Origin of the sequence: Pseudoalteromonas agarivorans (assembly GCF_024518735.1) — a bacterium.
Taxonomy (GTDB): domain Bacteria; phylum Pseudomonadota; class Gammaproteobacteria; order Enterobacterales; family Alteromonadaceae; genus Pseudoalteromonas; species Pseudoalteromonas atlantica.
This window is the reverse complement of sequence record NZ_JANIGJ010000002.1, coordinates 230,687-346,029: the sequence shown is the minus strand read 5'-3', so window position 1 is coordinate 346,029 and position 115,343 is coordinate 230,687. Positions and strand designations below refer to the sequence as shown.

The 115,343-nt window shown below is 40.6% G+C and carries 110 protein-coding genes and 1 tRNA gene (2 of these 111 running past the window's edge); 57 read left to right on the top strand and 54 right to left on the bottom strand.

The genetic code is table 11. The annotated features are described in order from the left end of the window. Positions 1-6 carry the end of a TonB-dependent receptor plug domain-containing protein gene (locus NQT65_RS05955; RefSeq protein ID WP_256850704.1) on the top strand. The gene continues 2,124 nt to the left of window position 1, outside the view, so 6 of the gene's 2,130 nt are visible here — the last part of the coding sequence; the start codon falls outside the window, past its left edge; the stop codon is at positions 4-6. Between the two features lie 42 nt (positions 7-48). On the opposite strand, the gene NQT65_RS05950 is transcribed toward NQT65_RS05955, so the two are convergent. Further along, positions 49-222, bottom strand: a complete 174-nt coding sequence (locus tag NQT65_RS05950) for a DUF2986 domain-containing protein (RefSeq protein WP_004587415.1) — start codon at positions 220-222, stop codon at positions 49-51. Positions 223-437: 215 nt separating this feature from the next. Here NQT65_RS05950 and NQT65_RS05945 point away from each other — a divergent pair, with 215 nt between their 5' ends. After that, a complete protein-coding gene (locus NQT65_RS05945) occupies positions 438-1,925 on the top strand; it encodes a dipeptidase (protein WP_256850703.1) in 1,488 nt (495 codons plus the stop codon). A gap of 74 nt (positions 1,926-1,999) precedes the next feature. Here the strand turns inward: NQT65_RS05945 and NQT65_RS05940 are convergent, their stop codons facing one another. Beyond that, positions 2,000-2,785 (bottom strand): putative porin, encoded by a 786-nt coding sequence (locus tag NQT65_RS05940; RefSeq protein WP_256850702.1) that lies wholly within the window; start codon positions 2,783-2,785, stop codon positions 2,000-2,002. 238 nt (positions 2,786-3,023) lie between these two features. Between NQT65_RS05940 and NQT65_RS05935 the strand changes: the two genes are divergently transcribed. Then, complete coding sequence (locus tag NQT65_RS05935) at positions 3,024-3,212, top strand: 2TM domain-containing protein (RefSeq protein WP_004587412.1); 189 nt, start codon at positions 3,024-3,026, stop codon at positions 3,210-3,212. 58 nt (positions 3,213-3,270) lie between these two features. Here NQT65_RS05935 and NQT65_RS05930 read toward each other — a convergent pair whose 3' ends face one another. The 3 genes from NQT65_RS05930 to NQT65_RS05920 all read right to left on the bottom strand — a co-directional run bounded on the left by NQT65_RS05930 (position 3,271) and on the right by NQT65_RS05920 (position 5,497). Continuing rightward, the gene (locus tag NQT65_RS05930) at positions 3,271-3,708 is read right to left on the bottom strand and encodes an OsmC family protein (RefSeq protein WP_248451091.1); all 438 of its coding nucleotides are present in this window, start codon (positions 3,706-3,708) and stop codon (positions 3,271-3,273) included. A 147-nt stretch (positions 3,709-3,855) separates the two neighbouring features. Continuing rightward, the gene (locus NQT65_RS05925) at positions 3,856-3,993 is read right to left on the bottom strand and encodes a DUF2256 domain-containing protein (protein WP_138685513.1); all 138 of its coding nucleotides are present in this window, start codon (positions 3,991-3,993) and stop codon (positions 3,856-3,858) included. A gap of 1 nt (position 3,994) precedes the next feature. Then, on the bottom strand, positions 3,995-5,497 hold the full coding sequence (locus tag NQT65_RS05920) for a cryptochrome/deoxyribodipyrimidine photo-lyase family protein (protein ID WP_256850701.1): 1,503 nt from the start codon (positions 5,495-5,497) through the stop codon (positions 3,995-3,997). Positions 5,498-5,581: 84 nt separating this feature from the next. Between NQT65_RS05920 and NQT65_RS05915 the strand changes: the two genes are divergently transcribed. From NQT65_RS05915 to NQT65_RS05900, 4 genes are all read left to right on the top strand, one after another. Next, entirely contained in the window at positions 5,582-6,190 is a 609-nt protein-coding gene (locus NQT65_RS05915; protein WP_256850700.1) for a flavin reductase family protein, read from the top strand. Positions 6,191-6,261: 71 nt separating this feature from the next. After that, positions 6,262-8,190: a S9 family peptidase gene (locus NQT65_RS05910; RefSeq protein WP_256850699.1), complete on the top strand. Its 1,929-nt coding sequence runs from the start codon at positions 6,262-6,264 to the stop codon at positions 8,188-8,190. A 262-nt stretch (positions 8,191-8,452) separates the two neighbouring features. Then, on the top strand, positions 8,453-9,907 hold the full coding sequence (locus tag NQT65_RS05905; RefSeq protein WP_256850698.1) for an ATP-binding protein: 1,455 nt from the start codon (positions 8,453-8,455) through the stop codon (positions 9,905-9,907). A gap of 9 nt (positions 9,908-9,916) precedes the next feature. Beyond that, positions 9,917-10,591: a response regulator gene (locus NQT65_RS05900; protein ID WP_029773415.1), complete on the top strand. Its 675-nt coding sequence runs from the start codon at positions 9,917-9,919 to the stop codon at positions 10,589-10,591. An 18-nt stretch (positions 10,592-10,609) separates the two neighbouring features. Here the strand turns inward: NQT65_RS05900 and NQT65_RS05895 are convergent, their stop codons facing one another. Continuing rightward, a complete protein-coding gene (locus tag NQT65_RS05895; protein WP_126006284.1) occupies positions 10,610-11,464 on the bottom strand; it encodes a PA4780 family RIO1-like protein kinase in 855 nt (284 codons plus the stop codon). Positions 11,465-11,718: 254 nt separating this feature from the next. Between NQT65_RS05895 and NQT65_RS05890 the strand changes: the two genes are divergently transcribed. Together NQT65_RS05890 and NQT65_RS05885 are read left to right on the top strand one after the other, a co-directional pair. Then, positions 11,719-11,994 carry an EF-hand domain-containing protein gene (locus tag NQT65_RS05890; protein WP_256850697.1) on the top strand — a complete coding sequence of 92 codons (276 nt, stop codon included), beginning with the start codon at positions 11,719-11,721 and terminating at the stop codon, positions 11,992-11,994. 11 nt (positions 11,995-12,005) lie between these two features. Beyond that, a complete protein-coding gene (locus tag NQT65_RS05885; RefSeq protein ID WP_256850696.1) occupies positions 12,006-12,458 on the top strand; it encodes a hypothetical protein in 453 nt (150 codons plus the stop codon). A 128-nt stretch (positions 12,459-12,586) separates the two neighbouring features. On the opposite strand, the gene NQT65_RS05880 is transcribed toward NQT65_RS05885, so the two are convergent. The 5 genes from NQT65_RS05880 to NQT65_RS05860 form a co-directional block, all read right to left on the bottom strand. Continuing rightward, the gene (locus NQT65_RS05880) at positions 12,587-13,888 is read right to left on the bottom strand and encodes an MFS transporter (protein ID WP_055252985.1); all 1,302 of its coding nucleotides are present in this window, start codon (positions 13,886-13,888) and stop codon (positions 12,587-12,589) included. A gap of 4 nt (positions 13,889-13,892) precedes the next feature. Next, positions 13,893-15,833, bottom strand: a complete 1,941-nt coding sequence (locus NQT65_RS05875) for a putative bifunctional diguanylate cyclase/phosphodiesterase (RefSeq protein WP_256850695.1) — start codon at positions 15,831-15,833, stop codon at positions 13,893-13,895. Positions 15,834-15,978: 145 nt separating this feature from the next. Beyond that, the gene (gene yghU / locus NQT65_RS05870) at positions 15,979-16,818 is read right to left on the bottom strand and encodes a glutathione-dependent disulfide-bond oxidoreductase (protein ID WP_126006290.1); all 840 of its coding nucleotides are present in this window, start codon (positions 16,816-16,818) and stop codon (positions 15,979-15,981) included. 90 nt (positions 16,819-16,908) lie between these two features. After that, positions 16,909-17,490 (bottom strand): rhomboid family intramembrane serine protease, encoded by a 582-nt coding sequence (locus tag NQT65_RS05865; protein WP_024034245.1) that lies wholly within the window; start codon positions 17,488-17,490, stop codon positions 16,909-16,911. Between the two features lie 104 nt (positions 17,491-17,594). Beyond that, positions 17,595-18,278 carry a type 1 glutamine amidotransferase domain-containing protein gene (locus tag NQT65_RS05860; protein ID WP_256850694.1) on the bottom strand — a complete coding sequence of 228 codons (684 nt, stop codon included), beginning with the start codon at positions 18,276-18,278 and terminating at the stop codon, positions 17,595-17,597. A 164-nt stretch (positions 18,279-18,442) separates the two neighbouring features. On the opposite strand from NQT65_RS05860, the gene NQT65_RS05855 reads away from it, so the two are divergent. After that, positions 18,443-19,366, top strand: a complete 924-nt coding sequence (locus NQT65_RS05855) for a LysR family transcriptional regulator (protein WP_024034243.1) — start codon at positions 18,443-18,445, stop codon at positions 19,364-19,366. A 12-nt stretch (positions 19,367-19,378) separates the two neighbouring features. Here NQT65_RS05855 and NQT65_RS05850 read toward each other — a convergent pair whose 3' ends face one another. The 5 genes from NQT65_RS05850 to NQT65_RS05830 all read right to left on the bottom strand — a co-directional run bounded on the left by NQT65_RS05850 (position 19,379) and on the right by NQT65_RS05830 (position 25,099). Continuing rightward, positions 19,379-20,113: a dienelactone hydrolase family protein gene (locus tag NQT65_RS05850; RefSeq protein WP_055252990.1), complete on the bottom strand. Its 735-nt coding sequence runs from the start codon at positions 20,111-20,113 to the stop codon at positions 19,379-19,381. Between the two features lie 77 nt (positions 20,114-20,190). Then, positions 20,191-21,522, bottom strand: a complete 1,332-nt coding sequence (locus NQT65_RS05845; protein WP_256850693.1) for a glycerophosphodiester phosphodiesterase family protein — start codon at positions 21,520-21,522, stop codon at positions 20,191-20,193. Between the two features lie 55 nt (positions 21,523-21,577). After that, a complete protein-coding gene (locus NQT65_RS05840) occupies positions 21,578-22,441 on the bottom strand; it encodes a carboxylate/amino acid/amine transporter (protein WP_256850692.1) in 864 nt (287 codons plus the stop codon). A 103-nt stretch (positions 22,442-22,544) separates the two neighbouring features. Beyond that, positions 22,545-24,680, bottom strand: coding sequence for a M3 family metallopeptidase (locus tag NQT65_RS05835; protein ID WP_256850691.1), 2,136 nt, complete (start codon positions 24,678-24,680; stop codon positions 22,545-22,547). Between the two features lie 212 nt (positions 24,681-24,892). Then, positions 24,893-25,099 carry a hypothetical protein gene (locus tag NQT65_RS05830; RefSeq protein WP_004587392.1) on the bottom strand — a complete coding sequence of 69 codons (207 nt, stop codon included), beginning with the start codon at positions 25,097-25,099 and terminating at the stop codon, positions 24,893-24,895. A 197-nt stretch (positions 25,100-25,296) separates the two neighbouring features. Here NQT65_RS05830 and NQT65_RS05825 point away from each other — a divergent pair, with 197 nt between their 5' ends. The 6 genes from NQT65_RS05825 (at position 25,297) to yegD (ending at position 32,252) form a co-directional block, all read left to right on the top strand. After that, complete coding sequence (locus tag NQT65_RS05825; RefSeq protein ID WP_024034237.1) at positions 25,297-26,160, top strand: mechanosensitive ion channel family protein; 864 nt, start codon at positions 25,297-25,299, stop codon at positions 26,158-26,160. A gap of 409 nt (positions 26,161-26,569) precedes the next feature. After that, positions 26,570-28,834 (top strand): TonB-dependent receptor, encoded by a 2,265-nt coding sequence (locus NQT65_RS05820; protein WP_024034236.1) that lies wholly within the window; start codon positions 26,570-26,572, stop codon positions 28,832-28,834. Positions 28,835-28,940: 106 nt separating this feature from the next. Beyond that, positions 28,941-29,240, top strand: coding sequence for a hypothetical protein (locus tag NQT65_RS05815; RefSeq protein ID WP_004587389.1), 300 nt, complete (start codon positions 28,941-28,943; stop codon positions 29,238-29,240). A 53-nt stretch (positions 29,241-29,293) separates the two neighbouring features. After that, positions 29,294-29,950, top strand: coding sequence for an HAD family hydrolase (locus tag NQT65_RS05810; protein WP_256850690.1), 657 nt, complete (start codon positions 29,294-29,296; stop codon positions 29,948-29,950). A 33-nt stretch (positions 29,951-29,983) separates the two neighbouring features. Beyond that, a complete protein-coding gene (locus tag NQT65_RS05805) occupies positions 29,984-30,826 on the top strand; it encodes a DNA ligase (protein WP_256850689.1) in 843 nt (280 codons plus the stop codon). Positions 30,827-30,887: 61 nt separating this feature from the next. Continuing rightward, entirely contained in the window at positions 30,888-32,252 is a 1,365-nt protein-coding gene (gene yegD, locus NQT65_RS05800) for a molecular chaperone (RefSeq protein ID WP_256850688.1), read from the top strand. A 10-nt stretch (positions 32,253-32,262) separates the two neighbouring features. Here yegD and NQT65_RS05795 read toward each other — a convergent pair whose 3' ends face one another. The 3 genes from NQT65_RS05795 to NQT65_RS05785 are packed head-to-tail and all read right to left on the bottom strand — an operon-like array spanning position 32,263 to position 34,619. Beyond that, positions 32,263-32,727, bottom strand: coding sequence for a methylglyoxal synthase (locus NQT65_RS05795; protein WP_004587385.1), 465 nt, complete (start codon positions 32,725-32,727; stop codon positions 32,263-32,265). 60 nt (positions 32,728-32,787) lie between these two features. After that, positions 32,788-33,429: a LysE family translocator gene (locus tag NQT65_RS05790; RefSeq protein ID WP_126006308.1), complete on the bottom strand. Its 642-nt coding sequence runs from the start codon at positions 33,427-33,429 to the stop codon at positions 32,788-32,790. Then, positions 33,426-34,619: a multidrug effflux MFS transporter gene (locus NQT65_RS05785; protein ID WP_055252998.1), complete on the bottom strand. Its 1,194-nt coding sequence runs from the start codon at positions 34,617-34,619 to the stop codon at positions 33,426-33,428. Before NQT65_RS05785 ends, NQT65_RS05790 begins: the two co-directional genes overlap by 4 nt. Positions 34,620-34,802: 183 nt before the next feature. On the opposite strand from NQT65_RS05785, the gene NQT65_RS05780 reads away from it, so the two are divergent. Next, on the top strand, positions 34,803-35,276 hold the full coding sequence (locus NQT65_RS05780) for a hotdog fold domain-containing protein (protein WP_029773430.1): 474 nt from the start codon (positions 34,803-34,805) through the stop codon (positions 35,274-35,276). Between the two features lie 7 nt (positions 35,277-35,283). Here NQT65_RS05780 and NQT65_RS05775 read toward each other — a convergent pair whose 3' ends face one another. The 3 genes from NQT65_RS05775 to NQT65_RS05765 all read right to left on the bottom strand — a co-directional run bounded on the left by NQT65_RS05775 (position 35,284) and on the right by NQT65_RS05765 (position 37,381). Next, the gene (locus NQT65_RS05775) at positions 35,284-35,775 is read right to left on the bottom strand and encodes a bactofilin family protein (RefSeq protein WP_004587381.1); all 492 of its coding nucleotides are present in this window, start codon (positions 35,773-35,775) and stop codon (positions 35,284-35,286) included. Continuing rightward, positions 35,765-36,928: a M23 family metallopeptidase gene (locus NQT65_RS05770; RefSeq protein ID WP_256850687.1), complete on the bottom strand. Its 1,164-nt coding sequence runs from the start codon at positions 36,926-36,928 to the stop codon at positions 35,765-35,767. Before NQT65_RS05770 ends, NQT65_RS05775 begins: the two co-directional genes overlap by 11 nt. Before the next feature lie 138 nt (positions 36,929-37,066). Next, a complete protein-coding gene (locus NQT65_RS05765; protein WP_055253001.1) occupies positions 37,067-37,381 on the bottom strand; it encodes a YebG family protein in 315 nt (104 codons plus the stop codon). Between the two features lie 345 nt (positions 37,382-37,726). Here NQT65_RS05765 and NQT65_RS05760 point away from each other — a divergent pair, with 345 nt between their 5' ends. Then, positions 37,727-38,023, top strand: coding sequence for a ComEA family DNA-binding protein (locus NQT65_RS05760; RefSeq protein ID WP_004587378.1), 297 nt, complete (start codon positions 37,727-37,729; stop codon positions 38,021-38,023). An 11-nt stretch (positions 38,024-38,034) separates the two neighbouring features. On the opposite strand, the gene NQT65_RS05755 is transcribed toward NQT65_RS05760, so the two are convergent. Both NQT65_RS05755 and dsbB read right to left on the bottom strand, forming a co-directional pair. Next, positions 38,035-38,337, bottom strand: coding sequence for a DUF6170 family protein (locus tag NQT65_RS05755; RefSeq protein ID WP_004587377.1), 303 nt, complete (start codon positions 38,335-38,337; stop codon positions 38,035-38,037). A 1-nt stretch (position 38,338) separates the two neighbouring features. Then, on the bottom strand, positions 38,339-38,857 hold the full coding sequence (dsbB, locus tag NQT65_RS05750) for a disulfide bond formation protein DsbB (RefSeq protein ID WP_256845584.1): 519 nt from the start codon (positions 38,855-38,857) through the stop codon (positions 38,339-38,341). Positions 38,858-39,378: 521 nt separating this feature from the next. Here dsbB and fadR point away from each other — a divergent pair. Together fadR and NQT65_RS05740 are read left to right on the top strand one after the other, a co-directional pair. Continuing rightward, on the top strand, positions 39,379-40,092 hold the full coding sequence (fadR, locus tag NQT65_RS05745; protein ID WP_004587375.1) for a fatty acid metabolism transcriptional regulator FadR: 714 nt from the start codon (positions 39,379-39,381) through the stop codon (positions 40,090-40,092). A 235-nt stretch (positions 40,093-40,327) separates the two neighbouring features. Further along, a complete protein-coding gene (locus NQT65_RS05740; RefSeq protein ID WP_004587374.1) occupies positions 40,328-40,933 on the top strand; it encodes a peroxiredoxin in 606 nt (201 codons plus the stop codon). Positions 40,934-41,020: 87 nt separating this feature from the next. Here the strand turns inward: NQT65_RS05740 and NQT65_RS05735 are convergent, their stop codons facing one another. Both NQT65_RS05735 and smpB read right to left on the bottom strand, forming a co-directional pair. Further along, on the bottom strand, positions 41,021-43,612 hold the full coding sequence (locus tag NQT65_RS05735) for a TonB-dependent receptor (protein WP_024031815.1): 2,592 nt from the start codon (positions 43,610-43,612) through the stop codon (positions 41,021-41,023). 378 nt (positions 43,613-43,990) lie between these two features. Next, on the bottom strand, positions 43,991-44,470 hold the full coding sequence (gene smpB / locus NQT65_RS05730) for an SsrA-binding protein SmpB (RefSeq protein WP_004587371.1): 480 nt from the start codon (positions 44,468-44,470) through the stop codon (positions 43,991-43,993). A 145-nt stretch (positions 44,471-44,615) separates the two neighbouring features. Between smpB and NQT65_RS05725 the strand changes: the two genes are divergently transcribed. Together NQT65_RS05725 and NQT65_RS05720 are read left to right on the top strand one after the other, a co-directional pair. After that, complete coding sequence (locus NQT65_RS05725; RefSeq protein ID WP_055253005.1) at positions 44,616-45,053, top strand: type II toxin-antitoxin system RatA family toxin; 438 nt, start codon at positions 44,616-44,618, stop codon at positions 45,051-45,053. Further along, positions 45,053-45,370, top strand: coding sequence for an RnfH family protein (locus NQT65_RS05720; RefSeq protein ID WP_029773434.1), 318 nt, complete (start codon positions 45,053-45,055; stop codon positions 45,368-45,370). The genes NQT65_RS05725 and NQT65_RS05720 overlap by 1 nt, the downstream gene beginning before the upstream one ends. Before the next feature lie 64 nt (positions 45,371-45,434). Here the strand turns inward: NQT65_RS05720 and NQT65_RS05715 are convergent, their stop codons facing one another. Beyond that, positions 45,435-45,794 (bottom strand): outer membrane protein assembly factor BamE, encoded by a 360-nt coding sequence (locus NQT65_RS05715; protein WP_004587368.1) that lies wholly within the window; start codon positions 45,792-45,794, stop codon positions 45,435-45,437. 107 nt (positions 45,795-45,901) lie between these two features. Between NQT65_RS05715 and NQT65_RS05710 the strand changes: the two genes are divergently transcribed. After that, complete coding sequence (locus NQT65_RS05710) at positions 45,902-46,216, top strand: GIY-YIG nuclease family protein (protein ID WP_004587367.1); 315 nt, start codon at positions 45,902-45,904, stop codon at positions 46,214-46,216. Here NQT65_RS05710 and NQT65_RS05705 read toward each other — a convergent pair. The 3 genes from NQT65_RS05705 to ilvC all read right to left on the bottom strand — a co-directional run bounded on the left by NQT65_RS05705 (position 46,202) and on the right by ilvC (position 51,016). After that, positions 46,202-47,380, bottom strand: a complete 1,179-nt coding sequence (locus NQT65_RS05705) for a tetratricopeptide repeat protein (RefSeq protein WP_256850686.1) — start codon at positions 47,378-47,380, stop codon at positions 46,202-46,204. The genes NQT65_RS05710 and NQT65_RS05705 overlap by 15 nt on opposite strands. Positions 47,381-47,459: 79 nt before the next feature. After that, a complete protein-coding gene (locus tag NQT65_RS05700; RefSeq protein WP_256845581.1) occupies positions 47,460-49,379 on the bottom strand; it encodes a methyl-accepting chemotaxis protein in 1,920 nt (639 codons plus the stop codon). A gap of 164 nt (positions 49,380-49,543) precedes the next feature. Then, complete coding sequence (gene ilvC, locus NQT65_RS05695; protein WP_126006323.1) at positions 49,544-51,016, bottom strand: ketol-acid reductoisomerase; 1,473 nt, start codon at positions 51,014-51,016, stop codon at positions 49,544-49,546. Positions 51,017-51,155: 139 nt separating this feature from the next. On the opposite strand from ilvC, the gene ilvY reads away from it, so the two are divergent. The 6 genes from ilvY to NQT65_RS05665 all read left to right on the top strand — a co-directional run bounded on the left by ilvY (position 51,156) and on the right by NQT65_RS05665 (position 56,564). Beyond that, positions 51,156-52,061: an HTH-type transcriptional activator IlvY gene (gene ilvY, locus NQT65_RS05690; RefSeq protein ID WP_256850685.1), complete on the top strand. Its 906-nt coding sequence runs from the start codon at positions 51,156-51,158 to the stop codon at positions 52,059-52,061. A gap of 121 nt (positions 52,062-52,182) precedes the next feature. Further along, entirely contained in the window at positions 52,183-53,229 is a 1,047-nt protein-coding gene (locus NQT65_RS05685; protein ID WP_004587362.1) for a GGDEF domain-containing protein, read from the top strand. 165 nt (positions 53,230-53,394) lie between these two features. Beyond that, a complete protein-coding gene (locus tag NQT65_RS05680; protein WP_126006326.1) occupies positions 53,395-54,204 on the top strand; it encodes a MipA/OmpV family protein in 810 nt (269 codons plus the stop codon). A 1-nt stretch (position 54,205) separates the two neighbouring features. Then, a complete protein-coding gene (locus tag NQT65_RS05675; protein WP_171038551.1) occupies positions 54,206-54,586 on the top strand; it encodes a DUF3019 domain-containing protein in 381 nt (126 codons plus the stop codon). Between the two features lie 14 nt (positions 54,587-54,600). Continuing rightward, positions 54,601-55,293 (top strand): response regulator, encoded by a 693-nt coding sequence (locus NQT65_RS05670; protein ID WP_024031826.1) that lies wholly within the window; start codon positions 54,601-54,603, stop codon positions 55,291-55,293. Between the two features lie 23 nt (positions 55,294-55,316). Then, positions 55,317-56,564 carry an ATP-binding protein gene (locus NQT65_RS05665; RefSeq protein ID WP_126006328.1) on the top strand — a complete coding sequence of 416 codons (1,248 nt, stop codon included), beginning with the start codon at positions 55,317-55,319 and terminating at the stop codon, positions 56,562-56,564. Positions 56,565-56,882: 318 nt separating this feature from the next. Here NQT65_RS05665 and NQT65_RS05660 read toward each other — a convergent pair whose 3' ends face one another. Together NQT65_RS05660 and NQT65_RS05655 are read right to left on the bottom strand one after the other, a co-directional pair. Continuing rightward, positions 56,883-57,098, bottom strand: coding sequence for a DUF3820 family protein (locus NQT65_RS05660; protein ID WP_256850684.1), 216 nt, complete (start codon positions 57,096-57,098; stop codon positions 56,883-56,885). A gap of 405 nt (positions 57,099-57,503) precedes the next feature. Beyond that, positions 57,504-59,078 carry a cation:proton antiporter domain-containing protein gene (locus tag NQT65_RS05655; protein ID WP_054982159.1) on the bottom strand — a complete coding sequence of 525 codons (1,575 nt, stop codon included), beginning with the start codon at positions 59,076-59,078 and terminating at the stop codon, positions 57,504-57,506. Between the two features lie 266 nt (positions 59,079-59,344). Here NQT65_RS05655 and NQT65_RS05650 point away from each other — a divergent pair, with 266 nt between their 5' ends. Further along, positions 59,345-60,088, top strand: a complete 744-nt coding sequence (locus tag NQT65_RS05650; RefSeq protein WP_029773443.1) for a sporulation protein — start codon at positions 59,345-59,347, stop codon at positions 60,086-60,088. A gap of 58 nt (positions 60,089-60,146) precedes the next feature. Further along, positions 60,147-60,596 (top strand): GNAT family N-acetyltransferase, encoded by a 450-nt coding sequence (locus NQT65_RS05645; RefSeq protein WP_256850683.1) that lies wholly within the window; start codon positions 60,147-60,149, stop codon positions 60,594-60,596. Between the two features lie 101 nt (positions 60,597-60,697). Here the strand turns inward: NQT65_RS05645 and NQT65_RS05640 are convergent, their stop codons facing one another. The 6 genes from NQT65_RS05640 to NQT65_RS05615 form a co-directional block, all read right to left on the bottom strand. Next, complete coding sequence (locus NQT65_RS05640; protein WP_138684508.1) at positions 60,698-62,050, bottom strand: sodium-dependent transporter; 1,353 nt, start codon at positions 62,048-62,050, stop codon at positions 60,698-60,700. Positions 62,051-62,521: 471 nt separating this feature from the next. Further along, positions 62,522-63,814 carry a HAMP domain-containing sensor histidine kinase gene (locus tag NQT65_RS05635; protein ID WP_126006334.1) on the bottom strand — a complete coding sequence of 431 codons (1,293 nt, stop codon included), beginning with the start codon at positions 63,812-63,814 and terminating at the stop codon, positions 62,522-62,524. Between the two features lie 17 nt (positions 63,815-63,831). After that, positions 63,832-64,539 carry a response regulator gene (locus NQT65_RS05630; RefSeq protein WP_054982162.1) on the bottom strand — a complete coding sequence of 236 codons (708 nt, stop codon included), beginning with the start codon at positions 64,537-64,539 and terminating at the stop codon, positions 63,832-63,834. A gap of 195 nt (positions 64,540-64,734) precedes the next feature. Beyond that, complete coding sequence (locus NQT65_RS05625; RefSeq protein ID WP_004587350.1) at positions 64,735-65,118, bottom strand: DUF3019 domain-containing protein; 384 nt, start codon at positions 65,116-65,118, stop codon at positions 64,735-64,737. Next, positions 65,108-65,965, bottom strand: coding sequence for a MipA/OmpV family protein (locus tag NQT65_RS05620; protein ID WP_004587349.1), 858 nt, complete (start codon positions 65,963-65,965; stop codon positions 65,108-65,110). The genes NQT65_RS05625 and NQT65_RS05620 overlap by 11 nt, the downstream gene beginning before the upstream one ends. Before the next feature lie 87 nt (positions 65,966-66,052). Continuing rightward, on the bottom strand, positions 66,053-66,856 hold the full coding sequence (locus NQT65_RS05615; protein WP_248462536.1) for a hypothetical protein: 804 nt from the start codon (positions 66,854-66,856) through the stop codon (positions 66,053-66,055). 115 nt (positions 66,857-66,971) lie between these two features. Here NQT65_RS05615 and NQT65_RS05610 point away from each other — a divergent pair, with 115 nt between their 5' ends. Further along, positions 66,972-68,117, top strand: coding sequence for a serine hydrolase domain-containing protein (locus NQT65_RS05610; protein ID WP_256850682.1), 1,146 nt, complete (start codon positions 66,972-66,974; stop codon positions 68,115-68,117). Between the two features lie 136 nt (positions 68,118-68,253). Here the strand turns inward: NQT65_RS05610 and yhbY are convergent, their stop codons facing one another. Beyond that, positions 68,254-68,550 carry a ribosome assembly RNA-binding protein YhbY gene (gene yhbY / locus NQT65_RS05605; RefSeq protein WP_004587346.1) on the bottom strand — a complete coding sequence of 99 codons (297 nt, stop codon included), beginning with the start codon at positions 68,548-68,550 and terminating at the stop codon, positions 68,254-68,256. An 88-nt stretch (positions 68,551-68,638) separates the two neighbouring features. On the opposite strand from yhbY, the gene rlmE reads away from it, so the two are divergent. From rlmE to NQT65_RS05565, 8 genes are all read left to right on the top strand, one after another. After that, a complete protein-coding gene (gene rlmE / locus NQT65_RS05600) occupies positions 68,639-69,268 on the top strand; it encodes a 23S rRNA (uridine(2552)-2'-O)-methyltransferase RlmE (RefSeq protein ID WP_004587345.1) in 630 nt (209 codons plus the stop codon). 66 nt (positions 69,269-69,334) lie between these two features. Beyond that, a complete protein-coding gene (ftsH, locus tag NQT65_RS05595; protein WP_004587344.1) occupies positions 69,335-71,278 on the top strand; it encodes an ATP-dependent zinc metalloprotease FtsH in 1,944 nt (647 codons plus the stop codon). A gap of 70 nt (positions 71,279-71,348) precedes the next feature. Further along, positions 71,349-72,194 carry a dihydropteroate synthase gene (gene folP / locus NQT65_RS05590; protein WP_256850681.1) on the top strand — a complete coding sequence of 282 codons (846 nt, stop codon included), beginning with the start codon at positions 71,349-71,351 and terminating at the stop codon, positions 72,192-72,194. Further along, positions 72,194-73,534, top strand: a complete 1,341-nt coding sequence (gene glmM, locus NQT65_RS05585) for a phosphoglucosamine mutase (RefSeq protein ID WP_096042054.1) — start codon at positions 72,194-72,196, stop codon at positions 73,532-73,534. Before folP ends, glmM begins: the two co-directional genes overlap by 1 nt. A gap of 80 nt (positions 73,535-73,614) precedes the next feature. Continuing rightward, positions 73,615-74,364, top strand: a complete 750-nt coding sequence (gene tpiA, locus NQT65_RS05580; protein WP_256850680.1) for a triose-phosphate isomerase — start codon at positions 73,615-73,617, stop codon at positions 74,362-74,364. A gap of 1 nt (position 74,365) precedes the next feature. Beyond that, positions 74,366-74,713, top strand: a complete 348-nt coding sequence (secG, locus tag NQT65_RS05575; protein ID WP_004587340.1) for a preprotein translocase subunit SecG — start codon at positions 74,366-74,368, stop codon at positions 74,711-74,713. A gap of 82 nt (positions 74,714-74,795) precedes the next feature. Next, a tRNA-Leu gene (locus NQT65_RS05570) sits at positions 74,796-74,880 on the top strand. Between the two features lie 209 nt (positions 74,881-75,089). After that, the gene (locus NQT65_RS05565) at positions 75,090-76,715 is read left to right on the top strand and encodes a methyl-accepting chemotaxis protein (RefSeq protein ID WP_024031841.1); all 1,626 of its coding nucleotides are present in this window, start codon (positions 75,090-75,092) and stop codon (positions 76,713-76,715) included. A 226-nt stretch (positions 76,716-76,941) separates the two neighbouring features. Here NQT65_RS05565 and NQT65_RS05560 read toward each other — a convergent pair whose 3' ends face one another. From NQT65_RS05560 to NQT65_RS05550, 3 genes are all read right to left on the bottom strand, one after another. Next, complete coding sequence (locus NQT65_RS05560) at positions 76,942-77,349, bottom strand: type 2 periplasmic-binding domain-containing protein (RefSeq protein WP_024031842.1); 408 nt, start codon at positions 77,347-77,349, stop codon at positions 76,942-76,944. A gap of 12 nt (positions 77,350-77,361) precedes the next feature. After that, entirely contained in the window at positions 77,362-78,507 is a 1,146-nt protein-coding gene (locus NQT65_RS05555) for a porin (protein ID WP_256850679.1), read from the bottom strand. A gap of 294 nt (positions 78,508-78,801) precedes the next feature. After that, positions 78,802-79,392 (bottom strand): LuxR C-terminal-related transcriptional regulator, encoded by a 591-nt coding sequence (locus NQT65_RS05550; protein WP_096739941.1) that lies wholly within the window; start codon positions 79,390-79,392, stop codon positions 78,802-78,804. A gap of 413 nt (positions 79,393-79,805) precedes the next feature. Here NQT65_RS05550 and NQT65_RS05545 point away from each other — a divergent pair, with 413 nt between their 5' ends. Further along, entirely contained in the window at positions 79,806-82,028 is a 2,223-nt protein-coding gene (locus tag NQT65_RS05545; protein ID WP_029773462.1) for a TonB-dependent receptor, read from the top strand. Positions 82,029-82,314: 286 nt separating this feature from the next. Here the strand turns inward: NQT65_RS05545 and NQT65_RS05540 are convergent, their stop codons facing one another. Then, complete coding sequence (locus tag NQT65_RS05540) at positions 82,315-83,076, bottom strand: outer membrane protein assembly factor BamD (RefSeq protein ID WP_256850678.1); 762 nt, start codon at positions 83,074-83,076, stop codon at positions 82,315-82,317. Positions 83,077-83,217: 141 nt separating this feature from the next. On the opposite strand from NQT65_RS05540, the gene rluD reads away from it, so the two are divergent. The 3 genes from rluD to clpB all read left to right on the top strand — a co-directional run bounded on the left by rluD (position 83,218) and on the right by clpB (position 87,600). Then, the gene (gene rluD, locus NQT65_RS05535) at positions 83,218-84,195 is read left to right on the top strand and encodes a 23S rRNA pseudouridine(1911/1915/1917) synthase RluD (RefSeq protein ID WP_004587336.1); all 978 of its coding nucleotides are present in this window, start codon (positions 83,218-83,220) and stop codon (positions 84,193-84,195) included. Further along, positions 84,195-84,926, top strand: coding sequence for a peptidoglycan editing factor PgeF (pgeF, locus tag NQT65_RS05530; protein WP_256850677.1), 732 nt, complete (start codon positions 84,195-84,197; stop codon positions 84,924-84,926). The genes rluD and pgeF overlap by 1 nt, the downstream gene beginning before the upstream one ends. A gap of 97 nt (positions 84,927-85,023) precedes the next feature. After that, a complete protein-coding gene (clpB, locus tag NQT65_RS05525; protein WP_256850676.1) occupies positions 85,024-87,600 on the top strand; it encodes an ATP-dependent chaperone ClpB in 2,577 nt (858 codons plus the stop codon). 46 nt (positions 87,601-87,646) lie between these two features. Here clpB and NQT65_RS05520 read toward each other — a convergent pair whose 3' ends face one another. Next, positions 87,647-89,194 (bottom strand): methyl-accepting chemotaxis protein, encoded by a 1,548-nt coding sequence (locus NQT65_RS05520; protein WP_256850675.1) that lies wholly within the window; start codon positions 89,192-89,194, stop codon positions 87,647-87,649. A gap of 616 nt (positions 89,195-89,810) precedes the next feature. Here NQT65_RS05520 and gshA point away from each other — a divergent pair. Together gshA and NQT65_RS05510 are read left to right on the top strand one after the other, a co-directional pair. After that, positions 89,811-91,397, top strand: coding sequence for a glutamate--cysteine ligase (gene gshA, locus NQT65_RS05515; protein WP_126006354.1), 1,587 nt, complete (start codon positions 89,811-89,813; stop codon positions 91,395-91,397). A gap of 133 nt (positions 91,398-91,530) precedes the next feature. Continuing rightward, complete coding sequence (locus NQT65_RS05510; protein ID WP_024031857.1) at positions 91,531-92,142, top strand: transglycosylase SLT domain-containing protein; 612 nt, start codon at positions 91,531-91,533, stop codon at positions 92,140-92,142. Positions 92,143-92,204: 62 nt separating this feature from the next. Here NQT65_RS05510 and NQT65_RS05505 read toward each other — a convergent pair whose 3' ends face one another. After that, positions 92,205-93,473 carry an HlyC/CorC family transporter gene (locus NQT65_RS05505; protein ID WP_004587330.1) on the bottom strand — a complete coding sequence of 423 codons (1,269 nt, stop codon included), beginning with the start codon at positions 93,471-93,473 and terminating at the stop codon, positions 92,205-92,207. A gap of 61 nt (positions 93,474-93,534) precedes the next feature. After that, a complete protein-coding gene (locus tag NQT65_RS05500) occupies positions 93,535-94,341 on the bottom strand; it encodes a cytochrome C assembly family protein (protein WP_024031858.1) in 807 nt (268 codons plus the stop codon). 253 nt (positions 94,342-94,594) lie between these two features. Between NQT65_RS05500 and ffh the strand changes: the two genes are divergently transcribed. The 6 genes from ffh to tyrA all read left to right on the top strand — a co-directional run bounded on the left by ffh (position 94,595) and on the right by tyrA (position 99,573). Then, a complete protein-coding gene (gene ffh, locus NQT65_RS05495) occupies positions 94,595-95,974 on the top strand; it encodes a signal recognition particle protein (RefSeq protein WP_024031859.1) in 1,380 nt (459 codons plus the stop codon). Positions 95,975-96,224: 250 nt separating this feature from the next. Continuing rightward, complete coding sequence (gene rpsP, locus NQT65_RS05490; RefSeq protein ID WP_004587327.1) at positions 96,225-96,473, top strand: 30S ribosomal protein S16; 249 nt, start codon at positions 96,225-96,227, stop codon at positions 96,471-96,473. A gap of 17 nt (positions 96,474-96,490) precedes the next feature. Further along, the gene (rimM, locus tag NQT65_RS05485; RefSeq protein ID WP_004587326.1) at positions 96,491-97,027 is read left to right on the top strand and encodes a ribosome maturation factor RimM; all 537 of its coding nucleotides are present in this window, start codon (positions 96,491-96,493) and stop codon (positions 97,025-97,027) included. After that, a complete protein-coding gene (gene trmD / locus NQT65_RS05480) occupies positions 97,027-97,794 on the top strand; it encodes a tRNA (guanosine(37)-N1)-methyltransferase TrmD (RefSeq protein WP_004587325.1) in 768 nt (255 codons plus the stop codon). Before rimM ends, trmD begins: the two co-directional genes overlap by 1 nt. 33 nt (positions 97,795-97,827) lie before the next feature. After that, the gene (rplS, locus tag NQT65_RS05475; RefSeq protein ID WP_004587324.1) at positions 97,828-98,187 is read left to right on the top strand and encodes a 50S ribosomal protein L19; all 360 of its coding nucleotides are present in this window, start codon (positions 97,828-97,830) and stop codon (positions 98,185-98,187) included. A 252-nt stretch (positions 98,188-98,439) separates the two neighbouring features. Continuing rightward, the gene (tyrA, locus tag NQT65_RS05470; protein ID WP_256850674.1) at positions 98,440-99,573 is read left to right on the top strand and encodes a bifunctional chorismate mutase/prephenate dehydrogenase; all 1,134 of its coding nucleotides are present in this window, start codon (positions 98,440-98,442) and stop codon (positions 99,571-99,573) included. Between the two features lie 104 nt (positions 99,574-99,677). Here the strand turns inward: tyrA and NQT65_RS05465 are convergent, their stop codons facing one another. Then, positions 99,678-100,835, bottom strand: a complete 1,158-nt coding sequence (locus NQT65_RS05465) for a chorismate mutase (RefSeq protein ID WP_055253024.1) — start codon at positions 100,833-100,835, stop codon at positions 99,678-99,680. A gap of 358 nt (positions 100,836-101,193) precedes the next feature. Here NQT65_RS05465 and NQT65_RS05460 point away from each other — a divergent pair, with 358 nt between their 5' ends. Then, the gene (locus NQT65_RS05460; protein ID WP_256850673.1) at positions 101,194-104,208 is read left to right on the top strand and encodes a bifunctional diguanylate cyclase/phosphodiesterase; all 3,015 of its coding nucleotides are present in this window, start codon (positions 101,194-101,196) and stop codon (positions 104,206-104,208) included. A gap of 12 nt (positions 104,209-104,220) precedes the next feature. Here NQT65_RS05460 and NQT65_RS05455 read toward each other — a convergent pair whose 3' ends face one another. Then, complete coding sequence (locus NQT65_RS05455; protein ID WP_024031864.1) at positions 104,221-104,550, bottom strand: SUI1 family translation initiation factor; 330 nt, start codon at positions 104,548-104,550, stop codon at positions 104,221-104,223. A 129-nt stretch (positions 104,551-104,679) separates the two neighbouring features. Between NQT65_RS05455 and NQT65_RS05450 the strand changes: the two genes are divergently transcribed. From NQT65_RS05450 to NQT65_RS05435, 4 genes are all read left to right on the top strand, one after another. After that, on the top strand, positions 104,680-104,985 hold the full coding sequence (locus NQT65_RS05450; protein ID WP_004587319.1) for an STAS domain-containing protein: 306 nt from the start codon (positions 104,680-104,682) through the stop codon (positions 104,983-104,985). Continuing rightward, positions 104,985-106,634: a fused response regulator/phosphatase gene (locus tag NQT65_RS05445; RefSeq protein WP_029773472.1), complete on the top strand. Its 1,650-nt coding sequence runs from the start codon at positions 104,985-104,987 to the stop codon at positions 106,632-106,634. Before NQT65_RS05450 ends, NQT65_RS05445 begins: the two co-directional genes overlap by 1 nt. A 56-nt stretch (positions 106,635-106,690) precedes the next feature. After that, on the top strand, positions 106,691-107,350 hold the full coding sequence (locus tag NQT65_RS05440; protein WP_024031866.1) for a GAF domain-containing protein: 660 nt from the start codon (positions 106,691-106,693) through the stop codon (positions 107,348-107,350). A gap of 80 nt (positions 107,351-107,430) precedes the next feature. Continuing rightward, positions 107,431-108,621, top strand: coding sequence for an amino acid aminotransferase (locus NQT65_RS05435; RefSeq protein ID WP_256850672.1), 1,191 nt, complete (start codon positions 107,431-107,433; stop codon positions 108,619-108,621). A gap of 278 nt (positions 108,622-108,899) precedes the next feature. Here NQT65_RS05435 and NQT65_RS05430 read toward each other — a convergent pair whose 3' ends face one another. From NQT65_RS05430 to NQT65_RS05405, 6 genes are all read right to left on the bottom strand, one after another. Beyond that, positions 108,900-109,745 (bottom strand): Tim44 domain-containing protein, encoded by an 846-nt coding sequence (locus NQT65_RS05430; protein ID WP_256850671.1) that lies wholly within the window; start codon positions 109,743-109,745, stop codon positions 108,900-108,902. A 160-nt stretch (positions 109,746-109,905) separates the two neighbouring features. After that, a complete protein-coding gene (locus NQT65_RS05425; RefSeq protein WP_256850670.1) occupies positions 109,906-110,658 on the bottom strand; it encodes a DUF3379 family protein in 753 nt (250 codons plus the stop codon). After that, on the bottom strand, positions 110,658-111,215 hold the full coding sequence (locus NQT65_RS05420) for a sigma-70 family RNA polymerase sigma factor (protein ID WP_039972214.1): 558 nt from the start codon (positions 111,213-111,215) through the stop codon (positions 110,658-110,660). The genes NQT65_RS05425 and NQT65_RS05420 overlap by 1 nt, the downstream gene beginning before the upstream one ends. 63 nt (positions 111,216-111,278) lie before the next feature. After that, positions 111,279-112,943, bottom strand: coding sequence for a BatD family protein (locus tag NQT65_RS05415; protein WP_256850669.1), 1,665 nt, complete (start codon positions 112,941-112,943; stop codon positions 111,279-111,281). Next, complete coding sequence (locus NQT65_RS05410; RefSeq protein WP_256850668.1) at positions 112,937-114,838, bottom strand: vWA domain-containing protein; 1,902 nt, start codon at positions 114,836-114,838, stop codon at positions 112,937-112,939. The genes NQT65_RS05415 and NQT65_RS05410 overlap by 7 nt, the downstream gene beginning before the upstream one ends. Continuing rightward, positions 114,838-115,343, bottom strand: partial view of a vWA domain-containing protein gene (locus NQT65_RS05405; RefSeq protein WP_024031872.1) — the 3' portion only. It continues 481 nt past the right edge of the window; 506 of the gene's 987 nt are visible here — the last part of the coding sequence; the start codon falls outside the window, past its right edge — the gene reads right to left on this strand; it ends in the stop codon at positions 114,838-114,840. The genes NQT65_RS05410 and NQT65_RS05405 overlap by 1 nt, the downstream gene beginning before the upstream one ends.

Here is a 115,343-nt window from a genome sequence, read left to right as displayed (position 1 = left end):
TTTTAAACCCATATAAAGCGTTGAGAATAGGTTGCTTGGCGCTTTAGTTTAATCAGATGTTGGCGTAACTTGCTCGGCGTTGGTTGTTTGCTGCGCCTCTAAAGCTAGTTTTTCACGCTCTGCTTTTGATACATACGCCGGTTTATTACTTTTATGCAATTTAGCATTAGCACGTTTATCTTTTTTCTGAAATTTGGTGACAATTTTTTTGCGGCGGTTCATTAGTACTAATACTCTGATTAATTAAGGTCGCGCATTATACAACCAATGCAATATAAGCCGCTATCTAAATTTAAAGCGCGATTGTTGTAACCCTGCCGCAAAGCGCTATTTAATACTATTGCTTGGCGGTATAATTTAGCTTTAATACCAATTTAATTATTTAAGCGATTTATTATTGCGCATTGGTAGTAATAATTCATACAAAAGGATACGTTTTGAAAAAGTTAGCTTTGCTTTGCAGTGCTTTATTTGCTTTTAGCGCACATGCACAATTACATACAAATATTGATAGTGTTGCCGATTACGCTGTTAATACTTATCAACAATCACAAATTCACACGTTAACTAATTTAGTGGCTTTTCCTACGGTAAATAAAGAGTCGATACCCGCGCCACAAAATCCTGACTTTATTAATTTTAAATCTGTATTAAAAATGAAAGCTGCAGAGCTTGGGTTTGATTACCAAGACCTAGGCTACACCGTGCTTATAGGCATGGGAGATCAAAGCGAAAAGGTTACCGTTGTAACCCACGGAGACGTACAGCCAGCCAATGCCAGTAAGTGGAAACAAAGCCCATTTATTATTGATACCTCAGAGCCTGGCAAATTAGTCGGGCGCGGCACAGAAGACGACAAAGGCGCAATAGCCACCGCACTATACGCCATGAAAGCGATTAAAGATAAAGGCATAGAGCTTAATAACCGCATAGAGCTGATGATTTACCTAGCCGAGGAGTCAGATTGGGGCCCGCTTACTGAATTTATGAAAACCTACGAGCAGCCAAAATACGCCGTAACCATTGATGCATCATACCCAGTTGTAGTAGCCGAGAAAGGCTGGAGCTTAATTGCTCCTACCTTTAATGCTACCTCAAAACAAACCGGTATGTATGTGAGTGATTTAGCGGGCGGCGCGTTTAAAAGCCAAATACCAGAAGATGCAAGCTTAGTGCTGCATAACGCAAGCGCTGTAGTTATTAACTCATTAAAAGCTAAAGCTAAAACACTTAGTGAAGTTGAGTTTAACTTTGAAGAGCAAGGTGAAGGCTTAAAAATAACTGTAAAAGGGGTGTCTGCGCACTCATCAGAGCCAGAGTCGGGCGTTAATGCTATTGCACACCTGAGCGAGCTATTTAAAGACGTCGCACTTGAAAATAATAGCGATGGCCAGCTTATAAAATTTGTAAATCAATTAATTGGCTTAGATATTCATGGTAAGCAATTTGGTAATATTGCCTACAAGCATGAATTCATGGGCCCAATGAGCGTAGCCCCTACCGTAATTGAACGCGATGGTAGTGCACTAACGTTAGCCATTAACGCGCGCCGCCCAGTTGGTAAAGATGAAAACCTACTTAAAGCGCAAATAAACAGTGCGATTAAGGAATGGGAAACGGTAAATAACGTAACGCTTACTAAAGTCGAGACCATTATTGGTACACCCATGCTGTTAGATAACGCGCCGCACGCACAAAAGCTGCTTGATATTTTTAAACATTTTACAGGTGACGAACAAGCTGACTTTGTATCAATTGGCGGAGGCACTAACGCAAAATTATTTGATAATGCCGTATCGTTTGGCCCTTCAATGCCAGGCAAACGTTATACCGGCCACTCAGAGCATGAATTTATTACGCTTGAGCAATTAGCGCTTAATTTACGTATGTATACCGCAATGATGATAGAGCTAGGTAATATGTAAGTTATAGCTGTTTTAATATAAAAGCCGCCTTATTTAGCTGAAGTGACTCCAGCAAGGCGGCTTTTTTGTATTTACTAAAACTGAGCTACAAAACTGAGATTGTATATATCGTAGTCATCGTTATCGGTGTAATTAGCGCTAAAATAGTAGTTATCGTTAATAAAGTATTTACCTTCAACAACTAAATCTGAGTCGTATAAACCAACGCCTACTGCAACATGCTTATTAAAGTAATAATTTGCCAACACATTAAAAATTGAATCATCGCCAGCATCGAGATAGTCAGCATTTATAGTAAAGTAGCGTTCATCGTAAAGGTGAGCAAAGTAACGTGATGATAAGTCCCACGACTCTATTTCATCATCCGTCTCAACAGTAAAACCAATGTAGTCGGTGTCATTAATTTGGTGATTATATTGCGCTTTAAACAAATAAACTGTGTCACCATATTCGTAATCTACCATACGTGCAGATACTTTTAACGAATCAGCAAATAAGTAACCTATGCCAAGTGAATAGGTATCAGTATCGCCAATATTAGGCAGCTCTATGGTTGCAAAAGCATTACCGTAAAAGCCTTCTCCAAAAAAACCTTTTCTACTATAACCATCAGAATTGAAGTAATTTAAGCCTATATTACTATCTGTATCTAGGTAGCCATAATCATCCCACACTCCCGAGCTTTGTTGCTCTTCAAAGTAATAATGCGTAGATAATCCGTACACATTATCGCTGTAATAGCGTGAATCTATTTTTGCGTAGTTAATTGTATTAAACCATTGCTTTGACGCTGATTGTTCAGCATTTACTGATGCTGTACAGCTAAGTGCAAGCAAAGAGAGTGGTATTAAGTAGCGCATAAGTATCCTTTCTTATAATTAAATAGGTGTATCTAGAAAAGGTATTATATTAGATACTCTTTAAAATACATTTAAAAAATTGTAAGTAACTATATGTTTGTATAAGTATTTGTAGAGATGCGCTTGAAGGGGCTGCTATAAATTGATGACTAATGTCATATTAACTAATGACAAATAACACCTCCAAAGCTTAAAAATTAAGGCAATAATAACCTTACATTTTAAGAGGAGAGCAAACATGAATACACCAGCATTTTTTGATAATTTAAAACGTTACTTTGTGGCTTTGGTATTTTTGACCGCGATAAACTTAATTACATCGCCAAATTATTTATGGGTAGTATGGCCTGCTTTAGGGATGGGCATTGCATTGCTAAATGAGTTGTTAAACTCAAATAACTCAAAAAGGGTTAGGGATGAGTGTTAAGCCAAGTAACAGGTTACCTGGCTTAACGCGAAAAACCGTAAGGTTTAAAAATTACGTTTTATGCGGTTGAGTCGAGCGTTGCGTTTAGGGAGATTTCGGTATTAAGTAGCTTTGAAATAGGGCAGCCTTTTTTAGTTTGCTCACACAATGCCTGAAATTGCTCGTTAGCAATATCTTTAATACGTGCGTTTACTTCAAGCGCTATATGGGTGACTGCAAAGCCGTCATCAACCTCATCAAGGCTTACGGTGGCTTTAGTATCAATTTTATCGGCTTTAAAACCGGCATCACCAAGTGCAAGCGAAAGCGCCATACTAAAGCAGGCACTGTGCGCAGCTCCCACTAATTCTTCTGGGTTAGAACCAGGCTCGTCTTCAAAGCGAGTATTAAAACCAAATGGTTGTTTATCAAGTGCGCCGCTTTGTGTAGAAATACTGCCTTTACCTGTTTTAATATCGCCTGACCAGGTTGAGTTTGCCGTTTTTTTAATCGTCATCATCTTCTCCTTGCGTTGCATGTAAGCTTTTCAGGCTGAGTAAGTGCTATTTACATAAAACACCTAAATACAGCCTTAAAAGCCGAGTTATTCATACCATTGCAAAATAGGCGCCAGCTCACGCATAGCATAAAGGATTAATACCTTTTAATTTTTATTACGTTTACAGCGCTCTGAGCAGTAAATAACGTTATCCCAATCGCGCTGCCACTTTTTACGCCACGCAAAAGGCTTGTTGCAAACAGGGCACATTTTTTGTGGTAAGTAACTTTTTTTATGTGCCATATTAATTACTTTTTGCGGTGTTTTTTTGTGTACGAGTAAGCCCTACATGCTTTTTTAATATGTTAGGAATTGCACATTTAACATCGGCGCGCTCGCGGTATTGCCATAAACGTTCGCGCGCTTGTTTGGAGGCTTGAGTTAAATCAAGCATGGGCTCGGGGTAGTCTTCACCAAGTTTAAAGTCGTTAAACAGCGCTTCCATTGGTGTTTGCTGCCAAGGCTCGTGTAAATATTCTATCGGCAGCTTTTCAAGTTCGGGGCACCATTTTTTAATAAAGGCGCCGGTTGGGTCTTGATCTTCAGATTGCTTAATTGGGTTGTAATGCCTAATGGTGTTAATACCCGTAACTGAGGCCTGCATTTGTATTTGTGGGTAATGAATGCCAGGTTCAAAGTCTAAAAAGTAATTTGCCAAAGGTAAGCTTGCCTGCTGCCAGCTTATATTTAAATGATGCGTTACAAAGCTAACCAACATAGCGCGCATTCTAAAATTAATATAGCCCGTGGTTTTTAAGCAGCGCATACAGGCATCAATAATAGGTATACCCGTTTGGCCTTGTGCCCAGCGCTCAATATCGTGTTGTACGTTGTCATCGTTTCTATATGGGAACTGATGATACCCCGCATTGAGCGCTTTAAATTCCATCGTACTCTCACTTTCAAACTTTTGCATAAAATGGCAGTGCCAATGCAAACGCGATACAAATACAGCAAGCGGGCGCTTCCATCCTTTTTTGCTTGGGTGTTTTGCATGGTATGCATCAATAGCCATTTGATAAACCTGTTTAAGGCTAATATTACCCCACGCTAAATAAGGCGAAAGCCTAGAGCAATGAATACGGCTTAAGCTGGGGCTAGATATGCCTTTTTGATATCCCTTACCGCGCTCAGCAAAAAAGCTTTGCAATATTGTGTGCGCAGTTAAAGGCCCACCTACTTGAAAGTTGTCATCATTTTGCGTGTAGCTGTCGGGTAATTTAGGGGGTTGGTAGTTATTAAGTGTAATGGTTTTTATGTTTTTCCAATTAGGAATAGCAATAGGGGCCTGCATTGTTTGTTGCCAGCGTGCGTTCCAATCTTTACGGTTTTTTTTGCCACGAATAACGCCGCCCGTTTGTGACTCAAACCAGTTAACTTTGTTAGCTTTACACCATATAGCCACGGCTTTATCGCGTTCAAAGGTATTGTTTAAGCCAATTTCTTGATGGCTAAATATGTTTGCTATTTGGTATGTTTGATTAAGCGTGTTTAACAGTGTCAGCATGTTTTGGTTAAAAATATACAGCGTTGCTTTATAGCGAGTTAGCTGCTGATTTATTTCGCCTATTGATTGATAAACAAAACGCCAATGGCGCGCATTATAATGTGCATCCTCAAGCATTAGTGGCTCAAAGTTGTATAGCAGTAACGTGGGTAAATCATCACTAAATGCATTTTTAAGTGGTTGATGGTCGCTAAGGCGTAAATCGCGTTTAAACCACACTATGTTTATTTTTTCGCGCATATTTAAAAAAGTGGCTGCAGTTATGAAATACTGTACGCAATACAGCGCTTTTACGATTTGCAGTACGACGTATAAAGGAAAATTATGTTTTTAGATTTAACGCAAAGCACGCAGCACAATGTTTACTCGTATTTAGTTGGGGGTATTAGCCCGCGTCCTATTGCTTGGGTAAGCACACTTAGTAAGGAGGGGGTTGCTAATATTGCCCCGTACTCTTTTTTTACAGTGGCCAGCTGTAACCCGCCAGTGCTGAGCGTGACCCAAGTAAACCCACGCGACAAAGCCAATAAAGACACGCTTTTAAACCTTCAAGCCACTAACAACTGCGTGGTTAATATTGTTAGTGAAGAGCTAGTAGAAAAAATGAATCAAAGCTGCGCTAATTATCCACATAATGTGAGTGAATTTGAGGCGGAAAATATTGAAACAATCGCCAGTACACACGTAACATCCCCAGGCGCCGCAGCGGCTAAAGTAAGATACGAGTGCACCTTAAGAGACGTTATTCAGATAAGCGACGAACCAGGTGGCGGCAAAGTTATGCTACTCAACGTGGTGGGAATTTATATTGACGATAACGTGTTAGTGAATGGCTATATAGACCCCACGCGATTAAACAGCGTAGGTAAAATGGGTGGAGACTACTTTAGCTCTACTAAAGATAAATTTGTACTAAAGCGGCCACAATTGTAAAATAACAGATTAACTTTATACACTTACTGTTAACTCATTAAGCGTTACTTATAAAAACAAATGGATATTGAATGTCTAAACTTTACCTCACTTTAGTATTTGCCCTACTTAGTTTTAGCTGCCTATCAGCCTCTGATAAAAAGCTACCCATAGAAGCGTTTGCAGGCTTAAAAAGCATAAGCCAAGTTAAGCTCTCACCAGATGGAAATAACATTGCGTATGTTAGGAACCTTGATGGCGATTTAGTTTTAATGGTGCAAAGCCTTACAACAGGCAAGGGCAAGCCGATTATTAAATCTGATAACCACACTGTATTTTTTGACTGGTTTAGTTGGGCAAATAATGATGTGTTGTTATTGGGCGCACGATACATTAAATATCAATTTGGTGGGGTTAAGTATGCGTCTACATTAATGTATTCGTATAATCTAAATGATGATAAAGGAATAAAACTGGCGTTTAGAGCAAACAACACGCGTGATGAAAAGCAGCCTCAGTTTTCTGACCGAATTATTAGCTTTTTACCGGAGCAAGAAAATAAAATACTCGTGCAGGGCGATTTTAAAATAGCCAATACCCCAGCTGTGTATGAACTTGACCTAACCACTTTACGCAAAAAACAAATACAACGTGCTCGTGCAGATGTAACCAGTTGGTTTGCTGATAGACAAGGCAAGGTTCGTATTGCTAAAAAAATGGATGAAACACAATTTACTTACGAGCTGTACAATGAGCAAAATGAGTCGTGGCAAACACTATTTAGCTACGAAGTATTTAGTGAGCAAAGCATTTCGATACTTGGCTTTGATAAAGATCCTAACTTTTTATACATCACTGCGCTCCATGAAGGGCGTGATGCATTATTTAAGCTTAATCTAACAACTAACAAACGTGAGCTCATTTTTAGCGACGACAAGTATGATGTCGATGGCGATATTTTTTACTCACGTAAAACTGGCGAAGTGGCAGGCTTTACACATTCGCATTTAGAAGATGGTATTGCGTATTGGGATGAAGACTTAGACAAGCTACATCGCTCTTTACGAGCATCACTACCTAAAGATTCATTTGAAATGGATATTGTTAGCACCAGCGACGATCAGCAAAAATATGTACTTTATGTCAGCTCAGATAAAACATCAGGCGCCTATATGTTAGGTGACAGAAAGCGAGGTGATTTAACATTTTTTGCAGACGTTTACCCACACATTAACGAAAGCGTATACGCCGGTAAAGAACACATTAGCTATAAAGCACGTGACGGGCTTATTATAGAAGGCTACTTAACGCTGCCTGTTGGCTATGAGAAAGGCGATAAGTTACCCACTATTATATTTCCACATGGTGGGCCTATGGCGCGCGACTATGCAGGCTTTGACTATTGGACGGCGCTACTGGCATATAATGGTTATGCCGTGTTGCAGCCTAACTTTCGTGGCTCAAGTGGTTACGGTTATGACTTTTTAATGCAGTCGATTCAAGGTTTTGGTTTAGCCATGCAAGATGACTTACAAGATGGAGCTAACTGGTTAATAGACCAAGGGATTGCTCAGCCAGATAAAATTTGTATTGGTGGCGCAAGCTACGGTGGATACGCCGCCTTAATGGCTGTTATTAAACACCCTGAAACATTTAAATGTGCGGCAAGTTTTGCAGGGGTAACTGACCTTGAGCATATTGTGAGTAAAGCCCGACACTATACAAATAAAGACATAGTACGAAAACAGTTTGGAACAAATAGCGATAAGCTAGAGGCCAATTCGCCGGTCAATTTTGCTAAATCAATCAACAAGCCTGTTTTACTTGTGCATGGTAGCGACGACAGTGTTGTCCCTATTTACCATAGTAGAGAAATGGAAGATGAACTAGATGACGAAGATAAAGATGTTACTTACATTGAGCTAGAAGATGGCGATCATTACTTGTCTTATCAGCCGCATAGAATTAAAACGTTACAAGCGTTTCTCGATTTTTTTGATAAGCATTTAAAAAACGATTAATAACAAAGGCGACTTAGGTCGCCTTTTTTGAGCTTAATTTTTTATATAATGCACATTGTTTGCACTTTTACTTGTTAACGTTATACGTTGTTATTAAAGGCGCTATTTATAAGTCGCTATAATAGAACACGCAATTAATACAATTGTTATTACAGGCTATTCTTTAAAGTGCTTAGAGCTTTTAAAAATACGTTTTAGCAGTAAAAAAATACGCAATAAATAACAGCTCAAATGCTTTTAGAGTCAGGTTTATAAAAAATAAATGAAAATTCATAACAAACTTTTTTTAATATTATTTAGCTTCACCTTTAGCATTATTGCGGGGCTAGTTGTGCTTATTCAGTACAGTATTGGCCAAGGTATTATTGATTTTGTAAACGCCAAAGAAGTAAAAGCATTAGAGCCATTAGCGGTACAGCTGGCTAATAAATACGCGCAAACTCCCTCGTGGGATAAAATTATAGGTAACGATCAGCGCTTTTTAAGGTTGGTTGAATCGCAATTGCAATCAAGCCAGTTTTTACCTAGTTTACGCGATATGCCACAGCGCCCAGAAATTCGCGGTGAACGCAGACCCAGACCCCCACAGCATATGGCGCAACGAGATCGTCGCCCACCGCCCGAGCATGCCGCGCACTATGCACTACTGGATGAAAACCAGCAGCGTATTTTTGGTAAATTATTTGAGGATTTAAAGTACATTAAAACGCCCATAGAGCTTGAAGGTAAAACAATTGCTTACCTTGCTGTTTCAAAAAGAAAAAGCCTAGCAGATGGGTACGAGCTGGATTTTTTAAAGCAACAAACTAACTATTTATGGCTTATTGCGTTAACCGCAGGGCTACTTACCTTACTGTTGTCTTTTTTACTGGCAAGGCATTTAGTTGGCCCTGTAAAGCAAATTGCCAGTGGTATGCATAAGCTAACCAAAGGGCAGTACAGCACAAAGCTTTTATTAGATAGAAAAGACGAGCTGGGCCAGCTTAGTGAAGATTTTAACACCTTGGCCTTTACGCTCGCTAAAGATGAGCAAGTACGTAAACGCTGGTTAGCTAATATTTCTCATGAACTAAGAACGCCCATGAGCATTTTACTCGGTGAGCTCGAAGCTATGTTGCTTGGGATACGTGAACCAAACAATAAAAATATTAGTTCTGCTAACGATGAAGCGCTGCATTTAAAGCGCTTGATTGACGACCTACACATGTTAAACAGCGCAGAACTAGGCGGCATGCATTACACCATGCAACCTACCGACGTAGGCTTTTTACTTAACTCCATAGAGCAGAAGTATCACGTTATTTTTGAGCAGCACGCTATTAATTTTTACCTTCTTAATAGTGCTAACAACACCACAGTAAACGCAGATAAAACACGTATACTGCAATTACTAGATAATATCTTAATGAATGCGGTGCATTATGCCCAGTGCTCAACTATTTCTTTAAGTGCCAATAACGTAAATATTAAAGGCCAAGCCTATTTAGAGCTTATAATAGAGGACAACGGGATAGGCGTTGAGCAAGCGCATTTATCGCACTTGTTTGAATATTTATACCGTGTAGACAGCTCTCGCAATCGCCAAGAGGGTGGCTCTGGTTTAGGTTTGTCTATTTGTCAGCATATTGTTAAAGGTCATAATGGCGAAATATCAGCCGAAAAAGCCAGTATTGGCGGGCTTGGCATTGTTATTAAATTACCCTTATTAGTTCAGTAGAGGATAAATATGAGTGAGCAAATACTCATTGTTGAAGATGAAATAAAACTTGCCAATTTAATGAGCGACTTTTTAACAAGTCATCATTATCAAACGCACCTTATTCATCATGGTGATGAAGTACTTAGCTGGCTTGAAAGTAATAAGCCAAGTGTTATTTTATTAGATATTATGTTGCCAGGGCAAAGCGGTATAGAGCTGTGCAAAGCGATAAGAAAGTTCTCTAATGTGCCCATTATTATGGTTTCGGCAAAGGTGGAGGAGATTGACCGGTTACTCGGACTTGAACTGGGCGCCGATGACTACATTTGCAAACCGTTTAGTTATGCTGAGCTGGTGGCGCGAGTAAAAGCAATTTTAAGGCGTGTTAATACCACAAAAGAGCCGGTAAATAATGCCATGACACTGGATGAAAGTACTTACAGTGTAAATTATAAAAATAGCAGTATAGAACTAACTAATTTTGAATTTCAGCTATTTAAGCCCTTGTATTCAAACCCTAACAGAATCTATTCACGCGATAGCTTAATGGACACCATGTACGCAGACCAACGTATAGTTAGCCACCGTACTATAGACAGCCACATAAAAAAGTTACGTAAAAAGCTTGATGAAGTAACGCAAACCGACAGCGTTATTCAGTCGGTTTACGGTGTGGGCTATCGGTTTGTTCACCCTCAATAGCTAAACGTGAGCGCAGTTTTACTCATCGTCAGCGTTTTTAATACGCTCTAAACGGTCGAACTCTTCGTATTCGGCCGCTTGTATTTCATCGAGTACCGCATCTACATCTGCAGATTCATTACTGTCTTCAAATTCTCCGCTGAGCACAGTGTTTGGCGTTAAGCTGGCCTCTTCAAACAGTGCCCACATTTCTTTAGCGTAATGAGTGTTTAATAGGCTAGGTGCAAACTGCGCATAATAACGGCGTATGTTGTTTACATCGCGCGTAAACATTGCTTGCGCACTGTTATTGGCTGCGGCGTTTACAGCTTGTGGAAGGTCAATAATTACAGGCCCTTTACTATCAACAAGTACGTTAAATTCTGATAAGTCACCGTGGATAATACCAGCGCACAGCATTAATTTAATATAATGAACCATCATACTGTACTGCTCAATAGCGTCTTGATGTGTAAGGGTCACATGCCCTAACTGTGGAGCAACATCACCGTCTTCATCGCACACAAGCTCCATTAACAACACGCCATCAATACAGTAATAAGTATCAGGAACTCTGACGCCAGCGCGTGATAAACGTGAAAGCGCGTCTACTTCTGCATTTTGCCAAATTTCTTCTTCTAGTTGCCGCCCATAACTGGAGCGTTTACCCATGGCGCGGGCTTGGCGTCCGCCTCTTACTTTTCGGCCTTCTTGATACTGAGCTGCCTTTTTAAAGCTGCGTTTAACGGCATCTTTGTAGACTTTAGCACAGCGAATTTCGCCACCGCTGCGCACCACAAATACATCCGCTTCTTTACCGCTCATTAAGCGACTTATCACTTCATCAATTAGGCCATCATCAACGAGTGGCTGGAGGCGTTTAGGTATTTTCACTGCGATACAACTAGAAAAATTGGAAGATTAAACATGTATGTTAATAAGTCCTTAGTATGTTAGCTCTCAAAACAGGTGTTGAAAGTGGTTTTAAGTAATTAGTTATCACAATAACCGAAATACCGAATAAGGTAAAAATAACATGATAAAAATCGGATTTATTTTTATTTCCTTATTGTTTGCACAATGTTTGCGTTTTTTAAGCGTACTTTATATTCATACCCTTTATTAATATTTAACCCAAGGTGACCACGATGAAGCATTTTTCTACTTTTGCCGTTGCTGCATTATTATCAATGGCTTTTTCAGCCAATGTTGCAGCCAGAGGCGGTGATAACCCACCACCTAAACCTGACTTTTCAAGCATAGATGCAGATGGTGACGGTGTGATTAGCATTGCAGAATTTAGCGAAAGTGCGCCACCGCAAGGCGATGCGCAAACTATTTTTGACGAAATAGATGCCGATGGGAATGGCGAAATTAGCGAACAAGAATTAAGTGAACACAAGCCACCACGCCGCTCACGTTAAGGGAGAAAAATATGATCAACAGTATTGGTAGTTCAGCGAGTTTTATGACTCAACAATCTAGCCAAGTAAGCGCTTTAACTTCAGAGCAAACTGAGTTTGTTAAAGAAACACTTGCAGAATTTGATGCACAAAACCTAAGTACGGAAGATGCGCAAAGTATTCAAGCCGCATTTGAAGAGCAGGGGATCTCGCCTACAAAAGAGTTGGCTGATTTAATGAGCGAACTTGATTTTGACGCTAAAAGTATTGGCGATGCAGGACGCCCTGAAGGGCAGCGCCCGCCACCGCCGCCGCAAAACTCGCTAGAATCTGTTGATACTGACGAAGTGGTTAGCTACTTAGATGAGTTATTAACTGAGTATTCAAGCCAGCTATCTAATGAAGATAAAGAATCAATTCTTTCATCGGTACAAGAAAAATTTGGTTTAAGTGAAGGTGATTCACTGCTAAATGTAACTGCTTAGGTGTTATAACTTGAGGTAAAGCTGACTATTTATCCTTAGGTCTTAAGTCCAAAGCCCGGCAATTATTTTGTTGGGCTTTTTTATTATACTAATTCGCTTAATTGATTACGTATTATTGCGCATTGGTATTACTCTGCTTGAGGCAAAAAAATCGCGCTAATAGCACCTAACAAACCGAGCAGGCTATACAATAAAATAAGCTGTGCGGTTGATAAAAATGCTTCTAAAAGCCCTATACTGCCTAACATTAAAAGCAAAATGCCAATTACAGTATTACTAACCGACACGTAATCAGTGCGTTTATTGCCTTGTGCCATATCCACTAAATAGGTTTTACGCCCGAGCCGTACGCCTTGATGAGCAATGCAAAGCAAAAAATAAAAACCAGGTATTACCCAAGCATATTCAAACAGCTGGCTATACCATGTGGCTATTACAAACACGCTCACGCCGTTTATGGTGACAAGTAACGCACTGATCACAAGCACCTTTTGGCTAGAAAAATCGCTGAGTCTTCCCCATATTGGCCCAGAAATTAAACTTGCTAAGCCAGACACGGCTAAAAATACTGCCAATAATGAAAATTCAAACTGCTGAGAGCTTGCTAAAATAATATAAAAAGGCGCGCTTAGGGCTGAGCAAAGTAAAAAGGCGCGGGTAATTACAAAGTGTGCAAATTGTTTATCTTGATAAAGCAGCTTTAATTTACTTAGCGCATTTAAAAAGCCATTTTTACCGCCTTGTGTCGCCCCTTTGTATTCGTTTATGCGGCTATAAAAAAGTGCAGCAACAACCCACAAAACGGCGCCTAAACACAGCGCAATTAATACCGTATTTTGCTCTTTTTGCCCCGAAAAAAACCACATCATTAAACCAAAAGTGAGTGTTGCAAAGCCGGCAATACTTGCCGCCAGGCCACTTATATTGCCCCGCTTTTTTTTAGGAATAACTTTACCTAATACATCTTTAGCGGCAATAGAGTTAAACCCGCGGGCGAGGCTAAAGAGCACCAGCAGGGCTAAAATTGCATAGCCAGCCTGAGCGCCTTCTAGCACAAATGAAACACCAACCATAGCGCCAATACATACCGCTTGGGCAAATGCACCACAAACCCATACCCACTTTCTTACTGAGAGTTTACGGATAATATTGGCTATCGCTAATTGTGGTAATAAAGAGCCCGATTCTCTTATAGGCACCAGCCACGCTATAAACGCGCTTGGTACGTTTAAGCTTTGCATTAACCAAGGCAGAGTGACTTTAGGGTTGAGGAGGGCATCGGCAAATTTACTAAAAAGCTGACTTGTTAATAAAAGAATAAAGTTACCGGCCACTTCTTTGCAGTCATCTTCGTTTATGTCTTTACAGGCGCGTGCGTCTTCATCGTTGTTAAGGCGTTTATAGACTTGCTCTTTAGTGAGTTTTTTCATACTGCTAGCTACACAATTTGTTTTGCTCTTTGAGGTACGAATCTACAAAGTGTTGTTCCATAGGTTTAGAAAAGTAATAACCTTGTAGGTGAGACACGCCAATTTCTTTTAACATGTTGGCTTGCTCTAGGGTTTCTACACCTTCAGCGACTACTATAAAATCAAGTGTTGAGGCCATTTGCACAATCGCATGAATTATACTTAAGCCTCGCTTATCCATATTTTGAATGAAACTTTTATCTATTTTTACTATGTCTACACCAATATCTAACATGCTCGACAAGGATGAGTACCCAGTACCAAAGTCGTCAATAGAAATACAAAATCCTTGTTTTTGCAGCTCTTTTACTGCTGCTAAAAAGGTGAGCTTATCCTCAGCAAACACAGATTCAGTGATTTCAAGGTGCAGGTTTTCTGGCTTTACGCCGTATTGATCAACGATATTTACAACCTTAGTGACAAAATCAGGGTCTTGAAGTTGTATTACAGATACATTAACGCTCACAGCAATAGGGGGTTGTACGTTTTTAAACGTGCAAGCTTGCACACATGCTTGCTCAATCACCCATAAGCCAAGTTCGGTTATGAGGTTGTATTGCTCGGCAATGGCAATAAATTCATCAGGAAATATCGCTTCGTCATTTAACTGCCAGCGTAAAAGTGACTCAAACGAGGTCACCTTCGCTGTTTGGCTATCCACAATAGGCTGAAACACTAACCGCAAGCCGTTGTCTTTTATTGCACTTGCCAAGCGCTTGCTGAGCAATTGTTCACGCTCTTGTTGGCGCTTTAAGTCATTGTTGTAGATATTTACGCAGCCTTTGGCAATACGTTTTTGATGGTACATTGCTAAATCTGCTGAACGAATTAACGCGCTTAAATTACCCTCATGCTCAGGAAATAACGCTATGCCAATAGTGGCAGATACCCAGCTTTGGTATTTGTATCGTTCATGCTCGGCACGAATGCTTTTAATAACCTTTTTGGCAAAATCAAATAAGTCTTGTTCATCTTCATAGGTTGTTAAAATTAAAAATTCATCTCCGCCCCAGCGGCATTTGTATAAGTGGCGGGTGCAAACGTTAGTGAGTCGCTCGGCTATTTCTTTAAGTACTTGGTCGCCAACTTTATGACCCATAGAGTCATTAATTTGCTTAAAGCCATCTAGGTCTACAAAAAGTAAAGCGAGTTTTTCCTCGGGGTGATCTGCCAGTTGTTTATTTGCCACTTTTAAAAAAGCGGTGCGGTTTAACAAGCTTGTTAGCGGGTCAGTATTTGATAAACGGTAAATTTCTTCTGTGCGTGTTTCTACTTTACTTTCCATTTCGTTAAGTAGTTCGCGGTTTTGATTTCGTAATTTTATGGCCTTTTGGGTAAACGTGGCCGACTTATAAGAAGAGGCGACCATAATTGCCGAAAAAGTAATGCCTAAAAAACCTAATACATAGTGGTAATAGTCATCAGATAAGGTTAGTACTATAGAGTAAGGCATTAATAAAATAATGCTGTAACACACCGAGGTAAAGCGACTACCCGAGAGCAAATTGGCTGAGCCCCCAGCAAATGCCGACAAAATAGCTATTGTGGTGGTAATTTCAACGGTGGATGAGCTTTTATGAAACCACAGTGCGTAACATGACCACGAAATCGCGGTCGCTATACACCCCACCGAAAAGCGTTTTAAAAAGCTATTTGCATTAAAAGGCTGGTTAACTCCTTTGGTGTAGTTAAAGTAAATAACATCCATTAGCCTTGCTGCTAAAACAACCAGCATGAAAAAAAGCCAAATTATTTTTTCTTGATTTGTTCTCTCATCCGTTAGGTCAAATGCAAATACAAGTACAAAGCTAACTAACGCCGAAACACCAATGCCAGATAAAGCATTAGAATATAAAAGTTTTACGGCTTCTCTGCGTTCATCACTATTTAAATTTTTATATTGCACTCATTAAAGCCTTATGAAAAGTAATGCGGGTAAAGCAGGTTAGATTTTATAAAAACACAATAATAAATATAGTTTAATGACAGGGAAATGCAGATTTTAAATAAAAAAATGCCCATAACACAATGTCTTGTTATGGGCTGTTAGATTAAAAGTCGCTGGCGTTATGTCGTTCGCTAAGTTGCTCTTCTTCAGGGCCCCAGGTGCGATTAACACGTTGACCACGTTTAACAGCGGGGCGCTTTGCTATTTGCTCTGCCCAGCGCATTACATGAGTGTAAGAGGCAACATCTAAAAACTCAGCGGCGTCGTATAATTTTCCAAGCATCAACGAGCCATACCAAGGCCAAATGGCAATGTCTGCAATAGAGTATTCGCTACCCGCCATGTATTCGTTTTCACTTAAGTGGCGATTTAATACATCGAGCTGGCGTTTAGTTTCCATAGTAAAACGGTCTATTGGGTATTGCATTTTTGTTGGTGCGTAGCTATAAAAATGACCAAATCCGCCACCTAAATAAGGCGCTGAACCCATTTGCCAAAATAGCCAATTACGGCACTCGGTCTTGGCTTTAAAATCTTTTGGGATTAGCACATCAAATTTTTCTGCCAAGTATTGTAAAATTGAACCCGACTCAAAAATGCGTGTTGGTGGCGTGGTAGAGTGATCCATTAGCGCAGGAATTTTAGAGTTTGGATTAATATCAACAAAGTCTGAGCCAAATTGGTCGCCTTCGCCAATGTTAATTAAATAGGCATCGTAGTCGGCATCGGTTAGGCCAAGCTCTAATAACTCTTCAAACATAATGGTCGCTTTTTGGCCATTAGGCGTGGCTAATGAATAAAGTTGAAACGCATGCTTGCCAATGTCTAAGGTTTTGTCATGAGTGGCGCCGGCAATAGGGCGGTTAATATTAGCAAATTTACCACCACTTTCGCTGTCCCACGTCCAAACTTTAGGCGGCGTGTATTCGTGTTCATTACTCATAAATAACCTCAATTTAAAAATGTAATTAATTTATATACTCATAGATAACAAGCTGGGGGCGTAAAAAATTAATTAAAGGCAATGAAAAAATTATCGTGCTTTTAATTTATCTGCTTTGGCAAGTTTATACCCTAAAAAGAACCCACTTAATGCTCCAAAAAGGTGACTCTCGAACGAGACATGAAAGCGTTGTGGTAGCACGCCCCAAATAAATCCGCTGTAAAGCACTGCCACTACTAGGGCAATAACAATAGACTTAAATGAGCGCCTAACCACGCCATAGCAAAGTATAAATCCCCATAAACCATAAATAACGCCGCTTAATCCAACATGAAAACTACTTCGACCAAAGGCCCACACTAATAGCCCGCCAATTAACGCAGTAAATATAAACACGGTATAAAAGCGTTTTACACTGTATTGGCAAATTAGCCAGCTAAGTACAGCAAAAGGCAACATGTTGCTAGCAAAGTGCCACCAGCTGCCATGTAAAAATGGGGCGCATAAAATGCCGATTAACCCTTGAACGCTGCGAGGGTAAATACCTAAACCATTAAGCGTAATGCCAGGTAAACTATTGATCACCTGTAGTATTAGGCATATAAAAACTACGCTAAAAATTGCAAATCGCGTACTGGTTATCAGTGAAGATGATGATGGGGTAGTTGGCATATAAACGCTTTAGTAGGATTGTTTTGTACCAGTATAGGAGTATGTTTTCGCTATTAAAAGCGATTTAATAAGCGCGGCGTTATACGCCGCGCACAGAGGTTATTTTAACCTAGTTTAGTTAATAGTTTTTTCGCAGCAAGCTCTGAACTTGCTGGATTTTGGCCTGTAATCACTAAACCATCTTCGAGCGCTAATACGCCCCAGTCGTCGGTTTTTTGATAATCGCCGCCTTTTTTAATGAGTTCATCTTCAACTAAAAATGGCACTACGTCTGTTAATTGCACGGCAGCTTCTTCTGAGTTAGTAAAGCCTGTTACTTTTTTACCGGCTACGAGCGCATTGCCTTGTGCATCTTTAACATTTAAAAAAGCGGCACTTGCGTGGCAAACAGCCGCTACTGGCTTTTGCTCTTTTACAAACTTTTCAATAAGTGAGATTGAATCGCTGTTATCTACTAAATCCCATAGTGGGCCGTGGCCGCCTGGGTAAAATACCGCGTCAAAATCGCTGGCGTTTACTTCACTTAACTTTTTGGTGTTTGCCATAAGTGTTTGTGCTGCGCTATCGCTGTCATAGCGCTTTGTTGCATCGGTTTCAAAGTCAGAAAGCGTGCTAGTTGGGTCAATCGGCGGTTGGCCACCCGCAGGGGATGCAAGTGTTACCTCTGCACCAGCATCAACAAATGCATAGTAAGGTGCTGCAAATTCTTCTACCCAAAAACCTGTTTTTTCGCCTGTGTTGCCAAGCTCTGAATGTGAGGTAAGTACCATAAGTATTTTTTTAGCCATAACAATATTCCTTCGATTAGTGAGTAAATTAAAGCTTGGTGTTAACCAAGGTGCTGTAATAACTATATGCACTTAAAAGGATTTAAACAACGATGATAAATTTAACTTTATTGGTTTAATTATTGATACAATTATTGGGTTGAATAATCATTGGTGGGTTTGTGATGAAAGTGTCGTTTGAGCAACTTAAAAGCATGGTGGTATTTGCGCAAATTGTCGAGCAGGGCAGTTTAACCGCGGCTGCAAAGCAGTTGGGGTTAACGCGTGCGGTGGTAAGTTATCACCTTAAAAAATTAGAAACGCAATTAGAAGTTACGCTGCTAAATCGCTCAACCCGCACTATGGCGCTAACTGAGGCGGGCATTGCGTATTATGAGCGCTGTAGAGTGATCACAGAACAAGCAAACGCAGCTAATCAGCAAATAGAAAACATTAAAAGTGAGCCACAAGGAGTATTAAAAATTAGCTGCCCTGTTAATGTAGGCATGCAACTAATTGTGCCTGCAATTAATACGTTTAAACGCCAATACCCCAAAATTGAAATAGACCTGCAACTAACCGATGATGTGGTTGATATAATAAAAAACGGCTTTGATATTGCTATTCGTGGGGTCGCTTTAAGTGACTCAAACTTACAAGCCACTAAACTAACAACCATGAGTACCTGTATTTGTGGCTCAGCTGAGTATTTTGAACACTTTGGCAAACCTAAAACGCCAGCTGAATTAGCCTTGCATAAATGGGTGGTGTACCAACTTAGCAGTAAAACATTAACCCTTAGCAAAGAGGGCAAAAAATACGATGTAATACTACAAGGCGGCATAAGCACCAATAATGCCGCTGCGCGTACCGCGTTTGTAGAGGCTGGGCACGGGCTTGGGCGCATTCCGTTGTATGATGCGTGGCCTAAAGTGCAAGCAGGGCTGTTAGAAATAATACTCGATGATTATAAAACAAAAGATATTGAGCTTTATGGCGTGTTTCCACCTGGGGCGGCAGGCTCCAAAAAGCTCAGGTTGTTTATTGATTATTTAAAAGCATATTTTGTTAAACAACATACTGCACTGGGCATGCTAAAAAGCACGTAAAACCGCACTTAATTACAAAGTACGATTAAATAATGCAACCGCTTGCTGGTACATAGTAATTGCAAGCGCGGCATCGTAACGCTCGCCCTCATCACGCATAAACGCATGCTGTGCGTTTACTTCTTGCCAGTGATAGTTAATACCCGTGGCTACACACTGCTGGTAAATTTTACTTCGGCCTTGTTGCGGTACATGTGGGTCTTGTTTACCCCAAATAAAGTGTATTTCACCTTGAATATCAGCCATGCGTTCAAACGAATTGTTACCTGCATTAGCAGTTAAGGTATCACTATGAATATCGGTGGCGTATAAACAAAATGCGGCTTTTATGTGTGGGTTTAATGCGGCTCTGTAAGCTAAATGCCCACCAATGCACACACCCATGGCGCCTACTGTGCCAGTGCAGTAATCTTGGCTTTGTACAAAGTCGATGAGTGCTTGTGTGTCGCTGTCGTGGTGCTCAAGTGGCTTTTGCCATTTATCGGCATTGCCTTTATCTTTACCCGCGTCATCGTACGCAAGTACAGTACCAATCGGGTTTAGCTCATGAAATACCTCAGGCACTAACACAACAAAACCGTGGCTTGCTAAAATAGCAGCGCTGCGCGCAATAGGCGCGGTTTGCTGAAAAATTTCAGAGTAAAAAATAATACTTGGGTATTGGCCAGCTGCTTGTGGGCGGTAAACGGTAGTACGCATTAAGCCTGTTGGGGTGGCTAGGTCGGTATTATGGTGTTGGATTATCATAAAAGCGCTCAGTTAAATAATTAATAAAGTTATGGTAACTGAGCGCAAAAAAATAAACGACCACTGATACTGGTTTTTTAAATGCTTGCAGGCATTTTATTACAACTTGCGTAGTAGCTTACGGTCGCGGGCCAATCCGAAAATATACCCATAACCCCAACATCCTGCGCGAGTACATCAACCACCGTCATCATGTCGCCATCGTTATCGATAACATCGGCGATTGATTGATAGTAGTAGCCACCGCCCTCGTTAAGAGGCCCCGAGCGCTCAAGGCTCCATGCTATCAGTTCAAGCCCTGCAGCTTTTGCGTCAATGGCGTATTGTGAGGGGACAATATTACTTTCGTTGTCTATGGTGAGCATCATCCAAATAGGGGGCGCTAATATTTTAACGCCATCGGCTACTAGCTCTTCCATACTTGGTTGCCACGTTGCAGGGTTACTTGGATCAAAGCCCGCTTCGCTGTCACGGCCATCTAAATATACGCTTTGATTTGCAAAGTCGGGGTTGTTATTTATCCAATATTTCACATCATCAAGATTAAACGATTGCGGGTACACATCACTGCTTGGTACGTTCAATTGCGTGTATTCATCAAGCATTTTTTGCGCGTATTGCTGTTGTGTCATTCCCTCAAAAGGCATGCTAACTTGCGGCGATTTTAGCTCTGGGGTCATTTTTACACCCAGGCTTTTAAATAACTCAATACTTTGTTTATGAGTTACTAATGTTCCACCTGTGGCGTATAAATCGGTGCGCCAGCTGGGCGTGCCCTGCATATATTCACCAACAGTAGTGACTTGGGTGTTGGCGCCATCCATTTTACCTTCAAGCGTTAAAAATTCGCTCAGGCTGATATCGCTTGTGCAGCATTTAGCGGTGGCAGGCGTGCCACTGGCCGCGTTAGCTGGAGTAAAAGGCACACTGCACTTAGCGGCAAGTTCAGGAATGGCTAATATATTGGTGGTGGTGTGCAAATCGCACTGAGAGTGGCGACACACGAGCTCTTTGTCGCTGGTAAAGGTTACATCGCACTCAACAATACCTGCGCCCATACGCGCCGCAGCTATATAAGACTCCTTTGTATGCTCAGGGTATTGCATTGGCGCACCACGATGACCAATAGAAAAATCTGTACGGTAAAATGGCCCATCTGTACACGATTCTAATTTTGTTTTTAAATCGCTTTGTGCCATATCGTTAATTAGGTAGTCGGCACGAGTACCTAATTGAATATCAGGCGCCTCGCCTTTTGCAACTTCAACAATTACAGGCGTCGGTACTTCAACAACCTCAACGGTGGTATTGGTAACGACTACGTCTTTTTCTACAACTTCGACATCGTCGTCGCAGCCGCTCAGTAGTGCAAGTATTACTGAGCTTGTTATTAGGGTGAGATGTTTCATGTTTGTTCCTTAACGTTATTTTATTCAACCCTAATCGCGTTCAATGACAAATTAGCTACAAGGATGTGACGTTCTGTTTATTTGTCCCCAATTGATTAATTACCAGTGCCGCTAACATAATTGCACCCCCCATACTTAAGCGCATAATGTCGGCATTTTTATTCCATATAAGCACGTTAACAATAATACCGGCAGGAATAAGCACGTTGTTCATAACGGCTAATGCTCCCACATTTACTTTTGTTGCCCCTTTGTTCCATAAAAAGTAACCAAGGCCCGAGGCTACAATACCTAAATATATTAAAATACCCCACTGGGTAAGTGTACTCGGTAATTTGCTTGTATTGCCAAATAAAGCGTAGCAAGCACTCGCCACTACTAATGCGCCAATAAAAAACCAACCAAATACGGTTTTGTCATCCAGCTGATTAGTGGCCATTAAACGTTTATAAGTTACTTGTCCGGTGGCAAAACTAATATTGGCACCCTGAACCAGTAATAAACCGATGATGAAATGACTATTGAGGCTTTCCCAGCGAATAGCTACCGCGCCTAGTACGGCAATAAGCGCAACCGCAAAAAAGCGAGGGTTAAAATGCTTATTAAGTGCATCGTTTAAAAGCGTTATATAAAGCGGCGTCATAACGGTAAAGAGCAACACTTCGGGTACGCTTAAAAATAAAAAGGAGTGATAGTAAAAGCTGTACATAACACCCAGTTGCACAGCGCCTATCAGCATTAGCTTAAGTGCGAGTGGTTTTGAGGTAAGTTTAGGTTTTAAAAAGGGTAAAAAAACCAATGTGGCTAATGCAACTCGTATTAATACGCTAAACCACGCATCAACTTGGCCTGCTAGGTACACACCAATTAAACTAAATGAAAAAGCCCAAAGTAGGGTAACTGCAAATAAATAGCCCATAATTGTCGTTTTTTATAATTTATAGTGTGGCTAGTTTATCTGTTATAAACAATAAAAGCCCGCAAGCGGGCTTTTATAAGGTTAAAATTAATAAACGAGGTTATTAATCAACCAAACCACGGCGCTTAAGAAGTGCGTCTGTCGTTGGTTTTTGGCCTCTAAACTCAATGTAGCTTTGCATTAAGTCGCGGCTGTTACCTTTTGATAGGATTTCTTTACGGAACTTGTCACCGTTTTCACGGGTTAGACCACCGTTATTTTCCATATGTGCAAACGCATCGGCTGCAAATACTTCAGTCCATAGGTAGGCGTAGTAACCTGCTGAGTAACCACCGGCAAAAGTATGGCTAAAGTAGTTTGATTTATAACGCGGTGGCACTGGGTAGTAATCAATACCGTGTGCTTTTAGCGCATCGCTTTCAAACTTTTGAACATCACTGATTTTTTTATCAGAACCAAATGAGTGCCATTCCATATCAAGTAAAGCAGCTGCTAAGTATTCAGTAGTACCAAAGCCTTGGTTGAATTTTTGCGATGCTAATACTTTATCAAGTAATGCTTGTGGAATTGGCTCACCCGTTTTGTAATGCTTAGCGTAGTTAGCAAGTACGGTAGGTTCAATCATCCAGTCTTCGTGTGCCTGTGAAGGAAATTCAACAAAGTCACGTGCTGTAGCAGTACCCGCTAGGCTTGGGTATTTAACATTTGAGAATAAACCGTGCGCAGCATGACCAAATTCATGGAACATAGTCGATACTTCGTCGAAGGTCATTAGCGTTGGCTCACCTTCAGCTGGTTTTGGAATGTTTTGTGCGTTGTAAATAACCGGTTTAGTGCCTTTTAAGCCGCTTTGGCTTACGTATGCACTCATCCATGCACCGCCACGCTTACCTTCGCGTGCGTATGGGTCCATGTAAAATAAACCAATAGCGCTGCCATCTGCGTTAAATACTTCGTACGCTGTTACATCTTCGTGGTAAACAGGTAAGTCTTTACGCTCTTTAAAGGTGATACCGTAAAGCTTGTTCATTGCGAAGAATAACCCATCATGGATCACAGAGTTCATTTCAAAGTATGGCTTAACTAGCGCAGGATCTAGGTCGTACTTTTCAGCACGTACTTTTTCTGCGTAAAACGCCCAGTCCCATGGCTTAAGCTCAAAGCTTTCGCCAGAATCGTTAATTACTTTTTGGATAGCGGCCGCTTCTGCTTTGGCTTTTTCAACAGCTTTTGGTGCAAGGTCATCTAAAATGCCGTATACGTTGTCGGTTGTTTGTGCCATACGCGAAGTCATTACATACGATGCCCAATCTTTAAAGCCTAACAGCTCTGCTTTTTGTGCACGCAGGTTAGTTTCTTCAATAATGATAGGGCCGTTAGTTTTAGCAGCACGGTTTGTAGAGGCTTTAAAAATTTGCTCGCGTAGTTCACGGTTTTCAAGGCTTGATAAGATAGGCTGCTGAGTGGTATTAACCAAGGTGATCATGTAGCCGTCTTTGCCTGCTTTTTTAGCTGCGGCTGCAAGGCCTGCAATTTCACCTTCAGATAGGCCAGCAAGTTTAGATTTGTCTGTAACAACAATAACGTCTTCTTTAAACGATTTTAAAATGTTTTGAGAGAACGCAGTAGATAGCTCTGCAAGCTGAGCATTTATTTCACGCATTTTTGCTTTTTCAGCATCACTTAACTTAGCACCGGCTTTTACAAATTGCTTGTAGTAGAAATCAACTAAGCGTTGATCTTCAGCGTTAAGCGCATCTTTATTGTCGTAAATAGTTTGTACACGCTTAAATAACGCACCATTTAGGTAAATGTCATCAGAGTGAGCAGATAATACCGGCGCCATTTTTTTGCTTATACGTTGGTATTCGTCATCTGAAATTAAACCCGATAGGTTGTAAAAAGCAGCAGATACGCGGTTTAACAACTCACCAGATTTTTCCATCTCAACAAGTGTGTTTTCAAATGTTGCTGGTTCTGGGTTGTTTGCAATAGCTTGAACTTGCGCAGTGTGCTGAGCAATACCTGCATCAAAGCCTGCTTCGTAGTCTTTTGTACCAAACTTATCAAACTCTGGTGCCATGTATTGTAATGGGCTTGGTTTGAATAATACATTGTTTGCGTTCATATCTTGCACTTGTGCTGCGCTCTCTTTAGCTGTGTTCTGAGTTTCGTTAGATGAACAAGCAGATAGGATTAGGGCACTAGCAATAGTAGTGGCGATCAGTGTTTTACGCATAATAACTCCATAAAAAGATGAGCCGAAATAGGCTTTTCGAGTCGAAAACCCAGTTAACTTATCAAATTTTGGCGTTTATACAATAAAGTTTATCGGTATTAAGCGGGATTTAAACGCAAATTAGCTACTAAAAATGCGATTTGGAGGTAAAAGTAGCCTTAAAAATAAACGTAAGGCTACTTAAATATTGTATTGTGTGTGTTTTTTAAAGGCTAGTTATAGCCAAGAACAAAGCGTTTTTCAGAACCAAAGCTATTAGATTGCTGGCCAAATTCTTTATTAATAGTAGCAAGTGTTTGTTCTTGCTCAGCAAGAAGGCACAAAATTTTATTGCGGTAATCTAGGCTGCTTTCAAACAAATTTAAATCTACCTGCGGCTGCAAAGTAGCGAGTCTTTGATTTAGAGTAAGTTGTGACATATGTAATCTCCAGTGCTTGTACACTATTTATATAGCACTCGGTGCAATAAAGAGTTAATAAATTGTTTAAACAAAAACGTTAAACCTATTAACTTAGCGTTTTAACACTATTATGCCGTGCTAAGCTTAGCGAAGACTGAACCACACTCATTTTTACTGAACAAATAACAAACAATAAATAATACTTTGGAAAACACATGACGCTCGAACACATTCAACATTATCTCAGCTTGGTTATTTTTACCTATAACGATGTACACATCACCGTGGCTAAGGTTATACAAGTTCCTTTAATTTTATTTGCTATGTGGTTTGTAGTAACGCGCATTGGCAAACTTATTAAAAAAACACTGTTGGCAAAAAAAATCAGCCAAGACGCGGTCCATCTATTTACGCGCATTTATTTTATTTTGAGTATCGCAATATTAATTTTCACCTCGTTAGAGGTTTTAAGTATTCCGCTTACGGCCTTTGCATTTGTATCAGGGGCTATAGCCATTGGGGTTGGATTTGGTGCGCAAAACATTATTAATAACTTTATTAGTGGCTGGATTTTAATGTGGGAGCGGCCAATTCGTATTGGGGACTTTTTAGAAGTGGGTAATGCAAAGGGCGTAGTAGAGACTATTAATACGCGCTCTACCCGCATTCGCCGTAACGATGGTGTGCATATGTTAATCCCTAATTCGCAACTATTAGAAAACACAGTGACTAACTGGACCTTAATAGACGGTAATGCCCGCTCTTCGGTTAGCGTAGGTGTTGCTTATGGCAGCGATGTATTGTTAGTTAAAACCTTAATTCAACAAGTACTTGATGATCATGATGCGATACTAACAAATCCAAAAGCCTCTGTTTTATTTGACGACTTCGCTGATAGCTCACTGGTGTTTAATGCAATTTTTTGGGTTTGTGCAGAGTCAGAAACCATGCTCAGAAAAGTACGTAGTGATATCCGTTTTAGTATTTATGCTGTTTTTGAAAAACACGATGTGGTGATTGCGTTTCCACAGCGCGATATTCACATTGATGGAGAAATTGCGTTAAAGCGTACTCAATGAATTTAGCCTTTAAAATTTAGCAAGCATTAACGGGTTTTAACTGCGCGTTTCTAGTTTGGGTTTATTTGTAAAAATACGCAGTTTGCTACTTTAAAGTGACTTTTGAAAGAAAGGACATATGTCCGCATTATTAGTCTTTTGCATCTAAAAGCGGGTAAATAAGCTATAAAATGAGGTTAAATGTTGCAAAAAAGTTTACTTTTTTGTACATATTTATGCAGTAAATTTGTAATACGATGGTATAATCTTCATCGTTCGTTCAGCCTCATTACTCCGTTTTTGTACTCTCGGTGATGAGGTCCGCGCGCCATAAAGCTAGACGCGAAAAATTGTACGAGCCCGCAATGAATACATTGCGCAACACAAAAAACCGTTGAACAAGAGTGCATACAAAAGGTTTATACCCGACATGAAAGCAATCAAAAAAACTGCAATAGCGACCATAATTAATGCTGCTTTATTATCTGCAGCTGGTACCTCTGTTTCTACTCTTGCTGCTGAAGAAGAAACTGCAAAAAAAAATAACCAATTAGAAGTTATTCAAGTTACTGCTCGTAAACGTGTAGAAAATGCACAAGAAGTGCCTGTTGCTGTATCTGCATTACAAGGTGATAACCTTGATGCTTATAGTTCTGCTGGTATGGATATTCGCTTTATGAGTGCGAAAATCCCAAGTCTTTCAATCGAATCATCGTTTGGACGTTCTTTCCCTCGTTTTTATGTTCGTGGTTTGGGTAATACCGATTTCGATCTTAATGCTTCACAACCTGTTTCATTAGTTGTTGATGAAGTGGTTCAAGAAAATGCCATTTTAAAAGGCTTTCCAGTATTTGATGTTGAGCGTGTAGAAGTACTACGTGGTCCACAAGGTACTTTGTTTGGCCGTAATACGCCGGCTGGCCTAGTTAAATTTGATACTGTTAAACCAAGCCAAGAATTTGAAGGTTACGGTGCTGTTTCTTACGGTAGCCGTGGCGCTGTAGATACAGAAGGCGCTGTAGGTGGTGCATTAACTGACCGTTTATCTGCACGTGTTTCTTTGCTATGGCAAGATAAAGATGATTACATCGACAACCAAGCGCCTGGCTTTGAAGCGAAAGACGAGCAAGGCGGCTACACAGAAAAAGCAGCGCGTATTCAGTTTTTATACGAAGGCGATGACTTTACTGCTCTACTAAACTACCACACGCGTGACCTAGACGGCTCACCAATTGCGTTTCGTGCAAACGTTATTGAATCAGGCTCAAACGATTTAGTAGACAACTACGAGCATGATGTTGTTTATCAAGATGCCGCTGTACGCAATACCCAGCAAGTTGAATCTGAAGGCGCAAGCTTAAAGCTTGAGTGGGATATTAGCGATGAATACACGCTAACCTCTATTTCAGGTTGGGAAAGTGCAGAAATATACTCACGTGCAGATATTGACGGCGGTTACGGTGCTTCTTATATCCCTGATTACATGGGTCCAGGTTTTATTCCGTTTTCTTCAGAAAGTGCGGATGGTATTCCAGAGCAAGATCAGTTAACGCAAGAGCTTCGCCTTGCTAGTAATTTTAGCGGTGACTTAAACTACCAAGTTGGTCTTTTTTACTTTGATGAAGAGCTTACAATCGAAAACTTTAGTTACGATACGTTCTCTTCACCTGCTGGCGCTTTAAACGGTTATGTTCAGCAACAACAAGACACGACAGCATGGGCTATTTTCGGCTCAGTAGATTACATCTTCTCAGATAAGTTAAAAGTAACAGCGGGTCTTCGTTACTCTGATGACGAAAAAGATTTTGTTGCAGACCGTACAATTAGCCCAATTGGCGGTGGTGCTTTATACGTAGAGCGTAGTGTAAGTGACAGCCACGTAAGCTGGGATTTATCTGCAAACTACAAAGTTAATGACGATGTAAACTGGTACAGCCGTGTAGCAAACACGTTCCGTGCGCCTAGCTTACAAGGTCGTATTTTATTTGGTGATGACGTAACAACGGCTGAGTCAGAAACCGTTACTTCATTCGAAACCGGTATTAAATCAGACGTTCTTGACGGCCAAGGCCGTGTAAATGCAACGGTATTTTACTACACAATGGACGACCAACAGCTTACTGCTGTAGGTGGTGGTGCTAACTTTAACCGCCTAGTTAACGCTGATAAAACAACAGGCTACGGTTTTGAGCTAGATACAGAATGGGTATTAAGCGATGAGTTTAATGCAACATTTAACTTAAGCTACAACAAGACTGAAATTAAAGATGATGAGTTAGCTGTAGCGGTATGTGCTCAATGTATCGTGAATGACCCTATTAACGATGCTGGTTTAGCTGTGCTAGATGGCAACAGCTTACCGCATGCGCCAGAGTGGATCTCTAACTTTACCCTTCGTTATACGAAAGAACTTGAAGATGGTAATTTCTTCGCATTAGGTGATATTTCTTACCGTAGCGAAATTAACATGTTCCTATACGATTCAGTAGAATTTGAAGGTAAAGCATTAACAGAAGTAGGTTTACGTGCAGGCTACGAGTGGGCTGAAGGTGACTACGAGTACCAAGTATCTGCATTTGTTCGTAACTTATTTGATGAGCAACAAGCAATTGGTGCGGTAGACTTCAATAACAATACGGGTATTGTTAATGAAGAGCGCTACATTGGTGCTGAATTTAAAGTTAACTTCTTCTAAAGATAACCTTAAATTTTATTAATTTTTAAAAGCCTGCCTAGTGCAGGCTTTTATGTTTTTATAAAGCTGGTAAAGTAGCGTTAATTAACTTTAATGAGATAGAAAAATGGCTGGATTTTGGAACTACCGTGTAATTTTTTGTGAAGCAACGAAAGATGAAGCAGCGCAATACCAAATACACGAAGTAGAATATAACTTAAATGGCAAAGTAACTAATTGGTCAGAAACAGGCGCAGCACCTTTTGGTACAACGCTAGATGAGTTAGCAGCTGATGCCGATCGTTTAAAAACGGCGCTAGAAAAACCAGTACTTAAGGTTGTGCGCAAAGCCCGAGGCTACGAACTGGTTGATGTTGAAACCGGTGAGGAAGCATTTGCTGAGCCACCTGCTGGCTTAACAGCATAATATTATAAAGGCGCCTAGGCGCCTTTTTTAACGTTAAAATTTAAGGAATGAGGATGAGCTTAAACGCAGTATTGTTTGATATGGATGGCACGCTAGTTGACTCTGAAAGCATGCACTTTGAGTGTTGGAGTCAGCTGCTTGCACCCTACAATGTAAGTTATAACGAAGTGGAGTTTTGTCAGCGCTTTTCAGGGCGCCCAACGTTAGAAGCAGCAATTGATATTAAAAATGAGCATAATTTAGACGTCAGCGCACAGTTTTTAGCAGATGAAAAATATCGATTATTTGGTGAATACGTAAAAACTAATTTACCGCCTGTTATGCCTTTTACTGAGCAAACCTTACACGCTGTTAAAAACAGTGGGCTAAAAATGGCGTTAGTTACCGGTAGTGCTCGCAGCGAAGCTATGCCTATTTTAAAAGGGCTAGGTTTTTATGAGTTATTTGATACTGTAGTGACAAAAGACGATGTAACAAATCCAAAGCCAGCAGGCGATCCTTACCTTTTAGCGCTTGAGCACATACATGTAGACCCAGAGCATGCAATTGCTGTTGAAGACACCTTTACGGGCGTTTGTGCTGCAACTAATGCACAGGTTAGAGTCGTTGCGATTGCAAATCATCATACAATTGACCATGACTTTAGTAAGGCGGCGTACAAAATGGCTGACCTAGGTGAGTTTTGGCAGTGGGTCGAATCTCAACTATAGTTAAAGCCTTATTTTATTTGCAGGGATGCAGTAATGGCTCAGCTAAAGTACTTACTTCTCATTGTCAGCTTAATTGGCTCATCGCTTGTTTTTGCGGCGCAGCCTCAGGTGTTATTGGCAAAAGTATATGATGAAGCTAAACATGGCAATATTAGTGAATACCTCGTCAGTGAAAAATTTGATGGTGTAAGAGCAATATGGACGGGCGATAAATTTATTACCCGTAAAGGAAATGCGATTAACGCCCCGAATTGGTTTACGGCGCCATTACCAAATGTTTGGTTAGATGGGGAGCTGTGGATAGCACGCACTCAATTTTCTTTGGTCAGTGGGATTGTAAGAACTAAACGCCCCAGTAATTCAGATTGGCACGCTATACGCTATCAAATATTTGATATGCCAGACCCAACCCTTCCTTTTAGTGCGCGTTATAAAAACTACCAAGCCTTGGTAAAACAAATCAATAAGCAGCATATAACTGCAGTTAAACAACACCGCTTTACTAGCACAGCCCAATTAACAGCGTACTTTGAAGATTTAACTAAGCAAGGGGCTGAAGGGGTGATGCTGCATTTAGCCAATGCTAAATATAAAAGCGGGCGCAGCAATACATTATTAAAGTTAAAGCCCTATCTTGATGCTGAAGCGGTTGTTATTGCACATTTACCGGGTAAAGGAAAATACACCGGTATGTTAGGTGCATTAAAAGTAAAAACACCTCATGGGCAAATATTTAAAATAGGCACGGGCTTTAGTAACAAACAGCGCCAAACACCTCCGGCTATAGGCAGCACGGTAACGTATCGGTACCACGGGTTAACAAAGCATGGCTTACCACGTTTTGCGAGCTTTTTAAGGGTGAGGGAGGGTCATTAGCGTTTATAATTTTGGCAAAGTATGCTAAATTGCGCGGCCTTTTTCTAATGTATGGTGAAGTATGTTTGTAGGTTTTGATTACGGTAGTTCTAATTGTGCCATGGGTGTTATGGAGCAAGAGGAAGTACAGTTAGTGCCACTTGAGCAAGGAAAACATTATTTACCTTCTACTCTTTATACGCACCATAGCGCATTAGTTGTCGACTTTGTGGCAAAGCATGTAAAAGGCACTGCCCACGAGCATGACTTTTTAACGCAGCGCCAAGCTTTATTAAATACACTCCCACGTATTAAGTCAGATCTTGATTTACAACCTACAGATGAAACGCTTTTTATTGGCCGTGAAGCCATTAGTGAATATGTGCAGTTTCCTGAAGAAGGCTACTTTGTAAAATCACCTAAATCGTTTTTTGGTGCCACAGGCTTAAAGCAAGGGCAAATTAATTTTTTTGAAGATATTGCTACCGCAATGATTTTAAAAATAAAGCAACGCGCAGAGCTTTCACTTAAAACCCCACTTACGCAAACGGTTATTGGTCGTCCAGTTAACTTTCAGGCCGTTGGCGGTGAGCAGTCAAATCAGCAAGCTGTAGGTATTTTAGAGCGCGCAGCTAAGCGTGCGGGCTTTAAAGATGTGGAGTTTTTATACGAACCGCTTGCAGCAGGGATTGATTACGAAAGTAGTTTAGTGGAAGACCAAAAAGTGCTGGTTATTGATATTGGCGGTGGTACCAGCGATTGCTCGTTTGTACAAATGGGGCCAAGCTTTAGAGGTAACAGTGAACGCGATAATGACTTTTTAGCCCACAGCGGTAAGCGAGTTGGCGGGAATGACTTAGATATAGCGCTTAGTTTTCATGGTTTAATGCCATTGCTTGGTTTAGGCAGTACCTTTAAATCCGGCCTACCTTTACCAAACCAACCTTTTTGGCAAGCCTGTAAAATTAATGATGTAAATTTACAAAGTCAGTTTTATAGTGAAAGCCACTATCGAGAACTCACTGCCCAATTACGCGATGTCAGTGCACCTGCGCTTTTCAAACGCTTAATTCATTTACAGCAAAATAAACAGGGCCATCAGTTGGTACAGCAAGGTGAGGCGGCTAAAATAGCGCTTTCATCGGCAGATGCTTTTGATTGCGATCTTCGCTTTTTAGATAATGACCTTAGTAAAAACCTATCGGTTAGCGATTTAGCGGTTGCAGTAGAAAGTAGTATTAGCCAAATAGTAACGTTAGCAAAACAAGCAATTACCGATGCAGGAACCACCCCAGACGTTATTTATTTAACAGGGGGGAGTGCGCAGTCACCACTTATTAAAGCCGCGTTAAGTGAGCATTTAGGTGATATTAAAATGCTGAATGGCGATCACTTTGGTAGTGTAACGGCTGGCCTAACAAAATGGGCCAGCATGCTTTATAAGTAGCTTAAAAGGTTTAAAGACTGATTTGTCGGGTTGCGAGGTATTTTTCGTAATCTGGCAAAGTACGTTCAAGCTCAGTGTCCATTAAGGGCGAGCTTAATAACATGTCGGCGCTGACTTCATTACAGGCCACGGGAATATTCCAAACAGCAGCTAAACGCAGTAGTGCTTTAACATCAGGGTCGTGTGGTTGCGATGCCAACGGATCCCAAAAAAACACCAGTACATGAATCTCGTGCTCGGCAATTTTAGCTCCTAGCTGTTGATCGCCCCCCATAGGGCCACTTAATAGCTGAATAACCTCTAGCCCGGTGGTTTTTTCGATTAAATGGCCTGTAGTGCCAGTACCGTATAAGGTGTGTCTGCTTAAGGCTTCTTTGTGTTTTTCGCACCATAATTTCAGCGCGGCTTTTTTACCATCATGCGCAACTAAGGCAATATTTTTATTAGCGGGTAGCGATTGTTTTTTTTGTTCCATGCTGCATCTTATTTTGTTGAGTAACCAAGGTTTTGGTTAAGTAATACCAATTTAGTGTAATTAGTATAATAAATTAATGGCCAGTGCAATAAATACCATGCCGGTCACTCGGTCTATCCAAAGTTGGCTATGTGGGTATTTTTTGAAAAATTGCGCTATTTTGTCGCCAAAGTAAATATACGTACAGTCAATTGGGAAAGCAAAAATAGGGTAGAGCAGGCCAAAAAATGCTAATTGAAACGTTGCCGATGATAAGCTTGGGTCTACAAACTGAGGGATAAAAGCAATAAAAAATAACGCGACTTTAGGGTTTAATACCTCGGTCATCATGGCTTGAAACATGACATTTGGCTTTTTACTGGTGCTTACATGAGGCTTATCATCACTAGCGCAATCCACGGTATTTGGCTGCGAAAAAGTGCTTTTAATCATCACAAGCCCTAAATAGCACAAATAAGCCGCGCCTAAGTACTGTACTGCACTATAAGCGGTGGGCGAGGCTTTTAATACCGCGCTTAATCCAATAACAGCAAAAAATGTGTGTATTACTCCACCTAAAGCAAAGCCAAATGCGCTTTGCATACCTGCCGCTCTGCCATTGGCAAATGTTTGCGCCATTAAAAATGCGTTTGATGGCCCAGGGGCCACCGCCATTAAAAAGCTCGCTAGTAAAAAGGATACTAAAAAATCAGGGTTGATCATGTATTAACCGGGTGCAATGTATGGGCTTTTTTACTCATTAAAATTAGCCAAAGTGGTGCCAGTAACAATAAATGAAAAGCAATTAGCCAAGGTGTGCTAAGGCCTAAATATTGCGTTAAAAACACAAGCACACTAGCGCCACTCATTTGCATAGCACCAATTAAGGCAGAGGCTGTACCGGCTTGTTTTGGAAAGCGCGATAACGCCATACCAGCCGCAGAGCCTAAGCTCAGGGCAAAACCAAGTGCAGCAATTAAAATAGGTAGCATAAGCGCAATGGCCGATTCTATATGGCTAAGTGCAATCATTAATATGCCAGAGGCTACCAATACTGTAACTCCAACGCGCAGGGCTTTTTGGCTATTACGTTTAATATAAATGGGCGTAATAAAGCTGGCTACAATACTTAATACGGCATTGAGCGTAAACCAAAAAGTAAAGTCGGCAACGGTGCCCCCTAAGTGCGTAATGATCCACCCAGGTGCCAAGGTGACATACACAAGAATCGCCGACATGGCGACCATACACAGTAAGCTATTAAATAAAAATATCGGTGTTTTTAATATTGGCACAAAGCGGCGTAAGTCCAATATATGCCCTTGGTAGTGACTATCAGCAGGGCGGGTTTCTCTAAATAAGGTGAGCGTAATGACTAGGCCCGCTAACGCAAACAAGGTTAAAAACATAAAGTTCATGCGCCAGCCAAATTGCACGGTAAGCCAAGCACCTAAAATAGGCGCAAGCGCAGGAATAAAACACACAATTCCATTTAAATAGGTAATCATTTGCCCGCTGCGTTCGCTGCCGTATTTATCACGTACAATGGCAAAAGCAACAACAAACGTAGCACATGCACCTAACCCTTGCAGAGCGCGTGCAAACATTAATACAGCAAAAGAGGGTGCCATGTAGGCAAGTAAGGCTGAGCCTGCATACAAGCTAACACCTACAACCGCTACCGGCTTTCGGCCAAACTTATCGGCAAGCGGCCCTGCAATTAATTGCCCTAAACCCACAGTAAGCATAAAAATAGCCACTGTTTGCTGAACCTGTTGTTCGGTTACGTTAAATTGCGTGGCAATAGTTGGAAAAGCGGGAAGATAAATATCAATTGCCATAGGGCAAAATATTACGAGTAACGCTAAGATGAGTAATAAAATTAAGTTAGGTTTAGCGGGCTGTGTTTGCATTAGGTCTCCTTTTGCTGGCTATTTTAGGTGCCCGCTTATAAAAAAGAAAGGGCTTATGAGTGAGCCTCGCTTTATTGTGATAAATATTTCATGACATTAGGATTAACAGCGCGGTGAATTGCGCTTTTTTTAACTGGTCTGATGTGTTAATTTGGATTTATAAACACAAAATGGGAAATAACAATGAGTAATAAATCAGCCCTTTTAAAAACCTGGCTTAAATTTAAACGCTTACCTTTTGGCAATTGGTTGTTTAGCAAAGCGGTATGCATAAAAGCCCCGTATTTTGGCTCAATGAAACCTTACGTGCTCGATTTAAGAGAAGGGCACTGTAGCGCTGTCGTAAAAAACCGCCGTAGTGTGCATAACCATATTGGGACTATTCATGCTATTGCACAATGTAACTTAGCTGAGCTGTGTGCTGGTGTAATGGTAGATGCCACCGTGCCTTATAAAACGCATCGCTGGATCCCAAAAGGAATGACGGTACACTATTTAGCAAAGGTTGATACCGATGTAACTGCTATTGCAGAAATCGACTTGCCTCGCCAATGGGTAGATAAAGAAGATTTAGTAGTGCCAGTTAAGCTTTACAATACCCGCAATGAACTGGTGTTCACTGCAGATATTACGATGTACATAACCGAGAAAAAGTAATGAGCGCTTAATTAGATTTGGCTTTATCAGCGGCTTGCTTATTAACAAACGACAAGTCGCTATCAGCATCATCAAGCAAAGTTTTTACTTCTTTAGCCGGCTTTAAATCTTCGCTAATAAGTTCCGGTTCTTCTTTTTCAAAGCGCTGTTTTAAGCTGCCTTCAATAATGGCTCCCGCATCAATACTTAGTGTGTCGTGAAAAACATCGCCATGTACGTGAGCGCTGCTTTGAATATTCACTTCACTTGCGTTTAGTGAGCCAATAATTTTACCTTTTACAATGACACTTTTAGCTTCAACCACACCTTCAACAATGCCGGTAGAGCCAATTACCAGGTGCTCTGCCTTTATATCGCCATCAATTCGGCCATCTAGCTGCACTTCGCCTTGGCTGGTAAGTGTGCCAGTTAAGCGCACATCCTCAGAAATAATAGAAGGGGTATGATTTACTCTTTTTAACGTAGTTTGACTACTTGGTTGCTTTTTTTTACCGAACACGAGAAAGCGCCTTTGTTATTTTTAGAGGATTGACATGTTTGCCATCGAGTAACACTTCATAGTGTAAGTGGGTGCTGGTACTTCTGCCAGTACTGCCCATTAATCCAATTACCTCATTTTTAGCAATTGTTTGGCCTTTTTTCACTTTAATTTTATTTAAGTGGCCAAAACGGGTGACCAAGCCATTTTTGTGCTCTAGCTCGATAAAGTTACCATAGCCGCCATTTTTACCAGCGCGCAATACACGTGCATCAGCAGGGGCAAAAATTTCGGTTTTATGCCAGCCAGCTAAATCAACACCTTTGTGAAAAGCGCGGCGGTTGTTCATCGGATCTTTACGTAACCCAAAGTTGCTCGAAATATAGTATTTAGCTGCAGGCAAGGGCAGTGAGTTAGGCAGCTCTGTTAAAAAGTTTTCAAGGTTGTTAAGTAATAATAGCTTATCAACAATGGCTAAAAACTGCCCTGGTATTTTAGTTTCATCAAATACATCTAACGGGCCACCTTGCGCAGTGGTTTGTGCGCCCAGTGCTAAATGTTGTTCAAGGGCTGATTCTAAGCCTGCGCCTTTTAGCATCGCTAAAATTGCATCATGGCGTTTATTAATTTGCGCATCAATAAGCGCAAAATTGTGCTCGTAGTATTTATTTAAGCGCTCATAACGTGCGGCAAAAGTGATTGGCGTTAGAAGGCTGGCGTGTTTGTTTTTCGGCTCTTCATCTACAAGTGGTTCATGAAACTCGCCTTTGTCTTGATTAACAGGCGATTCAAGTTGTTCTTCTAGTTTTATTGTCTCTTTACTAATAGATGCGGGGAGGGATTCAATCATACCTTGCAAAAGTGCCTGCTTTTGCTCTAGTACAGCAAGTTGCTCTAATTGCTTAGCGTGCAGTGCTTTTTGTTCTTGGATCTGCTTTTGCCACACTTGTTGTTTGTCAATTTGGCTTTGTTCTATGTCGGTAATTTTATTTGTTTGGCTATAAACACGAAAACTAGAAATACCGACCCAAGTAATAGTGCCTAAAATAAGCAGTACTGTAAAAAGCTGAAACCAAGGCGCCAAAACAACATGCTTAACTTCGCCATTTTGACGAATAAGCAACTGACGGGCTGGGAAAAATTTTTGGTAAAAAGACTTAATAAATACTGACATGGCACATAAACACTCGCTATTAACCGGATTAATGTATCAATTTCAGTTTAAAAAGCCAGAAAAAATTTGTAACTGTTCAAAAATTAATAAAAAAGGGCTGCTATTTAGTAGCAGCCCTTTATTTAAAATAGTCACAAATTAGCTAGCTTGTTGCTCGTCGTTATCTTTTATTGATGCTACGTTGTCGGCTTTTTTAGCTTTAGCTGTACTTTTTGTTGTGGGCTCTTTTGCGCCTTTTAACACCGCCATAAAGTCATCTTTACTCTTTGCAATTTCAAGCGCAAGCGATTCAACCTGTTGCTCGCTCAGTGGCACATCTACTTTTTCCAGCATTACTTCAAGCGATTCTGCTATATCGAGCATTTTGTCATAGGCATCCGCTTCTTTTTTAGTAGTAAACGTCATTCGCTCAACTCCGTTTCGTTCTACAACATATTTAACAACAACAGCCATGATCTCTCCTGCTTGATTGCGTGGTAATGTGGTTACTGACCCGTAGGTCACTGTTTTTATATACAGTAAATGTTTGTGTGTAAAATTGCAAGTATTTGGTGCATTTTTAGCTTGTCATCAATTTGACAAAAAAGCGTAACTTTACTTTAGTTAAGCAATCACTTGTTGTACCAGCTGCATTTTAGGTTTTCGGATTTAGGTGATTATGCACTGGAAATAATGTAAGTGATGCGCGTTGCTCCTTATTTAACATTATTTCCTCAAATAAAAATTAAGCACATGTTTAAAGCCAAATTAGCCGTTTAACTATAACGCTTTGGTATAAACAAAAATAAGGAATGACAAATGAAAAATCTATTAACGCTACTTATTATTAGCTTTTTAAGCTTTAGCGCGTTTACCCACGCTAACCCTGTTGAAGATAAGCCTATGGTTGAAATGCCGCAAGCGCCGGTTATTAATATTAATAGTGCCGATTCAGAAATGCTGGCCAAGTTGCCTGGTATTGGTAAGAAAAAAGCGCAGGCTATTGTTGATTACAGGGTTGAAAATGGCGAATTTGCCCAGCTGAGCGATTTAGCTAACGTAAAAGGAATAGGTAAAAAGCTTGTAGCTAAACTAGAAGGAAAAGTGTCTTTATAATAGGCAGGGCGCTAAGCGCCCTGTGAATACTGCTCAAGTGCTTTGGCTAAATATTTTTTAGCGAAGTTTATTTCAATCGGGGTTGTTAAAAGCGGGTAACATAGGCCACCTAAAATTAAAAAGGGAATGAGTTCCCACCCTTTAAAAACAGTAAATAATAAAAACAATGGGCTGAGCAATATCAGCTTTACTATTCTTAATAACACTCTATCGGTGGCAGGTAGCATGCTTAGCGCAATAGCAACAACGGCTTGTCGCTGCCTCACTTTAAGGTGCTTTAGTTCAGGCAGCTGACTGGTAAAAAACGTAAACATATTAAATAGTCTTTTTAGTAAGTAAGCGAGTGGTAACAATTACAAAAAGCGTGATAGTAAATAACGAAAATAGTATTTCCATCCATGCTGGCATACTTAATCCCGCAAATTGCCAATCGATATTACCGCAATCCCCTGTGGCTTGAAAAAAGCTTGGGATCCATTCATGCAATGGCATAAATGAAGGAAAGTTTGGCTCAAACTCACAGCTAAATGCAAAGGGATCGGTGGTTGTTTGCATTTCAATGTGCTCACGCGCAATAAAGTAACCCCACACACTTGATACACCCCACACTAAATAAGCGATAGCGCGTACTAATTTACTTTGTGGTTTAGTTGCGCCAATAATGCCTGCCCCTAATAAGCCTAATACCGCAGTTCGCTGGTAAATACACATAATGCATGGAGCAAGTCCCATCTGGTATTGAAAAAACAGTGCGGTGACTTCTAATAAAAATACAATGCCTGTAAATAGTAGCCATGGAGTACGTTGAGTAGGGAGTTGTGCTAGCCAGTTCATAAAAAATCCGCATTGAAATAAGACGTTGAATTATGTACTAGGATAAAGTAACGAGCAACAAAAAGGGTAAAAAAGCTACCGAAGTGGCTTTTTCTAAAATGAAATTAATAAGCGGTTATGGCCAATCCTATTTAGGGAAAGGTTAAGCTTAATTTGCTAAGTGAACATGTAATATAAGATTGGTTCGCTAAAAAGGCTTGTTTAAACGTTACAGTTAACAGGCTCTGCTGTATGCGACTTTTGAATGTGTTTGTTGCCGCACACGGGAATTATTGTAGTAATGTAATGGTTAAGCAAAAACAGCAATAGCATTAATGTACCTACTATGAATAGGGTTAATTTATTTAGCTAATTAGGCCTAATTTAAGCATGTTGAATTTTATTATTTACTATTGCGAAATTTTCAGCGGCTGGTTGGCACTTATATCAACGAGTTTACTTGTTAGTTATATTTCATCTGGTACAATCTGTCAGTTATTCGTATAAAACGATGAGTTGTGATTAATTCGAGTGGGAATTGAATGAGAATTTTTAAAGCTAAAAGCCCAGCAGGATTTGCTGAAGAGTATATAGTTGAATCTATCTGGAACGGCGATTTCCCTCCAGGTTCAATTCTACCTGCAGAGCGTGAGCTTTCTGAGTTAATTGGTGTAACCAGAACAACCTTACGTGAAGTACTGCAACGTTTAGCACGCGATGGCTGGCTAACTATTCAGCACGGCAAACCAACCAGAGTGAATAACTTTTGGGAAACATCGGGTTTAAACATACTCGAAACGCTGGCGCGCTTAGATGAAGACAAAATGCCAGAGCTGACCGATCAGTTATTATCTGCACGTACTAATATTAGTGCTATTTATACCCGTGCAGCGATAAAGCTTAACCCTGAGCGTGTTATTGAGATTTTATCAAAAAGCGATGAACTTGAAGACACTGCGCAAGCTTTTGCAGATTACGATTACAAAGTACACCACGAATTAGCTGTCGCTGGTAATAACCGCATTTACGTACTTATACTTAACGGTTTTAGAGGGTTTTACTTTAAAATTGGTTGTCATTATTTCTCAGACGCAGGCACTCGCCAGTTAGCACGTCAATTTTATAAAGACCTAACAGTATTGGCTGAAAACCGTGAGCATGATGGCGCGATTTCAATGATGCGTAAGTTTGGCCATCAAACCGGTGAAATCTGGCAAAATATTAAAGGCGATATGCCTTCCGATATCATGGATTAGCCCATTTTTAAAACCTGCAAATGCAGGTTTTTTTATAGGCGTAATAAAGTTTTAATATCTGTTCGGTATTTTCGATTGTGCACATCGCTAAATACGATTGTTCTTTTTTCCTTATTAAATTTAAAATGCCACGTAATTATGTGTTGGCGCTATTGTTTTTTAATTTTTAGCGCCCATATAAGTATCAGCATTGCGTATGCAATCGACAACAAACTCAAAATATTTGGAGAATAAAATGGGTGTATTAGTAGGCCGCCAGGCACCAGACTTTACCGCTGCAGCTGTACTAGGTAATGGTGAAATTGTAGATAGCTATAACCTTCATGAAACAATTAAAGGTAAAAAAGCAGTAATCTTCTTTTACCCACTAGATTTCACGTTTGTATGTCCTTCAGAACTTATCGCATTTGATAAGCGTTACGAAGAATTCCAAAAGCGTGGCGTAGAAGTAATTGGTGTTTCTATCGATTCACAATTCTCACACAACGCATGGCGTAACACTGCTGTAGCAGACGGCGGTATTGGTAAAGTTCAATACGCACTAGTTGCAGACGTTAAGCACGAAATTTGTAAAGCATACGACGTTGAGCACCCTGAAGCGGGCGTTGCATTTCGTGGCTCTTTCCTAATCGATGAAGAAGGTAACGTACGTCACCAAGTAGTGAACGACTTACCACTTGGTCGTAACATCGACGAAATGATCCGCATGGTTGACGCGCTAGCATTTCACAGCGAAAACGGCGAAGTATGTCCTGCTGGTTGGGAAGAAGGTAAAAAAGGTATGGACGCAAGCCCTGAAGGTGTTGCTAAGTTCCTATCTGAAAACGAAGGCGAGCTATAATTTAGCCCCTACGTTTTAATAAAAAAACCGCCTAATGGCGGTTTTTTTGTTTTTAGCATAGCCCATTTAATAATGGGCTATATTAAATTAAAACGAGAAGGTTACTTTAGTGTAGAAGTAACGACCTCGTGGGTTGTGTACACCCGATGCATAACCGTAAAGGTCGGCATCGCCATCACCAATGGCAAATGGTGGCTCTTCGTCAAATACGTTATTTACACCAAGCGACACTTTAGTTGCATCACTTACACGGTAAGATGTTTGTAAATCTACCAATGCTTGCGAGTCAACCATACGCGATGTATTGCTATCAAAGTCTAAATTACCGTCAAAGTCTATATCTGGGGTATCTTCAAACTCGCCTACGTAGCTAATATTTACGTTGGTATTAAATTGGCCAATTTCCCAGTTAGTAGAGAAAATCCAGCGGTGCTCTGGGTAATTGTATTCACCGGTGTAATCGCGGCCGTCTTTTTCAAACTTGTTTTGGTACGCCCATTCTAAGTTAAATTTAAGTAAGCCTAAATCATCCAGCGAATGGTTGTAATTTGCTGATAAATCGACACCTGACACTTCTTGCGAAGAGACGTTTTCAAAGGTGCTGTATATTTTTTGAATGGTGCCTAAGCTATTACCACCACTAGGTGCTAAGCGAACACACACCGTGCTATCTTGGTTATTACACTCAGAGTTATAAATTGGGCCAAATTCTTGTTCATCAATTTTATTATCTTGGGTAATACTCCACACATCTACGCTTAAACCAAATTCAGCAGAAGGTGCCCAAATAAAGCCAACGTTCCATGATTCTGACTCTTCTGCTTCTAAGTCAGGGTTACCAGCAAATTCAATGTTGTAATCTAGCGCGTCACAATCAAGGCCAGTTGCTTCACAGCGATAAGTATCTACAAAAAACTGACTTTCTTGTGATGGACCTAAACCTACTTGTGCAAGCGATGGCGCTCTAAACCCTTGTGCCCACGAACCACGAATGGTTATTTCGTCGGTAGGTGCCCAACGTAAAGCGACTTTAGGGTTTGTTGTATTACCAAAGTCGCTGTAATCATCGTAACGTCCAGCGAGTTGAAGCTCTAGGTTTTCAGCAAGTGGGATTGAAAATTCCACATAGGCTGCGTATTGGTCGCGCTCTGCTGCAGCAGACACAGACTCAGTACCAAAAATTAAACCGCGCTGAAATTGGTCATCCGGTGTATCGGTTACATCTTCTTCACGGTATTCAATACCCGCGGCCATCATAACCACATCATCACCAAAGCTAAATGCTTCACCAGAGATGTTAGCGTCGAATGAGGTCATATGAGACTCACCGCGGCGAACTAAGCTTGTGGTAATTCTGTCAATGACTTCTGGGCTGTTATAGGTGCCACCAAATGGGTTGTAGTTACCGGCATCAATTTCTTGTTGTAAAAAGTCGGTGCGAACCCAACCTTGCGAACGATCGCCTGTTTGAAGTGATTTACTACGGCCTTTTTGAACCGCAGCTTCCCAGCTCCATTCGTTGATTTCGCCTCTTAGGCCAGCTACAAAGCGAAGCGTGTCTGATTCAATATCCCATTGGCGAGCACCTGCATCAACCGTACGGTAACGGCCAATTTGAATATCTTCACCAAACGGGTTGTTAGGGTGGCTAGCAGGTACTGTTAAACCTGCATCTTCATCAAGTGGAGTAGGGGCACCGGCTGCAACTGAGGTATTATGCTGCACTGCCATTTCTAAAAAGCCGGTAATACCATTATCAAAATTGTATTCAAATTGAGAAATAGCACCTACGCGCTCAGACTCAGGGGCGATGTAGCCAAATGGGCCGTAATCAAATAAACAACTGCCGCTTGATGTGGCGTTTTCTGCAGGGCAATCTGGGTCAATTGTTTTTACACCATCAACATAAAAGTAGCCTGGAAAGCCACGAGAAGAGCGAAAGTCTTCGCCGCCATAAGGCGATTGATTAGCGGTGCCTAAGCTGCCCATTTCATCTGACGAAAGCGAGGTGTTTTTAAAGTAATCAATAATAATTGAGGCACTGCTTTTTTCGCTAGTTGTACCCCATACTAAACTTGCTGTTGTTTCTTCGTAATTAGGGCCATCGGTACCACCGTAGCCTAAGTTTAGTTCAACGCCATCTATGTCTTTTTTCAAAATAACGTTGACTACGCCCGCTACTGCATCAGAGCCATAAATTGCTGATGCGCCATCTTTTAAAATATCAATGCGCTCAATCGCCGATACCGGAATACTATTAATATCGACAAATGAGTTTGTAATACCTTCGGCAAAGGCACTAATAGCCACACGGCGGCCGTTGATTAGTACCAATGTAGCATCAGCACCTAAACCACGTAGGCTGACCGCGGCAGATCCATTTGCAGTTGAATCTTGGTTGTTGCCGCGTGTTGAGAAAGTACCGCTGCCTGCCACAGGCATTCTTTCGAGGAGTTGTTGAAGGTTATCGTAACCCATGTTTTCGATATCTGCTCTGCCAATTGATTGTACTGGCGAAGGCCCTTCGATATCGGTGCGTTTTATGCGCGAACCTGTTACTTCAATGCGTTCTACTTTTTTTGCTTCTTCAGCAGCATAAGCTGTTGTTGTAAATCCTGCTGAAAGTGCGATTGTAGCACCTGCAATTATGCTAGGTGTAAATGCAATTGATTGCTTCATCCTTAAGTCCTTGTTGATATGTTATAAATTTAGTTGCTTAACAAGCGCTGACATTAATATCATGTAACTTAAGTGTTATCAATCTACACCCTTTGCGATTTTAGTATGAGTTTTTGTAGAGTGTTGAGGGAAAAATATTCAATAATAGAAACAACGAAAAAGGATAGACAAGGCTAAATTACTCGCTTTGTACCATAAAATTTGCGCACTAAAATGGGCAGGCATCTAAAGAAATTAAAAAAATAAATAAAGTGTAATAATTTATTTATATCATGCACAGGGATGAATTAAATAAAGCTGAGGGTAATTTGATCAGGTTGTTTTAAATTTAACCGGTGAGAAATTAAAAAAAACGCCTAAATAAATTAGGCGTTGTGTTTATACTTTATGTTTCATGAGGCGTTCTTTCTCACGCGACCAATCTTTATTTTTGCCGTCTTCACGCTTGTCATGCATTTTTTTACCTTTTGCTAAGTGAAATTCAAGTTTCACCCAACATTTTTTCCAATACATGGCGGTGGCAACAAGTGAGTAGCCATCTCGTTCAGTGGCACCGACTAATCTATCAAGCTCTTTACGGCTTAATAACAGTTTACGGTATCGCATTGGATCGCAAATAACATGAGTCGAGGCGCTATTTAAAGGCTGAATTTGACTGCCTAATAAAAAAGCTTCGCCATTTTTAAGATGAATATAAGTTTCTGAGATGTTTACCTTACCAGCTCGGATACTTTTTACTTCCCAGCCCTGTAGTTCAACACCTGCTTCAAACTTGTCGTGTAAAAAATACTCATGACGCGCTTTTTTGTTAAGCGCGATGGTATTACTGTTCGATTTTGATGATTTGTTCTTAGCCATAGTGCCCTATAATATACGTATTAAGAGATGTTTTACATCGATTTTTTATATGTGCCTTTAAAATAATCTGGTGAACTTAAGACCATGAAAATTTGGGGAAACGCGCAAAGCTTGCTAAAATTCGCCCACACAGTTGGGAGTGAGTATGCCACAAATAGAAAAAAGTGCGCTGGTTATGTACAGCACTAAAGAGATGTTTGACCTAGTTAATGATGTAGAAGCTTATCCGCAGTTTTTACCTAATTGCTCAGACTCTAAAATCGTTTCGCAGCACAATAATAACATGACCGCGAGTTTAGAAATATCCAAGGCGGGTATAAAAAAGTGGTTTACCACTGAAAACACCTTTATTGACGAGCAAACCGTGCAATTAAGGCTGGTTGATGGCCCATTTAAAACTCTTAAAGGGCGTTGGCATTTTCAAGCGTTAGATAAAAAAGCCTGTAAAGTTGAGCTTAAGCTTGAATTTGAATTCTCTAGCAAGCTTATAGAATTGGCGTTTGGTAAAATATTTAATGATGTAGCTAAAAATATGGTTAGTGCATTCACGCAACGTGCAAAAGATGTATACGGAGCAAGATAATGATTAGCGTTGAGATAGTTTTTGCATTACCGACTAAAGCAACCACATTAACAGTGGAAGTAGCGCAAGGAACCACAGCCGAACAAGCTGTTATTCAATCGGGGATCATTGAAAAGTGCCCTGAAATAGACCCAACTGCGCTTACTTTAGGTGTATGGAATAGAACAGTAAAAGCGCATTACGAATTAAAAGATGGCGACAGAATAGAAATTTATCGTCCACTAATTGCAGACCCTAAAGATGCTCGAAGAAAGCGTGCTGAAAAAGCAAAAGAGGAAGGTCGAGCAAATAAAGTTACCGGTGGGCGTCCTTTATAAAGGTTATTAATGTAGTAAATAAAAAAGGTGAGCCATGCTCACCTTTTTTTAATAACTAAAGCGTTTACTGCTCTAGCGGAGTATCAAAGTTTTCTGGTTGATCATAATCACCCGAAACAGCAACTAGTTGATCATTTTCAAATTTAACCAGCAACTCTTTATGCTGCTCATTATCGCGGCCTTTGTTAAAGCTGTACACATAACGCCAGGTACTATTATCAAACGCATCTTCTGCTATTGGACGACCTAATACATAAATAACTTGCTCTCGTGTCATGTTTACACGAAGCTTATCTACATCTGATTGCTCTAAAAAGTTACCCTGTGGGATATTGATTCTATATACCCAGCTAGAACAACCTGCTAAAGAGCTGAATGTGAGAGCAACGATAAGCCAAAGAGAAAAAGTTTTTAACGACTGCATTGTTAGTTGTGATCCTTATTTTTTATAATCTGCATGATACCGATTAGTCACTGAAGGTAAAACCCTTTTAAGAAATTGTTTTTAGTTACGAGGGTTAAGGTAAAGTTTTGACCACAAACACACAAAAAAGTTTAAGTATAAATATAAGCAAAGCACACAAAGTACCCTCAACGTGGTATTTGTATATAGTGCAAACGCGTCTAGGCCACTGGTATACAGGTATAACAACCAATGTTGATAAGCGATTAGCCACGCATCAAGCGGGTAAAGGCGCAAAAAACTTAAAAGGCAAAGGCCCTTTAGTTTTAATTCATCAACAAAAGGTGGGCTCAAAAAGCGAAGCCAGCAAGTTAGAGTGGCAAATTAAAAAATTAAGTAGGGCCCAAAAAGAGCACTACGTACAACAGCTAATGACTAAGTGAAGCTGTGGCATTTTTTAATGCTTTTAATTTATTACGATAGCGGGCTTTGTCATAGTTAAACTCGGCGTTTATACCTGCTAAACGCAAATAATGTGTTGCCTGCTTTATATTGCCGATAAAATAATATGCTCGCGCAAGGCCAAAGTGGCTTTCGTGTAACTTAGCGTCAATTTTATAAGCGCTTTTAAAATGCTTAATCGCTTGAGAGTAATTTTTAAGTACCAGTTCACTATTACCCAATGATATATGGTAATACGGGTTAGCTTGGCGCTTTTTATTGAGCTGTTTTAGCATTTGCTGACCTTGTTTAGCGCGGTTACTTAAGGTGTACAGCACAGCGAGATTACCTATGGCAGTATGGTTATTTTTATCAAGCAATAATGCATAGTTATATGCCTGTTCAGCTTCTTTTAAATAATTAAGCTGCCTAAATACAATGCCTAAATTCCCCCAGCCACCACTGTATAATGGGGCGGCTTCAACGGCGGCACTAAAGTAGCTATAAGCTAAATTATAATTTTTATTTACTAAAGCTTGAGCGCCTTTATTGTTATAAAACATAGCCGTAACAAACTCTTTGCTTATTGGGCTGGTTTTAAAGCGTTGTTTTCTTATATTCGGGTCGAAGTCTATGGTTAACTGTTTATCACGTTGATAAACCATTGTGGCTGGTATTGTTTGCATAAGCGCATTGTCAATTGATAAATTAATATGCCCTGTCAGTAAATTAACCCCTTTATTCATTGCCCAATATTCAGGAATATGGACCTTTTGAAAGCGCGCTTTTATACCTAAATAATCGGCTAAGCTATATGCTAATATCGATAACGACAGGCAATTAGCATTTAAATTAGCGTAGGTTTGCGATGCACTCAATGTGGCACCACTTTGATAGGTTAATGAGTTATCGCCGTTTTTTAATAAAAAACTTAAAATACTGTTCGCTAAGTAATGCGCGCTGCGCTTACTGGTTAAGTGGGCATCAAGTTGGGAAGTGATTGTTTTGTCGAGCTTAAATATCTCTTGCTTGGTTTCAACGTTAATACGGTTAAATGTTGGATGGTTTGCAAGGGCTAGCGGTGGAGGTTCACGCACCGTGGTGTTACATGCGCTTAAATATAAGCAACTACTTAGTAATAATGCGTTAAAACAAGATATGTTCATAAACCACCTCCAACATATTACATCTATAAGTGTAGATGCAATATGCGTAGGTGGTTTATTAAAGTGTTACAAAAGGTGTTTAGTGGTGTTTTTCAAAGGTGGCTACGAGTGCATCAAGGGTTTGAGCGCTATTTGCTAAATCGCGAATTGCTTGCTCGGTGTTTATTTGCTCATTCATAGCACGGTCACTAATTTCACTTATTTGCTCAATATTACGTCCTACATCAGCAACCACGTTACTTTGCTGCTCAGTTGCGGTGGCAATTAAGGTAGCCATGTCGTTTATTTGATTTGCTGTTTCGCTTATCGCATCAAGTAATTCAACAGAGCTTTGCATTGCGCCTACGCTTTGTTGGGCTTTTTGCTTAGATTGACTAATATCGTTTACTACATCTTCAGAAATAGTGGTTAGCTCTTCAATCATTGACTGAATTTCGGTGGTTGATTGCGAGGTACGATTAGCAAGCGCGCGTACTTCATCGGCCACCACTGCAAAGCCTCTACCATGCTCACCAGCCCGTGCCGATTCGATGGCTGCGTTTAAGGCCAGTAAATTAGTTTGCTCTGAAATGCCGCGAATAGAGTCAACAATACTCGCTATATCAATTGTTTTTTTAGAAAGCAGTGTTACTTGCTCGGTAATGCCGTCAATATCAGTGGCAAGCGCTGAAATTGTAGCTTGGCTTTGCAGTACTTGCTGATGGCTTTGGCTGGTGTTTTCTTGACTGCTTTGCGTTAACTTGGCTGCATTAGCCGCACTTTGTGCTATTTCTTGTACAGTTGCGCCCATTTCGTTAATGGCTGCAGCTACCGAAATGGTTTGCTCTTTTTGATTATCAATAGACTGCGAGTTGTTTTTTGCTTGTTCAAATACATGATTAGAACTTTGGCGTATTTCTGTACTTTCGTTGGCGACTTGCTTTATGGCAGTTTCAATTTTATGAATAAACTGGTTAAAGCCATGGCTTAAATTGTTTAGTTCAGGCTGATTAGACTCTGGCAAACGGTACGCTAAATTAGCATCGCCTGATCCTAAACGTGAGAACAGCTCGGCCATATCCGAAAGCGGTGACGCTAAAGAGCGTGCTAACAAGTAACTTAGCATGCTAGCAACGAGGGCTATCACTAGCGTAAAGGTAAATATTTGCCACTCCAATGTACCTACTGTCGCAAACACCTCACTTTTAGGTACTTGGGCTAATACGTATAAGTCGGTATTGGCTATTGGCATGGCTGCTAAAAATGTGGCTTCGTTATTAAGTGATAATTCTGTAATTGCAAAACCAGAAGGGTTATACAAAGTACTATGAACATTACTGCCATAAAGTGTGTCTATGTTTACTTTAGCCACTTTATTTGCATCTTTATGTAACTGAATTAAGCCGCTTTTATCTGCAATAAACACAAAGCCTGTTTGCTCAATTTTAAATTGTTGTAATAGCTTTTGCATGTCGGTAATGCTTTTTGCAAGCCCCGCTAATCCAAGCCCATTTGTTTGTTGATGATTTACAAACATTTTTACATCAGTCGGGGATTCTTGATAAATACTGATTGAGTACGGGTTATTTGAGTTGGTAAAGCCAAAAAACCACCCATCAGCCGCATCGTTTTTAAGCACGCGTAAAAATCCGTGTTGGTTCCAATATTGTGCTGTATCACGGTTAGCCCACGACGCCGTTGCTAAATCAAACTGCTTTGCTACGCGGTTTAATTCTTTGAGCAGTAGAGTGTCGTCTTGGTTATTTGAGCGGGCCCACTCTAAGATAAATTCATTTGATGATAGTTGCTGTGCAGCACCTAGTAGTTCGTTTATTTCGCCACCAATTTGATTACTAATACTGTGTAATTTGCTGGGTAGCTCAGATTCAATCATACGTCGTTCTATAATATCTTCAGAGCTATATAAAGACGTTAAACCAATTAATGCAGCGACACAGATTGCAATGGTACTGCCTAAAATGGTGATTTTTTGAGTGATAGTTAGGTTTTTTATCGTCATATTATTTAACTTTACAACTAGGTAGATAGCCATGTTAGCACATTATTAATTAAGCGCTAATTATTGCAATATATCTAAAAGGGTATACTCGCTTTTTATTATTACTAGCACGAAAAAGCCCACAGCGTATGCATGTGGGCTTGGTTTCTAACAAGCGAAACTAGTTATACAATTTTCTTCATTGCTGACATGTAGCCGCGTAGTCTAGCGCCAACAATTTCAACAGGGTGCTCACGTAGTGCAGTGTTAATTTGAATCAATGTTTGGTTATCTACTTGGTTACTTTGCTCATTTAAGCCTTTACCAATAACATCGGTGTCGATGTTTTTCATAAAATCGGCCAATAATGGTAAACACGCATGGTTGTATAAGTAACAGCCGTATTCTGCAGTATCAGAAATAGTACGGTTCATTTCGAATAACTTTTTACGTGCTATTGTGTTGGCAATTAACGGTGTTTCGTGTAAAGACTCATAATAAGCCGACTCGTCAATAATACCTGCTGCAGTCATGGTTTCAAATGCAAGCTCAACGCCCGCTTTAACCATAGCAACCATTAAAATACCGTTATCGAAAAACTCTTGCTCAGAGATTTCTACATCACCAGCAGGGGTTTTTTCAAAGTTAGTTTCGGCAGTTTCTGCACGCCATTTTAGTAAGTTTGCATCGTCGTTTGCCCAATCTTCCATCATTACGCGTGAGAAAGTACCGTCGATAATGTCATCTTGGTGCTTGTTATAAAGCGGGCGCATAATAACTTTAAGTTCTTCGCTTAGTTCAAACGCTTTTACTTTTGCAGGGTTTGATAAACGGTCAAGCATGTTAGTAACGCCGCCGTACTTAAGGGCTTCGGTAATTACTTCCCAGCCGTATTGAATTAGTTTTGATGCGTAACCCGCATCAATGCCTTTTTCAATCATTTTATCAAAACATAAAATTGAACCGGTTTGTAACATGCCACAAAGAATTGTTTGCTCGCCCATTAAGTCTGATTTAACTTCAGCGATAAACGATGACTTAAGTACACCGGCACGATGACCACCGGTACCCGCAGCGTAGGCTTTAGCTTGTGCTAAGCCGTGACCTTGTGGGTCGTTTTCTGGGTGAACAGCAATAAGAGTAGGTACACCAAAGCCGCGTTTGTATTCTTCGCGAACTTCAGAACCAGGACACTTAGGAGCAACCATGATTACCGTAATGTCTTCACGAATTTGCATGCCTTCTTCAACAATATTAAAACCGTGCGAGTAAGCAAGTGTAGAGCCTTGTTTCATTAAAGGCATAATGGCAGTTACAACGGCCGTATGTTGCTTATCAGGTGTTAGGTTTAATACTACGTCAGCGGTCGGAATTAGCTCTTCGTACGTGCCTACAGTAAAACCGTTTTCAGATGCATTTAGGTATGACTGACGACGCTCATCAATTGCTGATTGACGTAACGTGTACGATACATCTAGGCCTGAGTCACGTAAGTTTAAACCTTGGTTAAGACCTTGTGCGCCACAGCCAACAATAACCAGCTTTTTACCTTTAAGTGCATCAACACCATCGGTAAATTCACTTGGGTCCATAAATTCACATTGCGCTAATTGAGCTAACTGCTCGCGTAAAGGTAAGGTATTAAAATAATTCGCCATGTTAGTGTCCTATAATTCGTGTTTGTTAGATGCAAAGCGTATTTGCTTTGCTTAAACACACCATAAAAAAAAACTTTGCTTGCGTAAAATGATATATTTGCACTAAAGTATTTCAAAAAATGAAACGTAGAGGCATGTAATGGATCATAAGCATTTAAATTACTTTTTAGCGTTAGCTAAAACGCTCCATTTTGCCCGTGCGAGCGAGCTGTGCCATATAAGTGCACCTACATTGAGTCGCAATATTAAGCAGCTTGAAGATGAGGTCGGCGTTGCTTTATTTATACGTGATAACCGAAGTGTAAAATTAACTAAAGAAGGGGAGTCGTTTATTGATTACGCCACCTCTACACTGGCTAATTGGCAGCGCTTTAAAGCGAATGTGAAAGACCCAACCCAGCATATTTACGGTAATGTGAGTATTTATTGCTCAGTCACCGCCTCGTATAGTTTTTTGCATCAAATATTAGAACAACTCCGCGCGCAGCATCAGCATATAGAAATAACGCTAAATACCGGCGATCCGGCGTTGGCAATAAACCGAGTACTGGATGCCCATGAATCAATGGCTATTGCTGCACGGCCAAGTAAACTGCCTGCCCAAATTGCTTTTGTTAATATAGGCTACTCACCACTGGTTCTTATTGGCCCTAAAATTCAATGCCCGATCAGCGAAAAAATAGCGAAAAACGCCCCACATATTGATTGGTCAGAACTGGAGTTTATTGTACCTGAGCAAGGTTTTTCTAGGCAGCGGTTAGAGCAGTGGTGGCGGAAAAATAATGTGCATGGAAAAATTTATGCACAAGTAGCAGGGCACGAAGCTATGGTGTCTATGGTGAGCCTAGGATTAGGTGTCGCCATGGTTCCCAAAATAGTGCTAGATAATAGTCCGCTACAAGACAAGGTACACGTACTGCCCAGTGAAAATTACCAGCCAGAAGGGTTCGATATTGGTTTGGCGGTGCTAAAAAAAGAGCTTAACGACCCTGCAATCAGTGCATTATGGAATATTGCACAAACTTTAGGCGCAAATGTTATTTAAGCTTTTAACGATTAATATAATTCAGTAAATAGTATGATTAACAGTTGCGTATGAGTTTACTATTACTTAACATGAAAGCTTAATAATAAAAAATAATGACGCACGAGAGTTTATAATAATTATGGATCATGCTGTATCGCTCGCTCATTCTGCTCAATGTTTAAAAAAAGCAATTCCTCTGATGGTAAAATACCGAATGCCGGTAACGCCTATCAATTACGCTATTTGGTATTGCTATGTGCAAGGCAGTAAGCCAGCATTAAATGCTGAGCTTGATCACGTCATTGCTGAGCAACAAACATGTACTCAAAATAAAGCAAAAGAAATTTTTGATAAGCATTTAAGCGAAGATGACTTAGTGTTTTTTCAAGAAATGGCAGATCGCTTCCATGGCACTATGGAGCAAGTACAGCATGATATAAGCGTTACCCTCGATCACTCTAAAAGCTTTACCACGTCGTTGGTAGATTCTCAAAATGAGTTAGCAAGTTTAGCTAATGTAAATTCGTTTAACGAAATACTCGGTTGTGTTGAACGCTTAACCGACGAGTCGGTGGCTATGCAAGACTATGCGCGAGAATTTCAAACTAAGCTTGCGGTAGCCTATAACGAAATTAAAGATTTAAAAGAAGCACTTAACCTTTCTCAAGAAGCAGCTGATACAGACCCCCTGACAGGCTTTTTTAATAGAAGAAAGTTTGATGATGATATTCAGCAGTTTTGTCAAACCTATTCAGAGCAAGCTGACGAGAGCGTATTGGCGGTACTAATCATGTTTGATATTGATCACTTTAAACGTTTTAACGACGATTTTGGTCATCAAAAAGGCGATGAAGTACTTAAATTAGTAGCCAAAAAAGTTTCGCAAAATATTTCCGATAGCCTGAATGTTTACCGCTATGGTGGTGAGGAGTTTTGTATTACCGGGTATTTTGACAGCATCAACGAGATTATGGTGTTCGCTGATAAAATTCGTTTAGATATTGCTTCATTAACTATCCGTAAAAAAGACGATGTAAATTCTAAACGTGCAATTTCTGCAAGTTTTGGGCTCGCTATTTTACGTCCATTCACGAAAGGTTCGGTACTTATTGAGCGCGCCGACCGTGCTTTATATATAGCTAAAACACATGGTCGCAACCGTATTGAAATAGCCCCTGATATTTAAATGTGATATGCATGTATAAAAATTGTGAATGATTGTAACCAGGTGGCGCACATTTGTGCTTACCTTGCTAGTATGGGTGACTTACTTATTTTACTCATTTAGATTAGGTTAATGCGGCTCAATACTTTTATTTACATTTTTTGCTTTGTGGTGTGTCTTGTTTGCGTGCCTAGCACAGCTTCGCAGGCCTATAACGAACAAGAGTATGCGCAGCAACATATTACTGTTAAGAAGTGGCATGTAAATCTAAGTGTCGGCGCGGGTGTTATTACCAACCCTCTGCATGGCGGAAAAAACGTCCCACTCCCTGTGATCCCGCGAATTGCTTTTTATGGTGAGCGTTGGTTTTTCGATAATGGTCGCCTTGGCTTCACACTTAAAGAAAATCAAAAGCATCATTTTAATATCGTTTCAGAACTGAACGCAGAGTCACGCTTTTTTATTGATTGGCACCCTAATAACCTCTTTGTTTTACCAGCAACCACAGGTGCTTCTGCATTAGCGCAAAATAATCCCCAGCCTAAAAAAATAAATATCGATAATATTGATAATCGCCATTTAGCCCTAGATGCTGGGGGAAGCTATCATTATGTGCAGCAAAACCATGTGCTATCGATACAGTTATTACACGATATAAGTAATGTTTATAACGGTACTCGAGGCGCTATACAATGGCAGTACCACAGTGAAGTAGGGCGTTTAAAGTTAAAACCAACGCTTGGGGTTAACTATAAATCAGCTGAATTAAACAGCTACTATTATGGTTTAAAAGCACACGAAACCTCATTAGGTAAAATTGACGTTGGTAGTAGCTGGCAACCTTATGCTAAAATCGACGCCAGTTGGCCATTGAGTGAGGCTAACAGTCTTCGTTTTCATGTAGCATATTACGACTATTCAGCTATGGATGGCAGTCCGCTTTTTGAACGTAACTATTCAATGACTGCTTTTATAGGATTCGATCATACTTTTTAATATGAAGTATTTAATGTTGATTGTGCTTACAGTTTTTCTGTTTAGCCCTCCCGTTGTAGCGCAAAATGCGTCTTTAAAGGTCTCTCCCAAAGTGTGTGTTGTGTCTGAGCAGCAAGCGTTTTGCGATCTCGATTTAAAGTTTAATTGGCAGCAACCATCGTCAAGCGATGCATGCCTGTACCAACAAAACAAACTGATTAAATGCTGGCAACAGCAGGCTGTTGGTGAGTTTGAGTATAAAGCGCGTGTTCAGGTAGAGACCATATACTCCTTAATCAATCCTCATACCGGTGTGTTAATTGCTAAAACACACGTTGAAGTGCAAAGTGCTGATGCTAAAAAAAGTAGGCGCAGGCTTCGCTCTCCATGGAGCTATTTTTAATTTAGGAGCAACTCATGCCAAAAATTTTACTTGTTGAAGATGACCTAGGTTTACAACAACTAACAAAAGATTATCTTGAACATAATGGCTTAGAAGTAGACGTATTAAGCCGTGGTGATGAAGTATTTAGTTATCTTGAGAATAACGCTGCTGATTTAATGATTTTAGATATTATGTTGCCAGGTAAAGATGGCTTTAGCGTATGTCGACAAGTACGTGATAAGTTTTCGTTGCCAATTTTAATGCTTACTGCAAAAGGTGAAGACTTTGATCAGGTGATTGGCTTAGAGCTTGGCGCAGATGACTATGTGGTAAAACCTGCAGAACCGCGTGTTTTACTGGCGCGTGTAAATGCATTACTGCGTCGCGGGCAACCCGTGGTTAAGGCCGCAGAAGAGATTCAGTTTGGTGATTTAGTCATTGATAAAACCAGCCGAATTGTTAAATTAAACGAAAACGAAATAGTACTGACATCCCATGAGTTTGAGCTATTATGGCTACTTGCCTCAAATGCAGGCGAAGTACTAAGCCGTGAACATGTTCATCAACATATGATTGGTCGTCAATACGACGGGCTTGACCGTACCGTTGATGTACGCGTGTCACGAATTCGCAAAAAGCTAGGTGATAACAGCGATAAACCTTACCGTATAAAAACCGTGTGGGGGCAAGGTTACTTGTTTGTATCAGACGCCTGGGAAAAATAATATATGAAGGTAAATAAGGAATAATGGGCAAACTATTTATAAGTTTATATGTTTATATCATTGTTTCTTTATTTATTGTTAGTGGTGTTATAGAACAAATTTGGCCTTACGAAGAGACGCAGCAGCAAGTGCTGTTAGATGATGAGTTTGGCCAAGCACTTTGGTTATTATCGCAAACCGATGATGGTCTAGATAAGCTAAAACACAGCTTTGAAAGCCAAGTTATTGCCCGCAAAGATCTTATTTTACCCCTTAAGCAGCAAGCCTCATTAGATAAAAATCATTACCTGTATCTGTATGATAAAAAGCAGCGCATAGTGTGGTATGTTGAGCTTGGTGATAACAAACTACTTCAAATTGGTCCTGTAGGCGTTATAAAAGCACCTGAAAGCTCTGTTATCCCGTATTTAATGTTACTGGCTATTGTAGGGTTACCTGTGGGGCTGTGGAGCTTTTTACTATGGCGTGATTTTTCTAAGTTACGCCATGCGTGCGAAGCGGTAGATGGCTCGCAAGACTTTAACTTAAGCAGTCCTTCTAAATCGTTTTTTTTACCCGTTACTGATACTCTAAAAGTAATGCAGCAGCGCATAGAGCATCTTCTTAGTGCGCAACAAGAACTGACCTCCTCTGTATCTCATGAATTTAGAACGCCCCTTGCACGATTAAAATTTGGTATAGCCATGTTAGAAGAAACACTGCAATCGGAAAAAGGGCAGCATTACCTAACTAATATGCAGGCAGATATAAGCGAACTTGAAGCGCTTGTGTGTGAAATGCTTGAATATGCTCGGCTTGATTCGCAGCAACCAAGCTTAGCTAGAAGCGACGTTGACTTGGCTGCCTTAACACAATCGGTCATTAATAAGCTAAATTTTGCAAGCGGCATAGAGTTTAATGCGGTGTTACCACAGGCTCTAGTGTACAAGTGTGATGCGCACTTTATTGCGCGTGTAATGCAAAACCTGGTGGGCAATGCGTTAAAGTACGCTGTTAGTCGTGTTGATGTCACACTCAAAGCGCAGGGTGATGCAATTTACTTTATTGTGGAAGATGACGGAGAAGGTATTTTAAAAAGCGACAGAGAAAGCGTATTTAAACCTTTTACTCGTTTAGATAAAAGCCGTGATAAAAGCACAGGGGGCTTTGGTTTAGGCTTAGCAATAGTGGCAAAAATTGTATCGTGGCATAAAGGGCACTATTCAATCACTGACTCATCGCTTGGTGGCGCTAAGTTTATAGTTACCTTACCTAATACCTATCCACAATAATACTTAATCATTTTGTGGGGCCAAATGTGTCGCTACCTACGTTAAAAATTCTCATTTACGATTGCATGGATGCAGAAGGTAGAGCAATGCAGGAGTAATTGCCGAGAACAACTAAATAGCGAATTTTTTGCTTAGCTATCCACACGTTTTCCATCCTCAAAATAGATCACTTTATTATGCGGATTGGTATAAAAGCAATTCACCTAAAAACGCCAGACATAAAAAAAGCGCCTAAGGCGCTTTTTGTGGTTAAAAACCAAAATCAACAAGTAGCAAAATAGTAGACCCGGCTACGTGGAAAAAGTTCTCAATTATTTTTCATTTTTTTTTAAGTAGGGGCATCAGCATTTGCTCAAGCCCATTTAATTTAACCTCGTACATCATTGCAAGCTGCGCTCCGAGTTTACTTTCTGGAAACCCTTGCTGTTTAAACCACACTAGGTAGGGCTCTGGCAAAAGCAGCAGAGGTCTGCCTGCGTATTTTCCAAAGGGCATAATTGTATTAATGGCGAGCTTGAGTTCGGCTGTATCCATAATAAGTCAGTAATTGATAAAACGTATAATAGTAATACTACTGCTTATTAATAATAAACGCATTAAATAGTGGCTGGGTAAGCGGGCAAGTAAACAGAAATAAAATAGGCTGTGACGGGCAAGAAACAGCCTATTGAACGAGGGAGTAGGCCCTCTGATTGAATAAATTTGTGTTGATAAATAAATGCTTACCCTGCATTAATTAGCTGGAGTCTAATTATGCGACATAGGTGCGAAGGCGTTTATTTAAACAACACCGGTAGTTTATCTGTTTTTTTTACAGATAGAGAGAAGTAATGTAAAGGAATGTAAATAAAATGAGTTTTTAAACTAAAACTAATAAAAAAGCCTTATTAAAAATAAGGCGTTTTCATTTGGTTGTTTTTATTGTTTAGTATAAAAGTGCTATTTTTCAAATAGCTCTTGCTTTACGTGCTCGGCAAAACCACTTCCTGCTTCTAAATAAAAGTTATAGGTCGAGTTTACGCCCATCTGTTCAAGCTCTTTTTGTTGATCAGGGTAATTGGCGATAGCTGTTACTTGGCCGTTATAGCCTGAGGCTTGTAATTGCTCTAGTGCAAAAATATTTTGCATATGCTTTGGCATAGCTAACATGACCATTTCAACATGGGAGTGGTTAACGCGCTGCCAAAAGTCAGGGTCGGTGGCATCGGCAAGGAGTACCTTTCTATTGCGTTTAATATGTTTTTCTACCACCTCTGGTTTTATATCAATGCCCGCCACTACATTAGGGTGAGTCGCATTTATTGTTTCGTAGGCACCTGTACCTATGCGTCCCATTCCAAATATAACGATTTTAGTGTCGTTTAAATTAACGGGTAGCTCTTCAGCTAAGCGGGTTTTGCTTTCGAATTTTAATAACCAGCGCTCAATTTTTACGTATAACTCGTTTGAGCGTTTATTAAGAGGCGATGCAATAACAAAGGTAATAGACACCGCAATAGCCATTACCGCCAGCCACTCTGAGGTGATCATGCCTGTAGAGGCTGCCACAGCACACACAATAAGGCCAAACTCACTAAAATTAGCAAGGCTAAATGCAGTGAGTAACGAGGTGCGCGCTCTGAGCTTAAAGGTATTCGTAAACACATAATAAAGTAAGGTTTTAACTGGCAGCACAAATATAAGGATTAACGCTACAATTAATGAATTAGCTGTAAGCTCTGCGTTTAAACCAATGCTTAAGAAAAAACCGACCAGCAAAATATCTTTTAAATTAAGCAGCGACTTTGAAAGCTCTCCCGCCTTTTTATGTGGCGCAAACATCATCCCCATAATGAGCGCGCCTAAATCGCCTTTTAAACCTGCAAAATCAAATGCGTTATAACCGGCTACCAACGCAAAGAAAAAGCCAAATAACGGCAATAGCTCACCATGTTTAGAGCGGTTAAGCACTGCATACATAAGTGGGCGCACTAAAGGGAGTGCAATAATTAAAGCAAGAGCCCACATATTAGGTACTTTGCCAGTGCTAATGGCTAAAAATATAACCGCAAAAATATCCTGCATAACTAAAATGCCAATGGCTATTTTTCCGTGTAGGCTTGCCATTTCACCGCGCTCTTCAAGTACTTTTACCGCAAATACAGTGCTTGAAAAGCTTAGCGCAAACCCAACTAATAAGGCACTTTGCCAGCTTAAATCAACAAACATAGGCACAGCAAAAATACCTAGCAGTAACATAAAGCCACTAAATAATGCACTGCTAAAAATAATGTGTAGGGTAGCGGGTGCCCATACTTGGGGCTTGATTAAGCTGTTTACTTTAAGTTTTAAGCCAATACTAAATAAAAGAAGTGTTACACCCAGTGCCGCAATGGTATCGAGTAGTTCGGTGCTTTTATAGCCAGATAAATTTAATGCAAAACCGGCAAGTAAAAAGCCAATAAGGGGAGGAAGTTTTAGTTGATAAACACCAAAGCCACAAACAAACGCGGCGGCAAAATAGATTAGTTCCATAATTCTTAATATCACTTCATTTGGGATTGCAGTGTAGCGAAAATTTTATACCATTGAAAATAAAAATAGCCCTAAAAATGAGCGCGTTTAATCAATTACTTGCCCAGCCACGTATAAAAAATGCACATTAAACACGTATTTAATCGTAAATAGCATGTAAATAACATTTTTTCACTGACATTGGCTTTTAAATATGGTTAAGATGCTTTAACGAAGGAGTTTAAGCTTGAGCAACAAACTGAGCCGCTCAGCTTAAGGAGATAGATATGTTTAAAAAGATTTTAGCGTCGGTAGGTATTGGCGCTGCAAAAGTAGATACAATTTTAGAAACTGAGCATCTTCAGCCAGGGCAGCTTTTTAACGCTAATATCGTTATAACTGCAGGCGATGTGGCTCAAGAAATTGCTGGCCTTGATTTGTTTTTAATGACTCGCGTTAAAGTTGATGGCGAAGAAGGTGAGTACTTTACTAATCACGTAATTGATCAGTGGCGTATAACCGATATAGGCACTATTGAGCCAGGTGAAGTTAAAAGTATTCCATTTGAAGCGCGCCTTCATCCAGAAACGCCAATTACTGAAATTAATGCTGGCTACAACCAATCACATGTATGGATTGAAACAGGCCTTGATATTGATTTAGCACTAGACCCAACAGATAAAGACCACTTGCATATTTACCCTAACGAAGCTGTTAAAACCTGTATGCAAGCAATGGATAAATTAGGGTTTAGTTTATTAAAAGCTGATGTTGAAAAAGGCCATTTACGTGCGCCTACTTTTCAGTCGGTATCGGGGTGTTATCAAGAGTTAGAATACAAGCCTAATAGCCGCAGCTTATTTGGTATTCAAGAAATTGAATTATCGTTTGTACCAGAAGCACACAAAACGCATGTTTTAATTGAGCTGGATAGAGCATTTAGAGGCGATGGTTATGTTGATTTAACCATAGAGCACGACCATGTGAATTTATCGCAGTTGTGCGACCAATTAGAGCGTTTGTTTGCCTAAGTGATGCGTAATTTAACTAAACCCAGCTTAGGCTGGGTTTTTTATTTTAGGATTTTATATGTCGTTTAAATGTGCGCATTTTGATGCGCTTGATACGCGTACTTTATTTACGATAATGCGCGGCCGTGTTGATGTATTTGTAGTAGAGCAAACGTGTCCTTACCCTGAGCTTGATGAAGTAGACATTAACCCTAGTACTCAGCATTTATATGCAATTGCAGATAATAGTTTATTAGCTTATGCCCGCTGCTATGAAAAAAACGAGCAGTACAGTGCAATAGGCCGTGTACTGGTTTGCAAAAGTGAGCGAGGTAAATGGCGGGCTACTGAGCTTGTAAATGCGGCCATAGCATGTTGTAAAAAGCAGTGGCCACAGCGTCATATTTATATAGGCGCACAAACCTATTTATTAGCATTTTATCGCTCTTTGGGCTTTACAGAAGTAGGGGAGCAATACCTAGAAGATGGCATCCCTCATCAAGATATGGTGTTAAATACGCTAAGCTAATTTATTACGAGTAAATTTAAGCTATTAAAAAGCCCACTTAACGCGTGGGCTTTACTTAATTTAGAACTTAATCTGAACTCGGGTTAGTTAAAAATAACGTTTTAACTTAACACCGAATGTAAAAACACAGCACCAATAGCTATAGGGCACACAAACTTAGTGTATACAGGCCATACTTTCCAAAATAGTGTGTTATGAACCTCAGGGTTACCTTGCTGTATTGCTTTTAGTAGTGAGCCACGGTACCAAATCCAGCCAACAAAAATACAACACATTAAGCCAAGCAAAGGCTGAGCAACTTTAGTTGTTAGGGTGATCACTAAACCAAATAAGCTTCCTAAGTTACATACTATGGTAATGCTCACTGCGCTTATTAGCGCGCCAATTAGCCATGTTGCCTGCAGGCGGCTCATTGCAAAGCGCTCCACAGTATAGGATACCGGCGCCTCTAACATTGAAATAGAGGAGGTAAGTGCGGCTATACTCATTAAGGCAAAAAATGCAAAACCTATAAATAAACCCACAGAGCCCATACCATCAAACAATGCTGGTAGCACTTGAAACACCAGTGTGTCTTCAGAGAGAAGTTTGCCTGTAGATGAAAAAATTTCTACGCCCTGAGCTTGTGCGACATACATGGCTGGTATAATTAAAAGGCCCGCTACAAACGCGATAAACACATCTATTAAGGTTACATATGCGCCTAGCGTGACTAGGTTTTCTTTTTTACTTATGTAAGAGCCATAAATAATCATCACGCTGGTGCCTAATGACAAAGAGAAAAACGCTTGCCCGAGTGCACTTACGAGTAAATTTGCATCAAATATAGATGAAAAATCAGGCACTAAATAGGCTTTAAGCCCTTGCATAGCACCTTCTTGGGTCATAACGTAGGCAATTAAGGCAAATAAAATACCTAAAAGCGCAGGCATCAGACGCTTAGACCATTTTTCTATGCCGTTTTCTACGCCACGACTAATAATAGCCACGGTGAGTATGATAAATACCACTGTAAAAATGATGTTTCGTGAAAGTGACTGCTCACTTAACCACGTTGAAGCTTGGTTTGCACCAGCTAATGTAGTGATAGGTTCAATTGTTGCGCTGAGCATCCAGCCTGCCACAATGGCATAAAAACTTAAAATAAAGCCCGCACATAAAATCCCGCCAAAACCAACGATAAAAGCAAAGCGCTTTTGCCACGCGTGTGATGTTATTTTTGTTAAAGAAGACACCGCATTAGCTTGTCCGTGGCGGCCAATTATAAGCTCAGCCATAAGTGCGGGGTATGCTAAAAAGAACGCGAGTACCAAATAAGCGACTAAAAAAGCGGCACCACCATTACTTGCTGTTTGGGTAGGGAAACCCCAAATATTACCTAAACCTACTGCAGAGCCTGCGGCGGCCATTATAAATCCAAAGCGAGAGCTAAACTCACCTCTAACTGCGCTCATATTGTTGTACTTCTCTATTTTTTGACGGCGCTGACAATCTACTGGAATTGCAAATAAATAAAAAGTACTTATTTGCTCAATTGTGACAATAATTATCGTCTGGTGTGTCTATCACGCGATGCATTTAATTAATGTTATCAACAGGTTTAGAATAAGGAGTTGATTTTGTGTAATAAATTTTAGGGCCTGTTTACCTTTCGAGGTTAAATTTGCAGCAGTCTGTTTGGTGTTTAGGCAAGGCAGAGCCTATGTAGTGTGGTTGTTCCCCATAAATAGGCGATAACGACGTATAAATGCCAAACAGGCGCTGCCCTAAGGGTTCTGCCTAGGGGCTATTTACTCTTTGTTACTCGGTTTTTACGTAGCCCACTAGGTTACAAACCTCGCGCCGCGATTAAACAGCCCCTAGATGGAACAAATTATAACCCTAAAAGGCCAACAGGCCCTAATTACAGTTGTGTAAATAATATTTTACGAATCGTGATGCTGGCCAATTTTAAGGGTAAAACACGCCCCTTGAAGCCGCGTACTTTTACTAACGCTTACACTGCCGTGATGCCAATCTGCCACTTTTGCAACAATGGCTAAGCCTAAGCCATAGCTTTTATCAGCACGGTTACGGTGGCTTTCTTCTCTAAAAAACGGGCTAAAAACGTTATTAAAGTTCTCTGGTGCGATGCCTGGGCCATCATCTTCAACTGTAATATATAAATAATGCTCATCGCGCTTTGCACTGACATAAATAGTGTCTTTTGCAAAGTCGCAGGCATTGCCAATTAAATTACTAATAGCCCGAGCAAGCCAATGTAAGTCAGCAAAAACCATATCGTCACTACTGTTTAGTTGTATTTTAAGTTGGCTGGTTTCAATTTTAGGCGAAAGCTGAGTAAGTAAATCTTCAAGATAGTGCGATAAATTAGTTTGCGAGTAGGTGAGCTGGTTGGCATTTTGCTCAAGGGTTGCAAAGGCTAAATAGCTTTTAAGCATCGATTCCATATGATCGAGATCGTTTTCCATACGCACAAGGTATTGTTTAACTTTAGGCATATCTGCGCTGTCGAGCGCAGCATCTAAGCCAAAGCGTAAACATGCGATAGGGGTTCTAATATCGTGCGATAAGCTCGATGCCATTAATTTGTTTTCCGCCACGAGCTTTTCTATTTGGCTAGCCATGCGGTTAAATGTAAGCTCAACATCTCTTATGTAGGTAAAGTGAGAGACTTTTATTCTGGCTTGTACATCCCCTGCGGCAAATTTTTTAGCTGCATCGTTTAATACTGTTAAGCGTTTAGCAAGTGGGGCAATAATAAAGCCCATAAAAATGCAGAGCCCAGCATAAAACAACAAAGTTAAAATAATATCGTTGCGCTGATCTGTTTCAAAGCCTTTATCTAGGCGCATGGAAAGATGATAAGGCGACAATACTTCGCTACTGTAGAGCATATAAAAACCTTGCTGGTCTTCTAAAATAAGGCCGCTTTGGGTATGCATTTGTAGTATTAAAGACGGCGGCAGGGCAAGGGATTCATTGTTTTTGTAATCAAGCTTTACATTAAAGTCGTTTGCCAATTGCTTTACATAAGCTGCGCGCTCTGAGGTCGCTACACTACTCAAATGTTTACTAAAGCCGTTGATCATTTGGCTTTGTAGGCTAAATTCATCATGCGGTGTTTGAGTTTGTTGGCTAAATGCATCGATTAGCCAGCCCAATACAACAATAGAAAGCAGCGCACTACCGAGTAGTGAAATGTAAAATTTTTTCATTTAAACCACCACGGTTACTATTCCCACGCAGTGGCAACAAGTAAATAACCACGCCCCCAAATTGTTTTAATTTTTTCTGGGTTTTGCGGGTCATCATGAAACTTTTTGCGCAGCGCAGATATTAGTACATCAACACTTCTATCAAGCCCATCGTATTCACGGCCTTTGGTTGCTTTAAACACAGCATCACGCGAGACTACTTGGCCTGCATTACTGGCTAAATAGTGCAGTAGGAGGTACTCAGCACTAGAAATAGCCATATCTTGATTATTAAGCGTTACACTGCGTGATTGAGTATCAATACTGAGTGCGCCTACAGTAATCACACTCTCGTTAGTGGTTACTTTAGTCGGTTCGCTGGTAAGGCGCAGTGCTGCTTTTATACGGGCCAGTAATGCGCGAGGGCGCACTGGCTTCATGATGTAATCACTCGCACCTACTTCTAAACCAATTACTTCATCCATTTCATCATCGCGGGCGGTCAGCATAATAATGGGCGCGGTGTAAAAGCTACGTAGCTCTCTGCACACACTTATACCGTCTTGGCCTGGCAGCATAATGTCGAGTAGCACTATGTTAGGGTTTAAGTTTTTTACCTGGCTTATTACTTCATCGCCGCGGTGGCAAACATGGGTGGTATAGCCTTGCTCGGTTAAGTACTCTGCAACCCATTGGGCTAAAGAGGTGTCATCTTCAACTAATAAAATAGTGCCGTAATTATCCATAAAGCTTCCTTAGTGTTAGAGGGTTGCCGTGTGTGGATTGAAACTCGCCCTTAACTAACCCTAAGGGCTGCATAGGTTTGGGATTTATGCTGCGTTAGTGCCTATATAGGTAAACAACCACACTTTATAAACGCTGACTTACTTAATTACCAAACACATTGCTGTAAAATCAATCACGAAATGTCATACCTCTAATTAGAACAAGCGCCAGCGGCGTTTTTTTTGTCTATTTTGATAAACCCACTGCAGTTTAACCTCTGTTGTGGCAATAACTTGGGCTGTATTACTATCAAACAATTCAAAAGAAATACTTTGCTGGGAGTCGAAGGTATATTCAAATACGCCTTGTTGCTGCTTTAACCAGCATTGCATTATATATTTCGATGTTGCGTCTCTTAGGCAGTAATTACCAATAGTTGGTTGCTGCCAGCTAAGGGTTACATCAGCGTAGCAATTGCGGCCTTCACGTAGTGCAACACAGGTGTCGGGCAGCGCAATTAATGGGGCTGTTTTATCTGTGGTTTTAGCAGATGAAATAGCAGGGAAGATCAATAATAAACAGATCCATCTAAAATACATAACGTAGGCCTACCTTGGCTTTATGTTGATACCCTTGAGAAATAATGGGGCTGTCGTCTATTTCTTTTGAAAACCACGTTGTTAACCAGCCAGACAAAAACACCCAATCTTGAGAAATAGGGTACTCAGCATGAAACTCAAACATAATACTGGTACTGCCATTAGGGGTGTAAATAGGGCGATTAGCGGTGGCTTCGTCTGCATCTATACCAAAGTAATAGTTAGTAAAACTGCCCGAATAAGCGCTAATACCCACTCCAGATCTAAACTCCCAATTACGCCATGGCAAAATATGGCTAAAAAAGGTGTTAAACACCCAGCCATTATGTGTACCTGTAATATCATGTAAAAACTCAAACGAAATTTGCGAGTTTTCAAAGCGGCGCGTTAATCTTAGCCCAGCATCAAAATCGTAATTACGTGACTTTATACCCGCAAGCTCTTCTATTACACCGTGGTTGTAAAAACCTAAACCTTTGTCATCAAAGCCAGCTTGAGTATTGGTGCCTAATATATCCAAGCCCCAATCAAATTTATCTATAAGGCTGTAACCCACAACTAAGCCGCCGCTTAATTGGTTATGATCAAAGTCGAGATAAAAGTTTTCGTAGGAAATAGCCAGGCTTAAATCGAGTTCAATGCCATCGTCGTAGGAATCAAGACCAATTAGGTAAGAGTCTTCTACATAATAACCAGCCCCAGCGCTCCAATCCCACGCAAAGCCTTGGGTGGGCTCTAGCGTGTTATCAGCATAGTATCGATTGCTTGCCTGGCTTTGAAAGCTCAAAAAACTGGCGCAAAGCAATACGCTATTAATAAAAGTATGCTGTAAGAAAGCGTTTTTCATCCCTGGGGACCTAATTATTATTTGTTATTAAGCGTATTATATTGGTAAGTGAATCCTTGAATCTGTAAAAAAATGTAGTTTTTTACGTTATTGCACTTTTATTTTGTCAATTAAAATACTGCTTAAGTAATATTGCATCATAGGCGTTAAGGCACTCACCTCTGTACGCGTACATGGGCCTTGTAGTTTAGTTAAGCTGCTTAATTTAGTAATAGTTTTAAAGGGCGGTACAGTTACTTCCTTACCTGCGCGCGCTATACGGGCTTGCTCGGTATTTTGTTGATGTACAAATGTTGCCACTTCTAACTCATTAGTAATTTTTTGCTCTTGGGCAAAGCTAAACAATAAAGGCTCACGGTGGAAGCTTGCGCTGTCTATTGATGATTTTGCAAACCACACCACATCGCCAGAGGCGCGGTGCGTAATGCGCATGCTCACTTGCGCTAGTATGGTGGCGCATTGTTGAGTAGGGTATTGCTGCGCTACTTTGGCAAATAAAGGGTACGGGTTTTCAGGTTGAGTTAACGCATATTTTGTATCGTCAGTAAATGCTAAATCTAACTGATGAATAGCTAACGTGTAGTCACTGTTTTTACTATCAATCACTTCTAAGCCTTTATCGTTCAAGGCTTGGGTTATTTGCTTTAATAGCGTGTCTGTTACGCTTGCTTTATCGGTTGTAATACGCACTGTTTGGCCGCGTGTTACTTTGTGCGCCGGTAACTGTACAGACTTAACTTTTGGCGATGCGTGCTCTGTTTTATACTCAAGCTGGTAAGTTTCGCTCTTTAATGTTGGCTTTAACGGTAAAGCCAAAGGCTCGGCCGGCTGCTTGGTAATTGCACAACCTGCTGATAATAATATAAAAAGTGATACAACTATAAAACGCATAAATACTTAACATCCACTTAAAAAGCCAATAATCGCAACATTGTACGTTAGTCCTATCAAAACTTCATGATATTATGCACATAGATGTAGTTAAAAAAGAATAAATTTGTAACGAATGAAGTATCTCACTAATTTTATGTATGTTTGGGTCGCTATTTGTCTGTCTTTACCGCTTCAGGCAATAGCTAAAGCAGACTCAAGCTGGGATGGATTCGTAAAACAGTATGGACGCTACGCAGAAAAAAAACTCAGCAGTAAAGGTATTCCTGGCGCTGCGCTTTCGATAGTGAGTATTGGTAACGCCGATTATATCCACACCATGGGCCGCACCAAGGCAAGAAGTGGCACACAGGTTAACCGCCACACCCGCTTTAGGTTGGCTTCGGTGTCAAAAACATTTGCAGGGTCGTTAACTGCAAAGCTTGCAAGTGAAGGGTTAATAGATTTATTTAAACCGGTAAGTGAGTATATACCTGCCTTTAAAGGCACGGTTTATAAAGATAATTTAAAAGTATTTCACTTATTAAGCCACTCCAGCGGTTTGGTTCCTAATGCGTATGACAATTTAATCGAATCAAGAATGGATTACCCCGATATTGTCGAAAAGCTATTAACAGTAAAGCCCATTTGCGAACCAGGCCAATGCTATGGCTATCAAAATGTGATGTTTAGTTTAATTGATGATGTCATTTACAGCAGTACCAATAAAAAATATGACCAGTGGCTGCAAGAGGGGATTTTTACACCATTAAAAATGAGCGATACCAGCTTAGGCTACGATGCAATGGTGCAGGATAAAAATTATGCGCTGCCGCACGTTAGAGGCAAAAAGCGTTGGTACACAGCCAAGCTGAAAAAAAACTATTATAAAGTCGGCCCAGCTGCGGGCGTAAATGCAAGTGCCACCGATATGGCAAAATGGTTAAATGCGCAATTAGGGCAAAACCTAGATGTACTTTCTTTAGATGCACTTGCTATACAAACACGCCCTTATACACTTACAAAAAAAGAGCGTTATAGACGAGTATGGAAAAAGGAATTAGAACAAGCTTATTATGGATTAGGCTGGCGTGTTTATAACTATAACGATGAAACGCTTTATTATCATAGTGGCTGGGTGCAAGGCTATCGCAGTGACTTAGTGGTTATACCGCATTTAAATGTGGGTTTTAGCTTGATTGTTAACGCGGAAACAGGCGTGATAAATGAATTAACTACTGAATTTTTAGACCGTTTATTAAAATACAAACGCACTAAATAAAACAGGCCTAAAATTGCTTAAAAAGCGCCGTGCTTTAAATTTATTGTTTAAAGGTAAAAAGCATAAATAAGCGCATATAATAAAAAAACCAGCTTAAGGCTGGTTTTTTTTATAAAAAGCTCACTACACAATTAACTTATGCGCGTGGTAATTGAATCTTTTTTTCTGCACTTTGACGATACAATACAACAGTGTGACCTATTGTTTGTAGCTTAGTAGCGCCGGTTTCACGAACGATTGCATCAAAAATAAGTGCTTTTGTTTCACGATCGTCAGTAGGTACTTTTACTTTAATCAATTCGTGAATTTCTAATGCACTTTGAATTTCGACTACTACGCCCTCGGTTAAACCGTTAGAACCTAGTAAAACTACAGGCTTAAGGCTATGCGCCTGACCTTTTAAAAACTGCTTTTGTTTGTTTGATAATGTCATGTTTATACAAATTTTGCTGAATATGGCTTGAATTAAGGGTATTCTAACGCCATCTAAAGAATATTACTAATTAGTTGCGTGTTAATTTATGACAAATAAAAAACATTCAGCCAGTTCAAAGCGATGGCTGAAAGAACATTTTGATGATCAATATGTTCAGCAAGCGCAAAAAAAAGGCTGGCGTTCTCGAGCTGTTTTCAAATTAGATGAGATCCAAAATAAAGATAAACTGCTTCGCCCTGGTATGACCGTTGTTGATTTAGGTGCTGCACCTGGCAGCTGGTCACAATACTTAGCCGAGAAAGTATCTGATAAAGGTCAGGTTGTTGCGTGTGACATATTACCTATGGACTCACTTGCGGGGGTTGACTTTTTACAAGGCGATTTTCGTGAAGAAGCCGTACTTGATGCATTGTTAAAACGCATTGATGGTAAAAATGTTGATGTGGTACTCTCTGACATGGCACCAAATATGAGCGGTAATAACTCGGTAGATCAAGCTGGTAGCATGTATTTGGTAGAATTAGCACTTGATATGTGTCATCAAGTATTAAAGAAAAATGGTGCATTTGTTGTTAAAGTGTTTCAAGGTGAAGGCTTTGATCAATACTTGCAAGATGTTCGTAATAGTTTTAAAGCAGTGAAAATACGCAAACCTGATGCCTCACGTGCCCGTTCTCGGGAAGTATATATAGTAGCGACCGGCTACAAACTGTAGTACAGTTGCTTGGCGTTTAGTTGAATTTAAATTAATTGGATACAAGAGGTTAACCCCTTGAGCGATATGGCGAAAAATCTAATACTCTGGCTGGTTATTGCAGTTGTGCTAATGTCAGTATTTCAGAGCTTTAATGGCGGCGATCAAGTTGATCGTCAAACAAGTTACACTCAATTTGTAAAAGACGTGCGTAGCGGCTCTTTACAAGAAGTTATTATTGACCGTGGAACGGGTAATATTACAGGTACTAAAAGCAGTGGTGAGCGTTTTCAAACCACAATGCCAATGTACGATGAAGATTTAATCAATGATTTACTTAAAAACGATGTAAATGTGAAAGGCGTACAGCCTGAAGAACAATCGTTTTTAGCAAGTATTTTTATCTCTTGGTTCCCAATGTTGCTGCTTATAGGGGTATGGATATTCTTCATGCGTCAAATGCAAGGCGGTGGCGGTAAAGGCGCAATGTCGTTTGGTAAAAGCAAAGCGCGCCTGATGAGCGAAGACCAAGTTAAAACAACTTTTGCTGATGTAGCAGGTTGTGATGAAGCAAAAGACGACGTAACAGAGTTAGTAGACTTTTTACGTGACCCTTCTAAGTTCCAAAAACTTGGTGGTAGTATTCCTAAGGGCGTACTAATGGTGGGTCCTCCTGGTACGGGTAAAACATTACTTGCTAAAGCCGTAGCCGGTGAAGCAAAAGTACCGTTTTTCACCATTTCAGGTTCTGACTTTGTTGAAATGTTTGTTGGTGTGGGCGCATCGCGTGTACGTGACATGTTTGAGCAAGCTAAAAAGGCTGCACCCTGTATTATCTTTATAGATGAGATTGATGCTGTAGGTCGTAAGCGTGGCGCTGGCATGGGCGGTGGACACGACGAACGTGAACAAACACTAAACCAAATGCTAGTAGAAATGGATGGTTTTGAAGGTAATGAAGGTATTATCGTTATAGCGGCAACTAACCGCCCTGACGTACTAGACCCTGCATTACTACGTCCTGGTCGTTTTGACCGTCAAGTAGTGGTTGGCTTGCCTGATATTCGCGGCCGTGAGCAAATTCTTAAAGTACATATGCGTAAAGTGCCATTAGGCGATAACGTAGAAGCGGCAGTTATTGCACGTGGTACGCCTGGTTTCTCTGGTGCTGATTTAGCAAATCTTGTAAACGAAGCCGCACTTTATGCCGCACGTGGTAATAAACGTGTTGTAAGTATGGCTGAATTTGATGCTGCTAAAGATAAAATCATGATGGGTGCAGAGCGCAAGACCATGGTGATGAGTGAGCAAGAGAAAGAAATGACGGCTTACCATGAAGCGGGCCATGCTATTGTTGGCCGTATGGTGCCAGAGCACGACCCAGTTTATAAAGTGTCGATTATTCCACGTGGCCGTGCCCTTGGTGTAACTATGTACTTACCTGAACAGGACCGTGTTAGCCATTCTAAAGAGCTTTTAGAGTCAATGATTTCAAGCCTTTACGGTGGCCGAATTGCTGAAGCACTTATTTATGGCGAAGACAAAGTAACAACGGGTGCGAGTAACGACATTGAGCGTGCAACAGATATTGCACGTAAAATGGTAACGCAGTGGGGCTTGAGTGAAAAACTAGGTCCGTTACTTTACGCTGAAGATCAAAACGAGATGTACATGGGTGGCGGCGGTGGTCGCGCAATGAGCATGTCTGATGAAACAGCTAAAGTAATTGATGCCGAAGTACGCTTATTCTCAGACCGTAATTATCAAAGAGCAGAAGATATATTAAAAGAAAATATTGATATTCTTCATGCGATGAAAGATGCATTAATGAAATATGAAACAATTGATGCTAAACAAATTGATGATTTAATGGCGCGTCAGCCTGTGCGTGAACCACGTGATGCACACGACCGTTTAGACGATAAGCCAACTAAAACAGTCGCACCTCAAGAAAAGCCGGTTGATGAAAGCCAAAAACCGGATGATTCATCGAAAAAAGATGAAACAAACCTTGATGATAAAGCTGAATAATCGTTAAAATAATACTTTAAAAGCCCCGTACTTCGGGGCTTTTTTGTATCAAATAACTAAAAGGTTGGCGATGACTAACATAATAAACCTTCCCCGTGGGCGTAAACTTAATTTAGAAAAACCATGTGTGATGGGTATTTTAAATGTGACCCCTGATTCATTTTCTGATGGTGGAAAGTTTTTAGATACAGCGCACGCGGTGCAACAGGCAATGCAGTTGCTAGACGAGGGTGCAACTATCATTGATATTGGCGGGGAGTCTACACGTCCAGGCGCGCCAGATGTTGATTTAGACGATGAACTTAATCGTGTGATACCTGCAATAAAAGCAATTAGAGCTAAAAGTGACTGCGTTATATCGGTAGATACCAGTAAAGCGCAGGTCATGGAGCAGGCGATTTTAGCAGGTGCTGATATAGTTAACGACGTACGTGCATTACAAGAGCCCCACGCACTTAGCACACTCGCTAAGTATCCCAATGTAGCAATTTGTTTAATGCATATGCAAGGGCAGCCACGGACAATGCAAAGTGAACCCACTTATACTGACTTGCTAGCGCAAATTAACCTCTTTTTTGAGCAGCGTATAAGCGCATGCGAAACAGCGGGTATTAAGGTGGAGCAACTTATCCTCGACCCAGGTTTTGGCTTTGGCAAAACCCTAGAGCATAATTTTGAAATACTTGCTAAATTTAATGCATTTAATAAATTTGAACTACCGCTTTTAGCAGGTCTTTCACGCAAGTCGATGATAGGTAATTTGCTAAACAGAAAAACAGATGAGCGATTAGCGGGCAGCTTAGCCGGTGCGCTAATTGCCGCGCAAAATGGCGCAAAAATTATTCGTGTACACGATGTAAAAGAAACAGCAGATGTGCTTGGTGTACTCCAAGCTTGCGAAAAAGGAGCTTTATAATGAGCGAAAGAAAATATTTTGGTACCGATGGGGTGCGTGGTTTAGTGGGCACAGCTCCAATTAACCCTGAGTTTGCAATGAAATTAGGCTGGGCCGCAGGTCGAGTTTTGTCTCTAAGTGGAACAAAAAAAGTAATTATAGGTAAAGATACCCGTATTTCAGGTTACATGCTAGAAACCGCGCTTGAAGCTGGTTTAATTGCCGCAGGAATAGATGTCGTACTGCTTGGGCCAATGCCAACGCCCGCTGTTGCATATTTAGCGCAAACGTTTAGAGCCGAGGCAGGTATTGTAATTAGTGCATCACATAACCCATATTACGATAACGGGATTAAGTTTTTTAATGGCCAAGGCTTAAAATTGGATGACGACGTTGAGCTACAAATTGAAGCGATGCTTGATGAACCAATGACCTGTGTTGCCTCAGATAAACTTGGTAAAGCCTCGCGCTTAGTAAGTGCTGATGGGCGCTATATTGAATTTTGTAAAAGCCAATTTCCACAAGGCTTATCACTTGAAGGTTTAAAAGTTGTACTAGATTGTGCCAATGGCGCAACCTACCATATTGCTCCGTCGGTAATGCGTGAGCTAGGCGCTGAAGTGATTACTCATGCATGTGAGCCTAATGGGGTGAATATAAACCATGAATGTGGTGCTACACACGTTGATACGTTAAAGCGCAAAGTGCTAGAGCACAAAGCTGATGTGGGTATTGCTTACGATGGTGATGGTGATCGCGTAATGATGGTTGATCACAACGGTCGCGTATTTGACGGTGATGACTTAGTTTACATTATTGCCTGTCAAGCGGCTGAAGATCATATGCTAGGTGGTGGTGTTGTTGGCACGGTTATGTCGAACATGGGGCTTGAAAATGCATTAAAAGCAAAAGGAATTGAATTTGCGCGCAGTAAAGTTGGCGACCGTTATGTAATGGAAATGCTGCAGCAAAAAGGGTGGAGAATTGGCGGTGAAAGCTCAGGCCATGTATTAAACCTCGATTTAATCACCACGGGCGATGGTATCATTTCAAGCCTTCAGGTATTGGCTGCAATGGTGGCTCAAAATCGCACATTACAAGATTTAGGGGCTGGTTTTACAAAGTACCCAATGAAAATGATTAATGTACGTTACACACCTGGCACAGACCCTACACAAGCACCAGAAGTACAAGATGCAGTTGCGCAAGTAGAGCAAGCTTTAGGCGAAAAAGGCCGTGTTTTACTGCGTAAATCAGGCACTGAACCGGTAGTACGTGTTATGGTTGAAGCCGAACAAGAAAAAATAGTCTTAGACAGTGCGCAAAAAATTGCAGCAGTTGTCGAATCTATGAGCAAATAAACTGATTGAGAACAATAACCTCTTGTAACTTAGGGCGAGAAAAGTTAATATCTCGCCCGCTTTCTAATCTGGAGTGGAAAATGGCAATACGTAAGGCAATGGTCGCAGGCAACTGGAAAATGAATGGCTCTTTAGAGCTTGTCACTCAACTGTCTGATGCCATTAACAGTGTTAAATCAAATGAGATAGACATTGTTTTATTTCCTCCATTTCCATTAGTATCAGCACTGGTTGAAAGTGGTGTTACCACGGGTACCCAAACGCTATGTGAAAATACCCCAGGCGCCTTTACCGGTGAAGTGGATGCTCAGCTTATTAAAGATTTAGGTGCTAAGTATGTACTCGTAGGTCATTCAGAGCGACGCAGTATTTACAAAGAAAGCAATGCAACCGTAGCCGCAAAATTTGCCCGTGCACAGCAAGTAGGACTAACACCTATCTTGTGTATAGGTGAAAGCGAGAGCGAACAAGAAAACGGTCAAACCGAACATGTGGTTGCTGCACAAATTGATGCAGTAATTGAGAAATTAGGTGTAGCAGCACTGAAAGATTCTGTGATAGCATACGAGCCCGTTTGGGCCATAGGCACAGGTAAGACTGCATCGCCAGAACAGGCACAAGCTGTTCATAAATTTATCCGTGACAAAATTGCATCATTAGATAGCGATTTAGCACAAGGGCTTACCATCTTATATGGTGGTAGCGTTAACGAAAAAAATAGCGAATTATTATTTGCACAACCAGATATAGACGGCGGCCTTATTGGCGGAGCTAGTCTAAAAGCAGATTCGTTCACTGCAATCTGTAACAGTGCAAAAGGGACCGTATAAGATGTACGAAATTTTATTAGTAGTTTATTTAGTTGTTGCTTTGGCTTTAGTTGGTATGGTTTTAATCCAGCAAGGTAAAGGCGCAGACATGGGTTCTTCATTTGGCGCCGGTGCTTCGGGCACAGTTTTTGGCTCATCAGGTGCAGGTAACTTCATGACCAAAACAACAACAAGCTTAGCAACAGTGTTTTTTGTTTTAAGTATTGTGTTAGGTAACTTAACTGCCGGTCAAATTAAAAAGACCGATGAGTGGGAAAACCTTGAAGCAGCACCTGCAGTAGAAACTGTAGCGCCAGCAGAAGAAGACGTACCTGTTACTCAACAGCAGAGCTCTGACGTACCAAACTAATTTAGCGTAAAGCTAACGTTAAACGACTTATACTCCTCAAGTAAGTCAATAAGTTTAACACCTAAGCGAAAGCTTAAAAAATGCGGATGTGGTGGAATTGGTAGACACGCTACCTTGAGGGGGTAGTGCTTTCGGGCGTGGGGGTTCAAGTCCCCCCATCCGCACCAAATTATAAAACCAGTAGCAGCAATGTTACTGGTTTTTTTATGGGAAATTTTCAATTTGCTCACTTATTAATCGCTTGATCCTTTTTGCGTTTATTAGTTGTTTAAAACTCGCTGTATTTGTAAAAAAAACTAGAAATATTACAAATTTAGTTAACACTTATAGGTAATAAGCCGATAATAGATATAGACAACAAAATAAGGTATACACAATGGCTTCAGGCTTCTCTTTTCAAAACCTCAGCATAAGTAAAAAAATACATGCGATTACCAGTATTGCGGTTGTAGCATTTTTAGCAATCGTTTTGATTAATTACTTTGCAATGAATGACAATAGAATCGCACTTGATGAAATGGAAAAGTCTTCATATCAGGTTGTTAAGTTAACATCAGCAAATGTAAGTCTTTTAGAAAAGCTCGATGAGCTTTATACGCAAGCAGTTACATTTGGTGAGCAGGAGTTAGTAGAGAAAGCGGCTGACACATACAATGCACTAAGCAACAACATAAATGCGGTTGAGCAAATAAACGCTTCGTATATTCATAGTGACACGAAAGTTCAGTTAGCAAATTACGAAAAAATATCAGCCAGTATTGCCAATGGCATGGTAAATGGAACCGCTGACTTCAGTAAAATTCAGCAACAAGCACAAAGAAAAACAGCACTGTATAATGATGTGCTTGAAAAGTTTAAAACCGCTCAAGCAAAAGCGGACGATCGCTTTTTTGAGTTAGTTGCAAGTACTAAAGAGCGTTCTGATCACGCACTGACACTTATGTTGGTAGTATCTATTGTTTCGTTAATTTTACTGCTATTTATGGCTATTTGGATTGCTAAACGTATTGCTGCCTCTGCAAGTGATGCCGCTAATAACCTGAGTCTGCTCGCAAACGGTAAAGGGTCGCTGAGCACTAATCTGAGCGTAAATTCAGAGGATGAAATTGGTCAAGTATCAATTAACTTTAACTCCTTCATCGCTTTGCTGAAAAAAACAGTACTTGAAGTAATCGCGGTATGTGAGCCACTAATGGAGAATTCAACTCGCTTAGTGCAAGGAATGGAGCAGGCTGAACGCGCAACCACAAAGCAAACAACAGAGGCTGAGGTGGTTAAACAGTCTATGGAAGAGATGAAGCAAAGCGTGGGTGATATTTCTCAATCGGCGGCAAGTGCATCAAATGCAGCGCAAACAGCAGAAAAAGAGGTAGAACAAAGCAGAACTCAAGTTCAAATGTCAGTCACCGCCTCACGTACGTTAAGTGATGAAATAAATCAAGCCGCCTCAACTATCAATAAGTTAGCTGATGATACAAAAAATGTGTCTCAAATTCTTAATGTGATCACATCTATTGCTGAGCAAACTAATTTATTAGCTTTAAATGCTGCTATAGAAGCGGCCCGTGCAGGTGAGCACGGTAGAGGCTTTGCCGTGGTTGCGGATGAAGTAAGAGAGCTTGCATCACGTACAGCACATTCAACGAATGAAATTCGTGAGTTACTAAGCACCTTGACTGAGGCTGCAAATGAGTCTGTGACGGCGATGACATCAGCGCGAGATATGGCCACAGATAATGCAACAGCCGCAGAGAAAACTGGCGTTTCGATAGAAAAAATTGCAGAGCAAATGTTAGAAATAAATGGTATGAACTCACAAATCGCCGCTGCAACAGAAGAGCAAACATCGGTTGCTGCGATGGTGGTAGAAAATGTGACGAATATGCATGAATCGTTTGAAGACACCATGGACTCACTCGCGGCGGTAAGGGATGTAGCGAAAAACCTACACTACCTTTCAGATAACCTTTTAGATGCCACCGCGAAGTTTAAAATTGAGTAATATTAACCCGTAATAATACTTAATCATTTTAGAGGCTAAGCTAGGCGGTAGCTGCATTAAAAAATCGTTATTTAGAGCAACTAAATAACGTTTTTTTGCCTAGCTATCTACACACTTGTCCGCCACTCAATTGCTCATTTATTTAAGGGTATTAGTATAAAGCCGTAATATTTTGATATAAAAAAACCACCTAATCGGTGGTTTTTTTTATATCTAGCTACCGCGCTTAAAACGTAGCAACTACCTTAACTTTATCTGTTGCCTTACTGCTGTCTATGTAACCAATTGAGTCGCCATTACTAGCAACAAAATCAATAACAGCTTGGTCAGAATCAAATTTCTCTGGAGGTGTACCTTTACCGGTAAAAACAAGTTTTGACCAATAGGCATTTAACTGGCTACTTGATTTACCTACTACTTTAGAATTGAATTCATCAGCAACAGCGGTACCATTTTGAGTAGCTGGGTTCACTTTATTACCGTTAGCAAATGATTTTGCTTTTCCTAGGTAAATCTTTTTAATAGTATCGGCATCAAGTGCACTTGCATTGCCAGGGTTTACTATTACCGCAACTTCAGCATAGGCGCTAAACGCACATACCGACAGTACACTGGCTAGGATTAATTTTTTCATATTTCGCTCCAATTAGAATACTAAGTCAACGCCGACAGCTACTACATCAGTTTCAATGTTTGTTATGTCGTCATCTAAGCGACTAAAGTCGATTTTAAATGCAGCTGACGGGTGGAAGTCATAACGGGCGCCGATGGTGTAAACATTACTTTTTGCTTTAGAGCCTTCTAATGCTGAATTTATACTTGCATTTAATTGCGGCACAGCTGTAAGTGAATTATAACGGTTGTTATCGTGTTTATCGTCGTTGTTTTCATAGGTAACGTGAACAAGCCACTCATCCATACGATAGCCTAGAGAGGTATAGTATTGAGTTTGCTCAGCTAAAGCGCTGTTATCGACTTCAAACTGAGTATACTCTGCATCAAATAAAATATTGTTGTAGTCAATTGAAAAGCCAAGTGCGAAAAATGCTCCATCGTCTTCATCTACAGCAATGCTATCTGCTTGATCAGTGAAACCCGAGCTGCGAAGAGTTGCCTCTAGGCCATTAAGGGCGATACCAGCATCAGTATCATTTTCAATGTCAATGGTGGTCTCTGCCACAAAATAGGCAACACGTGCGCTAAACCAATCGTAACTAAGTGACCAGTTAAGACCAACGATATCATTAAGTTCAGTTTCACCATTGACCGACACTACTGCGATATTATCTTCAAAGCTACCATATATGACTTGAAGACTTGAGTCCCAATCACCGATTTGTGATGTATATAGTAAGCTCAACCCTTCGTAAGTAGAAAATGGTAAATTGTAAACAGATTGAGGAGGGCGAACCCAGCGGTAAGTGTAACCTACATCTAGAAAGTCAGAGTATTTGTAAAATGGCGCACGCATTTTACCAGCGCTGAGTTGTAACTCATCACTAAACTCATAAGTTAAATACGCCCATTCAAAATCGGCATCAAAGTCATTCTCGCCGCGAGCCACAATTTGCGCTGTTGCGCTGAGCTTTTCCTGAAGATCAGCAGATAGTTGTAATGCAAATACACTCTCATTTTTAAATGAGATATCGTCATCATATCCGTATAAAGTTTGATCACTGTCTAGACTTTTACCACCCACTATAGATGCAAAGCCATTTATACGAACTTCAGCACTCGTGTAACTAGATGCAAGTGCGGCACATATTGCTACTGCTACAGATAGCTTTTTCATATGTATTTCCTATTTGTTATTTAGATGTTGATTTCATGGGGATTATAGAAGTGATTTTAGTTTTTATCTAATAATTTTAGGAAGTTAGTTAAAAAAACTTTACCGACCGTGTTCTTCTTTTGGTTACAAATGTTAAATCATAGAAGCTATTATTTAAAGAAGTATGATTTCATTAGATATTTTTTTATTTCGGTACTAAATGATGATTAAAGAGTGGAATACTATTTTATTAATATAAGCTTATTGCGCATATAAAAGCCTAAAAGCATTTGTCGTTATGCTACATCTTTAAGCTTAATTATTTACTTTATTAAGATTGGCTTGACACCATAACAAGGCCTGCTGCTTGTTTTTAACAGAAATTTTTTGATAAATTTTATGCAAATGTACACGAACTGTTGCTTCGCTAATAAATAAGTTGTCAGCAATGGCGCTGGAGTGTAGCCCTGAGAATAACAAGTTTAACACTTTTATTTCTTTGCTAGTTAAGTTGCTAGATTGCACCGCTGACTGCTTCTCAGTGGCTAGCATTTGCTTCATCCAACAATCAGAAATATCGCGTGGAAACCAGAGCTTCCCTTTTTCAATTGCCTCAAGGCCTTTTTGAAAATATTTTTCATCGGTATTTTCGTAAAATAACCCTTTTAGATTAGGCCACTCTTTCAAAGAAAGTGCATTGCAATTTTTAGGGACATCAAAAATCACTAACCCTTGTTGCTTATTCTGCGCCATAAATTGCGTAATTAAATCATGGGTAGTAATTATGTTAAGTGCTTGGTAGTTAACCAGTAAAATATTGTATTTCGCAGCTACGCAAAATAGCGAGGTGTAATCAGGGTTATTAAAACATTTAAGACTTTTATTACTAGTATTGTCTGATTCCATAACGATTCAATCCATAAGGTTGATAATTATACTATATTGTTATTTATTGCCGATTTCAATGAAGTTTAAAGCCGTTATTTGAAGTAACTATTACTATAAAGAAAATTAGTTCACCTATATGTATTACACTGTTTTGCTATGTATTTGAATAGGTTGCTTAAAAGTGAGGCCTTATGGCATGCCTTAACTATTTATAATGTAAGTAATATTATCCAACAATAATCAAAAATTATAATTAATTTGTACCTGTATGTTTATTAAATGAAAATTTTTATACATTTCTTCACAAATATGTAATATAATACCCCTCCAGAGGAAAGATGCTATTAGGCGTCTTTTTTTATGCCCAAAACTTATTGCCCAAGCCAATAAGTTCGCATAACTAAATTATACGGTATCCTTTGGAGAATATTTTGAAACTACGCAAACTCTCACAGTTAAGCCTCGCAATTGTCGCTGCACTAACTACCTCAGTAAATGCTGAAGAAGCTAAAACAACAGCAAAACAAGACGCGTTTGAAAAAATCGAAGTTACAGCTCGTAAACGTACAGAGAGCTTGTTTGAATCTCCAACCGCTATCACATCAATTGGTGCTAACCTAATTGATAAAGCCAATATGAGTAACCTAGAAGATATTGGTAAATACGTTCCAAACTTAAATATCACTCGCTACGGTGTAGGTAATGCGGCGCATGCCTCAGTGTTTATTCGTGGTATTGGTCTACAAGATCACATAATTACAACCGATCCGGGTGTAGGTGTTTATTTAGATGGTGTTTACTTAGGCCGTCAAATGGGGTCAAACTTATCGTTACCAAATGTAGAGCGTGTTGAAGTTCTACGTGGACCACAAGGTACATTATATGGTCGTAATACCTTAGGTGGCGCAGTAAATGTAATTACTAAGCAACCAGGTGATGAAGGTATTGTTTCAACTACAGCTAAAATTGGTAGCCGCGGACGTATTGCTGGCGATGTATACTTTAATAACTCGCTAACAGATGAAGTGAGTATGTCTGCAAGTGCATCATACAAAACGCGCGATGGTGTGGGTGAAGCTGTCAATTTAGCTAATCCAGAAAAAGAAATTGGTGAAGAAGAAGAATTTAGCGGTCGCGTAGCCCTTAAATGGCAGGCCAATAGCGATTTAGCGTTTACTTTTTCACTTGACGGTGTTGATAACGAGTCGGGTCAATCGCCTTACACTATTGAGCTAACTGAGCCGCTTGATGCAAATGATGTATTTAATGGTGACTTTCCTTTATTAACACAGGATATGATCCCATCTGACCCAGATGATTTAGGCACTACCGTTGCTGGTATTGAATCTACGTCTTACTCAGGGTGGGGTACGTCATTTACTGCTGATTGGGCAATTGATGATACGTACACGGCTAAATTTATTTCAAGTTACCGTACTTCTGAATACGAAGGTGGACTTGATGATGATGCCTCACCACTTAATTTATCTGAGTTCCCAGAAGAGGGTGGTGCAGACCAATACTCGTTTGAAATTCAACTAAATGCGACTTACGACAATATGGACTTTGTATCAGGCCTTTACTTCTTTAACGAAGATGGCTTTACACGTTCAGGTCCATTTGTATTTAGCCCATTCAATACACCTAATGGTTTATTAAACGATGGTGTTACACCTTCATTTGGTGGCTATGGCGATTTTGAAATTAACCAAGAAACAAACTCATACGCTGTATATTTTAATACAAGTTACGATTTAACAGATGATTTAAGTATTGGTGGTGGCCTTCGTTACTCAAAAGATGAGAAAGATGCCGATGCGATTTTCCCAACATTTGCTGAACGTAAATACGTAAGTGCAGAGTTTGACGCTGTAACATGGGATGTAAACGCATCATATCAAATCAGCAATAACATGAATGTTTATGGTCAAATTCAAAAAGGTTACCAAACAGGCGGTTTCCCTCCACGTCCATTTGGTGGCCCCGATCAGTTTGTATCGTTTGATGAAACTAAAGCAATTAACTACGAAATGGGCTTAAAAGGCCAAGTACATGAAAATGTATCTATGATGTTGGCTGTATTTGTAACTGATTACACCGACCTTGCTTTACCATTTTCTGACCCTACTGCAGGCGGTGGTTTTGTAACGATTGTTGAAAATGCAGGTGAATCTAAAGCGCAAGGTATTGAGCTTGAAACTACCGTTGCCATTACAGACGATTTCACAATTCGCAGCTCTGTAGGTTACTTAGATTCTGAAATTACAGAAGTAGATGCAGGCGTACAAGGTATTGGTAAAGGTGATTCACCAGCATTAACACCACGTTGGACTGTAATGATTGCCCCTTCTTACTTTATGGATTTAGACAGTGGTGCAACCGTCGCATTTAACGCTAACTACTCTTTCAGAAGCGAAATGCAAGGCCAGTCGGTTTACAATGAAAGCGAGACTATTGATTCGCGTGAATTAGTTGGTTTTAATATTTCTTACACTAACCCTTATGGCGATATGGAAGTAACCTTATACGGTGAAAACGTATTAAATGAGGTTTACGATGTAGGTCGTTTACAGCAGTCAGGTTTTGTTGGTGTAATGCGCAGTAATGACCGTAGCGAGTTTGGTTTAAAATTCAAAAAAGACTTTGAGCTTTAATCACCCGCAATGAGTTAATTAAAAGGTAAGCTTAGGCTTACCTTTTTTGTTTTTACGCCAGTAAAAAGAAAAACTTAGATCAACAGTGAATCCCTTTAGAACAAGCGCTATACAAGCGTGTAGTGCAATTGCTATTGATATATTTAGTGTGGTGCGAAGGCTAATCGCTAAGTATTAAAAAGCGCCACAGGCATCAACTAGCCTTATTTTTAGGCAATAAAAAAGCCCTCAGAGAGGGCTTTTAAACAATCAACATAGGTTTAAATAAAAACCTCTGCCATTCTTATTAGTTAGATTCATTGTATTCACGCGTTAGTCTTGCGTGCTCACTTAAATCTGTCAGGCCAAGCTTTTCGTAGCTTTTTTCCATCATCTCAAGTGCAGGCTCTAAATAGCTGCTTTGCGAGTAATGCTCAACAACGTACTTACCACGATTAGCGGCCGCTAGGTAAGCTTCACGTTCGTAGTAGTAATTAGCCACTTTTAGCTCGTAACGCGCCATGCGGTTTAAAAGCCACGCTAAACGACGTTTAGCCTCTGGTGCGTAATCACTCTTTGGAAAGCGTTTTACAAGCGTCGATAAATCGGTAAATGCAACACGTGTTCGGTTTGCATCGCGGTCAGCTCTGTCTATGCCAAAATACTCTTGGAAGGCATTTTTATCTGCTTTAATGTTAACCAAGCCACGCATGTAGTACATGTAATCTAAATCTTTGTGGTTTGGGTTTAAACGAATAAAGCGGTCAATGGTCGCTAATGCTTGCTCTGTATTACCTGATTGGTAATGGGCATACACTAAATCCATTTGTACTTGCTTTGAGAAAGGGCCAAATGGGTAGCGTGAATCAATAGCGGTTAACAGCTCAATTGCACGGGCGTATAAACCTGAGTCGAGCGTTTGTTTTGCATCTTCATACAAAGCGTGTGCAGATTTGTTAGGAACGCGTTGGATATCTTCTTGGTCAGGCGCAGAAGAACAGGCCCCTAAAGTAAGTACAGAAGCTGAAAAAACAATGGCGAATGCACGTTTCCCTATTTTATTTATCATTTTATTTGTTACCTTCGATGTCTTCGGCTAGGCCACGGCGGTAAAACCGAGTAAACTATGCGTATTATATTATGCTTTTATTAAAAGCGATTCTAACCCAGTCAGGCACAGCTTGCACTGGTAAATTGGGTAAAGTTACTAATGTCAGAACAAATTTCACTTCAAGCCGAGGTTCCTACCGAGTTAGGTGGTAAACGTCTAGACCAAGTATTAGCGCAATTGTTCCCTGATTATTCACGTTCACGTATAAAAACATGGATATTGGATGATAAAATCACCGTTGACGGTGAAATCTATAACACACCACGAGAAAAACTTCTCGGTGGTGAAGTTGTAAATGTTGAAACCAGCATTGAAGCACCACGCGAATACGAAGCACAAGATATCAAATTAAACATTGTTTATGAAGATGATGATATTTTGGTTATCAACAAACCTATGGGCCTAGTCGTTCACCCAGGTGCAGGTAACCCAGATGGCACAGTGCTAAATGCATTGCTGCATCATTTTCCGGATATTATTAACGTACCGCGTGCTGGTATTGTGCACCGTCTAGATAAAGACACCACAGGCTTAATGGTGGTGGCTAAAACTATTCAGGCGCAAACACATTTAGTTAAAGCACTGCAAAAACGCGAAAACTTTACGCGTGAATACGAAGCTTTATGTAATGGTACTATGACCGCAGGTGGCATGGTTGAAAAGCCGATTGGCCGTCATCCAACGCAGCGTACACACATGGCAGTTCACGAAATGGGTAAGCCTGCTATTACACATTACCGTGTTGCTGAAAAATTCCGTGCTCATACACGTTTACGCCTTCGCCTAGAAACCGGACGTACACACCAAATTCGTGTTCATATGGCGTATATAAACCACCCGTTAATTGGTGATAGAGCCTACGGCGGGCGTCCTCGTCCACCTAAAGGTGCTACGCCAGAGCTGTTTGAAATGTTACGTACATTTAATCGCCAAGCCTTACACGCAGTAAAATTGAGTATTGCGCACCCTATTACGGGCGAAATGATGACTTGGCAAGCGCCTATTCCAGATGACATGGTGGCAATGACTCAGGTGCTTAGAGAAGATACCAAAGCTAACCCTAACATAGAGTATTAATGGCTTTTTTGTCAGCCCCTTGGCCTAATTTAACCTCGGTAGGCACGCTCAGTACCACCCGAGAAGGCGGCGTGTCAAAGCCGCCTTTTAATAGCTTAAATTTAGGCCTACATGTTGATGATGATCCAGAGCACGTGCTAAAAAACCGTGCTTTGGTTGAGCAATCCCTGCCAAACCCGCCACTGTGGCTTAATCAAGTGCATAGTGGCGATGTGCTCTGTGTTGATGCAGATTTTAATTTTCAAACATTACACAGTGCTGATGCGTTGTATACCCAAGTTAAAAATCAGCCTCTTGCTATTATGAGTGCAGATTGCCTGCCTATTCTGTTTGCAAGTCATGATGGCCATGAAGTTGCAGCAGTGCATGGTGGTTGGCGCGGCCTTGAAAAAGGGATCATAAAAAATACGCTTGCCTGTTTTAGCACGCCTAGTAAGCAAGTATATGCGTGGCTTGGGCCTGCTATTGGTGCTGAGCAATTTGAAGTTGGCGCTGAGGTTGCTACGCGATTTATCGCAAAATCCCCGTTGTTTAAACAGGCGTTTAAATTACAAAGCAATAATAAATACTTGTGCGATATTTACCTAATCGCTCGCATTGAGCTTGAGCAATTAGGCGTTATTAATATTAGCGGAGGCGATTATTGTACTGTTTCTCAGCCATCACTGTTTTTTTCTTATCGGCGAGAAGGTAAAACAGGACGTATGGCAAGTTTGATCTGGCGCAAATAAAACACTATTTCCCCACAATATTCTTCTTAACACCTTGAACAATTCTATTAACATACCCATTTATTAAGCAATTAGTTTATTAAATAGGTAAACCCTCATGCGTTTAGATAGATTCACAAGTAAATTTCAATCTGCGCTTTCAGATGCTCAGTCGCTAGCATTAGGGCGCGATCATCAATTTATTGAACCCGTACATTTAATGTATGCGCTTTTACAGCAAAATGGCTCTAGCGTGCGCGCCTTGCTTGCACAAGCAGGCGTGAGTGCAGATGAGCTCAACACCAAGCTTTCTCAAGAAATAGAAAAGCTGTTTAAAGTCGAAGGAGTAGGGGGCGACGTACAGCTTTCTAATAATATGGCTTCGCTTATTAACTTATGTGATAAGTACGCGCAAAAGCGTAAAGATAAGTATATTTCGAGCGAATTATTTGTATTAGCTGCCTGTGACGACAAAGGCCCTTTAGGTGATATTTTTAGAGCGCTTAATATCACTGCAACTAAAATAGAAAGTGCTATAAAAGCAATTCGCGGTGGCCAAAAGGTCGATGACCCTAACGCCGAAGAAACCCGACAAGCACTTGAAAAATACACCATTGATTTAACCGAGCGCGCAGAGCAAGGTAAGCTCGACCCCGTTATTGGGCGAGATGACGAAATTCGGCGCACGATCCAAGTTTTGCAGCGCCGTACTAAAAATAACCCCGTGCTTATTGGTGAGCCAGGGGTAGGTAAAACGGCCATTGCAGAGGGGTTAGCGCAGCGCATTATAAATGGCGAAGTGCCAGAGGGCCTAAAAAGTAAGCGTGTTTTATCGCTAGATTTAGGCGCGCTGGTGGCGGGTGCTAAATACCGCGGTGAATTTGAAGAGCGTTTAAAATCGGTGCTCAACGAGTTGGCTAAAGAAGAAGGCCAAGTGATTTTATTTATTGATGAAATTCACACTATGGTGGGCGCAGGTAAAACCGACGGCGCTATGGATGCTGGCAATATGTTAAAGCCAGCGCTTGCTAGAGGGGAGCTACACTGTGTGGGCGCCACTACGCTTGATGAGTACCGCCAATACATAGAAAAAGATGCCGCACTTGAGCGTCGTTTTCAAAAAGTATTGGTTGAAGAGCCCTCAGTTGAAGACACCATTGCCATTTTACGTGGCTTAAAAGAGCGCTACGAGTTACATCACTCTGTGGATATTACTGACCCGGCAATTGTCGCCGCTGCGCATTTATCGCACCGTTATATTAGTGACCGACAATTACCAGATAAAGCTATTGATTTAATTGACGAGGCTGGCTCGTCAATTCGTTTGCAAATAGATTCAAAGCCTGAGTCTTTAGATAAGCTTGAGCGCCGTATTATTCAATTAAAACTTGAAGATAACGCTTTAGCTAAAGAAAAAGACGATGCAAGCCAAAAGCGGCGCAGCGAAATGCAGCAGCTCATCACCGACTTAGAAGCGCAATACCGAGAGCTTGATGAAGTATGGAATGCAGAAAAAGCCTCGTTACAAGGCACGCAAGTAATTAAAGCTGAGCTTGAACAAGCGCGCCTTGATTTAGAGGTTGCCCGCCGGGCAAGCGATTTACAGCGTATGTCGGAGCTGCAATACGGAAGAATTCCAGAGCTTGAGCGAAAACTTGATTTAGCCTCGCAAGCTGAAATGCAAGAAATGAGCTTACTAAAAAACCAAGTTGGCGAGGACGAAATTGCAGAAATACTTTCTCGTTGGACCGGGATTCCAGTATCGCGAATGCTGCAAGGTGAGCGAGAAAAACTGTTAAAAATGGAAGAGCAACTTCACAGTAAAGTGATAGGGCAGGACGAAGCAGTTGTTGCGGTCGCGAATGCGATACGACGCTCTCGTGCGGGGCTTGCCGATCCTAATCGACCAATAGGGTCATTTTTATTTTTAGGACCAACTGGGGTGGGTAAAACAGAGCTTACTAAAGCGCTTGCAGGTTTTATGTTTGATACAGAAGATGCCATGGTGCGTATCGACATGTCAGAGTTTATGGAAAAACACGCTGTAGCACGTTTAGTGGGCGCGCCTCCCGGTTATGTTGGTTACGAAGAAGGCGGCTATTTAACCGAAGCCGTTCGCCGTAAGCCTTACTCTGTAATTTTGCTTGATGAAATAGAAAAAGCGCACCCCGATGTATTTAATATTTTATTGCAGGTACTCGATGATGGCCGCCTTACTGATGGGCAAGGGCGTACGGTTGATTTTAAAAATACGGTTATTATTATGACCTCAAATTTAGGCTCAGATATTATTCAAGAGCAAGCGGGCACGAACGACTACGCAACGCTTAAGAGCAAAGTTATGAATGTGCTCGTTAACGAATTTAGGCCAGAATTTATAAACCGTATTGATGAAACCGTCGTATTTCATCCACTTGCCAATGAGCATATTAAAGAAATTGCCGATATTCAGCTTGTTAAATTGCGTGAGCGTTTAACAGAAATGGGCTACTTATTAGAGATCAGTGATGCGGCGCTTGATAAAATTGCCTCTAGCGGGTTCGACCCTGTTTACGGTGCTCGGCCATTAAAACGAGCTATTCAGCAAACAATTGAAAACCCACTGGCTCAGCAGCTATTAGGGGGAGAGTATAACCCTGGCGATATTGTCGTGATAGATGCAAACGAGCAGGGCCTGATTTTTTCAAAACGCTAATATAGACGCACAATAAGCCGCCAAGCAGGCGGCTTATTGCCTTGCTTTATACTTTAAATGTATAAAGTAGGTTGTTTACTTTTTGAGAGCCGGCAACTAATTCTGCGGCATCTTTAGCAACGTCAAAACTTAAAGCTAAGTTTTCGTTACTCACCTCTTTTATATTATCTACATTATTAGCAATATCATGGCTCACCATCTGCTGCTCCTCTGCAGCCGTCGATATACTGTTTGTAAGTAATGCTATTTCACTAATTTGATTGAATATACTATCGAGCTCTTGGTGTGTTTGCTCGGTTGTTTGTACGCAGCCCTCAGCTTGTAGTTTTGTACTTTGCATTACCTTTGACCAATTAACCAATGTATCTTGTATATCTTTAATCGAGCTGTGAATTTGCCCCGTAGCACTTTGCGTACGAGATGAAAGGGCACGTACTTCATCAGCAACTACGGCAAAACCACGGCCATGCTCGGCTGCTCTTGCGGCTTCTATTGCTGCATTAAGCGCTAGTAAATTGGTTTGCTCAGCAATACCTTCTATCTCATTCATTACTTGGCCTATTTTATCTGCTTCCTGCGCGAGGTTATTAGCCGTATTGGCAGCATGATCTACGTGGGTTGCCAGCTCAGATACCATTTTTTTGTTATCAGCAATATGTTGTTTTATATCCGCGCAGCTGTGCTGAGTAGAATTAACTTTGTCGGCGGTAGTTGTTGTACTATTAGAAATCTCACCAATAGTGGCGGTCATTTGCGCCATAGCAGTGGCGATTTGTGTAAGCTGTGTGCTTTGCGCCTCAATGCCTTTTTCGGTGAGCGCCGATTTATCATCTAGGTTTTCAGCAATATTATTAAAGGCATAGGTGGCATCTTTTACGCGCCCTAATACAGTTCTGAGCTTAGCAAGTAACATTTGCTCTTTATAGTCACTCACACTTAGCGGTGAGTTATCACAAAAAACATAGCGCGAGATAGAGTCAGAATGCTGTTTATAGGTGTTTAATTTAGCAGGGGTTGCCACTAGCTCTTGATAATTTAAGGCCAAAATAAACACGCAAATTAATACGTTGATAACCGCTGCCATGGTTGAAAAGGCAAACCCACTTATTATTAGCCAGCTAAATACAATGGCTAACGTAAGCATTTGGCGCAAGTGTGTGCGTTCTTTAAAATTAAAAGCGGCTTTACCGCTATTTAATTTTTCGTATAGTTTATGGGCTGTTAAAACATGTTTTTTATCTGGTTTTGTACGTACAGATTGATAGCCAACTAACTGATCACCTTCAAAGATAGGGGTTACAAATGCATCAACCCAGTAATAGCGCCCATCTTTACATCTATTTTTTACTATTGCGCGCCATGAGTGGCCGCTTTTTAGCGTACTCCACATTTCTTTAAATGCTGCTTTGGGCATATCTGGGTGGCGCACAATATTATGATTTTTACCAACGAGTTCTTGGGCACTAAAGCCTGCTACATCGCAAAATGCCTTATTTGCATACGTAATGACTCCTCGTAAATCGGTTGTGGATACCAATTGCTGAGCATCACTAAAGTGAACCTCTTCATTTATTAAGCTTTGATTATGACGCATGTTAGTTTTAACCATCCTTTTTAATTAACTTGTCATTGTATTGGGTAAACAAAAGGAGGTGAAGTAAAGGCGCTGCGCTAAATAAAATTGTCATCAAAATTGCGACTTTTTATGATCTATATCAAATACTGCGTTTAAAATGTTAAAGCTTATGAAGTGTAATCTATTAATTCAGGGTCTTTATGTTTGGGGCGTGTTGATTTTTGGTGGTTGAATTTACAGCAGTGTGTTTGGTTTTTAGGCAAGGGGTATGAGCAGGACGCGAAAGCTTTGTTCGGTTTTTACTTATTCTTACATGGATGTAAGTTATTAGAATAATGCAGAGTAGTTATCGAGCCCATTAGGTTACAAATATCGCGCTGCGATTGAATCGCCCTTAGTTTGGACAAATTTCAATTCACAAAGGCCAACACGCCCTAGTAAAGCGATTGTATATTAGCGTGAGCAGTGGCAAGATTAGCTTGCTGGTTGATGCTTATTGTATCAAGCGCATGCTCAACAGGGTAAATAGCTAAAAATTTTGAAAAATTATATTGTTCTTAACAATTTAATCTTGAGTATGGGCAATTAGCCCCCATAACCCTAAGATTAAGCCACGTGGCCGAGGAAGCATTTTTTGACTATACATGATTTATCTAGCGCGCTAAACGCGTTATCAGCAACACCGCATCAGCATGCAATTAAAGGGATCAAACGTGGTATTGAGCGAGAGTCGTTGCGTATTAAAGGTAATGGCGCCATTTCCACTTTAGGACATCCTAAAGGCGTAGGTAGTGCATTAACAAACGGACATATTACTACCGACTTTTCAGAGTCATTACTTGAATTTATTACCCCTGTTAGTGAATCAGCGACAGAAACCTTAGCGCAATTAAAAGACCTGCAAAAGTTTACACTTGAGCACATGGGTGATGAGCTTTTATGGCCCATCAGTATGCCATGCTTTATTGAAGATCAAGACGACATCGTACTGGCTCAATTTGGTAACTCAAATACTGCGCGTATGAAAACCCTATACCGTGAAGGATTAAAAAACCGTTACGGTAGTATGATGCAAGCGATTGCGGGTGTTCATTTTAATATTTCTTTTCCAGAAACACTTTGGCAATCTTTACACACCTTAAAGCAAAGTGAGCAAAGCCTAGAAGCATTTATATCGGATGGTTATTTAGCGCTTATTCGTAATTTTAAACGCGAGCTTTGGTTAATTAGTTACTTGTTTGGTGCCTCACCTGCATTATGTAATTCTTTTTTACAAGGGCGCAAAACTGACCTACCGTTTAAAAAGCTAGGTAAAGGCACACTTTATTTAGAAGTAGGAACCGCGCTACGCTTGGGTGATTTAGGTTACACCAACAGTGCGCAATCTTCATTACGCGTAATGTATAACTCACTTGATGAGTACGTTGCTGGGCTTAAAAAAGCAATCAACACGCCTTCTGACTTATACGGCGATATTGATGACTACACCACAGCAACACCTAAGCAGCTTAATAAAAATATTCTGCAAATCGAAAACGAATTTTATTCGCCGATCCGCCCTAAACGTAATGCTAAAAGTGGTGAAAAACCAACGGATGCATTATTAAGAGCAGGCATTGAGTATGTTGAAATTAGAGCGCTGGATGTAAACCCGTTTAGTGAAACCGGCATTGATATAGAGCAAATTCATTTTTTAGATGTGTTTTTAACGTATTGTTTGTTGAAAGACTCTCCAGAAATGCAGTGGAAAGAGCAAGCCCGCAGCACTGAGAATTTAGATACAGTGGTTAATCAGGGGCGTCAGTTAGGTGTTATGCTTAACGACAACAACCAACAGCGTACGTTACAAAGTTGGGGGAGAGAAATTTTTGACCAACTAAGTGAAGTCGCTGAGCATATGGATAAGGCGTATGGGGTGACCTATTACAGCGAAACCATCGCACAAATGGCTACTTGGGTTGATAACCCAGCGCTGACTTTTTCAGGGCGTTATGTGCGCGAGCTAGAAAGTGCGGGTATAGATAACGGTTTATTTGCTATTCAATTGGCTAATAAATATAAGCAAAGCCATGCTCAAGCCAACTACAATGTGTTTTCTAAAGAATGGCTAGAGCAACAAGTTGTTCTCTCGGATAAAGCGCGAGAAGAAATAGAGCGCGCCGACACGCTAAGCTTTACTGACTTTTTAGATGAATATTTTAATGCCAAAGCATCTGCTTAAGTTTTTTTAAGCAAAAAAAACGCAGCCCAAGGTGGCTGCGTAAATATTCTTCAGGGATGAAACAATGCTATACTGCTGCATTCATATACTCAGACCCACGCTTTTTTAAAAAGTTCAGTGAGATCTTATAAAAATGAAAAAAAATGCAATTATTTTATCTTTTGCCCTCTCTTTAGCTGGGTGTGCCACTGCGCCGCCAAAGCAACCTAATGATCTTTGTAAAATTTTTGAAGAAAAGTCAGATTGGTACTTTGATGCAAAAGATGCACAAGAAAAATGGGGCTCACCTAAACATGTTCTTATGAGCATGATGTACCAAGAAAGTTCGTTTCGTCATGATGCCGCACCACCCATGGAGTATTTTTTATGGATAATTCCAACTGGGCGTGCCAGTGATGCTTACGGGTACTCACAAGCAAAAACTCCAACTTGGTCTGACTATATTCGTGAAACGGGTAACAGTGGGGCTGATAGAGATGATTTTGACGATGCAATCGACTTTATGGCATGGTTTGTTTATAAAACACATAAAGTAAATGGTATCTCTAAATGGGATGCTTACGCCCAATACTTAAATTATCACGAAGGGTGGGGCGGTTATAAACGCGGTACCTATAAAAAGAAAAAGTGGCTAATGAGTGTTGCTAATAAAGTAAAACACCGCGCAAGCCGTTATGGTGCGCAGCTTAAACGTTGTGAAGAGGAGCTTGATAAAGGCTGGTTTGAGCGACTGCTTTTTGGCTAACTACATATCTTAAAAGCAAAAAAAAGGAGCCAAGGCTCCTTTTTTTAATGCATTATTTACACTTACAACTTACGTTGATTTGGCTTAATTTTTACCTGTTTGATCATATTCTCTTTTACCTCTAACACCTCAACAGGGTAGCCGGCTATTTTAAGGCTTAAATTAGCATCTGGAATATCTTCTAGGTATTCTACAATTAAACCGCTGAGTGTTTTAGGGCCATCAAGAGGAAACTCCCAGCCCATCTCTTTGTTTAAGTCGCGCACGTTAGCGCCGCCATCAACAAGGTAAGAGCCATCGCTTTGTGTGGTCACTTCTTCACTTGGCGTACGTGTTTGCGTGGTAGTGAAATCGCCAACCACTTCTTCAAGAATATCCTCAAGGGTTACGAGGCCTTGTATGTCGCCATATTCATCAACCACTATACCAATACGCTCTTTTGATTGTTGGAACTTTAATAGCTGGGTATTTAGGGACGTCCCCTCAGGAATAAAGTAAATCTCACGTACAGCACGCAATAATGACGGTTTATCAAATTGCTCTTTGGTTAAAAGACGAAGAGCGTCACGCGAATGGATAAAACCTACCGCGTCATCAATATTGTCGCGATAAAGTAATACACGGGTGTGCTGAGCATGAGTTAATTGGCGGCTAATGAGCTTCCAATCGTCGTTAATATCAATCGCCACTATTTCGTTACGAGGGATCATAATATCTTCAACGGTCACTTGCTCTAAGTCTAAAATAGAGGTCAGCATGCTTTGGTGACGAGCTGGCAGTAATGCGCCTGACTCATTCACCACTGTTTTAAGCTCTTCTTTACTCATGCTGTGCTCATCTATTTGTGCTGAGCTGATACCAAATAGACGTAAAATACCGTTGGTCATCCAGTTCACAACAACCACGAATGGGAATAGTATTTTGAGTAACCCTTTGAGAATAATAGAGCTTGGAAAGGCTACTTTTTCAGGGTACAACGCAGCAAGCGTTTTTGGGGTTACTTCTGCAAATATTAGTACCACTAGCGTTAACACACCGGTTGCAATACCAATACCTAAATCACCGTATAAACGAATACCAATGATAGTGGCTACCTGGGCAGCAGCGATATTTACAAGGTTGTTACCAATTAATATTAGGCCAATGAGTCTATCAGGACGGCTAAGTAATTTACTGACTCGTTTAGCTGCGCGATGTTCCTCTTTTGCAAGGTGGCGCAAGCGTATACGATTAATTGACATGATCCCGGTTTCTGAACCCGAGAAATAAGCAGAAAAAAGCACCAATAAACCTAAAATGATAAACAAGGTACTTGTCGATATGTCGTCCAACGATGGATCCTTTTTTTATAAACCAATGCGTATTAAGCTAGAGTGAGCTAACAGAGTCAAGTTAAAACTTATTTAACACCACTTCTTGTATAAAACGGCTGCCAAAATAAGCAAGTGTGAGGATAAATGCAGCGACCATGATGGTAATAACCACAGGTTTACCACGCCAGCCCTTTTTCATGTGCCCAAGCGCAACAGTGACAAAAATAACCCATGCGACAAGCGATAAAATGGTTTTATGGATAAATTCTTTTGCAAACATCCCATCTAAAAACACAAATCCTGTTAATAAGGCAAAGGTAAGTAGCACCGTACCTAAGTTTAATAGTTGATAGAGCTGACGTTCTACCACCATTAATGGTGGCAAATGGCTATGCACAATTGCTAAATCTTTACGTTTTAAGCGTTTATCAATAAAGTAAAACTGCACGCCGTATAAAGTGGCAATAATTAACACGCAATATGCTAACAGTGATAGCGATATATGTGTGATAAGGCCTATTTCAATATTAAAGCTTTGTAATAAAATATGGTGCGGTATAAACAAACTCGCAATGGTGAGTAGGGCTGCAAAGCCATAGACAACCGGTAATAGCAATGTAGCAGGGAACTTTAACGACACCGCAGTAACCGACACCACAATAACCCAGCAGGTCAGCAGTGCAACATTAACAATACTTAAATCTTGCCCGTCGGAGCGAAACACCGAATTAACCAACAGCAGCATGTGCGCTAGTATAGCCACGGTACTTAAAATAACCGTTACCTTTTGGCTAGGACCTTGTTGATGAAACAGGCGTGTTAACACGTGAGACGTTGCTAACACATAAAATAAACTGGCAATAATAGTTAAACTAATAATCAGCATTGTGCTTGGGCCACTTATAATTAGAGTCAAATAATTCTTGTTGTTATAAGCACATTGTATTTTATAGCAAAGCAATTGCATAGACCTAAAAAAAGAAACTCAATAAGCTGTGCTTCAATACTGTATTGTGCGCCATCATTTACGGTATACTGTTTTTAATTGAAATTTAATACTATTGCTCCCATCTAATAAGTAAAATGCAAATAAGCGTGAGCTTATTGGGTCAATATAAACGTCTTATCGGAACCGTTACATGTTTGAGAACCTCCAAGAACGATTAGGTAAAACCTTAAAAAATATTAGTGGCCGCGGCCGTTTAACAGAAGACAACATTAAAGACACGCTACGTGAAGTACGTATGGCGTTTTTAGAAGCTGACGTTGCGTTGCCTGTTGTTCGCGAGTTTGTAAAGCAAGTTAAAGAACGTGCCGTAGGTGTTGAAGTAACTAAAAGCTTAAGCCCTGGCCAAGTATTTATAAAAATAGTGCGCGAAGAGCTTGAAAAAGCGATGGGTGAAGCCAACGAAGAGCTTAGCCTTAATGCACAGCCGCCAGCCGTTGTTATGATGGCTGGTTTACAAGGTGCGGGTAAAACAACCAGTGTTGGTAAGCTTGCTAAGTTTTTAAAAGAGCGTAAGAAAAAGTCAGTGCTAGTTGTTAGTGCCGATGTATACCGTCCGGCGGCTATTAAACAGCTTGAAACACTTGCCAGCGAAGTTGACGTGGATTTTTTCCCAAGTGATATTTCGCAAAAGCCAGTAGATATCGCCACCGCTGCTATTTCTCATGCTAAAAAGAAATTTATAGACGTAGTTTTAGTCGATACCGCCGGCCGTTTGCACGTAGATAACGAAATGATGGGCGAAATTAAAGACCTTCATAAAGCAATCAACCCAATCGAAACATTATTTGTGGTTGATGCAATGACGGGTCAAGATGCGGCGAATACCGCTAAAGCATTTGATGAAGCGCTACCTCTAACCGGTGTTATTTTAACTAAAACAGATGGTGATGCACGCGGTGGTGCTGCTTTATCTATCCGCCATATTACCGGCAAGCCAATTAAATTTATGGGTGTGGGTGAGCGTACAGATGCACTAGAGCCGTTCCATCCCGATCGTATCGCATCGCGTATTTTAGGCATGGGGGATGTACTTTCATTAATCGAAGAAGTCGAAATGAAAGTCGATAAGGAAAAAGCAGCTAAGGTCGCTGAAAAAGTATTTAAAGGCAACGGCTTTACCCTTGATGATTTTGCAGAGCAATTAAAGCAAATGAAAAATATGGGTGGCATGATGTCGATGCTAGATAAGCTGCCTGGTATGCAAAACTTACCCGATGCTGTAAAAGGCCAAATGGGTGACAAAACCTTCATTCAAATGGAAGCAATCATCAGCTCTATGACCAAACAAGAGCGTGCGCGTCCTGAGATTATTAAAGGCTCTCGTAAAAAGCGTATAGCCGCAGGCTCTGGTACACAGGTACAAGAAATAAATAAACTGCTAAAACAGTTTACGCAAATGCAAAAAATGATGAAAAAAATGAAAGGTAAAGGCGGCATGCAAAAAATGATGCGCGGCATGAAAGGCATGTTACCACCTGGAATGATGGGTGGCGGTGGCCCTAAATTTTAATGTAGCGCTTAAATAGCCGCTATATAATGTATAACAAAAGGGCTAATTGGCCCTTTTTTGTTGAATAAATTATGCGCGTGGTGCATGATAATCTATTAATTGTGGCTCAGATCACAGTTTAACCTACTAAAGTGGCTTTTTGCTTCACTTCTTACTTGCATTGTTGCTAAAAACTCGTACAATTCCCCAGCTCCCCATACTGGGGAGTAAATCTTATTAATGAAAACAGTCAATCTATTTAGAGGACGGTATGGTAACTATTCGTTTGCAACGTGGTGGCGCTAAAAAACGCCCTTTCTATCAAATTGTGGTTGCGGATAGCCGTTTCTCGCGTGACGGTCGCTTCATCGAGAAAATTGGTTTCTTTAACCCAATTGCTTCAGGTCAAGAAGAAAAACTTCGTTTAGATTTACCTCGTGTTGATCACTGGGTAGGTCAGGGCGCAGGTCTTTCTGATCGTGTAGCTAAGTTAGTTAAAGACGCTCGTAAAGCGGCTTAATAGGCGTAAGTGTAACCATGAGTCAAGAGAACACCTCATCAATTATTGTCGTAGGAAAGCTCGGTGCCCCATATGGTATAAAGGGCTGGCTTAAGGTACATTCATTTACTGATGATCCCCAAGGGATCTTCGATTTCAGCCCGTGGTTGATAGGGCAACAAGGTAAATGGCAGACCTTAGAAGTGGTCGACTGGCGTCGCCACAACAAAGGCTTTATCGCTAAAATTGCGCAAGTAAACGACAGAGACGAAGCAATGGCTTATACCCATGCAGAAATATCTGTTGATTCAGCGCAATTACCAGAACTCCCGCAAGGCGAGTTTTATTGGCGAGATCTCATTGGCATGTCGGTTGTAACTGATAAAGGTTACAATTTAGGCACTGTTGATGACCTGATGGAGACAGGATCGAATGATGTACTGGTTGTTAAGGCAAACAGTAAAGATGCATTTGGTCAAGCTGAGCGTTTGATTCCTTTTTTAACTGATTCAGTAATTAAAGAAGTTAAATACGAAGCGAGAGAAATTACCGTAGACTGGGATCCTGGGTTTTAATGACTCAAACTAGTTCATTATGGGTAGGGGTGATAAGCCTTTTCCCAGACATGTTTGATGCTATTACACACCAAGGTGTCACTGGTCGCGCAGTGAAAAATGGCTTAATTGACTTTAACTGCTGGAATCCACGTGACTATGCTTTAGATAAGCACAGAACCGTAGATGACCGTCCTTACGGGGGCGGCCCAGGTATGTTAATGATGGTTGAACCATTAAAACAAGCCATTCTTGACGCTAAAAAAGCGGCAGGTGATGGCGCAAAAGTAATTTATATGTCCCCGCAAGGGCGCAAATTAGATCAGCAAGGGGCTAGCGAACTCGCAAACTCTGAAAAGCTGATTTTGATTGCCGGTCGCTATGAAGGTATAGACGAGAGAATAATAGAGTCATACGTTGACGAAGAATGGTCAATTGGTGATTTTATTTTGAGTGGTGGTGAATTACCTGCCATGACATTAATTGATGCAGTAGCGCGATTAGTGCCAGGCGTGTTAGGTCATAACCAGTCAGCAGAGCAAGACTCATTTTCGGATGGCTTGCTAGATTGTCCTCACTATACACGGCCAGAAACATTGGACGACAAACAGGTGCCTGCTGTACTACTCAGTGGAAACCACCAAGAGATAGCAAAATGGCGGCTTAAGCAGTCATTAGGCAGAACTTGGCTACGACGTCCTGACTTGTTGCATAACCTAGCTCTGACTGAGGAGCAAGCGGTATTACTCGCACAATTTCAGCAAGAGTACCAAAAAGCTTGTGGCTAGAAGACAGTTACACCTAGGAAAGTGAGAAACATAATGGCAAAAGTAAACCAAAATATTATTAAAGCGCTTGAAGAAGAGCAGCTTAAAACAGACGTACCAGCATTCGGCGCTGGTGATACAGTAGTTGTACAGGTACGTGTAAAAGAAGGTAACAAAGAGCGTCTACAGGCCTTTGAAGGTGTTGTAATCGCTAAGCGTAATCGTGGTCTTCACTCAGCATTCACAGTTCGTAAAATTTCGAGCGGTGAAGGTGTTGAGCGTGTATTCCAAACGCACAGCCCTCTTATTGATAGCGTAACAGTTAAGCGTCGCGGTGCGGTTCGTCGTGCTAAGCTTTACTACCTACGTGAGCGTTCTGGTAAATCTGCACGTATTAGAGAAAAACTTAACTAATACGCGCTGTTTATCAACGCAAAGAAAACGGGTTGCAGCCTCACGGTTGCAACCCGTTTTGGTTTTTAAGCCATTAAATAACATACTACCTCTTCACAAAAGCACCCCTCTGTATTAAGTAATCTTCACTCGCGTTGCTACATTAACCTTTTAACCCATACTTGATCCTGTTAGTATTTAACGTATTGATTAGTTTACTTAAATGTAAATATATATTTACGAAATGAGTTGTTTATAGGTGGAATGAGAAACGTGGCTGAATTAAGTGATTTATCACAATTACGAGATGGCATAGATGAATGCGATGCGCAATTAGTTGCTTTACTTGCAAAGCGAAATGCAATAACCCAAAAAATTGGTGCTATTAAGCAGCAAAATGGCGCCCCCCTGCATGCCCCTGAAAGAGAAGCTGCTTTGCTAGCTGCTCGTCGTCATGAAGCGATTAAACAAGGAGTCAGCCCTGAACTTGTTGAAGACATATTAAGGCGCATGATGCGCGAAGCCTATCAAAACCAACAAGTTAAACTTGCCTGTGCCGCCTCTGATTTATCACCTATTGTAATTGTAGGTGGGCAAGGGGCAATGGGCCAGTTATTTGCTCAGCAGTTTATTCGTTCAGGTTATGAAGTTAAGATTTTAGATAAAGATCAGCAAAACGATGCTAAAGCCATTTTAGCTGGCGCAAAATTAGTGATGATCAGTGTGCCTATCAATGCACTTGAGGCCGTTGTTGCTAAGCTACCTAAACTTGATGATGACTGTTTGCTTGTTGATATTACCTCAGTTAAGCAATCACCCATTAAGGCATTAAAGGCGGCGCACTCTGGGCCCGTTGTTGGTTTACATCCTATGTTTGGCCCTGATATTTCTCACTGGGTTAAACAAACTGTTGTTGTGTGTGAAGGCCGAGCGCATGATGCTGCAAAAGGCTTACTGCAGCAGTTGCAAGTATGGGGCTGCCAACTTGTTGAGCTAGATGCTAAAAAGCATGATGAAGCAATGCAAATTATACAAGTAATGCGCCACTTAACGACCTTTGTTTATGGGCAGTTTTTAGCAAAGCAAAGCCATACGCTTGAGGAACTAAGAAGCTGCTCGTCTCCTATTTATCAGTTAGAGTTGATGATGGTAGGGCGCCTATTTGCACAATCTCCTGAGCTATACTCAGATATAATGTTGGCCCAGTTTGATAATGTTGAGAGTTTACTAGCGCAATACCAAGAGACCTTTGCACAAACTCTTGAAAAGCTAAAAGCGGGAGATAAAGGCGCACTCATCGATGCATTTGCTGATGCTAAAGCGTATTTTTCAGACTCGACCGCGCACTTTTTAACGCAAAGCCGTAGCCTGCTAAATAAAGCAAATGACGCCAAGGTATTAGATTAAAAGGGTTAAAAATGTGTAGTTACTTAAGCTATACGTTGAAAGCATTTTAAATGAGTGATTAAAAAAGGGCCTACTTAGGCCCTTTTTAGTATTTGCGTGTTAGGTTAGGTATTTACACTCACAGCTTGTAAAGACTCACTTTGATAACAGCCTAAAACGCGCACATATTGAGTATGCTCTTTTAGCTCCTCTAAGGCATGTTGTACTTGGCTATCGGCAAGGTTTGCTTCTAAGTCTACATAAAACACTTCTTCCCAGGGGTTACCCGGTACAGGACGAGACTCTAGTTTAACTAAGTTTATTTGATGTTGCTTAAACACCATTAGCGCATCAGCCAATGAACCTGCTTGTTGTTTAGTGGCCATAATAAGGCTGGTTTTAGTCGGTATTTGTTTAGATACCTGCAGAGGTTTGCGCGCCACAACGATAAAGCGGCTGTGGTTTTCACTTTGATTCGCAAGGTTTGATTTAATCACTTCAAGGCCAACGTTTTTACCTGCCTGCGCTGAGCCAATAGCCGCACTATTTGGCGTATTTAAAGCTGACTGTAGAGCACTTGAGGTTGAATCACAGGTTTCATGTTGTAAATCACCGAGGCCTTGTAAAAAGCGACTACATTGAGCAAATGGCTGAGGATGGGCATAAATTTTAGTTAATTGGCTTAATTCAGTATCTGGGGTGGCAAGTAAGCAGTGCTCTACACTGTGTGTAACTTCACCTACAATTGATACTTGAGCATGTTGTAATAAATCAAATACTTCGTTAATACTGCCCGAGCTGGTGTTTTCTATAGGCAGCAAACCAAAATCTGCTTGGCCATTTTCTACTTTGCCCGTAATTTCATCAAACGAGGTACAGCCAATTTCGACTAACTTGCCAGGGCGGCGGCTAAAGTATTTATGACATGCTAGCTGACTGTACGTGCCTTGCCCGCCTAAGTAAGTAACGCGATGTGTTTCGCTTAATGCATCGGGGTTTAAGTTTTTTTGCAGCATGGCTTGCTGATGCAGCACAGAGTCTTCCAATATGGTTTGAAAAACGTTATTCACATAATACGCATCTAGACCAAGCGACTTGCCATAACCAATCAGCTTTTCGAGTAAGGCTAGTTCGCGCGCTTCATCACGAATCGGTTTGTTATTCGCAATTTTATACTCAACAACACCGTGGCTAATACGGCGGCGCTTAGCTAATAACACCAATAGATCAGAGTCTATTTCGTTAATATCGTGTCTGAGCGCGTTTAAAACATCGTTGGTCATTTTGGTTTCCTCATTCCAAAAATAAGTTGCTTAGTGCAACTAAAACAAAAAAGCCTCCCAAGTGGGAGGCTTTGCTATTCGATTGATTTTATCTCACAAACAGTTCAGCCTCTTTTATATAAAGAAGCTAAAAAAAGAAAAAAAAGTGCAAGATAAGATAATTTTCATGCTGTTAATGTATGAGGTGTTACTAGCAAAGTCAACAAGCAAGCCAGTTTAAATAGACATAATGAATAATTATCAGCTCCTAGCTAACATTTAGATAAAATTTACAAATAGTTTATAAATATGAATAGGGATCTGGTATATTTCAGGTATTAGCTAAAAATAACAACAACTAAAATAGTAAGGTTGGCCTGTGGTGTATAGACGCCCTCCATCGCGTTTTGGACTAAATTCTTTAAGTGTAAAGCTGTCGTTGCTTATATCTGCAATTTGTTTAATTGCCGGTGTGTGCGCTGCCGCGCTGATGCTTAAATCTGAAGAAAAACAATTAGTTTTCGAAGAGCATGAAGTACTTAAAAGCTCCACCGAATTACTTATCAGGCAATTTGACGCACTAATCAAAACAAAATCAGCCGTTGCCAAACAGGCTAATAATGTTGTGTCAGAGCAGCTATTTAGTGATAGTTCAGCAATCAATTTATCTAACAAAACCCAGTTACAATTTAATAGCGACGGCACTATACGCAGTGCATCGAGCGACGGCCTTTCAGCCGCATTTCTTCCTCAGCAGCATTATTCTCCTTTTTATAAGCGTTTATTTAATAACTCAGAGTCGTTGTGGAAAGTCATTTCACCAACCTTAATTCACGACTTTTTTAATTTTTATATGATCACCAAAGATGATTTCATCCGTGTCTCGCCCCCCAATTGGGCGTTAAACGCACCGGCTGAACTCAGAGGCTCTAATGGTGCAACATTTAAGTATGTGCAAAGTGATTTAAACCCTAGCAGAGAACCTGTTTGGTCTAAGGTTTATTACGATAAAGTGTGGCATAAATGGGTTATTAGTTTGCTTGTCCCCTTGTATGTTGATAATGAATTTTTAGGGGTGACCGGCAGTGATATAGATTTAAACACGTTGATTTCATTTTTACCTGTGGGCGATAAAGAAAAACATTTACTGGTATTTGATAAAAAAGGCCAACTGCTTGCGCACCCGAGTCTTAACCCAGCGCTACAAGCAAGTTATGGCAGCAAAGATAAAACAATAACAACAAACGAATTCGTTAATCCGCAATTGCAAGCCATTATAAATGAAGCAATTACCATGAAATTACCAGAGTATGCTAATTCGTTTGTACAAAACGATGAAGCACACATTATTAATATTCGTAAAATTGATAAACTAGACTGGTACATTGGGGTTTATAAAAAACGCTCATCAACGCTCTCTGCTCTGCAAGATTTAAAACTGAAGTTTTTTGGCTTGTTTGTGCTTTATGCGGTCTTGGTTGCCTTATTGTTACACCAAGCGCTGTATCAGCTAGTGCTTCGCAGAATTCACACATTAGTACATGCAGTTACTGGCTTTGGTAAAGGGCAATTACTAACCGAATTCCCGCCAGAGAACAAAGACGAAATAGGCACGCTAAACGGCTCATTTAGAGATATGACCGTAGAAATTCGTAAGCTTATAGATGGGTTAAACCAGCGAATTACAGAAAAAGAAATTGCCGAGAAAGCCGCTAATAGGCTCTCTAAAGCCGTTGCCTTCTCAGGAACCGGTGTGGTGATCACCGATGAAAACTTTGTTATAGAATACGTTAATCCCAAAATGCTTGAGATGACAGGCTACCCAGAGAGCCATTTTAACCGCGCGCCGCTGTTGAATATTATCGCATCTGAGATGGCCATTTTGGTTGAAGATATCAATATCGACCTTCGCAGTAGAAACTACTGGCGTGGTGATACCTTGATTCAGGGCAATGATAAACAGCCTATTTGGGTATCGTTAAGTGTTTCTCCTATTCGCGAAGACGGCGGTGAGATCACCAGTTATGTAGCCTCCGCACAAGATATTTCGTTTGTTAAAGAAAGCCAGCGCAAAATGGAGCAGCTTGCGTACTTTGACACGTTAACGGGCTTAGCAAACCGAACATTTTTTAGAATGCAGCTGCGTAAATCAATGGCTTTGGCTGAGCGCGGCCATTATGCGTTTGCACTTTTTTACTTTGATTTAGATGAATTTAAACGCATTAACGATACGTTAGGCCACGATGCAGGCGATCAGTTACTAATTGAAGTTGCTAACCGCCTTAAAGCACGCTTACGCGCCGAAGATACAATTGCCCGCCTAGGGGGCGACGAATTTGCTGTATTACTCAGTGGTATTGAAAGCCAAGAGCATGCCAGTGATGTCGCAAATACTATTCAAAAAACACTTAATGTGCCTATAAAGCTTGGCAATAACGAAGTAATAGTCAGCGCTAGTATTGGTATTACAATGGCCCCTTACGATAGCCTAGAAGAAGATCAGCTTTTAAAACATGCTGATTTAGCAATGTATGAGGCAAAAGCCAAAGGGCGTAATACTTACCACTTTTATAGCCAAGAGCTTAACGCGGCTGCCAATGAAAGGCTGTTCATTGAAAACGAATTACGCCATGCGATTAAAGAAAAACAGTTTGAGGTTTATTATCAGCCGCAAATAAACTCATTAACTCAGCACGTTGTAGGCTATGAAGCGCTACTACGCTGGTTCCACCCAGTAGAAGGGCTTATATCGCCGACCAAGTTTATTCCTATTGCTGAGGCAACAGGGCTTATTGTTGAACTCGGTGAGTGGGTATTACAGCAATCGTGCGAGTTTGCGGTGCGTTTAGCGCAAGATGGACGAGATAACAACGTATCTATTAATTTATCGGCACGTCAGTTTAAAGACGCTAATTTAGTGCCCATGCTCAGCAGTATAATTAAACAAACCGGGGTAAGTGCTAAGCGGTTACACTTGGAACTTACCGAAAGTATGCTAATGGGCAATGTTGAAGCTGCCATTACGCAGTTACACGAACTAAAAGCACTGGGTATTTCAATATCGATTGATGATTTTGGTACTGGCTATTCGTCGCTAAGTTACTTAAAACGATTCCCGGTCGACATATTAAAAATTGACCGCTCGTTTGTAAAAGATATCCCTGCTGATTCTAATGACATGGAAATTACCGCCGCTATTATAGCTATGGCGCAAAAGCTTAAATTAGACGTAGTTGCAGAAGGGGTTGAAACGATTGAACAAGTAGAGTTTTTGCAAAATAATAATTGCTATATTGTGCAAGGGTTTTATTACTGCAAACCGATTGCTGAGAGCGAACTGCCAGCGTTATACAAAAAATTAAACGATACGCCTAACCTTGCTAGTAGCAAATAAAAGGTTGCGGGTTTAGCCACCCGCAATTTTTACTTTAAATTTAAGGGTTTCTAAAATCCCTTTTAATTTTTCGCGATCATCGCCTTGAACTTCAATAATGCCTTCTTTTACCGCGCCACCTTGGCCCATTTTACTTTTTATGGTTTTAGCTAGCTTTTTTAGATCGTGCGCTTTTGGATCTATACCCACAACCAACATCACACCTTTACCTTTTCGGCCCTTCGTTTGGCGCTCTATGCGGATAAAGCCATCTTTAAATAGTTTTGCAGTGGGTTCTTGCTCAACCTTTGGCTGGCTAATTCGGCCCATATCGGTTGAATATACTAAGCGGTTATCACTCATAATTTACCTAAATAAACGTTTTTATTGATGTATTAAATAATAACAAATTTGCTGGCGAGTGTTTTTATTTTTGCTAAATACTTTTAACAGGTTATATTTAGGTCAAAGGAAATATTATTGGAGTTTATAATGAGTTTAACAAAGAGTTTATCGGTTGATGAAAGTACTTTAACGATACAAATTAAAGGCAAATTTGACTTTAATTTAGTGCAATCATTTCGCCAAGCCTATGCCCAAATTGAGCCTAAAACAAATAAAGTGATTATCGATTTAAGAGAGACCGACTACATGGATAGCTCTGCTCTTGGTATGTTGCTTAACATGAAAAAAACCATTGAAAGCCAGGTACAAACAATAGAGATCAGTAATTGTCAGCCTCAGCTTAAAAAAATACTGCAAATATCACGTTTTGATAAGAAGTTTGATATTAACTAATGACCCACGTACTTATTGTTGACGATCAGGCGCTTAATCGCATCCTGCTCGAAAAAATGCTGCTCGAAGAAAACTATAAAATATCAATTGCGTTTAACGGCCTAGAAGCACTTGAGGTGTTAGAAAAAGAAGCGATTGATATTGTTCTACTCGATGTACTTATGCCGGTAATGGATGGCTTTGAAGCTGCAAAGCTGATAAAGCAGCGATACAACGACGTTTATCTACCCATTATTTTTATTACTTCGCTTGAAGATCAAAGCAGCTTTGAGCGTTGTTTAGAAGTAGGCGGGGATGACTTTATTCAAAAGCCGTTTGAAAAAGTAATTTTAAACGCAAAAATTAAAGCGCACAGCCGTACGCGCGAATTAAGTAAAAAAGCCCATCAACAAAACACCTTACTTGAGTATCATCGCAATCAAATAGAGCGCGAGCACGAAATAATTGAGCACATTTTTAATAACTCGCTCGAAAACCAAGATAAGTTTAAAGACCATTTAGACTTTAGCCTTTCTCCTGCTTCTATGTTTAATGGTGACATGTTTTTAGTCGCGCAAAGCCCAATAGGCAATTTATATTGCATGTTGGGTGATTTTACCGGGCATGGGTTAGCGGCCGCGATTGGAGCATTGCCTGCATCACGGGTGTTTTACACTATGGTGCAAAAAGGCATGGCTGTTAACGATATCGCCTCTGAGATCAATATATTACTGCATAATTTACTGCCAGAGCACATGTTTTGCGCGGCGACTATTATTGAGCTCAGTGCCTCGGGAAAAAGTATTTCGGCCTGGCTTGGCGGCTTACCAGATGCGTACTTAATAAATACCGATGGTGAAGTTAAGCAAACGCTTGAGTCGCAACACATGGCACTGGGGATTTTAGACCGCGATGAATTTGAATATGAGCTAATTAATTTAGAAGTTGATAAAAACACCCGCTTGGTGCTTTCAACCGATGGCATAATAGAAACTAACAACGACGCCGATATTTTTTATGGTGAGCAGCGCTTTTTAGCTGCACTTAAAAGCAAGCCGATGATCAGCAGTCAGCGTGTTATAGATAATGTAAATACCTTTGCCAATGGCAGTGAGCAATTAGACGACTTAAGCTTAGTGCTGCTTAATTGTTTGCCGCTAACCCCAGAGCCTGAGGCCAAAGAGGCGTATTCTAATTTGGCATTTAACTTTTCACTTAGCTTGAACGCGCAGCAAATTAAATGCACAGACCCTGTGTATGATGTTGTTAATGTATTAAGCAGTGTTGAGGGGCTTAGGTCGCATCGCTCAAATATATTTTTATTGCTTTCTGAGGCGTATAACAATGCACTTGATCATGGTGTGTTAGGCCTTGATTCAGACATAAAAAAACAAGACGATGGCTTTTTTAAATACTATGAATTAAGAGAGCAAGCACTGAGTAAAATGAAAGAGGCGATGATTATTATTGATATGCGTTATTGCCCAGATACCTTGTGCTTGTACTTTATTATTTGTGACTCGGGCAGGGGATTCTCAAGTGACTCCTCTACACGTACCGAACTCAACGCAGAGTTTGGCCGTGGCTTATCGTTACTCGAAGAAGTGGCAGAAAAAGTCACGTATAACGCAAGTGGTAACCAAGTCGAAATGTGTTACAAGTTGCTATAGCTCAGAAAAAATTTCCATGTTATTATCTAGAAAATTTTAGATGTATGGATGGCCAAATGATTTCTTCTTACCTTGATATTGCGCAATTAAATATAGACCCACAATTAATTGCCAAAGAGCTAGAGCAGCTAGAACAGTATATTGCTGCAAGCGCGCTGCCGTCTGTACGTTGGGAATATCAAATTCCTGAACTCGGTGAAGGCGGTGCGTGTAGTTTGTTTGGTTATTTACAAGATGAGCCATTTAAACTTACTGATCACGTGAGCGCGACTTCACAAAACGAGCAAAAACTAGCAAACCTACAAAATATAGTTAATTACATAGAGCAGCAAACACAGGTCGATTGGTATGGTATTTATCAAGCGGTTGACACTGCTCAGGGTCCGCAATTATTAAAGCTGGCGTATCAAGGTGCGCCAAGCCGTCCACTGTTTCCTCTTACTGAAGCATTTGCAGCAGGCAGCAATAATGTACAAGTTGCATTGTCTAAGCGCGGGCGTGTAATTAACAACGTAGAAAACTATTTAGCACAAGGTGGCGAGTATTATACGTGCGACCCTAAAGTGAAAGCTGAAACCTGTTTACCCTTATTTAACGAGCAACATGAATGCGTCGGTATTATAGATGCAGAGGCATTTAGTAACGACTTTTTTGATAGCCGTACACTGGCTGTATTAGTTGCGTGCTGCATTAAAATTCCTCACTTTCTAGTGTAAATATCACTAGCCAAGAAGGTAAGCTTTTATGTTAAGCTTACTACAACAGCCAACCCCTAATTAATGATAAGAGATAGCTAATGTTCTCAGAATTAAAACCATTACCAACAGATCCTATTCTTGGCCTTATGGCAGCCTATAAACAAGATACAAACCCTAACAAGATTGATTTAGGTGTAGGTGTCTATAAAGATGAGCAAGGCAACACACCGGTATTAAAAGCGGTAAAAAAAGCTGAAGCATTTCGTTTAGAAAACGAAACAAGCAAATCTTACATTGGTTTAGCGGGTAACTTAGACTACTGTCAAAAAATGGAAAACCTGTTACTAGGTGAGCACCAAGCACTTTTAGCAAACCGCGTACGTACTGCACAAGCACCAGGTGGTACAGGTGCACTTCGCGTTGCCGCTGAATTTGTTAAGCGTTGCAATAAAGACGCAACATTGTGGGTAACTACGCCAACATGGGCAAACCACATTAGCTTGTTTGAAGCTGCGGGCTTAAACGTTAAAGAATACCCGTACTACGATTACGAAAACAAAGATCTATTGTTCGACGACATGATAAACACCCTTAAGCAAGTACCAAAAGGGGATATTGTGCTACTTCATGCTTGTTGTCATAACCCAAGTGGTATGGACTTAAACGAGACACAGTGGAACATAGTTGCTCAGCTTGCAAAAGAAGTTGGTTTTACACCACTTATTGATATTGCTTACCAAGGCTTTGGCTCATCACTTGAAGAAGATGCACGTGGACTACGTATTTTAGCTGATGCAGTAGAAGAGCTAATTATTTGTTCATCATGTTCTAAAAACTTTGGTTTATACCGTGAGCGTATTGGTGCGTGTTCAATTATTGCAAAAGACACTGCAACCGCTGATATTTCAAATTCAGTACTATTAAGCGTTGTTCGTAGTATTTACTCAATGCCTCCAGCGCACGGTGCTGACATCGTAAACACTATTTTAAGCAGCACAGAGCTTACACAAATGTGGCACAGTGAGCTTGATGAAATGCGTAATCGTATTAATGGTTTACGTAGCTTAATTAAAGAAAGCTTAGCAGCAAAAGAGATAGAGCAAGACTTTTCGTTTATTGAACGTCAACACGGTATGTTTTCTTTCTTAGGTATTAATAAAGAGCAAATTGCGCGCCTACAAAAAGAATACGGTATTTACATTGTTGGTTCTAGCCGCGTAAATGTAGCGGGTATTAGTGATACTAACATTGAGTATTTCGCAAACGCCGTTGCTGACGTTTGTAAATAATACTATTACTTAACAGTAATAAAAAACCGCCCAGCCTAAACTTTAGGCTGGGCGGTTTTTTTAGCTGTTATTTATACCAATTAGCCAGCGTTTGCCACCAATACTAATCCGCAATAATACTTAATTATTTTGCGGGGCTAAACGTGTCGCTACCTGCGTTAAAAAGCTCTCATTTAGAACACCTAAATAGCGATTTTTTTGCCGAGCTATCAACACGTTTATCCACTCTCAAAGTAGATTACTTAATTAAGCGAATTGGTATAACTATAATTACAGCACTATTCGCTATCGATTAAGTCTTCTACGCCTACAATCAGCCATGGAGCATCTGAGCTGGTAGCACGCTCAAGGTGCCAAATCTCTAAAATAGGCTCTTCTTTTTTATCGTCTAAGTCGCGGTATTTGCCTTTAAATTGCACACTTACTTGCCACGAATTTGCAGTTGTTTCAGCGCGTACCAGCTCGGCATCAATAAACATCACCTCAGTCGCTACCCGTTCAATCGCTTCGCGCTCAGTTTTAAACTCTTGAGCTAACGATGGGCTTAAATACTCAGCCATCGTGGCGTAATCAGCATTATTCCAAGCAGTTTGCATAGTGTGATAGTGGCTACGTGCGCCTTGTAAAAAGCCATTTACGTCAAAATTAGGGGGTAAATTGAAAGGCACTTGCTCAGTGTGTGCGCTTTGCTGGGTAAAACCACTGCTGGTAGATTGCTCAGGGGCAGTTTGCTTAAAAGCAGTGTGCCCCGTAGCGTGTGTACCGGCTAATTGCGGAGAGTGGCGAGCGCGCATAAACCCCGTAATAAGTTTGAACAAAATAAAGGCAACGCCTGCTAATAAAATAATTTCTAATAGCTGCATGCCCTCAAAGTTATCTCCTAGCATAGCGGCAATTAAACCGCCGGCTAACAATCCGCCTAATACGCCGGTCATAATGCCTTTTTTACTGCTTTTTGTCTTGGCTGCAGGTGCTGTGGTATCGGCTTTTTGCTTTTGTGTGGTTTGTTGTGTTGCTGGGGTTGTACCGCGTTTACTACTACCAAACTTTTTGCGTGCGTGTGCATCAAAACTTGCTGTACACAGTAGTGCAAGTAATGAAAATATAACGATGATGTTCTTCATGTAATTCCCTAAGTTAAACTGAGCGGTGAGTATAATTAACTTTTCAGTAAAAATTAATAATTACATTTAAAATCAATTGTTTTGGATGAAAAATGAGCGCTGAATAGGCACAAAAAAACCGCTCAGTGTTACTCAGCGGTTTTTAGTCGTTAAGCGCTAGTTACAGCCAGCGAATAGCATTGGTAACCCGTTCGTTGTACACATTAATTGGCGCGCCGGTATTAGCCACTAAAATAGTATCGGCTTTATCGCCTCGATTAATATGACCTGCAAAGCGCGCATCATGAAATTCATCTTCGCCAAACCCAAACGATTTATTCTCAGAAGGAACAATAAAGACCGTCATGGGGCCAAAGTCCGACTCAAAAATTAAGTGCAGACCTTTTTCACCTTTAAAGTCGCAAAACATCGCATAAGTAATTTTACCTGGCAGCTCTTCTATATGAGCGCCTAGCAGTGCAAGCTTATCGTTAACGCTTTGTAGGCTAATAGCATTGGTTTTTTCAAGGGCGGTAATTTCATGGTAAACATGGGTTAAAGCATGTTCGCCTGCTTCATGGGCAATGTGTTGCTCTGTGCTAAAAAAGAATGCGCCAATAGCTACAAAAAAAGACGCGGCTAAGGCTAAGTGAACACGGTCAAACTTAAAACGTGAGCGTGCATCTACAACGTTATCCCCAGTTGCTTGCTCTTCTTGCATTGCTTTTTCTTTTAACGAGGTGTTTAAAAGAATACGTTCAGCAAGGTTGTCAGGCACAGGCACATCTAACGCATCTTGAATTTGTTTATCAAAGTCTTTCATATCGCTTATAAAGTTTTGTCGCTCAGAGCTCTCTTTAGCAAACTCTAAAAGCTCCTTATCTAAATCGTTTGGCTGCGCAATAGTGCGTCGACGAAACTCAAGTTCATCCATTATTTTGATGCCCCTTTAAGTTGTTCATCATCACGGCTTAAAGCCTCTTTAAGTTGGTTTCTGGCACGGTATAAACGAGTCATAACCGTGTTTTTATTTAAATCGAGAATCTCTGCTATTTCTTCACCAGAGCACCCCATAACAACTTGCAGAAGTAAGGGTTCTCTGTATTCATCAGATAGCAGCGCAATTTGGCGTTGGATAACCGTTTGCTCCATTTCATCATCTAACGAATGGCTGGTTTCATCGACAAGTGTATCGTTTTCTACATCGCTGTAGTCAAACTGCTTGCGCTCAAAGCGACGTGCATTTTCTCTGCGCAAAATAGTCAGCAGCCACGGCTTGGCGGCTTTTTGATCCAATAATGAGTCAAGCGAGCGCCAAGCACGTAAAAACGTTTCTTGTACTAGGTCATCTGCAATATGTGGGTCACGGCATAACCAATAAGCAAAGCGATAAAGCTCCTTATTATATACATGGACCAAGGCTTCATAGCGCTTTTGTTTCTCTGCCATATCAACTAAGACCTGATTATTTGATTTTTTCTTTCCAAGCATAAGTACTTTTTTAATTAAAATTTATTATTTAATGCATGAAAAGACCTAAATTTATCAAACTAGTTAATAAAGGTCTTTTAATACAGCTTGTTGCGACTTTGTACGTTGAACTTGGTGCTGCTCAATTATGTTAATAATAGCATTAAGATCGACATCTGCACTGCTATTTGCATAAAGAGCTGACTGTAAACGGTTAACCTGCGTCGCCAGTTCATCATTATTGATGTTGTGTATTAACGTATCTATCGCAGCCACCTTTTTGCCCGTAAGCTTAATCGCTACCTCATTTAGTTCGCTATAAAATGCATTGAGATTATTTGATTTAGCTGCATTTTTAAGCGCGTTTAATGAAAGCGTTTGGGCTTTATTTACAGATACACTGTTATTTTTTTGCTCATTATTAGTAGAACGGCTTAACCAATAAAAAATTGCAGTGATTATCCAAAAAATATACCCAAGCACGGCAACAATAATTAACCAAAGCGGAATAACATTTTGCGGCGCGGCTATTGTTGTATTGGGCTGCTGTGTATTACTTACTTTATTAGCAGGCAAAGTTGGCTCACCTGTATTAAGGTTGTCGTTTGCAATAGCACCTGGGTTTATAGCATTGGCGCTAGGAGTTACCGTTATAGTGCGCTCAGGCAATGTAGCGTAACTAATGCGGTTTATTTTGGTGTTATACCAAGGCAGTGTTATTTCTGGGAGGGTGTAGGTGCCCGCTTTTTGTGGTAATAACGCAAATGACGCTGTTTGCTGAGATACAACCCGTCCGTTTCTTACGGCATTGTTTGTTTCTACATCATCGGGGTAACTGCGAATTCCCGCAATGGTTTTCATATCAATTTCGGGCAGTTGCTCTTTAGTAACCCCTAACGCGGTTAAAGTAATAGTGCGTGTAATAGGCGTGCCAACTTCTACTGTATTTTCATCAGGCTGCCACTGCTCATCAATATTAACTAACTCACTGGGTAGCCATGCGCCTTTATAGTTTGCCGGAATAGGTTTTATCTCAAGTTGCTGATCATCCCCTAAAGCCGACACCTCTAATTGGCGGTAATTTTGCTGTACACGGCCTTGAAACGTAGGGCCAACAATGGTGTATACACCACTTTTTTGCGGTTGTAGTAAGTATTCTCGGGTGATCACTAAATAACGTTTACCATCTACAAGCTCATAGCTTTCGGTTTGTTTACCTAATTGTGTAAGCTGTGCATCTTGCATACTGGGCGTACTTAGGCTGCCATCAAGCAGCTCTTTTGCTAGGTAGAGTTTAATCGTATATACGCCAGCTTCTTGAACAAACAACGAGTCACTTGAGAGCGATGTTTTTAAAAAAATATCGTTATTTTTATCAGCATCGGCAGCGCGCTTTGCCACTTTTAATTTTATTGGCTGCGAGCTTAAACCGGCCACGTTAAATGCCGGAATGGTGTATTCACCTTCATTACGGGTCATTAACTTAACAGACCAGGTTGTTTGCTTATTAATGCTGCCATTTATAATGTTGGTGCGCGTACTTAAACTTGTTGGCCCAACTACAAAGTCTTTAAGTAACACCGAGGTGTCGGGTTGCTCGCTTTTTATTGTGTCGTCAACTGAAATGTTAAGCATAAAAAATTCGCCAGCAAGGACTGGGTTTTTATCTACACTTGCCTCTAATTTGGTGGCGGCCCATGATGGCATCGCACTTAATAGCAATAAACAGCAAAATAATCGCATTACCATGATTTTTCTACTCCTGTAGGGCGACGTTGATATTGTCTTTTTTGGGCTTCTAATTGCATTTTATTCCGTAATAAAATTGCCGGATCGTCCGGTACTTTTCTTAATAACTGGTTAAGCTGCTGGGCTTTTTCTTTCTCTTCGTTGGTGAGCTCACGCGTTTGTGCTTGCGCGGCTTGTTGTTGAGCGTTTTGCTTTTGCTCATCTGTTAACGTTTGCTGCTGCGCTGTTTGCGGCTGAGTATTTTCAGCTTGTTCTTCGTTTGTTTGCTCAGGCTGTTTTTGCTCTTGATTAGCTTGTGGCTGAGTTTCTAGTTCTGGCTCATTTTGTTTATCTGATTGTGAACCCGACTCAGCACTTTGTTGGTCTTGCTCAGTGTCAGACCCATCACTTGGCTCACCTTGCTGATCTTGTGATTGCTCGCCTTGACTTTGCTCTGATTGAGAATCGCTATTTTCACCTTGTTGGTTTTGATCTGATTGCTGATTGTTTTGTTGCTCACTTTGATCAGATTGTTGCTGGTTATCTTGCGAATCACCCTCTTGCTGTTGCTGCTGTTGCTCGAGCAACTGCTCAACCAAAGCTTGGTTATCAGCGGCTTCGCTAAAGTTAGGTTGTAGCGTTTGTGCTTGTTTGTAAGCATCTATGGCTTGTTCTAGCTGTCCTGATTTGGCAAGCGCGTTGGCATAGTTATAAAAACCAGTGGCTGATTTATCTTTACTAAAGGCTTCTAGTGCGGCATCAAAATTACCTTGTTGGTACAATGCAGACCCTTTTAAGCTGCTTAAGTCGGCATTGGCGGCCCGTTCAAAATCTTTATCTTTATAAGCATCAAGCGCTTGCTGATCAGTGTTTTTTAAAAAAGAGGGGAGCTCTAATGCACTTGCCTGTTGGGTTGGCAAAACGCTGAGTACTAAAAAGGCGCCTACAAATGCTGCACTTCTAAATAAATAAAGGCCTAAGGGCAGTAAAATAAGTAACCCATATATACCTGCGTCTATGCGCCACAGGGCATGGCTTTGTTTTTCATCTTTTAATAACTCACTGTTGGCACTTGGTGCAAAAGTGGCTATGTCACTGCTGCTTGGTTGGTAAAGGGCAAACTTTCCTCCACTGCGCGTCGCTAGGCTTTTTAAGCGGCTTATATTAATGGTGGGAATAACTATTTGACCGTAGCTGTCTTTTAAAAAACCGCCTTCAGGTAATTTAATAGGAGCGCCTTGCTCTGTGCCTACGCCATAAATATTTAGCCGATAAGAAGAATTACTGGTAAAGCTAGTAATATCGCTTTGCTCTTCTTGGTCTATGCCATCGGTGACTAATATTATATCGCCATCAATATAGCCTGCTTGCGTTAAAAGCTCTTTTGCCATATCAAGGCCAGCTAAAACATTAGAGCCTTTGTCGGGCATAATGTCTGGGCTTAGACTCGGAATTAAATTAGTAAGCGTAGTGGCATCGTTTGTAAGTGGCGAGATAGTAAATGCACTACCGGCATAGGCAACTAAAGCGGTGTCGCCTTCTTTAAATAGCTCAATCATATCGAGTGCTTTAAAGCGTGATTGCATTAAACGATTTGGTGCTATATCGGTACTGTACATTGAGTACGACATATCCATTACAATCACACGGGCACTTTTACTTTGAAATACAGGGACCTGTTTTTCTTCAAAACTAGGACCTGCACTAAAAATAATAGCTAAACAGCAAAATACAGCGAGCAGCCAAAGTGGCTGGCTGGCTTTAGTGTTTGACTCGTTCATAATAAACGGCGCCAAATGAGGGGCAATTAGGTTATCTGCGCTTTGTTTTTTATGCTTAATAAAGGCTATAAAAAACAACGCAAGTGCAGGTATTAAAAGCCACAAAACAGCGGGACGAATAAATGTAAAGTCCATTAGTTAGGCTCCTTTAATGCACGTAAGGTGCTTAACATTACTTTTAAACTAATGAGTAAAATAGCAATAAGTAGTGGGTAGTAAAACAATGAGCTTTGCGGGCGAAATGTTTGCTCATCTGCGCTAATTGGCTCTAACTTATCAAGCTCTGCGTAAATTTGCTGAAGGCCAGCTACATCTTTGGCTCTAAAATATAACCCACCGGTTTGTTCGGCAATGTCTTTTAACAAGCTTTCATCTAAGCTGCCTCCACTCATACCACCCATATTAAATAGGCTAAATCCACGGGGGTTATCTGAGCCTACACCTATGGTATATACTTTTATGCCTTCTTCGCGGGCAAGGAGTAGGGCATCTTCAGGTTTTAAATTACCTGCGGTGTTTTGGCCATCGGTTAATAGCACCACAATACGGTTGCTTTTATCTTTGTTGGCAAAACGCTTTACTGATAAACCTAGCGCATCGCCAATAGCAGTGGCACGTCCAACTAAGCCTATTTGAGACT

Bases quoted from the DNA above. Each gene is read 5' to 3' on its own strand.
- NQT65_RS05950 (WP_004587415.1), bottom strand. From the start codon at position 222: ATGAACCGCCGCAAAAAAATTGTCACCAAATTTCAGAAAAAAGATAAA.
- NQT65_RS05940 (WP_256850702.1), bottom strand. From the start codon at position 2,785: ATGCGCTACTTAATACCACTCTCTTTGCTTGCACTTAGCTGTACAGCA.
- NQT65_RS05935 (WP_004587412.1), top strand. From the start codon at position 3,024: ATGAATACACCAGCATTTTTTGATAATTTAAAACGTTACTTTGTGGCT.
- NQT65_RS05930 (WP_248451091.1), bottom strand. From the start codon at position 3,708: ATGACGATTAAAAAAACGGCAAACTCAACCTGGTCAGGCGATATTAAA.
- NQT65_RS05925 (WP_138685513.1), bottom strand. From the start codon at position 3,993: ATGGCACATAAAAAAAGTTACTTACCACAAAAAATGTGCCCTGTTTGC.
- NQT65_RS05920 (WP_256850701.1), bottom strand. From the start codon at position 5,497: ATGCGCGAAAAAATAAACATAGTGTGGTTTAAACGCGATTTACGCCTT.
- NQT65_RS05915 (WP_256850700.1), top strand. From the start codon at position 5,582: ATGTTTTTAGATTTAACGCAAAGCACGCAGCACAATGTTTACTCGTAT.
- NQT65_RS05910 (WP_256850699.1), top strand. From the start codon at position 6,262: ATGTCTAAACTTTACCTCACTTTAGTATTTGCCCTACTTAGTTTTAGC.
- NQT65_RS05905 (WP_256850698.1), top strand. From the start codon at position 8,453: ATGAAAATTCATAACAAACTTTTTTTAATATTATTTAGCTTCACCTTT.
- NQT65_RS05900 (WP_029773415.1), top strand. From the start codon at position 9,917: ATGAGTGAGCAAATACTCATTGTTGAAGATGAAATAAAACTTGCCAAT.
- NQT65_RS05890 (WP_256850697.1), top strand. From the start codon at position 11,719: ATGAAGCATTTTTCTACTTTTGCCGTTGCTGCATTATTATCAATGGCT.
- NQT65_RS05885 (WP_256850696.1), top strand. From the start codon at position 12,006: ATGATCAACAGTATTGGTAGTTCAGCGAGTTTTATGACTCAACAATCT.
- NQT65_RS05880 (WP_055252985.1), bottom strand. From the start codon at position 13,888: ATGAAAAAACTCACTAAAGAGCAAGTCTATAAACGCCTTAACAACGAT.
- yghU (WP_126006290.1), bottom strand. From the start codon at position 16,818: ATGAGTAATGAACACGAATACACGCCGCCTAAAGTTTGGACGTGGGAC.
- NQT65_RS05865 (WP_024034245.1), bottom strand. From the start codon at position 17,490: ATGCCAACTACCCCATCATCATCTTCACTGATAACCAGTACGCGATTT.
- NQT65_RS05860 (WP_256850694.1), bottom strand. From the start codon at position 18,278: ATGGCTAAAAAAATACTTATGGTACTTACCTCACATTCAGAGCTTGGC.
- NQT65_RS05855 (WP_024034243.1), top strand. From the start codon at position 18,443: ATGAAAGTGTCGTTTGAGCAACTTAAAAGCATGGTGGTATTTGCGCAA.
- NQT65_RS05850 (WP_055252990.1), bottom strand. From the start codon at position 20,113: ATGATAATCCAACACCATAATACCGACCTAGCCACCCCAACAGGCTTA.
- NQT65_RS05845 (WP_256850693.1), bottom strand. From the start codon at position 21,522: ATGAAACATCTCACCCTAATAACAAGCTCAGTAATACTTGCACTACTG.
- NQT65_RS05840 (WP_256850692.1), bottom strand. From the start codon at position 22,441: ATGGGCTATTTATTTGCAGTTACCCTACTTTGGGCTTTTTCATTTAGT.
- NQT65_RS05835 (WP_256850691.1), bottom strand. From the start codon at position 24,680: ATGCGTAAAACACTGATCGCCACTACTATTGCTAGTGCCCTAATCCTA.
- NQT65_RS05830 (WP_004587392.1), bottom strand. From the start codon at position 25,099: ATGTCACAACTTACTCTAAATCAAAGACTCGCTACTTTGCAGCCGCAG.
- NQT65_RS05825 (WP_024034237.1), top strand. From the start codon at position 25,297: ATGACGCTCGAACACATTCAACATTATCTCAGCTTGGTTATTTTTACC.
- NQT65_RS05820 (WP_024034236.1), top strand. From the start codon at position 26,570: ATGAAAGCAATCAAAAAAACTGCAATAGCGACCATAATTAATGCTGCT.
- NQT65_RS05815 (WP_004587389.1), top strand. From the start codon at position 28,941: ATGGCTGGATTTTGGAACTACCGTGTAATTTTTTGTGAAGCAACGAAA.
- NQT65_RS05810 (WP_256850690.1), top strand. From the start codon at position 29,294: ATGAGCTTAAACGCAGTATTGTTTGATATGGATGGCACGCTAGTTGAC.
- NQT65_RS05805 (WP_256850689.1), top strand. From the start codon at position 29,984: ATGGCTCAGCTAAAGTACTTACTTCTCATTGTCAGCTTAATTGGCTCA.
- yegD (WP_256850688.1), top strand. From the start codon at position 30,888: ATGTTTGTAGGTTTTGATTACGGTAGTTCTAATTGTGCCATGGGTGTT.
- NQT65_RS05795 (WP_004587385.1), bottom strand. From the start codon at position 32,727: ATGGAACAAAAAAAACAATCGCTACCCGCTAATAAAAATATTGCCTTA.
- NQT65_RS05790 (WP_126006308.1), bottom strand. From the start codon at position 33,429: ATGATCAACCCTGATTTTTTAGTATCCTTTTTACTAGCGAGCTTTTTA.
- NQT65_RS05785 (WP_055252998.1), bottom strand. From the start codon at position 34,619: ATGCAAACACAGCCCGCTAAACCTAACTTAATTTTATTACTCATCTTA.
- NQT65_RS05780 (WP_029773430.1), top strand. From the start codon at position 34,803: ATGAGTAATAAATCAGCCCTTTTAAAAACCTGGCTTAAATTTAAACGC.
- NQT65_RS05770 (WP_256850687.1), bottom strand. From the start codon at position 36,928: ATGTCAGTATTTATTAAGTCTTTTTACCAAAAATTTTTCCCAGCCCGT.
- NQT65_RS05765 (WP_055253001.1), bottom strand. From the start codon at position 37,381: ATGGCTGTTGTTGTTAAATATGTTGTAGAACGAAACGGAGTTGAGCGA.
- NQT65_RS05760 (WP_004587378.1), top strand. From the start codon at position 37,727: ATGAAAAATCTATTAACGCTACTTATTATTAGCTTTTTAAGCTTTAGC.
- NQT65_RS05755 (WP_004587377.1), bottom strand. From the start codon at position 38,337: ATGTTTACGTTTTTTACCAGTCAGCTGCCTGAACTAAAGCACCTTAAA.
- dsbB (WP_256845584.1), bottom strand. From the start codon at position 38,857: ATGAACTGGCTAGCACAACTCCCTACTCAACGTACTCCATGGCTACTA.
- fadR (WP_004587375.1), top strand. From the start codon at position 39,379: ATGAGAATTTTTAAAGCTAAAAGCCCAGCAGGATTTGCTGAAGAGTAT.
- NQT65_RS05740 (WP_004587374.1), top strand. From the start codon at position 40,328: ATGGGTGTATTAGTAGGCCGCCAGGCACCAGACTTTACCGCTGCAGCT.
- NQT65_RS05735 (WP_024031815.1), bottom strand. From the start codon at position 43,612: ATGAAGCAATCAATTGCATTTACACCTAGCATAATTGCAGGTGCTACA.
- smpB (WP_004587371.1), bottom strand. From the start codon at position 44,470: ATGGCTAAGAACAAATCATCAAAATCGAACAGTAATACCATCGCGCTT.
- NQT65_RS05725 (WP_055253005.1), top strand. From the start codon at position 44,616: ATGCCACAAATAGAAAAAAGTGCGCTGGTTATGTACAGCACTAAAGAG.
- NQT65_RS05720 (WP_029773434.1), top strand. From the start codon at position 45,053: ATGATTAGCGTTGAGATAGTTTTTGCATTACCGACTAAAGCAACCACA.
- NQT65_RS05715 (WP_004587368.1), bottom strand. From the start codon at position 45,794: ATGCAGTCGTTAAAAACTTTTTCTCTTTGGCTTATCGTTGCTCTCACA.
- NQT65_RS05705 (WP_256850686.1), bottom strand. From the start codon at position 47,380: ATGAACATATCTTGTTTTAACGCATTATTACTAAGTAGTTGCTTATAT.
- NQT65_RS05700 (WP_256845581.1), bottom strand. From the start codon at position 49,379: ATGACGATAAAAAACCTAACTATCACTCAAAAAATCACCATTTTAGGC.
- ilvC (WP_126006323.1), bottom strand. From the start codon at position 51,016: ATGGCGAATTATTTTAATACCTTACCTTTACGCGAGCAGTTAGCTCAA.
- ilvY (WP_256850685.1), top strand. From the start codon at position 51,156: ATGGATCATAAGCATTTAAATTACTTTTTAGCGTTAGCTAAAACGCTC.
- NQT65_RS05685 (WP_004587362.1), top strand. From the start codon at position 52,183: ATGGATCATGCTGTATCGCTCGCTCATTCTGCTCAATGTTTAAAAAAA.
- NQT65_RS05675 (WP_171038551.1), top strand. From the start codon at position 54,206: ATGAAGTATTTAATGTTGATTGTGCTTACAGTTTTTCTGTTTAGCCCT.
- NQT65_RS05670 (WP_024031826.1), top strand. From the start codon at position 54,601: ATGCCAAAAATTTTACTTGTTGAAGATGACCTAGGTTTACAACAACTA.
- NQT65_RS05665 (WP_126006328.1), top strand. From the start codon at position 55,317: ATGGGCAAACTATTTATAAGTTTATATGTTTATATCATTGTTTCTTTA.
- NQT65_RS05660 (WP_256850684.1), bottom strand. From the start codon at position 57,098: ATGGATACAGCCGAACTCAAGCTCGCCATTAATACAATTATGCCCTTT.
- NQT65_RS05655 (WP_054982159.1), bottom strand. From the start codon at position 59,078: ATGGAACTAATCTATTTTGCCGCCGCGTTTGTTTGTGGCTTTGGTGTT.
- NQT65_RS05650 (WP_029773443.1), top strand. From the start codon at position 59,345: ATGTTTAAAAAGATTTTAGCGTCGGTAGGTATTGGCGCTGCAAAAGTA.
- NQT65_RS05645 (WP_256850683.1), top strand. From the start codon at position 60,147: ATGTCGTTTAAATGTGCGCATTTTGATGCGCTTGATACGCGTACTTTA.
- NQT65_RS05640 (WP_138684508.1), bottom strand. From the start codon at position 62,050: ATGAGCGCAGTTAGAGGTGAGTTTAGCTCTCGCTTTGGATTTATAATG.
- NQT65_RS05635 (WP_126006334.1), bottom strand. From the start codon at position 63,814: ATGAAAAAATTTTACATTTCACTACTCGGTAGTGCGCTGCTTTCTATT.
- NQT65_RS05630 (WP_054982162.1), bottom strand. From the start codon at position 64,539: ATGGATAATTACGGCACTATTTTATTAGTTGAAGATGACACCTCTTTA.
- NQT65_RS05625 (WP_004587350.1), bottom strand. From the start codon at position 65,118: ATGTATTTTAGATGGATCTGTTTATTATTGATCTTCCCTGCTATTTCA.
- NQT65_RS05620 (WP_004587349.1), bottom strand. From the start codon at position 65,965: ATGAAAAACGCTTTCTTACAGCATACTTTTATTAATAGCGTATTGCTT.
- NQT65_RS05615 (WP_248462536.1), bottom strand. From the start codon at position 66,856: ATGCGTTTTATAGTTGTATCACTTTTTATATTATTATCAGCAGGTTGT.
- NQT65_RS05610 (WP_256850682.1), top strand. From the start codon at position 66,972: ATGAAGTATCTCACTAATTTTATGTATGTTTGGGTCGCTATTTGTCTG.
- yhbY (WP_004587346.1), bottom strand. From the start codon at position 68,550: ATGACATTATCAAACAAACAAAAGCAGTTTTTAAAAGGTCAGGCGCAT.
- rlmE (WP_004587345.1), top strand. From the start codon at position 68,639: ATGACAAATAAAAAACATTCAGCCAGTTCAAAGCGATGGCTGAAAGAA.
- ftsH (WP_004587344.1), top strand. From the start codon at position 69,335: ATGGCGAAAAATCTAATACTCTGGCTGGTTATTGCAGTTGTGCTAATG.
- folP (WP_256850681.1), top strand. From the start codon at position 71,349: ATGACTAACATAATAAACCTTCCCCGTGGGCGTAAACTTAATTTAGAA.
- glmM (WP_096042054.1), top strand. From the start codon at position 72,194: ATGAGCGAAAGAAAATATTTTGGTACCGATGGGGTGCGTGGTTTAGTG.
- tpiA (WP_256850680.1), top strand. From the start codon at position 73,615: ATGGCAATACGTAAGGCAATGGTCGCAGGCAACTGGAAAATGAATGGC.
- secG (WP_004587340.1), top strand. From the start codon at position 74,366: ATGTACGAAATTTTATTAGTAGTTTATTTAGTTGTTGCTTTGGCTTTA.
- NQT65_RS05565 (WP_024031841.1), top strand. From the start codon at position 75,090: ATGGCTTCAGGCTTCTCTTTTCAAAACCTCAGCATAAGTAAAAAAATA.
- NQT65_RS05560 (WP_024031842.1), bottom strand. From the start codon at position 77,349: ATGAAAAAATTAATCCTAGCCAGTGTACTGTCGGTATGTGCGTTTAGC.
- NQT65_RS05555 (WP_256850679.1), bottom strand. From the start codon at position 78,507: ATGAAAAAGCTATCTGTAGCAGTAGCAATATGTGCCGCACTTGCATCT.
- NQT65_RS05550 (WP_096739941.1), bottom strand. From the start codon at position 79,392: ATGGAATCAGACAATACTAGTAATAAAAGTCTTAAATGTTTTAATAAC.
- NQT65_RS05540 (WP_256850678.1), bottom strand. From the start codon at position 83,076: ATGATAAATAAAATAGGGAAACGTGCATTCGCCATTGTTTTTTCAGCT.
- rluD (WP_004587336.1), top strand. From the start codon at position 83,218: ATGTCAGAACAAATTTCACTTCAAGCCGAGGTTCCTACCGAGTTAGGT.
- pgeF (WP_256850677.1), top strand. From the start codon at position 84,195: ATGGCTTTTTTGTCAGCCCCTTGGCCTAATTTAACCTCGGTAGGCACG.
- clpB (WP_256850676.1), top strand. From the start codon at position 85,024: ATGCGTTTAGATAGATTCACAAGTAAATTTCAATCTGCGCTTTCAGAT.
- NQT65_RS05520 (WP_256850675.1), bottom strand. From the start codon at position 89,194: ATGCGTCATAATCAAAGCTTAATAAATGAAGAGGTTCACTTTAGTGAT.
- NQT65_RS05510 (WP_024031857.1), top strand. From the start codon at position 91,531: ATGAAAAAAAATGCAATTATTTTATCTTTTGCCCTCTCTTTAGCTGGG.
- NQT65_RS05500 (WP_024031858.1), bottom strand. From the start codon at position 94,341: ATGCTGATTATTAGTTTAACTATTATTGCCAGTTTATTTTATGTGTTA.
- ffh (WP_024031859.1), top strand. From the start codon at position 94,595: ATGTTTGAGAACCTCCAAGAACGATTAGGTAAAACCTTAAAAAATATT.
- rpsP (WP_004587327.1), top strand. From the start codon at position 96,225: ATGGTAACTATTCGTTTGCAACGTGGTGGCGCTAAAAAACGCCCTTTC.
- rimM (WP_004587326.1), top strand. From the start codon at position 96,491: ATGAGTCAAGAGAACACCTCATCAATTATTGTCGTAGGAAAGCTCGGT.
- trmD (WP_004587325.1), top strand. From the start codon at position 97,027: ATGACTCAAACTAGTTCATTATGGGTAGGGGTGATAAGCCTTTTCCCA.
- rplS (WP_004587324.1), top strand. From the start codon at position 97,828: ATGGCAAAAGTAAACCAAAATATTATTAAAGCGCTTGAAGAAGAGCAG.
- NQT65_RS05465 (WP_055253024.1), bottom strand. From the start codon at position 100,835: ATGACCAACGATGTTTTAAACGCGCTCAGACACGATATTAACGAAATA.
- NQT65_RS05455 (WP_024031864.1), bottom strand. From the start codon at position 104,550: ATGAGTGATAACCGCTTAGTATATTCAACCGATATGGGCCGAATTAGC.
- NQT65_RS05450 (WP_004587319.1), top strand. From the start codon at position 104,680: ATGAGTTTAACAAAGAGTTTATCGGTTGATGAAAGTACTTTAACGATA.
- NQT65_RS05445 (WP_029773472.1), top strand. From the start codon at position 104,985: ATGACCCACGTACTTATTGTTGACGATCAGGCGCTTAATCGCATCCTG.
- NQT65_RS05440 (WP_024031866.1), top strand. From the start codon at position 106,691: ATGATTTCTTCTTACCTTGATATTGCGCAATTAAATATAGACCCACAA.
- NQT65_RS05435 (WP_256850672.1), top strand. From the start codon at position 107,431: ATGTTCTCAGAATTAAAACCATTACCAACAGATCCTATTCTTGGCCTT.
- NQT65_RS05430 (WP_256850671.1), bottom strand. From the start codon at position 109,745: ATGAAGAACATCATCGTTATATTTTCATTACTTGCACTACTGTGTACA.
- NQT65_RS05425 (WP_256850670.1), bottom strand. From the start codon at position 110,658: ATGGATGAACTTGAGTTTCGTCGACGCACTATTGCGCAGCCAAACGAT.
- NQT65_RS05420 (WP_039972214.1), bottom strand. From the start codon at position 111,215: ATGCTTGGAAAGAAAAAATCAAATAATCAGGTCTTAGTTGATATGGCA.
- NQT65_RS05415 (WP_256850669.1), bottom strand. From the start codon at position 112,943: ATGGTAATGCGATTATTTTGCTGTTTATTGCTATTAAGTGCGATGCCA.
- NQT65_RS05410 (WP_256850668.1), bottom strand. From the start codon at position 114,838: ATGGACTTTACATTTATTCGTCCCGCTGTTTTGTGGCTTTTAATACCT.